The organism is Pseudomonas sp. GW823-FHT03E05 (assembly GCF_058796855.1).
The window spans coordinates 223,547-338,473 of record NZ_JBXAJB010000002.1; the positions used below are offsets into that span (position 1 = coordinate 223,547).

Here is a 114,927-nt window from a genome sequence, read left to right on the forward strand (position 1 = left end):
CAACATTAGCGCCGCATAAGTCAGCACCTCTAAAATCAGCACCTCCCACATCTGCATTTTTCAAATTCGACATTGAAAGATCACTTCTAGAGAAATCAGCATACGCAGCAATTGAGTCTGAAAGGTCAACACCTCTCATTACTGAGCAGCTGAATGTAGCGTTCATCAATGCAGTCTTACCCATTTTAGCTCCACTCAAAGTACAGAAATCAAAAACAGCATTTCTCAAATTCGCACCAGTAAAGTCTGTACCAACGAGGTCTAGACTTTCAAATATTGCACGATGTAAATTCACCCCCCTCAAATCTGAACCAGCAAAGCTATCGAACTCAAACTCTAAACTTTCTCCAGTCTCAAATTTTAAAACAATCATTAACCACCCCAATCTACCGGATCAATTTTCAATTCACCAACCGGCCTTTTTAATTCAACTTTATTTGGAGATAACGCTCCAGGCTTTACGCTAGGCTCTCTACCCAATATCTTTGCCGCTATATATCGATGATTCCCTTCGACAATCACATCTTCATCCATATCAATTGCTGGTGCTATATCGCCCTTCAAAAGCCTATCAACATATCGCTGAATCATGGGAAGTGACACAGCCTTTTGCGTACTAATAGCCGAATCGCCTTGCAATGCTTGTTTAATAATTTCAGGCGTTACATCGGAACCTTTTGAGACTAATGGCTTTGGTAATACCCCAGTTCCTTTTACTGAGCCATCCTCACTATACATCACCCCCGGATTCAGCTTGTGCTCCGGAGTCACATAGGCGCCATCCTTCTGCACCCCATCCAGTTGAGTACCGCCGGTATGTGGCGTTGTAACAACTCCGCCACCCTCAGCGTAGCCTCCACTGGCAGGAATCCTTCCTGACGTATCAACAATCGGACTGACCAGCTTTCGGTTTTCATCATCAAGCAGGTGAATTGGAAACGCAGTGAGGGTTATCAACTCCCACAGGCCGATCGAAATTTTTAGCTGCCTTTGCACCTCTTCCTTTGCAACACCACCTGCTTTTTTAGCGCTTTCCACAACCGAGTTGGCCGTATTACGCATATTTTCTTGAGTCTGGGGCGTCGCTACTGAGTAGACCAACGCAAACGCTAAGGCCCCCATCATTCCTACGCCAGGAGCAGCAGCAAGATTTAGCGATCCATTCGAAGGGTTCTTCAAACTGGCCAACATTTCTGCTAGCTCAAGTGACTTCTCCGGGCTCTCGCGGGCGATATCCTTCATTCGAGCAATAAGAAGTTGCGCATGCTCTCCATTCGCTTCGCCGACTTTTGCCCGGATCAGATAATCCATGCCCTCCGCACGCTTGTTCTCATCCTTACTGACGAGTTTTCGAGCATTTTCTCTTGCCAACCTATAGTCATTGAACTCAGATGCCGAAGACTTAAGATCTGCGCCTGACACAGACAGTACAGCCATAGCGTCAAGCAGCTCACCGAGGTTGATTAATGCGTCTCGACTGTTCTCCCCATACAACTCAACATTCTTCTTCCACTGCTCATACGTCTTCTTCGGGCTCGCCACCGCCCCAAGGGAAGAACTACTCGCATACAAATCCGTACGCGACTCCTCATCCTTGGTGATCTCATACGCCTTGCTCACATCCCGATTCAGCCCGGCCGTTGAATCGGCCCCGGTCTCGGCATCCTTGCGCACCACGATCTCGCCCGCCCCGACGGTGGCGCGCACGATCTGCTCGCGGTCCTTCTGGTAGTCCCAGCCGCTGACGCTCCAGCCGGTTTCACCTTCCTTGCCTTTACCCACCTGGCTGCTGTCTTGTGTGGTGCCACTACCGGAGCTGTAGGTGCCGCCCACGTTCAGGTAATAGCCGTGTTCCTTGTCCTTGCCGGCAATATCGCTGAAGCCCAGGGTGCCGGTGTCCAGCTTGAGGTTGCCGTTGTCGGCAGCGATCAGCGCGCCGTCGATTTGGGTGTGGTTTTCGGTGCGGATATCGACCTTGTTCTTGCCGGTAATACGGGTTTGCTCTTCAACCCAGTCGGTCTTGCCGGTGGTCTGGCCATAGCCGACCGAGCCACTGAGCCCTGGAGCAGGACCAAAGGTGGCGGTGACGCTGATGTCGAATTCCTTGCCCTTCACCTTGCCGGTGTCGGCGACCGAAACGACATTTGGTCGCCTCCTACGCGCCCGATGACTTCGTCGCCACCACTATTGCAATTGGTCTCGCTGCAATTGTTCCCCCCGAACTTACAAATCACCCTTAAATCTTTCTGGCAAGTACTCTTGCCGAACCATGCCTTTGAGCAACTCTTTAAGTTCATCAAGATAGTAAGAAAGCTCTTCCCTAGACTCGCAGACTGTACTTTTCTCAATATCAGAGTCACTAAAATTCTTCATTACCATCGCTATGCTATCTGCAAAAACCATTAATTCACCCTCGGAGACGCGAAGATCATACAGCGTGACACTTGCAATGCACTCTTTGCTTAAAAGTTCCATACGTTACCACCTCACATAATTAGAAAAAATCGACTCAAATTTATCAAGCTCATCTTGCGAGGCCGGCCGCCACTGCCCCCGTAGAATCCTATCTCTTGTATTAGCTTTAGGATTATTCAATGACGTTACAACCTCACCATCAGGCTCAATAATATGAACACGATCTTTTAGCCCCTTGATTACCCATCTACCATCATCCTGAATCAAAATATCTGCAGGCCGCGCAACCTGAACATCATTTACAACAGAGCCAACCGGGCGTCCTTCTTTATTTCTGATTTTAGCATGCACACCCTGGGTAATTTTTTCACCTTGAGAGTTATAAACAACTCCTGAAGACGGAAGCTCCTCCACAGGTCGAACATAGTCGGTCTCACCTACGCCGCCAATAGGACGACCACCTGTAGTAGTTAAACTGTCCGGGCGACTACCGCCAGCATATCCTTCACTAGAAGGATTCCCTCCTGACGTATCAACAATCGGATTGACCAGCTTTCGGTTTTCGTCATCAAGCAGGTGAATTGGAAACGGCATGTGGGTTACCAACTCCCAAAGCCCCATCGAAACCCTCAGCCGACTCTGCACTTGCTCCTTTGTTTCAGAGACGCCCCGGCTGACACTTTCAATCATCGAATTAGCAGAGTTACGCATCCGCTCTTGACTTTCAGGTGTCAAAGTAGGATAGACCAGAGCCGCAGCAAGTGCTGCCATTACTCCAACATAGGCTACCCCTTGTACATAATTCTGCGCCGTTGTAGGAGAGCCTCTCAGAGTGGAAATCATTGCTGTCAGTTCAACTGATTTCTCAGGGCTTTCGCGGACAATTTCCTTCATCCGAGCGAGAAGAATCTTCTCCCCATCGGAATTTAAGTCTCCCAACTGCTCCCTCAGGCGAAACTCAATAGCCTCCGCACGTCTGTTCTCATCCTTGCTGAAGGCTTTTAGGTAGTTTTCAGTTTCAACCAGGACTCTATTGATGTCTTCGGATGTGCCCTGAAGATTGTCTGGCGACGCGATTAGAACGCCCATGCTGGCCAAGAGGAGGGTTAGCTTTACCATCGTCTCCTGGCTTTTTTCCCCATACAACTCAACACTCTTCTTCCACTGCTCATACGCCTTCTTCGGGCTCGCCACCGCCCCAATGGAAGAACTGCTCGCATACAAATCCGTACGCGACTCCTCATCCTTGGTGATCTCATATGCCTTGCTCACATCCCGGTTCAGACCGACCGTTGAATCGGCCCCGGTCTCGGCATCCTTGCGCACCACGATCTCGCCCGCCCCGACGGTGGCGCGCACAATCTGCTCGCGGTCCTTCTGGTAATCCCAGCCGCTGACGCTCCAGCCGGTTTCACCTTCCTTGCCTTTACCCACCTGGCTGCTGTCTTGTGTGGTGCCACTACCGGAGCTGTAGGTGCCGCCCACGTTCAGGTAATAGCCGTGTTCCTTGTCCTTGCCGGCAATATCGCTGAAGCCCAGGGTGCCGGTGTCCAGCTTGAGGTTGCCGTTGTCGGCAGCGATCAGCGCGCCGTCGATTTGGGTGTGGTTTTCGGTGCGGATATCGACCTTGTTCTTGCCGGTAATACGGGTTTGCTCTTCAACCCAGTCGGTCTTGCCGGTGGTCTGGCCATAGCCGACCGAGCCACTGAGCCCTGGAGCAGGACCAAAGGTGGCGGTGACGCTGATGTCGAATTCCTTGCCCTTGACCTTGCCGGTATCGGCGACCGAAGCGACGTTCAGGTCCCCCCCGACACGCCCGATGACCTCATCGCCACGCAGGTTGGCACCAGAAATGTTGGTGTCCTTGCCACTGGTGAAGCCCAGCCGGTCCCCGGCATAGAGATAAGCCTCTTGCTGGCGCTCGCCTTCACGCTCCAGATTGCCTTTGCCCATGCTGACGCTGGCGTAGACGCCCACGCCTTCCGAGCCGAAGGTGAAGCCCATCTCCCCACCACCACTGTTGCGGTTGTTCTCGCTGCTGTGGTCGTTCTGCGCGGCGCGAATGTTCAGGTCGTTGCCGGCATCCAGGTCGATGTTGCGTCCGGCCTGGGCCTGGGTCCCGATCAGGTTCAGGTCGTTGCTGGCCTTGAGGTTGATGTCGCGCCCGGCATCCAGTTGGGTGGCAGTGGAGGAGCCTTGGCTACTCTCGGTGCTGGCGGTGCCGAAGCTGCCGCCGACGCCGATCTTGAAGCCGCCGCTGGTGCCGCCGTGGATGCCGCCCCACATCTCGGTGTTGCGGGTTTCCTCGCTGATGCTGCCTTTGGCCACATCCAGGGTGACGTCGCGCCCTTTGACGTTGATGTCGCGCCCGGCACTCAGTTGACTGCCCTTGACGGTCACGTCGTTGTTGGCCGTGAGGTTCAGGTCGTTGCCGGCCTGCAGAGTTGAAGAGCGGTTGCCCTGCTCGATGATCTCCTGGCTGCTGCTTTGCTTGCTGTTGCCAAGCTTGACGTCGGCGGTCGGCCCGGCGAGGAACTGGCTGACCGAGTCGACGGCCTTGAGGGTGCTGGAGGCTTTGCTGGTGTTGTTTTCACCGTCGCCGGCGCCGTTGACCGCGTCCTTGGTCTTGCCATAGTTGTGGTTAATGGTGACACCCAGGCCATTGCGCTCGCTTTCACGCTGCTGTTCGGTCACCCGCACTTCCCGGGCGGCGTCGATCTTGATATCGCGACCGGCCACCAGGTTGATGTCGTGATCGGCCCGAAGATCGGAACCCATCTGGTTGATGTCGCGCTTGGCGTTGACCGACAGGTCTGCACCGGCACTGATCTGGCTGGCGGCGGCGGTCTGGGTTTCGACGCGATTCTTTTCCTTGTTGCGCTCGGCACCGGCGAAGAGGCTGACACCGTTGTCGTCGCTGCTGACGCCCACGCCGACTTGCTTGCTCTTCTTCCAGTCCTGCTCCGCCGAGCTGTTCTGTGCCGCCAGCACATTCACATCGCGTCCGGCGTCAAGACTGACATTGCGCCCGGCGCTGATGCCGCTGCCCACCACATTGATGTCGCGCTCGGCCTTCAGGCTCGCATCGCGCTCGGCCAGCACCTGGCTGCCCACGCTGGTGCTGCTTTGCGCCTGGCGCCCGGACTCCTTGGCCGAGGCAAAGGAGACGCTGGCCCCGGAGGAGGAAAGCCCGACTTTTTTCTTGTACTGCTCGCTGCGGCTGTAGGCCGTGTCATTGGCCGAAACCAGGTTGATGTCACCGCTGTCCTTGACCAGCCCGGCACGCAGTTCCACATCGTTGCCGGCCACGGCTTCACTGGCCCGCAGGCGGATATCGTTGCCCGCGGCCACCACCACATCGTTGCCAGCGCTCAGCTCGCTGCCGACCTGGGTCGCGGTGGTTTGCAACTGGCTCTTGCCGCTTTTGGACAGGCCGAGGAAACCGGACTTGGTCTTCTTGCTGTAGGAGCCGTGCTCCTCGACACCGGAGAGGATCGCCACATCACCGGTGGCACCGACCATCAGGTCTGCACCGGCCTTGAGCTGGCTGCCGATCAGCGTGACATCGCGGCCACCGTTGATGCTCATGCCGCCATCGGCTTTCTTGCTGGTGTTGAGGGTCAGGTCTTTCCCGGCCTCGACCACAGAGGCGATGTTGGTGCTGTGGTAGCTCTCCTGCTGTTTGCTGCTGCTCTGACCAAAGGAGCCTTTGCCCTTCTTGGACATGAAAGAGGCAGTCTCATCCTTTGCCGACAGCACATTGAGATCGCGAGCGGCATCCAGGGCGACGTTTTGCTCGCCCTTCACCTGGCTGGCTACCAAGGTCAGGTCCTGGCCTGCCTTGATCGACAGATCACCACCCGCCTCTACGCGTGAAGACTGCTGGCGAACCTGATCGTCAGAACTTCTACCGTTACTGGTTTTGAACGAGCTATGACCCGCGTTGGCCGCAGACTCGATGGCCACATCTCGCGCTGCAACCAGCGACAAGCTTTGCTGGGCAGCAACCTTGCTCGCCACTAGTTGAATGTCTTGACCCGCTGTTGCTTTCAGACTGCCGGCTATCTGGACGTCACTGGCATTTTGTGTGGTCTGACTACGCGTCCAGAGGTCTTTCTTGAACTGGCCATTGCTGCTGTTCGCCTCTTCGGTGGACGTAATGGACAGGTCACGCCCAGCGCTGAGCACCGCATCACCGCCTGCGGTCAACGCACTGCCGGTATTTTTCAGGTCCCGGCTTGCAGTCAGGGTCAGATTGTTGGCGGCCTCGATACGCGCTGCACTATCAACAAAATCGCGCTGCTCATTACTGATGGAAGTGGAGCTCTGATGGCGAGTCAAAGTACGCTCGTTAACCACGTCCCCATCAGTTGCCGTCAAGGCCACATCGCGCCCAGCGATAACACCACCGGCCTTGTTCAGCAGATCCTTGCCCGCCGTCAGATTCAGGCCCTTGCCCGCCTCCACCAACCCACTATTGACCAGGTTCTCCCCCGCCACCGCCGACAGGTCATTGGCCGCGCGCAGGGTGCCGACGTTGTTCAGGTCCTTGCCGGCAATCAGGCTCACGTCCTTGCCCGCGATCAGGGCGCCGTTGGGCGCCAGGCGGTTGTTGGCCTGGGCCAGGTACAGCACTGGCACCAGCACCTGTTCGCCGTTCACTTCATGGCTTTCCAGCCAGACGATGTCGTGGGTCAGGGCGGCGACTTGTTCGGAGGTCAGGGTCACGCCCACCGACAGGTCAAGCTGTTGCTTGCTCTGGAGGGCGTTGTCCATCAGGTGCTTGAAGAGTTTTTCGTTGCTGTCCTGGCCGTCGATAAAGCGCTGGCCGGTGCGGGCCACCATGGCTTGCTGGATGAGTTTCTGTTCGTAGAAGCCATCACCCAGGCGCTTGGCGCTTTCGTCCGGGTTGTAGCCGAGGTTGGACAGTAGGTAGTCCGAGCTCATGAACTGCTTGAGGTGGGTCAGCGCCGGGTTGGTTTCGATCAGGTACTTGTGCGGCCGGGACAGGCTCGCGGCGTCCGGCAGGCCGGCGATCTGCGCAGGCGTCGGGGCCTGGGCCAAAGTGCTGCCCTGGCCGCTGAGGCGGAACAGGCCGTTGCCGCCGGTGGGCAGGGTGAAGCCCGGCAGCTCCAGGGGGTTGACCTGTTGCTGGGCCAGTTCCGGGGGCAGTTGCGGGTTGATCCGGATCGGCGTCGAGTAGCCGTTGCCAACGCCGGTGTCGGTCAGGGTCTTGCCGGCGCCGACGTACTCGTAAAAGGAGCGGATCACGCTGTTGTCGAGGGTCTGGTCAGCCTTGAGGTTGACCTTGCCACCGGCCTGGATGGTGGCGGCGAAGGATTGGTCGCCGTCCACCACCTTGCTGCTGGAGGACAGCATCACCCCGGTCCAGGCAATGAAGGCGCTGAGGTCGGAGGCGAAGCTGCTCGAAGGCGTCGGGTTGTTGCGGGCGTTGAACGCGGCGGCTAGGGCTGCGGCGGTGCCGGTTTCGTTGACGAAGCTCCAGTAGCGCCGCAGGGTGGTGATTTCCTGGGGTTGCAGGCCCTGGTTGTGGACGGTCTCGGCCTTGATGTTGATGTCGCCGGCCGCGGTAATCAGGCTGCTGGTGTTGGTCAGGGTCTGGGTGTCGATCTGCAGGTCGGCGCCGCTGTTGAGGCTGGCGGCGGCGCTGCTGTTGGTCACCCGCAGGCGGTCGGTCTCGGCCACTTCCCACAGGCCGTTGATGCGGCCACCGCCGCGGTCGTCGCAGCCGGCGACGGGAATCAGGGTGCAGGACAGGCGGGTGATGCTGGCGGCACTCTTTTCGTGCTCGGTGTACTGCAGCACGTCCATGACGTTGTTGAGGGTGCTGGCGGCGATGGTCAGCTTACCCAGGCTTTCGATATCCCCGGAGCGGTTGTCCAGCAGGTCGGCCCTGGCTTGCTGGTCGTCCTTGGCGATCAGCGCGGTGCCCAGACTGAACACCTGGGCATAGCGGTTGGTGAAACTGTTGGTCAGCAACTGCATATTGCCGCCGCTGGAGATCAGGCCATGGTCGTTGACCAGGATGGCGGCGTTGAGGCTCAGGTCTTCACCGCTGCCCAGGGTGCCGAGGTTGTGGATGCTGGCGGCATTCAGCAGCAGCTTCTGGCTGGCGGTGATACGCCCGGCGCTGTTCAGCGCACCGTCGATCTTCAGGGTGCCATTGGCGCCACCGGCGATGCTGGCGCTGTCCGCCAGGTCCAGTTGGGCGGCATGCAGGTCCAGTTGACCAATGCTGCTCAGGCGCCCCTTGCCGCTGTAGCTGCCGTTCAGGTCGAGGTTGAGCGCGGCGTCACTGCCGATCAGGCCGTCATTGCTCCAGTGGCTGCCGCTGCCGGTCAGGCCGGTGCCCGCCAGGAGCTGGCCATCGGCGGTCTGGGTCAGGTGGTCGACCTTGACCAGCAACCGGTCGGCTTGGATTGCACTGCTGTTGGTCCAGCGCTCGGCTTCCAGGGTCAGTTGGCCGGCGGTCTTCAGGCGGCCGCCGACGTCTTCGAGGTTGGCCATGGAGATGCCGAACACGCCACTGCCGCTGTGCAGCAGGCTGCCGCCGCGGTTGTTGAAGCCGCCGGCGTCGAAGGCCAGGTCGTTGTTGGCGGTTTCCAGGGAGCCGTCGCGGTTGTCGAAGGTGCCAGCGATGCTGAACCGGGTCTTGCTGGCCAGGCCCAGGGCCCGCAGTTGCCCGCGCTGGTTGTCCAGGCTGGCAGCAGCGGTGGCCAGGGTACTGCCGCTTTCGATCAGACCCTGGCGGTTGTCCAGGGCACCAGCGAGCTCCAGCTCGATCTGCCGGGCGCTGATCTGGCCGGCGCTGTTGTCCAGGTCCCTGGCGCTGATATGCAGAGCCTGCTGGGCGAAGAGCGCGCCGTCGCGGTTGTCGAGGCGGCCATCGGCCGCGGTTTCCAGGGTGGCGCCGCCGTTGAGGGCGGACACCTTGCCGGCCCTGTTGTCGAGGTGGCCCGCCTTGAGCGTCAGGTCGCCCTGCTGGGCAATCACTTGTCCGCCTTGGTTACCGGCGTCGGCCGCCACATCGAGGCCCAGGGTGGTCTTGGCCTGCAGCAGGCCTCTGGCGTTATCCAGACGCTCGGCATTGAGTTGCAGGTCGGCTTCGCGGCTGAGGATCTCTCCGCCATCGCTGTTCTGCACTTCGCCACTGGCGCTGATCAACACCGACTCATTGGCCGCGACCCGGCCCTTCTGCCGGTTGTCCAAGTGTTCGGTGAACAGCCGCAGCCACTGCTGGCTGAAAAGTTCGCCGCCCTGGTTCTCAACCTTAGTGCTGCGCTTGAGCAGCAAAGGGCCAGCGGCGGACAGGGTGCCCTGGTTGTTGATCAAGTGTCCCAGCAGGTCGAGGGTAACGCCCTGCTTGCCGGTGAAGGTGCCGTGGCTGTTGTCCAGGTCGCTGCCGATGAACTCCAGGTCGCCGGCGGCGTTGACTGTGCCGCCCTGGTTGCCCAGGGTCATGGCCTGCAGGGTCAGGGTGGCGGCGCTGTCGATGGAGCCGCCCTGGCTGTTGTCCAGCAGGTCGCTGAGTTTGAGGCTTTGCTCGCCAGCGCTGGAGATCACCCCCTGGTGGCTGTTGTCGAGGCTGGCGGCCTTGACGTCCAGGGCCTGCTGGCTGACCAGGCCACCGCCCTGGCTGTTGTTCAAGGCGTCGCTGAGGGCGACCTCGACACCGCCCTTGAGGCTGGAGACGGTGCCCTTGTTGCTGTTGTTCAAGCCCGTGCCGTTGAGGGTCAAGCCCTGCCAGCCCGACAGCAGCCCGCCCTGGTTGTCCAGCTCAGCGCTGCCGGTGATGGTCAGGGTCTGCTGCGCCAGTACCACGCCGGTGAGGTTGTCCATCCCGGCCAGCACCAGGTTGCTGCTGCCCTGGCTGGACAGCTCGCCACCGCTGTTGCCCAGGTGGCCGAGGGTGGCATTGAGGGACTGCTGGCTCTTGATCAGGCCGCCCTGGCCGTTACGCACTTGCTCGGCATCGAGTTGCAGGCGCTCGGCGCTCAGCAGCTTGCCCTGACGGCTATTATCCAGAGCCCCGGCACTGACCTTCACCTGGCGCTGCCCGCTCAGGGTGCCGCCCTGGTTGTTCAGGGTCTGGGTGGTCGTGACCGTCAGATCCCGGCTGGCCACCACGCTCTTGCCGCTGTTGTTCAGGGTATGCGCAGTCAGCGTGACATCGCCGTTCGGGTTGCGGCTGTTGTCGAGGTTGACCCCGGCTTCGATGATGCCCTGATTGTTCAGTTGCCCGCCGCTGCCCAGGTTGATGCTGTTGGCCGCCGCCAGGGTGTTGTGGTTGTTCAGGTCGTCTTGAGTTTGCACCTTGAGCTCGGTGCCGGCGTAGACCGCGCCCTGGGCCTCCAGGCTGCCGGCCTTGATCGCCACCGCGCCCTTCTCGGCAGTGGCGTCCGCCATGCGCAACTGGCCGTTGGCATCCAGTTGGATATCACCGCCACTGGCGATCAGCTTGCCGTCGAGCTTCACCCCCACCCCGGCCTCGGTGCCCACCAGTTTGATGGCCCCGGCGTACATGCCGCCCAGGGCTGATGAGTCGATGGCCAGTTGCGGTGCATCCGCCGGGTTGGCGGTGCGGGCCGTGGCGTTCAAGGTCTTGGCGTCGACGTCGTTGGCCCCGGCGATCACCGCCAGGTGCCGGGCCTGGATCTCGGCGTTGATCTTGGCGCTGCGGGTGATGATTTCGAACTGGTCGATATTGCTCGCGTTGAGGCCCGCACCCTCGATGGCGACGCTGCCCTGATCCACCTGGTAACGCTGGATTTGGCCGTTCTCGATCACCGGTTTGCCGGTGGTCAGGGTGGCTTTTGGGGTGTTGATAAAACCGCAGCCATTGCAGCTCACGCCATAGGGGTTGGCGACGATGACATGGGCCGCTTGCCCGGCCACTTCGGTGTAGCCCTTGAGCTGGCTGGGGCTGCCGCCGTTGACCTCGTTGAGGATCACATTGGCCGCGCGGCCACCCAGGTTGGGGTTGCCGAGGATGATCCCGCCCAGTTGGGTTTCCTGGGTGCGGCCGGTGGCGTTGTTGAGGATCAGCCCCTGCTGGCCGACGTTGTAGTCGCTGAACTTGTTGTGCGACAGGCCGCTGCCATTGGGCGTGGCAATGTTGACGATGGGCACGCCATTGCCGGCCTGCCCCAGTGTTGTACCGCTGCCGTTGACCACGATGCCGTCGGCTATCGCCACCACGGGCTGCCAGAACATCACGTTGGCCAGGATGAACGCCAGACCGCGTTTGGACAGCCCCCAGAACGTATCCCGCGCTTGCAGGGTGGCGGAAGGCTGGCGGGCCAGAAAGGCGAACTGACGAGCGTCCATGTCGTATATCTCGGGCAAAGAGCGGAGTTAAAGGAACAGGTCCAGGCGGAAATAGATCGGGGCTTCCCGTTCACTCAGGGCTTCGGGCCGTTCGAGGGAATGGGCAAAGGTCACGCTGGCGGCAAGGTGCTTGCCCCGGGCGAAGAATTCGATGGAGTCGCTGGAGACCCGGCCATGCTGCTCGGCGTTGTAGCGGTCGTTGCGGATCGCGCCGAAGTCATAGCCCAGCCCCGTGCCGTATTCGGCGAACACCGGGCGCAGCCAGTCCCAGCCCACCGGACGAGTCCAGCGCAGGTCGTTGCGCCAGTAGTAGCCGCTGTCGCCATTGAGGCTCTGGTCCTTGTAGCCGCGGATCGAGGACTGGCTGCCCAGGCTCATGCGTTGCGAACTGAACAGCACGTCCTCGCTGCGCTGGCCGGTGACCAGGCTGCTGAACACCAGGGATTCTTCCCCCAGTTTGAACGGCTGCAGGTAGCTGGCGGTGGCGCTGTACTTGCGATAACGGGCGTTGGCCTGGCGGTTGCCGAAACGGTCGCGCTGGTTTTCACGCTGCGCATCGAAGGCGCCGATGCCGTCCTGCAGCCCCAGGTCGAGGTTGAGAAAACCGCTGCCGATGCGCCGGCCATGGTTGATACCGAACTGGGCTTCGCTGAGGCGGTTGCTGCTGTTGCTCAGTTTGCTGTCTTCGATGTAGTTGTTGGTGCGCAGGTAGCTCAGGCCGCTGTTCAGCGAGGTCTTGCTCAGGGCGTCGCGATGGATCACCCGCTCCAGGCGCAACTGGTGGTTCTGGCTGTCGCCGGTCTGCTTGAAGTTGAAGCCCTGGCCCTGGGCCAGGGAACGGTATTCGCTCTGGCTGTAGCTGTAGCTGAGGTTCCACCAGCCAAACGGCAGGTTGTAATAGAGCATGGCGTTGCGCGAGGTTTTCTGGTGGTCGCTGATGGCGTCGTGGCCGCCGCGCAGCACCAGTTGGTCGGCCAGCCCCAGGGGGCTGTCCCATTCGAAGGAGCTGCCCCACTGCTGCTCGCCGGTGCTCTTCTGGCCCTCGTTGCTGCGTGATAGGCCAACGCGCCAGGGCTTTTGCGCGTTGTTCTTGACCAAGACCTCGCTGCCGCCCACGGCCTGGCCCGGGGCCAGTTCCATCTGCGCCTGGTTCGACGGCAGGCGGTTGAGCTGGTCCACCATCTGTTCGATCTGCCGCAGGTTGAGCAGCTCACCGCTACTGCCGGGGAAGGCCATGTTCAGCTCACGGGCACTGAGCTTGCTGTCTTCGGCGGCCTTGAGCCCTTCGAGCTTGCCTTCCACCACCAGCACTTGCAGTTGGCCGCTGGAGAGGTCTTGCTGCGGCAGGTAGGCACGGCTGGTGACCAGGCCTTTTTCGATATAGCGGTCGGTGATGACCTTGAGCAGTGCATTGAGCTGCGCTACCCCCAGGCACTGGCCGATGTAGGGCTGGAGCAGGCGCTCGCGCTCGGCAGCCGACAGCGAGTCGGCACCCTTGAGCTGGATGTCCTTGATCGGGAAGCAGCGGCTGTCGGCCGGCGCCGTGGGCGCTACAGGCGCGGCGCTCTTGCCGGGCAGGTCCTTGAGTTCTTCGAGGCGCCGCTGCTGTTCTTCCAGCAGGCGGTTCTGGCGGTCGCGGATCAGGTCCTGGTCGCCGGGGTTGAAAGCCGGGCCCGGCAACGGCGCGGCAGTGGCGCTGGGCAGCGCAGTGACCAGCAGCAAGCAGGACAAGGCACAGCACAACCTCATCCCGAGGGTGGAGAGAGACATATTCGGTCCTTCGAAACGGCAGCAAGGGTAGAGAAAGGGCGCGCGATGTTAATGTGCCACCATTCTGACGTCAATTAAGCGCGAGCATCGTCGATGGATGGCTGGTTTTGCGGGGCACGCGCCCTGCTACAAGGCCGGATGCTAGAGCTATCGGCGACGCCGGCAAATCAGATCCATCTGAATTGCCGAGTAAGAATTCCTGATCAGGCACGGCAATCAAAGCCGCGGCCACCGGCTCAATCCAACTGAACTTTCCCTGCCTCCGCTGCCTCAACCGGATGACTGCCCGTTCCGAATCACGAGGCCTACGCCATGAAGAACCTGAGCATTCTTACCCTCGCCAGCAGCCTGCTGTTCGCCCTGCCCACCTGGGCCTGCACCCCGGACGAAGCCACCGCCAAGCGCGAACAGCTGGCCCAGGAAGTCAGCAAGATCACCGAGCAGAACCCGGCCAAGGCCAAGGAGATCAATGCCGAACTGCAGAAGATGGACCTGAGCACCTCCAGCAAGGACCTGCCGGACAATTGCCAGTTGATCGACCAGCGGCTCAAGGAACTGGCCACTGCCGAGAAAAAGGCCGAGAGCTGACACCCGCAAAGCAAAAAGCCCGGACCAGGTCCGGGCTTTTCATCTGCATCAGGCGCCAGGCTTATTCAGCGGCGGGGGCCTGTGGCTTGCGGCGCTTGAGCGGCGCCAGGCCATCCTGGCTGACCAGGCTGTCGCTCTTGGGCCGATTGGCGGTCTTGCGCTTGGTCGGGGCCTTGGCCACGGCCTTTTTCTTGTCGCCCTTGGCGTCGGTCTTTTTCTTCTTCACGCCCACCGCCTTGCCGGAGGCCTTGACCTTCTTCGGCCCGCTGTAGGTGCCTTTGACTTCCTTGATGGTGCGGCGCTCGAAGCTCTGCTTGAGGTAGCGCTCGATGCTCGACATCAGGTTCCAGTCGCCGTGGCAGATCAGCGAGATGGCCAGGCCATCGTTGCCGGCACGGCCGGTGCGGCCGATGCGGTGCACGTATTCGTCGCCGCTGCGCGGCATGTCGAAGTTGATCACCAGGTCCAGGCCGTCAACGTCCAGGCCGCGGGCAGCGACGTCAGTGGCCACGAGGATCTTCACCCCGCCCTGCTTCAGGCGGTCGATGGCCAGCTTGCGGTCCTTCTGGTCCTTTTCACCGTGCAGGACGAAAGCCTTGTAGTCCTGGGCCACCAGGCGGCCGTAGATGCGGTCGGCCATGGCCCGGGTGTTGGTGAAGACGATGGCCTTCTGGTAGGTCTCGTTGGCCAGCAGCCAGTTGACGATCTGTTCTTTGTGCTGGTTGTGGTCGGCGGTGATGATCTGCTGACGGGTGGTTTCGTTCAGCTGGCTGACGCTGTTGAGTTGCAGGTGCTCAGGGTTGTTGAGGACCTTGGCGACCATTTCCCGCAGGCCGGAGCCGCCAGTGGTGGCGGAGAACAGCATGGTCTGCTGGCGGTTCGGGCATTCGTCCACCAGGCGCTGTACGTCTTCGGCAAAGCCCATGTCGAGCATGCGGTCGGCTTCGTCGAGCACCAGCACTTCGACTTCCTTCAAGTCCAGATTGCCGGCGTTGAGTTGCTCCAGCATGCGCCCCGGAGTGCCGATGAGGATGTCCGGCACCTTGCGCAGCATGGCAGCCTGGACCTTGAAGTCTTCACCACCGGTGATCAGGCCCGACTTGATGAAGGTGAACTGGGAGAAACGCTCGACTTCCTTGAGGGTCTGCTGGGCCAGTTCCCGAGTCGGCAGCAGGATCAGGGTCTTGATGCTGACGCGGATCTTCGCCGGGCCGATCAGGCGATTGAGGATCGGCAGGACAAAAGCCGCGGTCTTGCCGCTACCGGTCTGTGCCGTCACCCGCAGGTCACGCCCTTGCAGCGCGAGCGGAATAGCCGCTGCTTGCACCGGCGTCGGCTCGACAAATTTAAGCTCGGCCACGGCTTTGAGCAGGCGTTCGTGCAGGGCGAATTGGGAAAACACGGGTGCTACCTCGAAGATATGCAAAAAAACAGCTGCATAGGGTACCGGTTTCGAGCGCGAAGGCCGAGTTTCTTTGTGCAAACGGTGGCAAAGAGTTGGTTTTTTGTTAACCGATTTGTCCTTAACCGTAACTTTCCCAGGGTTAAATGCTCTAATCCCCCTCCTGTGCCTTATAGAAGAATCGTTTTAGCCCATGGATTTCAAACAGCTCTGGCTCAATACCCAGGATCTCTGGGGAGCACTCGACCAACACCCTCTCCTGCACGCCGGCATCGGCCTGGCCCTGTTACTGGTGGTCGCCCTGCTGGTCGGACGAGTGGCACGCTACCTGGTGCTGCACGCGGTCAAGCTGCTGGGCCGCCAGCCGGCCCTGCACTGGCTCAACGACCTGCGCCACAACAAGGTATTCCACCGCCTGGCACAGATGACTCCATCCCTGGTGATCCAGTTCGGCCTGCACCTGGTACCGGAGCTGAGCAAGACCAGCCTGCTGTTCCTCGGCAACCTGGCCATGGCCTTCACCATCCTGTTCCAGCTCCTGGCCCTGAGCGCCCTGCTCAATGCCCTGCTGGACATCTACGCGCGCACCGAACACGCCCGCACCCGCTCGATCAAGGGCTATGTGCAGTTGGCGAAAATGGTGTTGTACGTGTTTGGCGCGATCATCATCGTCGCCACCCTGATCGACCGCTCGCCGCTGTTGCTGCTGTCGGGCCTGGGCGCCATGTCGGCGGTGATCCTGTTGGTCTACAAGGACACCCTGCTGTCCTTCGTGGCCAGCGTACAGTTGACCAGCAACGACATGCTGCGGGTCGGCGACTGGATCGAAATGCCCCAGGTCGGCGCTGATGGCGACGTGGTGGACATCACCCTGCACACGGTCAAGGTGCAGAACTTCGACAAGACCATTGTCTCCATCCCCACCTGGCGGTTGATGAGCGAATCGTTCAAGAACTGGCGCGGCATGCAGCAGTCCGGCGGCCGGCGGATCAAGCGCAGCCTGTACATCGACGCCAGCGGCGTGCGCTTCCTGCATGACGACGAAGAGGTGCGCCTGAGCAAGGTGCGCCTGCTCACCGACTACATCGGGCGCAAGCAGTCCGAGCTCAAAAGCTGGAACGAAGCCCAGGGCAACGTCGCCGCGCTGTCGGCCAACCGCCGGCGCATGACCAATATCGGCACCTTTCGCGCCTATGCCCTGGCCTACCTGAAGAGCCACCCGGAAATCCAGCCGAACATGACCTGCATGGTGCGCCAGATGCAGACCACGGCCCAGGGCATTCCCCTGGAGATCTACTGCTTCACCCGCACCACCGCGTGGGTGGATTACGAGCGCATCCAGGGGGATATCTTCGATTACCTGCTGGCGGTGATGCCGGAATTCGGCCTGAACCTGTACCAGCAGCCCAGCGGCACCGACCTGCGGGCCGGCCTGCTGCCTGCGGTGCTGGGTGCCAGCCATGTGCCGACAGTAGAGAAGCAGGCTCTGTAACCTGGTAGGAACTGGCTTGCCAGCGAAGGCGTTGGCCGGCCAGACGCAACGCTTGCGGGCCCTTTCGCCGGCAAGCCGGCTCCTACAGGTTAGGGCGTCAGGCGCGGCGCCGCGCCCCGGCGGCTGATCCACACCGCCCCCAGAATCACCAACCCGCCCAGCAACAGCCGCCCCAGGTCTTCGTGCTGGTTCCAGATCAGCAGGTTGATCAACAGCCCCACCGGCACATGCAGGTTGTTCATCACCGCCAGGGTGGCGCCGGTCACCAGGCACGCGCCCTTGTTCCACCAGTACATGCCCAGGGCCGTGGACACCAGGCCGAGGAACAGCAGCACCGCCCATTGCAGCGGCGCGTCGGGCAGGTAGTGGGCCTTGCCGAACAGCAGGAACGCCGGCAACACCACCAGCAGCGCCCCCAGGTAGAAGTAGCCGAAGCGCCGGTAGTGCGGCTCGTCGCTGGGGTAGCGCGCTACCAGATGCTTGTACAGCACTTGCCCGGCGGCATAGGTGAAGTTGGCCAGTTGCAGCAGCAAGAAGCCCATGAAGAAGTCCGGGTTGACGCTGTCGTAGCGGATCACCACCGCGCCTGCCACCGCCACCAGCGCCGCCAGCAGGCCCCAGGGGTTGAAGCGCCGGTTCAGGGCGTCTTCGATCAGGGTCACATGCAACGGCGTGAGGATGGTGAACAGCAGTACTTCCGGCACCGTCAGCACGCGAAAGCTCAGGTACAGGCACACGTAGGTGATGCCGAACTGCAGCGCACCGATCAGCAGCATGCCGCGCATGAAGGCCGGGGCCACCCGGCGCCAGCGGGTCAGTGGAATGAACACCAGCCCCGCCAGCAGCACCCGCACCAGCACCGCGAAGTAACTGTCGACATGCCCGGCCAGGTATTCGCCGATCAGGCTGAAGGAAAACGCCTGGATCAGCGTGACAAAAAGTAGATAGCCCATGTTCGCCTCGTCTTGAATGGCGGCGACGATAGCGGTTTTGCCCCCTCAGATGAAATCCCGGGCAAAAAAAAGCCCGATCTCGCTAGGCGTGCAATCGGGCGTCGGTACTGAAGGAGCAACCAGTACAAAGGGAGGTTCGATGCGCGAACCGGCTTGAAGGGGGATGCGCAGGCGCTACTTGAACACCGGTGGATTATCTGCGGATTAACGGCGCCGCCCTGCCCTTCGCTGAGCGGCGCCTGGGCTCAAGAATCGCGGCTCAGGCCACCTGGGCCAGCTTGGCATTGGCCTGGTTCAGGCCCTTCTCGTGGAAATCGCCCCCCAGGTTCAGGCCTTCGGCGTGGATGAACTCCACATCGTGGATGCCGATAAAGCCCATCACCTGGCGCAGGTAGGGTTCCTGGTGGTCCGCGGTGCTGCCGGCGTAGATACCGCCGCGGGCAGTAAGCACGTAGGCACGCTTGCCGGTGAGCAGGCCCTGGGGCCCGGTGTCGGTGTACTTGAAGGTCACCCCGGCGCGCAGTACGTGGTCGAGCCAGGCCTTGAGGGTGCTGGGAATGGCGAAGTTGTACATCGGCGCGGCCATGACCAGGACGTCGGCGGCCAGCAATTCCTCGGTCAATTCATTGGAGCGTTGCAGGGAGTCCTGCTCGGCGGCGCTGCGCTGCTCGGCGGGTTTCATCCAGCCCCCCAGCAGGTTGGCATCCAGGTGCGGCACCGGGTTGCGGGCCAGGTCGCGTACCGTGATCGAATCACCCGGGTGGGCGGCTTGCCATTGCTGGATAAAGGTCTGGGTCAACTGGCGGGATACGGAATCCTGCTGGCGGGCACTGCTTTCAATGATCAGGACGCGGGACATGGCACAAATCTCCATCGGGGTATGCGTAAGTCGATGGAGCGCAGATTAAACAGAGTGATATCGATGAAAAAGCGCAAATAACTGCTATAACCAATCAACAAATTCGTTTATAAGCGGAGCCAGCCCTGCAGCAACCGGCCGGGCCGGGCCCACTTCGATCATTTGGCCTGGCAGGTCAGGTCCAGGCGCAGCTTGATGATCTTGCGATTGAACTTGGCGGTGACGTTCTTGCTCTGCCCTGCGGCGACTTCCACCTTGCGGGTGCGCGGCGCTTCGGGGCCATTGCGAAACACCACCGAGCACAGCGCATCGCTCTTGCCGTAGTTGTTCAACTGGATGGAGCCGATGTCTTCATCGGTGTCATAGGCCGTGTAATCGATGCTCTGGCCGTTGAGCTGCTTCTCGACTTCGATGGGATAGGCCCAGGCGCTCAAGGGCAACAGAGCCAGCAACACACAACAGAATTTTCTCATTCGGCAGTCTCCAGTAAGGAGCGCCAGCTTAGGACAAGAGGAGCCCCTCATGAAAGCGCCCCGCGTGACCCTGGATCAATGGCGCACCCTGCAGGCGGTGGTCGACCACGGCGGTTTCGCCCAGGCCGCCGAAGCGCTGCACCGGTCCCAGTCCTCGGTCAGCTACACCGTGGCCCGCATGCAGGACCAGCTCGGCGTGCCGCTGCTGCGCATCGACGGCCGCAAGGCAGTGCTCACCGAAGCCGGCAGCGTGTTGCTGCGCCGCTCCCGGCAACTGGTCAAGCAGGCCAGCCAGCTGGAAGACCTGGCCCACCATATGGAACAGGGCTGGGAAGCCGAAGTGCGGCTGGTGGTGGACGCTGCCTACCCCAACGCGCGCCTGGTACGCGCCCTGACCGCCTTCATGCCGCAAAGCCGTGGCTGCCGCGTGCGCCTGCGCGAGGAAGTGCTGTCCGGGGTCGAGGAAGTGCTGCTCGAAGGCGTGGCCGACCTGGCCATCAGCGGCTTCAACATTCCCGGCTACCTGGGTACCGAGATGAGCTCGGTGGAGTTCGTCGCCGTGGCCCACCCGGAACACGCCCTGCACCGCCTGCAGCGGGAACTGCACTTCCAGGACCTGGAAAGCCAGTTGCAAGTGGTGATCCGCGACTCCGGCCGCCAGCAACCGCGAGATGTCGGCTGGCTCGGCGCCGAACAGCGCTGGACCGTGGGCAGCCTGGCCACCGCCGCGACCTTCGTCGGCAGCGGCCTGGGCTTTGCCTGGCTGCCCCGGCACCTGATCGAGCGCGAGCTGCGCGAAGGCCTGCTCAAGGTCCTGCCCCTGGACCAGGGCGGCAGCCGCCACCCGACCTTCTACCTTTACTCCAACAAGGACAAACCCCTGGGCCCGGCGACGCAGATCCTCGTGGAGCTGCTGCGCACCTTCGACACCGCGCCCCTGGATGCGCCCTTTGCCGCCCCCGAGCAAGCCTGACGCCCCACCCACCAGAACAGGAGTTCTGCCATGGCCTATTTCGAGCATGAAGGTTGCACCCTGCACTACGAGGAATACGGCCGGGGCGAACCCCTGCTGCTGGTCCATGGCCTGGGTTCCAGCGCCCTGGACTGGGAAAAACAGATCCCCGCGCTCTCGGCCCGCTATCGGCTGATCGTCCCGGACATCCGCGGCCACGGGCGCTCCGACAAGCCCCGGGAGCGCTACAGCATCAAAGGCTTCACCGCCGACATCGTGGCGCTGATCGAGCACCTGAACCTGGGCCCGGCCCACTACGTCGGGCTGTCCATGGGCGGCATGATCGGCTTCCAGCTGGGGGTGGACCAGCCGCAGTTGCTCAAGAGCCTGTGCATCGTCAACAGCGGCCCCGAGGTCAAGCTGCGCAGCGCCAACGACTACTGGCAGTGGTTCAAGCGCTGGAGCCTGGCCCGGGTGCTGAGCCCGAGCGCCATCGGCAAGGCCCTGGGCCCGCGGCTGTTTCCCAAGCCGGAGCAGGGCGAGCTGCGACAGAAGATGGCCGAGCGCTGGGCAAAAAACGACAAACGTGCTTATCTCGCCAGCTTCGACGCCATCGTCGGTTGGGGGGTTCAGGAACGTCTGTCGCGAATCACCTGTCCAACCCTGGTCGTCAGCGCCGACCGCGACTACACCCCGGTGGCGCTCAAGGAGGCTTATGTCAAACTGCTGCCGGACGCGCGGCTGGTGGTGATCGAGGACTCCCGACACGCCACGCCGCTGGACCAGCCGCAGCGCTTCAACCAAACCCTGCTGGACTTCATGACCACAGTCGACACCACCACCCAGGATCACTGACCCATGCTGAAAAAAATCGCCCTCGTCGCCGGCTCCGTACTCTTCGCGGCCAACCTGATGGCCGCGCAACCGGCCAAGGCGCCCCACGTCCTGCTGGACACCAGCTTCGGCAAGATCGAAGTGGAACTGGACCCGGTCAAGGCACCGATCTCCAGCAAGAACTTCCTCGACTACGTCGACAGCGGCTTCTACACCAACACCATCTTCCACCGGGTGATCCCGGGGTTCATGGTCCAGGGCGGTGGCTTCACCGCGCAGATGGTGCAGAAAGACACCCGCGACCCGATCAAGAACGAAGCCTCCAACGGCCTGCATAACGTGCGTGGCACCCTGTCCATGGCCCGTACCTCGAACCCCAACTCGGCCACCAGCCAGTTCTTCATCAACGTCGCCGACAACGCCTTCCTCGACCCGGGCCGCGATGCCGGCTACGCCGTATTCGCCAAGGTGGTGAGCGGCATGGACGTGGTGGACCAGATCGTCAACTCCCAGACCACCACCAAGCAGGGCATGCAGAACGTGCCGATCGACCCGGTACTGATCAAGTCGGCCAAGCGTATCGACTGATACTTCGCAGCCTGTCCCGACGGCGGCGCCCTACCCGGCGCCCCGTCCGTTTTCTGCACAGGAGAGCCCGTACCCCGGGCTTCAGACCCCATGCTCTTTCGTCGTTTTGAACAACTGATCGACATCTTCCGCGACGCTCCCAGCGCCACCCCGCCCAACCGGGTCCTGCCCTTCTACTTCCACTACATCAAGCAAGTCTGGCCGAGCTTCGTCGCCCTGCTGGTGGTGGGCCTGTTCGTGGCCCTGATCGAGGTGTCGCTGTTCAGCTACCTGAGCACCATCATCGACCTGGCCCAGGGCACCCCCAGCGTCCAGGTGTTCACCGACCACGGCCTGGAACTGGCCTGGATGGCGGTGGTGGCGCTGCTGTTCCGGCCCCTGATGGTGGGCCTGCACGACCTCCTGATGCACCAGACCATCAACCCTGGCATGACCAGCCTGATCCGCTGGCAGAACCACAGCTACGTGCTGCGCCAGAGCCTGAACTTCTTCCAGAACGACTTCGCCGGGCGCATCGCCCAGCGCATCATGCAGACCGGCTATTCGCTGCAGGACTCCTCGGTGCAGGTGATCGATGCCCTGTGGCACGTGACCATCTACGCCATCGGTTCCCTGGTGCTGTTCGCCGACGCCGACTGGCGCCTGATGATCCCGCTGCTGCTGTGGATCGCCGGCTTCATCGGTGCCATGCGCTACTTCGTGCCACGCATCCAGAAGCGCTCGGTGGACGCCTCCGACGCCCGCTCCAAGCTGATGGGGCGAATCGTCGACGGCTACACCAACATCACCACCCTCAAGCTCTTCGCCCACACCCACTTCGAGCAGAGCTACGCCCGCGAGGCGATCGCCGAGCAGACCGAAAAGAGCCAGCTGGCCGGGCGCGTGGTCACCGCCATGGACGTGACCATCACCAGCCTCAACGGCCTGCTGATCGCCGGTACCACCGGCCTGGCCCTGTGGCTGTGGAGCCAGTCGCTGATCAGCGCCGGGGCCATTGCCCTGGCGACCGGGCTGGTGATCCGCATCGTCAACATGTCCGGCTGGATCATGTGGGTGATCAACGGCATTTTCGAAAACATCGGCATGGTCGAGGACGGCCTGAAGACCATCGCCCAGCCCCTGCAACTCACCGACCGCGAGCAGGCACCGAAGCTGGCGGTGGCCCAGGGCGGCGTGCGTTTCGAACATGTGGAATTCCACTACGGCAAGGCCAACCGGGTCATCAGCAACCTCAACCTGGAGATCCGCCCGGGGGAGAAGATCGGCCTGATCGGCCCGTCCGGGGCCGGCAAATCAACCCTGGTCAACCTGCTGCTGCGCCTCTACGACCTGCAGGGCGGCAAGATCCTCATCGACGGCCAGGACATCGCCGGGGTAACCCAGGAAAGCCTGCGCGAACGCATCGGCATGATCACCCAGGACACCTCGCTGCTGCACCGCTCGATCCGCGACAACCTGCTCTACGGCCGCCCCGACGCCACCGACGAGGAACTCTGGGAAGCAGTGCGCAAGGCTCGTGCCGACGAGTTCATCCCGTTGTTGTCCGACGCCCAGGGCCGCACCGGCTTCGACGCCCATGTCGGCGAGCGCGGGGTCAAGTTGTCCGGCGGCCAGCGCCAGCGCATCGCCATTGCCCGGGTGCTGCTCAAGGATGCGCCGATCCTGATCATGGACGAAGCCACCTCGGCCCTGGACTCGGAAGTGGAAGCGGCGATCCAGGAAAGCCTGGAGACCCTGATGCAAGGCAAGACCGTGATCGCCATCGCCCACCGCCTCTCCACCATCGCCCGCATGGACCGCCTGGTGGTCCTGGAACAGGGGCGCATCGCCGAGACCGGTACCCACGCCGAACTGCTGGCCCACGGCGGCCTGTATGCGCGCCTGTGGCAGCACCAGACCGGAGGCTTCGTCGGCATCGACTGAGCCTCTGTAGCCGCTGCCGCAGGCTGCGATCGGCCCCGCAGGGGCCGTAGAACCGGAGTTCGCGGTTCGTCTGGTAAAACGCGGCGGCCGCCTTGCGAGTCCTGCGGCAGCGGCTACAGGGTGCTAATCAGCTACAGAAAGTTGCCGCACAATGCGCCAGAGCCCCCGGTTTCAGGGGGCCCTGGCGTTTTTCATGGGCGAGTGGAATTGCGCCGAAAGCCTGCTGTACTCAGCCTAGGTTCCGGAGCGGAACCTGTAGTTAACCTGCGGGATGCATAACAGTTGTATCGCGTTGATAGGTTGACCTATCAAGGACTCTCTCATGTCTTTGTTCAAACGTTCTGTCACCGAATTGCTCGGTACGTTCTGGCTGGTCCTGGGCGGTTGCGGCAGCGCCGTGCTGGCGGCGGCCTTTCCCAACGTCGGTATCGGCCTGCTCGGGGTCGCCCTGGCCTTCGGCCTGACGGTGCTGACCATGGCCTTCGCCATCGGCCATATCTCCGGTTGCCACTTGAACCCCGCGGTGTCCGTCGGGCTGGTGGTGGGTGGACGCTTTCCGGCCAGGGAACTGCCGGCCTATATCGTCGCGCAGGTGATCGGCGGAGTGATCGCCGCGGCGCTGCTGTATTTCATCGCCAGCGGCAAGCCGGGGTTCGAACTGGCCTCGGGGCTGGCGTCCAACGGCTATGGCGCACACTCCCCCGGGGGCTATTCCATGGCCGCGGGTTTTGTCTGTGAGTTGGTGATGACCCTGATGTTCGTGGTGATCATCCTCGGCGCCACCGACAAACGCGCCCCGGCGGGGCTGGCGCCCATCGCCATCGGCCTGGCCCTGACCCTGATCCACCTGATCTCGATCCCGGTCACCAACACCTCGGTCAACCCGGCCCGCAGCACCGGACCGGCGCTGATCGTCGGCGGCTGGGCGTTGCAGCAGCTGTGGATGTTCTGGCTGGCGCCGATCCTTGGCGCAGTGATCGGCGGTGTGGTCTATCGCTGGCTGGGCAAGGAAGACGGCTGAGCAACGCTGGCGAGGGTCACGCCTGCCGATAGGGCAAGGCGTCCCTCGCCTCTTGCGCATAGGCGCGGATTCCGGCCTGTTCCTGTTGCAGGAAATCCTTCACCGCAGCCTTCAGCCCGGGATGGCGCAGGTAGTGCCAGGAGCGGGTGAGCACCGGTTCGAAGCCGCGAATCAGCTTGTGTTCGCCCTGGGCGCCGGCGTCGAAGCGCTGCAGCCCCTGGGCGATGGCGTACTCCATGCCCTGGTAGAAACAGGTCTCGAAATGCAGGCGGTCGAACTCCGCCAGGCAACCCCAGTAGCGCCCATAGAAACTGTCGCCGCCCACCAGGCTGAAGGCCATGGCCACCGGGCGCCCGCCCTGCTTGGCCAGGACCACGCGAATCGCTTCGGGCATACGCTCGGCCAGCAGGCTGAAAAATGCTCGGGTCAGGTAGGGTGACTGGCGCCGCACCGCGTAGGTGTTGGCGTAGCAGGCATAGACGAAATCCCACTGCGCCTGGTCCAGTTCATGGCCTTCGAGCCACTGGAAATCAATGCCCTGCCCCGCCACCTGCTCGCGCTCCTTGCGCATCTGCTTGCGCTTGCGCGAGCTCAGGGCATCGAGGAAATCCTGAAAGTCCCGGTAGCCACGGTTCTGCCAGTGAAACTGGCAGCCCAGGCGCTGCAGCCAGCCCGGTTGCTGCTCCAGGGCCGCGTCGCTGAAATCGTCGGTGAAGTTGATATGGGCACTGGAAAGCCCTTCGATCTCCAGGTAGCCGGGCAGGCTTTTCAGCAGTTCGAGCGCATCTGCCTGGGTCGCTGCCAGCACCCGGGCGCCGCTCACCGGGCTGAACGGCACCGCCGTCAGCAGCTTGGGGTAGTAGTCGATTCCGGCCCGGTCGCAGGCATCCGCCCAGCCATGATCGAACACGTATTCGCCGTAGGAATGCCATTTGCGATAGCTGGGCAGCGCCGCCAGCAGCCGACCGTCTTCGACATGCAGCAGGTGCTCGGCCTGCCAGCCAGAGCGCGGGCCAAGGCTGCCGCTGTCTTCCAGGGCACTGAGAAAGGCGTGACGCACAAAGGGTTGCCCGTCCTTGAGCAGGCCATCCCATTGCACAGGATCGACGGCGGACAGGCTGTTCAAGGATTGCAGCGGCATCGGGGTCCCCGGAATTCAGATCGAACAACCCGGGGAGTATCCTCCATCCCCGGGTTCACCGAAACCGCCGCAGCGCTAGCGCCCCAGGTGCTCCGCCAGAAAGTCGATGAACACCCGGGACTTGCGCGGCAGGTGCGCACTGTTGGGAAACAGCACATGCACCGGCTGCGTGGCCAGCCGGTACTCGGGCAATACCCGCACCAGCCGCCCGTTGCCCAGGTCATCGAGGACCATCCACTCCGGCAGCACCGCCAGCCCCAGGCCGGCCAGGGCCATGGCGCGAATCGCCGTCGCCGAGTTGGACTCGTGCCCGGGGCTGACCTTGACCTCCACCTCGCCACGGCGCGGATGGCTGAAGGTCCAGCCCGGCGGCCCGCCCAGGTTGCTGTTGCCAATCCAGGGCCAGGCATCGAGCTCTTCAGGCTGCGTCACCTGCCGGTCCTTGAGCAGCGCCGGGCTGGCCACCAGGACAATGGCGTAGTCCGCCAGCTGGCGCCCCTTGAACCCCGAGTCCGCCAGGTGCCCGAGGCGGATCACCAGGTCGAGCTTTTCCGCCACCAGATCATTCAACGACGAGTTGAAGTGATAACTCAGGCGCACCTCGGGATAACGCGCGGTGAACAACGGCAGGATCGGCAACACGAACGTCTCGGCATACTCCGCCGTGGAGCTGATGCGCAACTTGCCACTGACCCGGTCGCGCCCGTGCAGCACATTGTCGAAGGCGGTGTCGATATTGGCGACAATCCCCTTGAACTCGTCGTAGAGGGCCTGGCCGGTCTCGGTCAGTGTCACCTGCCGCGTGGTGCGGATCAGCAAGGTGCTCGCCAGCGCTTGCTCCAGGGCCTTTATGTGCAGGCTGGCCATGGCCTTGCTGATGCCCAGGTACTGCGCAGCGCGGGTGTATGAACCGAAGTCCACCACCGCAAGAAAGGTCTGTACCCGGTGCAGCTGGCCGTGAAAATTTTCGCTCACTGTCAAATCCCATTAAACAATGCGTCAAGTATAGGCACCTCGACACCCTGCCCCCAAGCTCCCTAAGCTGCGCGCCAAAAGGGAGACGGCATGACTTACAGATACAAAGTGGCGGTGGTATTCCTTCTCGGATTCTTCATCGACTGCGTCAACATTTTCATGTCGGCGGTGGCCCTGCCCACTATCGCCGCCCAACTGCAAGTGTCCAGCGCCGCCGTGGCCTGGGTCGCCAATGCCTACATCCTCGGCCTGACCCTGGTGATCGCCATCAGCACCTGGCTCGCGGCGCGTTTCGGCAACCGCCAGGTGCTCTGCGCCTCGATGCTGCTGTTCAGCGTTGCCGGGCTGATGTGCGGGCTGGCCGACAGCTTCATGCCACTGGTGTTCTGGCGGCTGGTCCAGGGCATGGCCGGCGGCCTGCTGATTCCCCTGGGGCAGGCACTGACCTTCAACCTGTTCCAGGGCACGCAACGGGCGCGGATCTCCACCCTGGTGATGGCCGTGGCGCTACTGGCGCCAGCGCTGTCGCCCACGGTGGGTGGGGCCATTGTCGACCACAGTTCCTGGCGCTGGGTGTTCTTCGCCAGCCTGCCGCTGTCGCTGCTGGCGGCGTTGCTGTCCTGGTACTGGATCAACGCCGAGCGCTCGGCGCCACCGCCGCGCCCGGACCTGCGCGGCCTGCTGCTGGTGACTGCGAGCCTGGGCTGCCTGTTGCTCGGCATGTCGCTGTACGGCAGCGGCTACCCGGCCCATCAGGCCGCACCGGGCCTGGTTGCCGGCCTGCTATTGGCCGAGTGCTACCGGCGTCACTGTCGGGCCTGCGCCCGGCCCATCGTCGAACTGCGGCTGCTGAAAAATCCGCGCCTGGGCCTGTCGGTGGCTATCTATCACGCGATCCCCGGGGTCTTCACCGGGGTCAATCTGCTGAGCCTGTTCTTCCTTCAGGAGAGCCTGCACCTGAGCGCCCAGCACAGCGGCATGTTCATGCTGCTGTATGCCGCCGGCGCACTGCTGGCGATGCTCGCCTGCGGACGTTTGTACAATCGCCTGGGCGCCGCACGGCTGTTCGCCATCGCCCTGGTGCTGCACAGCGCCGGCATCGCCAGCCTGTACGGGGTCGATTCGCTGGCCGATCTGCCCCTGATCAGCCTGGCCTACCTGCTGATGGGCCTGGGCGGCGGCGCCGGTGCCAATACCGCGCAGACCACCGCCCTGCTGGACTTCGACGGCGCCGATACGCACAAGGCCAGCGTGATCTGGAACATCAACCGGCAGATGGCCTTCAGCCTCGGCGCGGCCTTAGTGTTGATGCTCTACAACCTGCTGCTGGGTTATCGGGGCGTCACCGGCGCCTACCACCTGAGCCTTTTGCTGGCCGCCGCAGCCGGCCTGCTACCCCTGATGACCCTGAACCGACTCCCACCACCCGAGGCCTCCCATGCCCAACTCGATCGCTAGACAGGCGCAATACAGCGTGCACTGGATTCACCAACTGATTCACAGCGTCTTCACCAACCAGCGCGGGGATGCCGAGGCCTGCATCGATCCCTTGCTGGGGCTGTTCGCCGAAGACTTCCAGATGGTCACCACCGGCGGCGCCATGGTCGGCCGCGAGCAGGTGGAACAGCTGTTTCGCGAAGGCCTGGGCCAACGCCCCGGTCTGGAAATCAGCATCAGCCAGGTGCGCTGTGTGTGGCAGGAAGGCCAGAGCGCGGCGATCCACTACAAGGAAACCCACCGCCTGGGCCAGGTCGAAAGCGCGCGCCTGTCCCTGGCGATCATTCGCGTGCAGGGCGATGCGGCGCAGTGGCTGTACCTGCACGAAACCGCCTGCCCTTGAGAGGCGCCCGTTCAGCGGGCAAAAAAAACCCCGCCGGGGCGGGGTTAAAAACGAGAGGAGCTATAACGGATGAGAAAGAGCTCTACCTGGGTGTTGCAACAGCGTTAGAACACGTACTGCACACGGGCTACGAGGGCATCGCCGCTGTCATCGCCAACGTTGTTGGTGATCTTGTCGGTGTTGACCTTGATGTAGTTGGCGGAAATCTTGATCGCCTCGTTGGCGTACCAGTTGACCCCGATGGTGTTCATGGTGGCCTTGGCATCGCCGACGTCACGGGTGGCGGTGGCGGCTACGACGTTCTTGTCATCGACCTTGATGTTGTCGTAGCGGTAGAACACTTCCCAGGCACCGTACTGCTTGTTCTCGGGCTTGATGGTGTCGAACTTGGCGCCGTCGAGTTTGTACACCCGGGCCTCGCCGGTCAGGGTATAGGCCAGTTGGCCGTAGAAACCGGTGGCCTTGACGTCCTTGTAGGCGTTGCTGTCGGCCTGCAGCTTGCGGGTCAGGTATTCCGCCTGGGCCGAGAACGGGCCGGTGGCGAAGGCGAATTCACCGCCGAACACCCGGTCATTGTCATAGGCGCCAACGGCCGTCTGGCTCGACGCGTTGAGGCCGGCGCCGCCGCCGAAGGTGGCACGGTTGCCGTTGGTGCCGGCATCGTTGCCGCCGTTGGTGGCGATACCACGCACGCCCAGGCGTGGGCGGATCCGCGAGTCGAAAGCGGTGTCGCTCACATCACGGCTGGCAAAGTCCAGACCGAAGTGCAGGACGTTGCCGGTCTCGTGCATCGGGGCGAACACGGCACGGGCGTTGAACTGCTTGACGCTGTCGCCGTCCTTGTCGTTGATGTCCTTGGCCGCCACGCTGCCGGACAGGTAGGCCATGTCGGCGACCACCGAGCTGGCCTGCAGGCCCATGCCGTTCTCGTGGGAGTTGACCCAGTCGGCCAGCTCGTAGGCGGCGTTACGCTCCATGGCGGTGACCCACTTGGAACTGGTGGCCTTCTCCAGGCCGAAGTCTTCGTCGAAGCGGCCGGCGCGCAGGGTCACCGGCTTGAAGCCGACGTAGGAGATGGACGCCTCGTCGAAGTAACCGTCATCGGCGGTGCCCGAGTTGTGGGAGAAGTCGTAGTTGATCTGGTATTTCCAATCCTTGTAGGCGGTACCGCCCAATTCCAGATAGGCGCGGCGGAAGTACGCGCCGTCGCCGCTGTCACCATTCTTGGTGTAGAACCCGTCGAAACGGCCATAGTCGGCTTGCAGACGACCGCCCAGCTTGAAGCTGAACGCGGAGTCGGTGGTAGCAACCTCAAGGCCGCCCTTGGTTTTGACTACGATATCGGCGCCGTCGGTGGTGACGGTGCCAGCGAAAGCCTGGGCGGTTACTGCCAGGGCCAGGGCGCTGGCGGCAAAACCGGCGAAGTGCTTACGGATCATCGAAGAGTTCCCCTAATTGGTGGTCTGTAGCGTTGGAAAACACGCGGGGTTGGCCCGCTGGTGTTGGGTGGGAATCTTGGCGAGGGGTTATTTCAGCCGGGTTGCTGATAGATAAAGATTTGATTACAGGGGAACTTTTTTACTTCGAAATGAAATAAGGCAAAAAGCCTGTACTAGAGCCTTTGCCCTGGGTTTTGCGGGGGAATAGGGGGACACAAGAACACTGTCACCTTTGATCGGATGACAGTTTCATGTGGTGTCTGTAGCCGTCGAGCCCCGGCGAGGCGGCGAACGGCTCTGTAGGAGACGCCGCGGTCCTGAGGGCGCTGGAGGTTCGACGGGAGACCGTCAAGCAAGGCCCTGCGGGCCTTTTCGCAGCCTCGCCGGGGCTCGACAGCGGCTACCGAGCCATGGGGGGGCAGGATCAGCGGTGGTTCTGGCGCTCGGCGGCCAGACGCTCGGCCAGTTCGTCGAGACCTTCCAGGGGCGGCTCCGGAAGCACCCGCAAGGTGGCCTGGAGCAGGCGCATCTGGCGAATGAAACGCCGGCAGTTGGGGCAGAACAACAGATGATGGCGCACCATCAAGCGCTCGCGAAAGCTCAACTGGCCATCGAGATAATCGCTGGATCGTGCCACTTGTTCCTTGCAGGTCAGCATTGGCCGGTTTCCTCAAAATGCTCCACGGTGGCGAAGACCTTCAGACGCGCCCGGTGCAGCAGTACCCGGACATTGGAGAGCGTGAGCCCCAAAAGGTTACAGATCTCTTCCAGCTCCAGGCCCTGGCGTTCGCGCAACAGCAGGACACTGCTCTGCAACTCCGACAGGCTGAGCAGGGTGTGCTCCAGGCAGTCACGCAGTTCGGACTCGGTCAGCAGGGCTTCCGGGGTGTCTTCGTGCCAGGCGAAAGGCGCCACCAGCCAGTGACCATCGCTGGAGGAGAAACGCTCATCACCCACGGTGCCATGGGGCGCCGGCAGATCGTCGAGCAACACTTCCCGGCGGTTCTGCTTGTAGCGGCTCTTGGCCGCGTTGGCGGTGATGGTCAGCAGCCAGGTCTTGAGGCTGGAACGCCCCTGGAAACCCGCCAGGTTGCGCACCACCGACAGCCAGGCGTCCTGTACCACTTCGTCGGCGTGGCGGTTGCCGACAATGGCGTAGGCCACGGCGCGCATGGCGCTCTGGTAGGTGCCGACCAGTTCCTTGTAAGCCTTTTGTTCGCCCGCCAACAGGCGCTCTAGCAGTTGCGTGTCATCAGCAGCGGCCATTCGTGCCTCGTTCAATCATGCAGGTTTGAGGGGGTGTGACGCGCCAATCCCGCCCGACGCCACACCCCAACCCTGGATCAACGCTTGCGCAGCAACACGCTACCGATCGAATAACCGGCGCCAAAGGAGCTGAGCACGGCCAGGGAACCGCTGGCCAGGTCGTCCTGGTACTTGTGGAAGGCAATCACCGAACCCGCCGAACTGGTGTTGGCGTAAGTGTCGAGAATCACCGGCGCTTCTTCCACCGAGGCTTCGCGGCCCAGGAGCTTCTTGACGATCAGGTGGTTCATGCTGAGGTTGGCCTGGTGCAGCCAGAAGCGCTTCACGTCGCTGACGTTGAGCTGGTTTTCTTCCAGGTGCGCAGCGATCAGCTCGGCCACCATCGGGCATACATCGCGAAATACCTTGCGGCCTTCCTGGACGAACAGCTTGTCGCGGGCACCGATACCCTCTTCCGCGGCGCGGTTGAGGAAGCCGAAGTTGTTGCGGATGTTGTTGGAGAACTGGGTCAGCAGCTTGGTGCTGACGATGTCGAACTGGTGCTCGGAGGTGGCCAGGTCGGCTCGCTCGATGACCACCGCGGTGGCGGCGTCGCCGAAGATGAAGTGGCTGTCGCGGTCACGGAAGTTCAGGTGCCCGGTGCAGACTTCAGGGTTGACCATCAGGATCGCCCGGGCCTGGCCCAGTTGCACGCTGTTGCAGGCCGCCTGGATGCCGAAGGTCGCCGAGGAGCAGGCCACGTTCATGTCGAAGCCAAAACCCTGGATGCCCAGTGCGGCCTGGACTTCGATGGCGATGGCCGGGTAGGCGCGCTGCAGGTTGGAGCAGGCGACGATCACCCCGTCGATGTCGGCGGCAGTCTTGCCGGCCCGCTGCAGGGCTTGCTCGGCGGCGGCCACGGCCATCTGGCAGAGTACCGACCATTCGTCGTTGGAGCGTTCCGGCAGGCGTGGAGCCATGCGCTGCGGGTCGAGGATGCCGTCCTTGTCCATGACGAAGCGGCTCTTGATGCCCGAGGCCTTTTCGATGAAGGCGGCGTTGGATTCGGTCAGGGCCTGCACTTCGCCGCGCTCGATGGCGGCAGCGTTGTCACTGTTGAACTGGTGGACGTAGGTATTGAACGATTCCACCAGCTCTTCGTTGGAGATGCTGTTGGCCGGGGTAAACAGGCCGGTGCCGCTGATGACGACGTTGTGCACGGTCGTTCCTCTAATGTGTTGAGGCAGAAGGTATTGGCACTCACGTGCCAAACCGTAAAGGGACGACTCCCGCCAGGGGAGCCGTTTCTGGCATCGCTTTATTCCGATCCGCCCAGGCTGCCTGCGATGCAGAAAGCCGGGGCCGGCATTTATGACGGCGGAGTTTGCCATAACCTCCGCCATTTCGCCGCAACTGCAAGATCGACGGAGTCAACCCTGTGCCGCCCCTGGCGGCGCTTTCGCTGGCACGCCAGCGCCTGCGAAGGGCTTTAGATCAGGCGTCGACCAGGCTCCACTGCTTGCTCAGGCGCTTGTCGGAAATCGGCACCTTGGTCCCCAACTGCTGGGCGAACAGGGACACCCGGTACTCCTCCAGCCACCAGCGGTACAGCTCCAGCTGCGGGTCGCGCTTGCCTTCCTGGGCATGCTTCTGGGCCCGGGTCTGGTACTGGCTCCACAGGCCCGTGAGCTCGCTGCTCCAGACCCGGTCCTTCTGCACCTGGCTGCCGAGTTTCTCGAAGCGCAGTTCCACGGCCTTGAGGTAACGCGGCAGTTCCTTGAGCCACAGGGCCGGGGTTTCCCGGACAAAGCCCGGGTACACCAGGTTCGCCAGCTGGGCCTTGATGTCGTTGAGGGCCACGGCCTGGGCCAGGTCGATCTTGCCCTTGAAGCGCTTTTGCAGGCCGTGCCAGAGCTTGAGGATCTCCAGGGTCAGGCGTGCCAAGCGCTCGGCGTGCTCGGTCCAGGCACCACGCTTGCGCTCGGCCAGGGAGGCCAGGCCCGCGCCATCCCGAGGCAGCACGGCCTCGCCTTCAAGAATGCAACTGTCGAGGCTGGCCAGGAGAATGTCCTCCACCAGCGCATCGACCCGGCCCAGTTCGCGGTACAGCAGGCCCAGCTCGGTAAGGCCCGGCAACTTGCCCCGCAGGAACTTGGCCGGCTCGGCCAGTTGCTGCAACAGCAGGCGCTGCAAGGCCCGGCGATGCTGGAACTCGGCTTCGGCAGCGGTGGAGAAGCGCCCTTCCTTGACCGTACCCGCCTCCTCCACCAGGGCCGGGTACACCGTCATCGACAGCCCGGCGATCTTCTGCTGGGTCTTTTCCGCCACCGCGGCAAATACCTTGGCTTGCACCGGTTGCTGGCTCTTGGCAGTCTGCGGCACCGCCAGGGCAGCCTGGCTGGCTTCGGCGAAACGCGCGGTCAGTTCGGCCAGGTCGCGGCCTTCGCCGAGGAACTTGCCCTGGGCGTCGACGATTTCCAGGTTCATCCGCAGGTGGCTTTCCACCTGTTGTTCGGCTTCGCTCCAGGCCTCGTCGCTGACCCGGGCACCGGTCATGCGCAGCAGCTCGCGGCCCAGGGCCTGTGGCAAGGAACCCTCGGCGAAGACCATGCGCTGCAGGGCGGCCTTGACGAAGTCCGGCACCGGCACGAAGTTCTTGCGCAGGGCCTTGGGCAGGTTGCGCACCAGGGCGATGCACTTGGCCTCGATCAGCCCCGGCACCAGCCATTCCAGGCGTTCGGCGGGCAGTGCCGGCAGCAGCGGCGCCGGCACCCGCAGGGTCACGCCGTCCCGGGGATGGTTGGGTTCGAAGTGGTAACTCAGGGCCAGTTCCAGGTCGCCGATATGCAGGGTGTCCGGGTACTGCTTGGCGGTGACCTCGCTGGCCTCGCGGGCCAGCACGTCTTCCTCGCGCATGATCAACAACTGCGGGTTCTTCTGGCTGAGCACCCGGTACCAGCTGTCGAAGGTCGCGGTCTGGTGGATCTCCGCCGGCAAACGTGCGTCGTAGAAGGCGAACAGGGTTTCCTCGTCGGCCAGGATGTCGCGGCGCCGGGCCTTGGCTTCCAGGGCATCGAGCTGTTCCAGCAGTTGGGTGTTGGCGCTCAGGCACTTGGCCTTGGACTGGATTTCGCCACGCACCAGGGCCTCGCGGATGAACAGCTCGCGGGACACCACCGGGTCCACCGGGCCGTAATGCACTGGCCGGCGGCCGACCACGATCAGGCCGAACAGGGTGATCTGCTCGTAGGCCACTACCTGGCCGCGCTTCTTCTCCCAATGGGGCTCGAAGTGGTTCTTCTTCACCAGATGGCCGGCCAGGGGCTCGATCCAGTCCGGCTCGATCTTGGCCACCATGCGCGCATAGAGCTTGGTGGTTTCCACCAGCTCGGCGGTCATCAGCCATTGCGGGCGCTTCTTGCCCAGGCCCGAGGACGGGTGGATCCAGAAGCGCCGCTGGCGGGCCCCCAGGTAGTCGCCGTCTTCGGTCTTCTGGCCGATCTGGCTGAGCAGGCCTACCAGCACCGCCTTGTGCAGTTTCGGGTAGTCCGCCGGCTCCTTGTTCAGGCTCAGTTGCAGGTCGCGGCAGATCAGGCTCAATTGCCGGTGCGAATCACGCCACTCGCGCAGGCGCAGGTAGTTCAGGAAATTCTTGCGGCACCAGTTGCGCAGCGGGCTGGCGGTGAGGGCCTGGCGCTGTTCTTCGAAGCCGCGCCACAGGTTGACCAGCCCGGCGAAGTCCGAATCCACGTCCTTCCACTGGGCGTGGGCCTGGTCGGCGGCCTGCTGGCGCTCCGGCGGACGCTCGCGGGGGTCCTGGATCGACATGGCGCTGGCGACGATCAGCACTTCCTGGAGGCTGCCGAGCTTGGCCGCTTCCAGCAGCATGCGGCCCATGCGCGGATCCACCGGCAGGCGCGCCAGTTGCCGGCCCAGTGGTGTCAGCTGGCTGTTGCGGTCGACTGCCGAGAGTTCCTGCAGCAGGTTGAAACCGTCGCTGATGGCCTTTCCATCCGGCGGCTCGATAAACGGGAAGGCGGTGATTTCCCCCAGGCGCAGGTGCAGCATCTGCAGGATCACCGCCGCCAGGTTGGTACGCAGGATCTCCGGGTCGGTGAATTCCGGCCGGCCGAGGAAATCTTCCTCGCTGTACAGGCGTACGCAGATCCCCGGTTCGACCCGGCCGCAACGGCCCTTGCGCTGGTTGGCGCTGGCCTGGGAAATCGCCTCGATGGGCAGGCGCTGGACCTTGGCCCGGTAGCTGTAGCGGCTGATGCGCGCAGTGCCGCTGTCGATCACGTAGCGGATGCCCGGCACGGTCAGCGAGGTTTCGGCGACGTTGGTGGCCAGCACCACGCGGCGGCCCGGGTGGGACTGGAAGATGCGCTGCTGTTCCGCCGGCGACAGGCGCGCGTACAGCGGCAGGATCTCGGTGTGCTTGAGCTGGGCCTTGCGCAGCATCTCCGCGGCGTCGCGGATCTCCCGCTCGCCGGGCAGGAACACCAGCACGTCCCCGGGGCTGCGCCTTTCACTGCGTTCATGGGCGGCGATTTCATCCAGGGTGGCGAGGATCGCCTGGTCCACCGTGAGGTCGTCCTCGACCCGGTTGCCCTCCTCGTCCTGTTCCAGGGTCAACGGGCGATACCAGGTTTCCACCGGGAAGGTACGGCCGGAGACCTCGACGATCGGCGCGTTATCGAAGTGCTTGGAGAAGCGCTCAAGGTCGATGGTCGCCGAGGTGATGATGACCTTCAGGTCCGGGCGCCGCGGCAGCAGGGTCTTGAGGTAGCCGAGGAGGAAGTCGATGTTCAGGCTGCGCTCGTGGGCCTCGTCGACGATGATCGTGTCGTAGCGTTCCAGGTAGCGATCGTTCTGGGTTTCCGCCAGCAGGATGCCGTCGGTCATCAGCTTGATCAGGGTGCTGGAATCGCTTTGGTCCTCGAAGCGCACCTGGTAGCCCACCAGCGAGCCCAGGGGCGTGGCCAGCTCTTCGGCGACCCGGCTGGCCACGCTGCGGGCGGCAATCCGCCGGGGCTGGGTATGGCCGATCAGGCCAGGCTGGCCACGACCGATTTCCAGGCAGATCTTCGGCAACTGGGTGGTCTTGCCCGAGCCGGTCTCGCCGGCAATGATCAGCACCTGATGCTTGAGCAGCGCCTCCTTGATCTCGTCGCGCTTGGCGGCAATCGGCAGGCTGTCGTCATAGCGGATCTGCGGCACGCTCTGGCGCCGCGCCGTCACCAGGTTGCAGGAAGCCTGCATGCGCTCCAGCCACTGGGCGAGCTTGGCCTCGTCTGGCTTCTTGCGCAGTTCGAGCAACTGCCGGCGCAACCGGTGACGGTCGCCGAGCATGGCTTGATCGAGGTTTTTCAGCAGTTGGTCGATTGCAGGCGATTCGTCAGTCATCAGGTACGCAAGGGTCGTCTATTTAGGCAGGGCGCGATTGTCGCAGAAAAGTCCATGCAATACGTAGGAGCCGGCTTGTCAGCGAAGGGGCCGGTGAGGGCGCCCTCGCCGGCAAGCCGGCTCCTGCACGTCTATTTATTCGTCTTCCAAGCCTTGGCGCCGGTAAGGGAAGACATCGATCACCTTGCCGGCGCGGATGGCCTCCTGCAGGCCCTTCCAGTAATCGGCGTTGTACAGCTCGCCGTGCAGCTGGTCGAACAGCTTGCGCTGGCCGGCATCGGCGAACAGGAACGGCGGGAACTCCTCGGGGAACACGTCGTGGGGGCCGATGGAGTACCAGGGTTCGGAAGCCATTTCATCTTCCGGGGTACGGGGGGCCGGAATGTGGCGGAAGTTGGCTTCGGTGAGGAAGCAGATTTCGTCGTAGTCATAGAACACCACCCGGCCATGGCGGGTGACGCCGAAGTTCTTCAGCAGCATGTCGCCGGGGAAGATGTTGGCCGCGGCCAACTGCTTGATCGCCAGGCCATAGTCCTCCAGGGCCTCGCGCACCTGGGCTTCATTGGCATGTTCCAGGTAGAGGTTGAGCGGGGTCATGCGCCGCTCGGTCCAGCAGTGGCGGATCAGTACCGTCTGGCCTTCCACCGCCACCGTGGAGGGCGCCACTTCCAGCAGTTCCTCAAGGCACGCCGGGTCGAACTTGCTCAGGGGGAAGCGGAAGTCGGCGAACTCCTGGGTATCGGCCATGCGGCCCACCCGATCCACGCTTTTCACCAGCCGGTATTTCTCGATCACCGTGGCCCGGTCGACGTTCTTCGACGGCGAGAAGCGGTCCTTGATGATCTTGAACACGGTGTTGAAGCCCGGCAGGGTGAACACGCTCATGACCATGCCGCGCACCCCGGGAGCCATGATGAAGCGATCGTCGGTGCTGGCCAGGTGGTTGATCAGGGCCCGGTAGAACTCCGACTTGCCGTGCTTGTAGAAACCGATGGAGGTGTACAGCTCGGCGATGTGCTTGCCCGGCAGGATGCGCTTGAGGAAGCCGATGAATTCCGCCGGCACCGGCACGTCCACCATGAAGTAGGAACGTGTGAAGGAAAAGATGATCGAGACGTCCGCCTCGTCGGTGATCAGCGCGTCGATCTGGATCCCCCGACCTTCGCGGTGCAGCAGCGGGATCACCAGCGGCCACTGTTCTTCATGGGTGAAGATGCGCCCCACCAGGTAGGCGCCCTTGTTGCGGTAGAGCACCGAGGAAAACAGTTCCAGGGTCAGTTCCGGGTCCTTGCACACCCAGTCCGGCAGGTTCTCCCGCAATTGCGCCTCCAGGCGCCGCAGGTCCCCCGGCAGGTCGGCGTAGTCCTCGCTGAAGCGGTAGTCGGCGAACACCTGTTCGAGCATCGTCGCCAGTTCGCCCTGGGGCTTGTAGCTGCGGGTCTGCGCGGCCCGGGCCCGGCGCAGGCTGGGTCGGGTGGTGTGGATGAACATGCAGCCGTCGCTGATCAGGTCGTGGCTGAACAGGCCGCAGAAGATCGAGTTGTACCAGGTCTCGGACAGCTCATCGTCAAAGCGCAGGTCGATCAGGCTGATGTAGGCGCTTTTCACCAGTGGCCACTGGCTGACATCCATCAGCGACTCGGTGCTGAAGGCCTGGTGCAGGCGCGCCACGGTCTCGCCCACCTTCTCTTCATACAGGTTGATCCGCGCTGCCGAGGCCTTTTGCGCTTGCTGCCACTGCGCCTGCTCGAAGCGTTGCCGGGCACCGTCGGTGATCTGGCGAAAATGCTCGCGGTAGTCGTCGAAGCCATCGAGGATCATTCGAGCGATATCGGCGGCGGGCCATGACTGCGACATAAAGAGACCTCTGCGGGAATTTACGATGCCAGAGCTTAGCCAGTGAAACGATGTGAAGAGAAGCGTATTTTTGTGATGGGATGTACGCCGAAAAATGACCCGGCGGTCGTTCTGTCTCCAGGCATCTGCAACGCAGGATTGAACGCAACAATCGGGGTGCGGGTTTTCTTCGCCCCGTGCGCCAATAAGGTTTGCCATGCCCGGCCACGCTGGGCAAGATCCCTCGCCCCGAACCCAAGGAACCTCCTGTGAAACCTGTCGATCTGCTGCGCCTGCTGTCGCTGGCCGCCATCTGGGGCGCGAGCTTCTTGTTCATGCGCATCATCGCCCCGGTGCTGGGCAGCGTGCCCACGGCCTTCTTCCGGGTGTCCATCGCCGCGCTCGGGCTGCTGGTGATGCTGGCGTTGATGCGGGTCGACTGGAACTTTCGCGGCAAGCTCAAGACCGTGCTGCTGCTCGGGGTGATCAACTCCGGGATACCCGCGACGATGTACTCGGTGGCGGCCCAGGTGCTGCCCGCCGGCTACTCGGCGATCTTCAATGCCACCACGCCGTTGATGGGGGTGCTGATCGGCGGCCTGTTTTTCCATGAACGCCTGACCCCGAGCAAATTCGCCGGGGTCTGCCTGGGCCTGCTCGGCGTCGGCATCCTGACTCGCGCCGGCCCCGTGGCCTTCGACCGAGACCTACTGCTGGGCGCCCTGTCCTGCTTGATGGCCACCACCTGCTACGGCTTCGCCGGGTTCCTCGCCCGACGCTGGCTGGACCAGGCCGGCGGCCTGGACAGCCGCCTGTCGGCCCTGGGCAGCATGCTGGGAGCGACCCTGCTGCTGTTGCCGCTGTTCGCCTACAACGCCATCAGCCAGCCGCCTCCCAGCTGGGGTGGCTGGAGCGTATGGCTATCGCTTCTGGGGCTGGGGCTGGGCTGCACCGCGTTTGCCTACGTGCTGTATTTCCGCCTGCTCAGCGCCATCGGCCCGGTGCGTTCGATGACCGTGACCTTCATGATCCCGCCATTCGGCGTACTGTGGGGCGCGTTGCTGCTGGACGAGCCGCTGTCCATGGCCCACCTGTATGGCGGCGCGCTGATTGCCGCCGCGCTGTGGCTGGTGCTCAGGCCGGGACCCCGGGCCATCCCGAGCGAATAGCTGACCGATCGCTGATCTCCCCCAGATACCTGCGGTGGTGGATTAACCAGGAAAGTTAAAAACAACTTTCAAGCACTCCCCCCACCGCCTCATCTAAAACACACTTCCATCCTCGCCACACTCCCCCGCAAAAAATCTGGAAAGATGAAATTCTACTGATCCAGAAATCAAGTATCAGACACTTCCAATCTAAAACAACTTAAACAACCTACAAATAACAAAGACGATTCTGCGCCTTTAATCAGATATTCCTTACTCCCCCGAAATACTCCATCTCCCCTCTGCCCCTGCCTGTAGCACGCCCCTATCCTCTTTGAACCACCGAACCCATTGCAACTTCCCGGACCGTTCCAACACCGCCAGAACTTGCATGAATACAACACTCGAGTCGGACTTTTTACAGCACGGGCCTAGGACAACTCACAACCCAATAGTTCTTATTTCGTCTCGAGAGTTAGCCCCTCCAACGCTGTAACTCCCCCCTTGCACAACGCTATTTGCCAACACGCTCAATGTTGTTTTCAAACCCTCGACTGAACAGGCATCGCCTTGAAGAATAAAATGTTGCAAAAGAACCATTTCAAATACGCCAGTACCACGACCGCTGTTGCTCTAGCACTGAGTTCGTTATCCCCCGCGGTCCTTGCCGAGACGACCTGGACCGGGGATGCCTACCACCTGGCAGTCGACCCGAACGGCAACGCCTATCGGGTCAACGAAGACAACGCCTGGGAAAGAAATGGCAACTGGAGCAAAGGCGCTCCCGCCAGCAATGAAGTCGTCAACGTTGACAGGCCGCTCAGCAGGGGAACCAACGATGTCGCGCAATTGGATAGCGCACAAATGATCGGCAGTCTCAACGTCGGCACCAGCAGCAATGGCCTGGGCCAGTTGAATGTGGGCGGCAACGGCTGGCTGGAAATCGCCGACGCACTTACCCTGGGCAGCGTACAAGGCGCCGTGGGCAAGGCCTCATTCAACAACGGCGCGAGACTGGGCACAGCCGGCGACTTGATCGTCGGCAAAAGCGGGTCCGGCGAGTTGAACCTGGGCAGCGGCTCGCGAGCCCACACCCAGGGCAATGCTCTGATCAGCGCCGAGCAGGGTGCATCTGGCGCGCTCAACGTCGATGGCGGCGCAACCCTGACCAGCGACAAGACATTGACTGTCGGCGGTGCCGGCAACGGTTCGCTGACCGTCGGCAACGGCGCTCAGGTCAACGCTCGGGACAGCATTGTGGCGGCCGACCCGTGCGCCACCAGCGCTATCAACATCAGTGGCGCAGGCAGCCAATTGAACGTCTCCGGCAACATGACCCTGGGCCAGAGCGGCAAGGCGGCCCTGACGCTGGCCGATCAAGGCCAGGCCAGGGTCGGCAGCGGCGCCCTGCAGATTGCCCGGGACGCCAGCGCCAGCGCTGCGCTCTATGTGGGGGCGGCCAGCGCCAATGCCGCTGACGCTCGGGCTGCGGGCCAACTGGATGCCGCACGGGTGATCTTCGGCCTGGGCCAGGGGCTGGTCCAGTTCAACCATAGCGACAGCGACCACTCGTTCGACGCCGGCTTCGAAGGCCATGGACGCATCAGCCACATCGCCGGACAGACCCTGTTCAACGGTGACTCCAGCACCTTCAGCGGCGAACTGCATGTCCAGGGTGGCGAACTGCTGCTGAACAACGCCATGGCCGGACAGGTGCAGGTCGATCGCAACGCCAGCCTGCACATCGGCGCCCACAACGGCAGTGCCGGCGCAGTACTGAGCGATATCGGCAACGATGGCCAGGTGGTGTTCGATCGCAACAACTCGTACCAGTACGACCAGGTGATTTCCGGTAGCGGCTCGGTCGAGCAACGTGGTACCGGTACCACCGTGCTCACCGCAGAAAACACCTACAGCGGCGGCACGCTGATCAGCAACGGCACCCTGCAACTGGGTGCCGGCACAAGCGGCGGTCGCAGCGGCTCGATTCTCGGTGACGTGCAGATCGATGCGCCCGGCAACCTGGTGTTGAACCGCGCCGACAGCTACCGCTTCGGGGGCTCAATGGCGGGTAGCGGTACGCTCAACAAGCGCGGTACCGGCCGCACCGAACTGAGCGGCGACAGTTCCAACTTCCACGGCCAGAGCCAGGTCGAAGCCGGTATCCTCGCCGTCAACGGCACCCTCGGTGGCTCCACCGACGTGCATGCGGGCGCGACCCTGGCCGGCAATGGCCAGGTCGGCAATGTCACCCTGCACGACGGTGCCACAGTGGCCCCGGGCAACGACATCGGCACCCTCACCGTGTCTGGCAACCTGGACCAGCACAGCGGCTCGACCTTCTACACCGAACTGCTGAGCACTGGCGCCAGCGACCGACTGCAGGTGAACGGCGCAGCGCGGCTGGACGCCGGCAGCATCGTCAACGCCGACAAGCTCGACAGCGCCCGCTACGAGCTGGACAGGCGCTACCTGATCCTCGCGACCCAGCAGGGCCTGAGCGGTCGCTACAACCTGACCGGCGATACCCGAGTCTCGACGTTCTACAATCTGGTGGATAACTACGACAGCCACAACGCCTACCTGGATGTACAGCAGACCCGTCTGTTCCAGGACGCCGCCCTCTCGCGCAACCAGCGCGCCACGGCCACTGCGCTGCAAAGCCTGAAGGGTTCTGCCGTACCGGCTCTGACGCCACCGGTGCACAACAAACTATTCGAGGCCATCGCCTACCTGCCCGACGATCACCAGGCCCGCGCGGCCTTCGAGCAACTGTCCGGGGATTTCCACAGTTCGACCCGTTCGGCGCTGATCCAGGACAGCCGCCTGGTCCGCGACGCGGCAAACAGTCGCCTACGTTCGGTGACCGCCACCCAGGACAGTGGCGCCAGCCGTGACAGCGATTCAGGCCTGACCCCCTGGATCACCACGCTGGGCAACTGGGGGGAGCTCAAGGGGGGCAGCAATGTCGCCAGATTGCGCAGCGACACCCAGGGCGTGCTCGCCGGTGTCGACACCCAGGTCGGTGACAGCGGTCATATCGGCGCGTTAACCGGTTACAGCCGAACGGAACTGAAAAGCTCGTCACGGGATGCTTCCAGCGACAACGACAATATCCACCTGGGGGTCTATGGCGGGGCCCAGGTCAGCGACTTCGACCTGCGTGGCGGCCTGGCCTACACCTGGAGCCGGATCGACGCCAAGCGTTCGGTGAACTTTGCCGGCTACAGCGACCATCTGCAGTCCACCCATCAAGCCGGCACCCTGCAGGCGTTCGGTGAAGTGGGCCGGCGCCTGGACTTCGGCCCTTCAGTACAGCTGGAACCCTTTGCCAACCTGACCCACGTGCAGGTCAAGAGCGATGGCTTCAAGGAACATGGGGGCCTCGCGGCCCTGAGCGCCAAACAGGTCTCGGACCAACAAACGTTCGCCACCCTGGGGTTGCGTGCCAGTGCGAGCAAGCCACTGGACAGCGGCAAGTCGCTCAGCCTCTTTGCCAGTGCCGGCTGGAAACATGCCTTGGCCGGCGCTACACCGGCCAACACCTATCGTTTCGACGCAAGTGATGCTTTCCGTGTCGAAGGCGTGGCCTATTCACGCAACAGTGCAGTACTCGAAACGGGCGTGGAAACCCGGCTGACCCCTGAGTTGAGCCTGGGCGCCGCATACAGCGCGCAACTGGGTGATGCGTCCAGCGAGCACGGCCTGCGCCTGAACGCTAGCTACCAGTTCTGACCCGGCCATGACCATGGTGCGGCGGCTACGCCGCGCCATATCGCTGATCGGGCGGCAGCCAGGCCCTCAGCTTGGCGTGCTATGGCCAGAGGCTGCCGACGGCTGCGGCTTCAAGGAACACTCAGGGTGATCAGGTAGGCGCCCGAGGTCACGGCCTTGCCGGCCTGGTCGATAACGGCATAGTGCTGGTCGTAATAGCGCCCCTCGCGCCCGCTGTCGGCCAGGAGCTTGACCTTGACTACGGAGTTTCCCGGGCCGCTGGCGCTGGCCAGCGGGCCGACCCGCCGAACGTCAATGGATCCCCCGCGCGAGCCCTGAGGGCACTGCCGCAAGTTCAGCCCATCGCTGGCAGCATTGGAGGTGCAGTTGGACTCTACGATCTTGCCGTAAAAACGGATGATGCCTTGCCCTGAGGGAGTGGCGGCAAGGCAACTGCCCGATAGCCCAAGGAACAGACTCAAAGCAGTGGAAGCAAGCGCTACGTTCATCCTGACTCTCCTTGTGTGTAAGGACTGTATCGTCAGTCTAGGTACGGGCTTTAGATTTTGAGAAAAGTCTGATGGACTGTTTGGAAGCATTAGAAAAGAAGTCCAATCAACTGGTTATCAAAATCACCTGCAAGCGTTGCTCAGGCGACTCTTCGAGCTGCCTCACGCGGCGCTGAAGCCCTATCCCAATGCAGTTGGCGAGTACCTTTTCGACAATGATGCCATATGGCCACCATTCGACATAAAAGTCGACCCTTCATGCCATAAATAGGGAAAACAACCGACCGGGCATTGCACCCGGCCGGTGTCGTCAGCGACGGCGCGCAGAGCTCACGCCGCCCAGGGCGGTCAAGGCTGCTTGCGGAACACGAACACCAGCCCGACGATGATCAGGCCCATGCCCACCAGGCTCAGCAGCCCCAGGCGGTTGCCGAAGAACAGGTAGTCCATCAGCGCGGTCACCGCGGGCACCAGGTAGAACAGGCTGGTGACATTCACCAGGTTGCCCTGGGCAATCAGCCGATACAGCAACAGCGTGGCCAGCACCGACACCACCAGCCCCATCCACAGCAGTGGAATCACGAAACCTGCACTGTGCTCGAAGTGAAACGGCTGGAACGGCACGAACAGCGCGCACAGCAGCAGCCCTGCCAGGTACTGCACCGGCAGCGTGCCCAGGGGATTGTCGGTGATGCGTTTCTGCATGATCGAACCGGCGGTCATGCTGACCAGGGCCAGCAGCCCGCACAGCATGCCGGTGATGGACATCCCCGCCAGGCCGATGCTCTGGTAGACCACCATCACCAGCCCGGCAAGCCCCAGGCTCAGGCCAAACAGCCGGCTCCAGGAGCGCTGGCGCTCCATCAGCACCACCGTGAGGATCGGCTGCACCCCCATGATGGTGGCCATGACCCCAGGGGTCACCTTCAGGTCCAGGGCCAGGATGTAGAAGATCTGGTAGGCCCCCAGCAGCACCAGGCCGGTGGCCACGGCAAAGCCCATGGCCCGGCGCCCACGGGGCAACCTGAGCTTGAGCAGGGGCGCCAGCAGCATCAGGCCGATCAGGGCAATGACGAAGCGCAGCAGCAGGAAGGCAAAGGGTGAAGCGTGGGCCAGGCCCCATTTGGAGAAGATGGCGCCACTGCTCCACAGCAGGACGAACAGGCTCGTGGAAGCGGCCGCGAGCGCGGACTTTTTTGAAATGAGCAACATGAAAACCACCTGTAATCAGGCAAGAAGCCAATTCAGCCGAGGCTGAAGTTCAGTAGTGTTTTTTTCAGGCGGGCGCAGGGAACAGCAGCGGTTGCTGATCAGCCCGAGAAGCCAACGCCCGGCGGTGATACGACTGCGTACACCGGCGTGCTACTGACAGGTGGGGGGTAATGACCGATCTGCACAGGCTGCTGATTCCCGCACGGCACGACGCCAGCGTTGACCGCTGAAACCACTACCGCGCTGAGAAGGGAAAAGGCCATGTACTGATGGTTCTCGAGAGAGGAAAAACCTGAGTCGCTGGACTCATCGGACGCCGAATATAACCAGCGCCCGATATTCATTGCAAGATTTATCCGAACAGCCACTTCCACAGGACTACCAGCACGACCACTGCCAGCACCGGGCGCAGGATGCGGTACAGCTTGGGATGGCGGCGCTTCCACTGCTTGACCACGCCACTGAAGCTGTCGCTGAAGCGCTTGCTCCAGGCGTAGGCCTGGTTGATCCCGCCGACACGCTCGTCATCCAGGTTCTGCGGCGCGGTGGCGCGGCCCAGTTGGGCGCTGACCCAACGGTTGATGCGGGTCATCAGGCGGCTGCTCAGCGGACGCTCGATGTCACAGAATAGGATCACCCGGGTGATCTCGGTTTCGTTCTTCACCCAATGCACGTAGGTCTCGTCGAACATCACGTCTTCACCGTCGCGCCAGGCGTACTCCTGGCCATCGACGAAGATCCGGCAGGCGTCGGAGTTGGGGGTCGACAGGCCCAGGTGATAACGCAGGGAACCGGCGAAGGGATCGCGGTGCGGGTTGAGGTGGCTGCCGCCGGGCAACAGCGCGAACATCGCGCCCTTGACGTTGGGAATCGCGCTCACCAGCTCGACGGTCTTCGGGCACAGGGCCTCGGCCGAGGGCAGCGGCTTGTCGTACCACTTGAGGTAGAAGCGCTTCCAGCCCTTCTTGAAGAACGAGCCGAAGCCGGCATCGTTGTTCTTCTCGGCGGCGCGGATGTAACCCTCGTCGAACAGGTGCATGGCCTCTTCGCGGATCACTTCCCAGTTGTCCCGCAGGATGTCCAGCTCGGGAAACTTGCTGCGGTCCAGGTACGGCTTGGAAGGCACCCCGGAGAACAGGTACATCAGGGCGTTATAGGGGGCGAACAGCGCCGAATGGTTGACGAACTGGCGCAGTACCGGCAGACGCGCCTTGCCGCGCAGGTGCACGTAGAGAATGCTGCCGACGAACAGCGACAACACCGCGACCTTGGCGGTAAAGGAAAAGCTCATGCAACGACTCCTTGGAAATAGGCACCTGTAGGGGGAGCGTTCACCCGACCTGGCAGCCGGCAATGATAAACACTCCTGGGCCCTGGAAAAACCCGCACAACCCAACATTCAGCGTTAACGGTTATGCAACAAAGGCGTTAAGTAGCATAAGCAGCCAGGCCCTGGCCTGATATGGGTCAGCATTCGCCGGCAAGCCGGCTCCTGCGGGCGAATGCCTGATCCGTGCTTACTGCTGGTTTTCCTGCTCGGTGAACAGGTCGCTGAAGAGCATGCTCGACAGGTAGCGCTCACCGGAGTCCGGCAGGATCACCACGATGGTCTTGCCCTGCATTTCCGGGGTTTCCGCCAGGCGTACCGCCACCGCCATCGCCGCGCCGCAGGAGATGCCGCAGAGGATGCCCTCTTCCTGCATCAGCCGCAGGGCCATGGCCTTGGACTCTTCATCGGTCACCAGCTCCACCCGGTCGACCATCGCCAGGTCCAGGTTCCTGGGCACGAAACCGGCACCGATGCCCTGGATCTTGTGGGGGCTGGGCTTGATCTCTTCACCGGCGAGTTTCTGGGTGATCACCGGAGAAGTCGCCGGCTCCACCGCCACCGAGAGAATCGGCTTGCCCTGGGTCTTCTTGATGTAGCGCGACACACCGCTGATGGTGCCCCCTGTGCCAACCCCGGCCACCAGCACGTCCACCGCGCCGTCGGTATCGTTCCAGATTTCCGGACCGGTGGTCTTTTCGTGGATCGCCGGGTTGGCCGGGTTATCGAACTGCTGCGGCATGAAGTACCTGGCCGGGTCGCTGGCAACGATTTCCGCCGCCTTTTCGATCGCCCCCTTCATGCCCTTGGCCGGCTCGGTGAGCACCAGCTCGGCGCCCAGGGCCTTGAGCACCTTGCGCCGCTCGATGCTCATGGACGCCGGCATGGTCAGCATCAGCTTGTAGCCACGGGCGGCGGCGACGAAGGCCAGGCCGATCCCGGTGTTGCCCGACGTGGGCTCGACGATGGTCATGCCCGGCTTGAGCTTGCCGCTGCTTTCGGCGTCCCAGATCATGTTCGCGCCGATCCGGCACTTCACCGAATAGCCCGGGTTGCGTCCTTCGATCTTGGCCAGGATGGTCACCCCGCGCGGGGCGATGCGGTTGATCTGCACCAAGGGCGTATTGCCGATGGAATGGGCGTTATCAGCAAAAATTCGGCTCATGGCTGGGTCCTTATGCAGCAGTGAAGAAGTCCCCAAGGGTATGCCTGGCGCCCTTGAGCGTCCAGTCGCGCAACACCCGGGCCAGTCGGGCCTATGCAAGACACACATCAGCGACGCCGAGTTCATGGCCCGGCTCCTGCGTTCCCCGAACCTGCGCCCCAGGCCACCCCGGGAACATTGACTCGAACGTCTGCCAACGGACGCAGTCAATGCCTGTATACGGCTGGAGGCTGCTGATCATGAAAGCTCGTTACCGTTGGCCCCTGTGGGTCCTGGCAAGCCTGGTGGTGCTGCTGGTGGCCCTGCATATCGCCCTGCCCTACCTGGTGCGCGACTACTTGAACGACAAGCTGGCGGACATGGGCGACTACCGCGGACGCATCAGCGACATTGACCTGGCCCTGTGGCGCGGCGCCTACCGCATCAATGGCCTGGAGATCGTCAAGGTCAGCGGCAAGGTGCCGGTGCCCTTCGTCAAGGCGCCGCTGATCGACCTCTCGGTGAGCTGGCATTCGCTGTGGTACGACCACGCGGTAGTGGCCAAGGTGCAGTTCATCCAGCCGGAGCTGAACTTCGTCGACGGCGGGGCCGACAAGCAGGCATCGCAGACCGGTGAGGGCACCGACTGGCGAGCCCAACTGGGCAAGCTGCTGCCCATCACCCTCGACGAACTGCGGATCGATGACGGCAAGATCCACTTTCGCAACTTCAGCTCCAAGCCGCCGGTGAACATCGGCGCGACCCAGGTCAACGCCAGCTTCTACAACCTGACCAACGTGGTGGACACCCAGGGCAAGCGCGATGCGCGCTTCGACGGCAAGGCCCTGCTCCAGGGCCAGGCGCCCATGGAAAGCACCGCCACCTTCGACCCCTTGAGCAACTTCGAGAACTTCGAGTTCCGCCTGCGGGCCCGGGATATCGAGCTCAAGCGCTTCAACGACTTCGCCTCGGCCTACGGCAAGTTCGACTTCAATGCCGGGCACGGTGACGTGGTGATCGAAGCCCAGGCCGAGAAGGGCCAGTTGCACGGCTATATCAAGCCGCTGTTGCGGGACGTGGAAGTCTTCAACTGGCAGCAGGACGTGGAGAACCGCAACAAGAGCATTTTCCGCTCGGTGTGGGAGGCCCTGGTGGGCGCCGGGGAAAACCTCCTGAAGAACCAGCGCAAGAACCAGTTCGCCACCCGGGTCGAGCTCAGTGGCAGCGTGCACCAGCAAGATATCAGCGCGTTCCAGGCGTTTTTGCAGATCTTGCGCAACGGTTTCATCCAGGCCTTCAATGCCCGCTACGAGCAGCCCAAGCCGTCGCCTGACTGAGTCACCCCGTGACGCTCCATTCAGAGACTGAATGGGGCGTCCACGTTCACAGTCGACCGGGCAGCGCGTTATAGTCGCGCCATCACTCCCCATTCAATCGACCTGCCCCGGGCAGCTCGCCGTCACCGTTCGAGGAATTGCAGATGAAGTTCGAAGGCACCAGCGCATATGTCGCCACCGATGACCTGAAGCTGGCAGTCAATGCCGCCATCACCCTGGAGCGTCCGCTGCTGGTCAAGGGCGAACCCGGCACCGGCAAGACCATGCTTGCCGAGCAACTGGCCGAATCCTTCGGCGCCAAGCTGATCACCTGGCACATCAAGTCCACCACCAAGGCCCACCAGGGCCTGTACGAGTACGACGCGGTCAGCCGCCTGCGCGATTCGCAACTGGGCGTGGACAAGGTGCACGACATCCGCAACTACCTGAAGAAGGGCAAGCTGTGGGAAGCCTTCGAATCCGAGGAGCGGGTGATCCTGCTGATCGACGAGATCGACAAGGCCGACATCGAGTTCCCCAACGACCTGCTGCAGGAACTCGACAAGATGGAGTTCTACGTCTACGAGATCGACGAGACCATCAAGGCCAAGCAGCGGCCGATCATCATCATTACCTCCAACAACGAGAAAGAGCTGCCGGACGCCTTCCTGCGTCGCTGCTTCTTCCACTACATCGCCTTCCCCGACCGCACCACCCTGCAGAAGATCGTCGATGTGCACTACCCGGACATCAAGAAGGACCTGGTCAGCGAAGCCCTGGACGTGTTCTTCGATGTGCGCAAAGTGCCGGGCCTGAAGAAGAAGCCCTCGACCTCGGAACTGGTGGACTGGCTCAAGCTGCTGATGGCCGACAACATCGGCGAAGCGGTGCTGCGCGAGCGCGATCCGACCAAGGCCATCCCGCCCCTGGCCGGCGCCCTGGTGAAGAACGAGCAGGATGTGCAATTGCTCGAACGCCTGGCGTTCATGAGCCGTCGCGGTAGTCGTTAAGAGGCTGATGCCATGCTGCTCAACCTGTTCAATGAAATGCGCGCGGCCAAGGTGCCGGTGTCGGTGCGCGAGCTGCTGGACCTGATCAACGCGCTCAAGCAGCGCGTGACCTTCGCCGACATGGACGAGTTCTACTACCTCGCCCGGACGATCCTGGTGAAGGACGAACGGCATTTCGACAAGTTCGACCGGGCCTTCGGCGCCTACTTCAACGGCCTGGAAAAACTCGACGACCACCTGCAGGCGCTGATCCCCGAGGATTGGCTGCGCAAGGAGTTCGAGCGCTCGCTGACGGATGAAGAGCGGGCGCAGATCCAGTCCCTGGGCGGCCTGGACAAGCTCATCGAAGAGTTCAAGAAACGCCTGGAAGAACAGAAGGAACGCCATGCCGGCGGCAACAAGTGGATCGGCACCGGCGGCACCAGCCCGTTCGGCTCCGGTGGCTTCAACCCGGAAGGCATCCGCGTCGGCGATGCCGGCAAGCGCCAGGGCAAGGCGGTGAAAGTCTGGGACCAGCGCGAGTACAAGAACCTCGACGACTCGGTGGAACTGGGCACCCGCAACATCAAGGTGGCCCTGCGCCGGCTGCGCAAGTTCGCACGCCAGGGTGCGGCGGAGGAGCTGGACATCGACGGCACCATCGACCACACCGCCCGGGATGCCGGGCTGCTGAACATCCAGATGCGCCCGGAACGGCGCAACAGCATCAAGTTGCTGTTGCTGTTCGACATCGGCGGCTCCATGGATGCCCACGTGAAGATCTGCGAGGAACTGTTCTCGGCCTGCAAGACCGAGTTCAAGCACCTGGAGTACTACTACTTCCACAACTTCATCTATGAGTCGGTGTGGAAGAACAACATGCGCCGCGGCTCCGAGCGCACCTCGACCCAGGACCTGCTGCACAAGTACGGCGCCGACTACAAAGTGATCTTCGTCGGGGATGCCGCCATGGCGCCCTATGAAATCACCCAGGCCGGCGGCAGCGTGGAGCACTGGAACGAAGAAGCCGGCTACGTGTGGATGCAGCGCTTCATGGAGAAGTACAAGAAGCTCATCTGGATCAATCCCTATCCCAAGGACACCTGGGGCTACACCGCTTCGACCAATATCGTTCGCGAGTTGATCGAAGACCAGATGTACCCCCTGACCCTGCGTGGCCTGGAAGAAGGCATGCGCTTCCTGTCCAAATAAACCCGTTCGCCAGCAAGCCGGCTCCTACAGGGCGATGTAGGAGCCGGCTTGCCGGCGAAGCTTTCAGCCCCTCACCCGAACCGGCGCAGGAACGCCACCTGCTGCCGATGCGCCGTTTCCTGTACCACCGGCGCCAGGCGCACTTCGCTGCCCGGCAGGCACTGCGCCAACCGCGCCAGGGACAGCGGGGTCAACGCCCCCAGCCGTGGATAGCCGCCAATGGTCTGCCGGTCATTGAGCAGGATGATCGGCTGGCCGTCCGGCGGCACCTGGATCGCCCCCAGGGGAATGCCCTCGGAAATCATCGGCCGGCCCTGGTACTGCAAGACCGGCCCGAGCAAGCGCGCGCCCATGCGGTCGGCCCGGCTGTCCAGGCTCCAACTGCTATTGAAGGCATCGAACAGGCTCAAACCGCTGAACTGGCCGATCTGCGCACCCAGGATCACCTCCAGCGGTGCAGCGGATTGCCAATCCGGCAGTTGCTCCGCCGACAGGCTCTTGAGCGCACCGCCAGCTCCCGAATAACTCAACACCCCACCCTCGCTCAGGGCGCGGCCATAACCATCGGGGCCACCCAGGGCTTCACGCAACACGCTGGCGCAACTGCCCAACACCTTGGGCGCGTCGAAACCGCCAGGGGCGGCCAGATAGGCCCGGGCCCCAGAAAATGGCTGGGTGAATCGCAGCCGCTGGCCCTTTTGCAGGATGAAACTGCGCCCCGGGGTCAAAGGCCGCTCATCCACATAGGCCCCAAGATCAGCCCCGGCCAAAGCCAGCAGGCAATAGTCCTCGGCCTGCAGGGTGAAACCGCCCAGGGTAATTTCCACCACCGGCGCATCCAGGGCATTGCCCAGCAGCCAGTTGGCCCAGGACATCGACACCCAGTCCAGCGCCCCGCCCTGGGTCACGCCCAGGTGGCGCACGCCAAAGCGCCCGGCATCCTGCAGCAGGCACAGCGGGGTGCTGGCCTCGATCGTCAGTCGGCTCATGCCGGCACCTCCAGTGGCGTGTCATCGCCCCCCAGGCGCAGGAACTCGGCCCGCTCCACTGGGGCAAAGCGCACCCGGTCCCCCGGTTGCATCAGGCTGTAGCCGTCGCGCTCGCGATCGAACAACCGGCTCGGGGTGCGGCCGATCAGGTTCCAGCCCCCGGGTGATACCACCGGGTAAGCCGCGGTCTGCCGTTCGGCGATCCCCACACTGCCCGCCGCCACCCGCTTGCGCGGGGTGTTCAGCCGCGGCGCCGCGAGTGCCTCCTCCACCAGCCCCATGAAGGCAAACCCGGGAGCGAAGCCCAAGGCAAACACTTGATATTCACGCTGGCTGTGACGCTCGATCACCTCGGCCACCGACAGCCCGCTGCGCCGGGACAACAGCACCAGTTCCGGCCCGACACTGAGGTCGTACCACACCGGCAGCACGTGCTCGCGCCCGGCCTGGGTGGTGCCGGGCGCCAGGTCGGCCAAGGCGATCTCGATCCGCTGCCGGGCCTCGGACGGGCTCAGGGCCAGCAAATCGTAATGCACCATCAGCGTGGTATAGGACGGCACCAGGTCGACCAGAGACTCGCCGAAGGCCCGCCGCAGCCCTTCGGCGGCGGCCAGCATCCAGGGCATGTTGTCCTCGGCGATCACCTCGAACAGCCGCACCATCAGGCAGTCGATGGCGACTACTTCAACCTGTGGCTTCATAGGCCGGACTGCTGGTTCAGGGCCTCGCGAATGCGCTGCACCGCCGCCACCGAACTGGCGTTGTCGCCATGCACGCACAGTGTGTTGGCGTGCAGCAGCAAGGCGCTGCCGTCGCTGGCGGCCAGGGGCTCGCCGCGGGCGATGGTCAGGGCCTGCTGGAGGATGGTTTGCGCGTCATGGTGCACCGCCCCCGGCAACTGCCGCGACACCAGATGCCCGGCGTTGTCGTAGGCGCGGTCGGCAAAGGCTTCGAACCACAGGGTCACGCCGTACTCATCGCCCAGGGCCTGGGCCGCGCTGTTGTCGCGGGTGGCCATGAGCATCAGCGGCAGTTGCGGGTCGTAGGCTGCCACGGCCTGGATCACCGCCCGCAGTTGCGCAGGCTTGGCCATCATGTCGTTGTACATCGCGCCATGGGGTTTGACGTACTCGACCCGGCCACCCTGGGCCCGGCAGATGCCGTCCAGTGCTCCGACCTGGTAGTGCAGCAGGTCCTGGATCTCCTCGGGCGAGTAGCTCATGGAGCGGCGGCCGAAGCCGGCCAGGTCCTGGTAGGCCGGGTGCGCACCGATGCGCACGCCATTGGCCAGGGCCAGGGCCACGGTCTTGCGCATGATGCCCGGGTCGCCGGCGTGGAAACCGCAGGCGATGTTGGCGCAGTCGATAAAGGGCATGACTTCGGCATCCAGGCCCAGGGTCCAGTTGCCAAAGCTTTCGCCGATGTCGCAATTCAATAACAGGCGGCTCATGGTCAGTGTTCCTGTGTTTTTTATAAGGGGTCCGCTGCGGGGCAGCGCTGGCAATGCCCCGCAGATTATCAGTTAGCGTGCCTCAAGTTCCTTGCCGCGGGTTTCCGGCAGGCTCAAGGCTGCCAGCACCACCACGCCGTAGGACACCGCGGCAAAGGTGCCGATGGCCGCGCCCAGCGGCACATGCTGGCTGAGCAGGCCGATCAGCAGGGGGAACAGCGCCGCCAGCGCCCGGCCGCTGTTGTAGCAGAAACCCTGGCCGGAACCGCGGATGCGGGTGGGGAACAGTTCGGTGAGGAACGCTCCCATGCCGCTGAAGATGCCCGAGGCGAAAAAGCCCAGGGGAAAGCCCAGCCAGAGCATCACCGCGTTGCTCACCGGCATTTGCGTATAGAGCAGGACGATGGTGAAAGAGCCGGCGGCGAACAGTACGAAGTTCTTCTTGCGCCCGAGAATATCGGTCAGGTAGGCGCTGATCACATAGCCCATGTAGGAGCCGAAGATCACCATGGCCAGGTAGCCGCCGGTGCTCAGCACGCTCAGGCCGCGCTCGGTCTTGAGGAAGGTCGGCAGCCAGAAAGTGATGGCGTAGTAGCCGCCCTGGGCCCCCGCCGCCAACAGCGATGCGCGCAGGGTGGTGCTGAGGATCCCCGGGGCGAAGATCTCGTAGAACCGGGCCGGGTTGCTGGGCTCTTCCCGGGCCCGGGTTTGGCGATAGACCTCAGGGTCCTTGACCAGGCGGCGGACGAAAATCACGAAGATCGCCGGCAGGATGCCCAGCAGGAACAGCCCGCGCCAGGCGTCTTCCGGCGGCAGCAGGGAGAACAGCAGCGCATATAGCAACGCCGTTATGCCCCAGCCCAGGGCCCAGCCGGACTGCACCATGCCCACCGCCTTGCCACGGTTCTTGGCACGGATCACCTCGCCGATCAGCACCGCCCCGGCGGTCCACTCGCCACCGAAGCCGAAGCCCATCAGGGTCCGGGCGATCAGCAACTGCTCGTAGTTCTGCGCCAGGCCACACAAAAAGGTAAAGAATGCGAACCACAGGACCGTGAGTTGCAACGTGCGTACCCGGCCAATGCGGTCGGAGAGGATCCCGGCGATCCAGCCCCCCAGGGCGGAGGCCAGCAAGGTACTGGTATGGATCAGCCCGGCTTCGGCGGAGGTGATGCCCCACAGTGCGATCAGGGTCGGGATCACGAAACTGAGCATCTGCGTGTCCATGCCATCCAGGCCATAACCGAGCTTGCAGCTCCAGAATGTCCGGCGCTCCTGCTGGTTGATGTCCCGGTACCAGTCAAACGGGCCGGCGCGGCGCGGGGCCTTGGCGGCCAGTGTTTCGGGCGCACTCATGGCGATCTCCAGGGTAATTTATTGGTGTTGTTCTGGGCCCCGACGACGCATATCGTGGGTTGGCGCATTCTTCGGCTCGAGCGCCAACTGCGTCCAACTAATAAAAACTGCCCTTATGCATAAGAAAAGTTGATCCCATGAACCTCAAGTTCCTCGAAACCTTCGTCTGGGTCGCGCGGCTGAAGAGCTTCAGCCACACCGCGGAAAAACTCTTTACCACCCAGGCGGCGATCTCCAGCCGCATCGCGGTGCTGGAGGGCGAGCTGGGCGTGAAGCTGTTCCTGCGCGACTCCCGGGGCGTCAGCCTGACCCCGGAAGGCGTCAAGGTGCTGGAGCACGCCGAGCAGATGCTCGACACCCTGCAGGTGCTGAAACAGTCCATCCAAGCGCCGTCGAGCAAGGTCGGACGGATTCGCATCGGGGTCATGGACACGGTAATCCACACCTGGCTCAGCCCCCTGGTGGCAGAGATGATGGACCACTACCCGCAGGTGGAAATCGAGCTGGTGGCCGACACGTCGCTGAACCTGTGCGAACAGTTGCAAAAGGGCTTTCTGGACCTGGTGCTGCAAACCGACCTGCTGCGCCAGGAAAGCATCCGCAGCCTGGAACTGGCCAGCTATCCCATGGGCTGGATCGCCGCCAGCAACTCGATCTACAACCGCGACTACGCCAACGTCGCCGAGCTGGCCCGGGAACGGATCGTCACCTACTCGAAGAACTCCCTGCCTCACCAGCAGGTGCTGAGCCTGATGCAGGCCAACGGCGTGCTGGCGCCGCGGCTCAACTGCGTCAACTCGGTGTCGGCCATCACCCGCCTGCTGCGGGACGGCTTCGGCATCGGCGCCCTGCCGCCGGTGCTGGTGCGCGAGGAACTGGCCCGGGGCGAACTGACCCTGCTGGCCATCGAACAGCGCCCGCCGAACCTGCAAGTGGTGGTGTCGTGGCGGGTGGGAGTGGAATTGGTGGAGGACATAGTCGAGCTGTGCCAGCGCGTGGTGCAGCGCTATGGGCAGAAGGTCGGCGCGGATTACCTGGTGCTCAGCGAACCCCAGTGAACATCGCCATCGCCCCCCTCGTAGGAGCTGGCTTGCCAGCGACCCGCGCGCAGCGGTGTGTCAGGCGCGCCGCTTTCGCCGGCAAGCCGGCTCCTACACAGAAAACAAAATCGATACGGCTCCCGTAGGAGCTGGCTTGCCAGCGAAGGCGATCTTCAGTCAGGCGCAAGCCACGCGGCCCCCTTCGCCGGCAAGCCGGCTCCTACAGGGGGTCAGAGGCCTTTGAGGTCGCGCTCTTCAATCGGGCGGCTCTGGCGCAGGCGCTTGCCGCCCAGCACTACCCAGTCGATCAGCCGGTACAGGCATTCCAGGCCGAAGGACAGCAGCAAGGCGCCACTGATACCCCAGATCATGGCTTCCGGGGTCAGCAGGATCTGGTAGCTGTAGCCGTCCCAGGTTTCCTTGCGGATTTCCGGGTCGGGGGCCAGGGCCACTTGCAGCAGGCGGATGTACCAGGGCCCCTGCATCGCCTGGTATTGCTTGTCCAGGGCCAGCTGGCGGCTGAGCAAGCCGCTCAGGCTCTCGGCATCGCTGCGAAACACCGGATCGTCGCTGGCCCGGTAATGGGCCACCAGGGCGTTCATGTCGCCCTTGAAGAACTGCTGCGCGGTGCCCTGGAAGCCCTGCAGGCTGTGCTGCGACTCGATCAGATGCGCCTCGACGCGCTTGGCGTAATCACTGATGAAACCCGGCACTTGCACACCGATCAACAGGCCGGCGGCGAACAGCACCAGCCGCAGATAACTGAGCAACATAGGGATGTCCTTATTCGGTCTGGCCATGGCTGACGCATTCACCGCGCCGCCACAGGCTCCACTGGCCCGGCTGGTAGCGGGTCCAGGTTTCGTTTTCGGTCAAGGGTTCAGTGGCGATCACCGTGACCACGTCGTTGGGCGTGGTTTCGGCCTGGAAGTCGACGATCACATCCACATCCTTCAGCCGCGCCGGGCCGAATGGGGCGCGCCGGGTGATCTGCGCCAGTTTGGTCGAGCAATAGCAGAACAGCCAGTCACCGTCGCTGAGCAGGCCGTTGAACACGCCCTTGCTGCGGTATTCGCTGCAGGCCTGGATCAGGGTCGGCAGCAGCTCCTCGATTTCCACCGGCTCGGGAAAGGCGGCCCGCACCCGGTTCAGCAGGTCACAGAAAGCCGCTTCGCTGTCGGTATCGCCTACCGGGCGGTAGAAGCTGGCCTGGGGCTGGAAATCCGCCAACTGGCCATTGTGCGCAAAGCACCAGTTGCGGCCCCACAGCTCGCGGACAAAAGGATGAGTATTGGCCAGGCAGACCTTGCCGACGTTGGCCTGGCGGATATGGCCGATCACCACTTCGCTCTTGATCGGGTAACGCTGAACCAGGTTGGCCACTTCCGACTCGCTGCTGGCCGCCGGGTCCTGGAACAGGCGCAGGCCGCGGCCTTCATAGAAAGCGATGCCCCAGCCGTCGCGATGGGGGCCGGTGCGGCCGCCGCGCTGCATCAGCCCGGTAAAGCTGAAGACGATATCGGTCGGTACATTGGCGCTCATGCCCAACAACTCACACATGCTCGGACTCTCGCTTCAATGCCGGGGGCAGCGTTACAAACGCGGTTCGACCCGCGTATTCAGGGGGGTGCCGGCTGCAGGCTGGCGGCCGTAACGGTCATTGCCGGCGCCACCGAAGGGCTGGTCATCCTCCACTTCGGCAGCCTTGGCGGCAGCTTTCGCCGCTTCGTTGCGTTCCCGGCGCTCCCTGGCCGCGCGCTCGATGGGCCAGCGGATCAGCACGAACAGCAGGTAGACGCCAAAGGCGATCATGCCGTACATGAACAGGTCGGATACCGCACGCCAGGCGTTGTTGCCGACCTTGAAGGCTATATCCAGGGCGGTGATGGCCACGGCCGGGGCAAATTTTTCCTTGACCGGGTCGATGATGGTCGGGCTGAACAGCAGCACCGCCACCAGCACTCGCAGCGGCTCGCGCAGCCAGCGCCACATCCAGCGGGTCAGGCGCATCCACACCAGCAGGCAGCCCAAGGCGGCGAAGGCATAGAGCCCCCAGGCGATCAGATAGTCGTTCTCGGTCATGGTGTCCATGGCAAGGCAGGCAAAGAGGCGCTTATGATAACGACTTTTGCCGTGTCAGGCTGCACCGCCGTCTGCCCAGCCCTCATTTGTCATCGCCCGAGAGCCACCCATGCCCTTAACCGCCAACGACAGCAGCGCCCCGATTGCCCACAAGGCCGAAGGCGCTGACCCGTATGCCTGGCTGCAGGAACGCGACACCGACGCGGTGCTCGATTACCTGAAGGCTGAAAACAGCTACCTGGACGCCCAGTTGGCGCATCAGGGGCCCCTGCGTGAAACGCTGTTCCAGGAGATCAAGGGGCGGATCCTCGAAACCGACCTGTCCCTGCCCTCGCCCTGGGGCCCGTACCTGTACTACACCCGCACCACCGCCGGCGACGAATACGCCCGCCACTACCGCTGCCCGCGCCCGGCGGACGACAGCCTGACGGTGGACGAAAGCCGCGAGCAACTGCTGCTGGACCCCAACGCCCTGGCCAATGGCGGCTTCTTCTCCCTCGGGGCCTTCAGCATCAGCCCCGACCACCAGCGCCTGGCCTACAGCCTCGACACCACTGGGGAGGAAATCTACACCCTGTTCGTCAAGGAGCTGGCCAGCGACAAAGTCAGCGAGCTGTCCTTCGACAACTGCGACGGCAGCATGACCTGGGCCAACGACAGCCTGACCCTGTTCTTCGGCGAGCTGGACGATACCCACCGCCCGCACAAGCTGTTGCGCTACCGGCTGGATGGCACCGCCGCCGAGGAAGTGTTCCACGAGCCGGACGGACGCTTCTTCCTGCATTGCTACCGTTCCAGCTCCGAACGCCAACTGCTGCTGTCCCTGGGCAGCAAGACCACCGGCGAGACCTGGGCCCTGGACGCCACGCAGCCACAGCTGCCGTTCACTTGCCTGGCGCCGCGGGTCGAAGGCCATGAATACGATGTCGACCACGGCCTGCTGGACGGCCAATGGACCTGGTTCATCCGCAGCAACCGCGACGGCATCAACTTCGCCCTCTACCAGGCCGCGGACAACGGCGCGATCCCCGAGCAGGACGACTGGCAACTGCTGGTGCCGCACAACCCCGAGGTAATGCTCGACGGCGTGACCCTCAACGCCGCAGCCATGACCCTGAGCCTGCGCGAAGGCGGCCTGCCGATCATCGAAGTGCACCCCCGGGACCTGCCGGTGTACCGCGTGCAACTGCCGGATGCGGCCTACAGCCTGCACGTGCAGAACAGCCTGGAGTTTTCCAGCGAGCGCATCCGCCTGCGCTACGAGGCCCTGAACCGCCCGGCCCAGGTACGCCAGCTGCAACTGGCCGACGGCCAGCAGCAGGTGCTGAAGGAAACCCCGGTACTGGGCCCGTTCGACCCCGAGGCCTACGTCAGCCAGCGCCTCTGGGCCACCGCCGCCGACGGCACCCAAGTGCCCATCAGCCTGGTGGTCAAGCGCGACTGCCTGGGCCAGCCGACGCCGCTGTACCTCTACGGCTACGGTGCCTACGGCGAAAGCCTGGACCCCTGGTTCTCCCACGCCCGCCTGAGCCTGCTCGATCGCGGCGTGGCCTTTGCCATCGCCCACGTGCGCGGCGGCGGCGAGTTGGGTGAGGCCTGGTACCGCGCCGGCAAGCAGGAACACAAGCAGAACACCTTCAGCGACTTCATCGCCTGCGCCGAACACTTGATCGCCCAGGGCCTGACCAGCGCCCAGCAGTTGGCCATCAGTGGCGGCAGCGCCGGCGGCCTGCTGATCGGCGCGGTACTCAACCAGCGCCCCGAGCTATTCAAGGTCGCCATCGCCGAAGTGCCCTTCGTCGATGTGCTCAACACCATGCTCGACCCGGAGCTGCCGCTGACCGTCACCGAATACGACGAATGGGGCAACCCCGAGGAGCCCGAGGTCTACGCACGGATCAAGGCCTACGCGCCCTACGAGAACGTGCGCGCCCAGGCCTACCCTGCGCTCCTGGTGATCGCCGGCTACAACGACAGCCGCGTGCAGTACTGGGAGGCGGCCAAATGGGTGGCCAGGTTGCGGGCCACCAGGACCGACGACAACCCGCTGCTGCTCAAGACCGAGCTGGGGGCCGGCCATGGCGGCATGAGCGGGCGTTACCAGGGATTACGTGACGTAGCCCTCGAATACGCCTTTATCCTGAACATTCTGGGCCTGGCCTGAGGAACTCCCGGCGGCGTTCCTGTCTTAACCCAGAACGCCACCGGCAACCGCCGGACCGGGCCTGCGCCCGTGCAACAGACACAAGAAAAAGACCGTGATCCCATGTCCGAACCCACCTTACTGAACAACGAGATCCGCGACTGGCTGATGGACTGCGGCCTGTTCGACCAGTTGTTGCCCGCCGACTTCAACGCTGCGGCCGGCTACTTCAGCATCAGCAGCATCGCCGAGGGCGAAGCGATCTTTCATGAGGGCGATGCCGGCAGCTTCATGTGCATCATCCACAGCGGCCAGGTGGCGGTGCAAAAGCGCAACCACGACGGCCAGCCGCTGACCATCGCTACCCTGCGCAGCGGCCGGGCCTTTGGCGAAATGGCGGTGCTCGATGGCGAGCGACGTTCGGCTACCTGCGTGGCCGCCAGCCATTGCCAGTTGCTCAACCTGGGCAAGGACTCCCTGGAGAAGATGCTCAACGATGCGCCAAAGATCGCCGCCAAGATCATCCGCGCCCTGGCCGTGTCGCTGTCAAAGCGGCTGCGCATGGCCGACGGCCAGTTGCTCGCGCAGCAGATCTGAGCCCCGGGGTACCCTCGCCCACTACATCCATCAACCCTGAACCTTGGGTTTGCTGTCGTTCTGCTCCAGCCCTGGCAGGGTCTGGTCCTTGGGCGGCTTGGGCATGTCGATCGGCGGCAGCAGGGGCGCGCTGCCACTGCTGCCGGCTTTCGGCGTGCTGGGCGGGGTGACTTGCGGATAAGGCGTAGGGGTCGCGGTACCCGGGGTGCCGAGGGTCGGCGCCGGGGTCACCACCGGGGCGCTTTGCGGCTCGTCGGCCAAAGCCGGGCCGGCACCAAGCGCCAGGGCTGCGGTGAGGGCGAGCGCCGCTTGGGCAATCACCGTTAGAATAGTGCGCTTCATCAATGGCTCCATTGCTATTGTCTGGCGTCAGGCTACTCCCAACCGGGGCGTTTTGCCTTCCTCAATGAGATCTCCATGAAACGTTTCGTACTGCTGGACACTACTGCGATTCCTGAAAACGGCGGTGCCTTGTGCCTGTTCGAATACGGTGAGGATTTCGTCATCAAGATCCAGGGCGGCGACGGCGGCCAGTTGATGAACACACGCATGCACGGTTCCGAGGACGCCCTGGCGCAGATCCCTTGCAGCAAGGTCGCCGGGCGCCCGAACTCGCGGGTGCTGATCGGCGGCCTGGGCATGGGTTTCACCCTCGCCGCGGCTCTCAAGCACCTGGGCAAGAGCGCCGAGGTGGTGGTCGCCGAGCTGGTGCCCGGGGTGGTGGAATGGAACCGTGGCCCGCTCGGCGAAAAGTCCGGCCGGCCGCTGCTGGACCCGCGCACGGTGATCCGCCTGGAAGACGTGGCCAAGGTCCTGCAGGCCGAGCCCCTGGGCTTCGACGCGATCATGCTCGACGTCGACAACGGCCCCGAAGGCCTGACCCAGAAAGCCAACAGCTGGCTCTACTCCAGCGCCGGCCTGGCCGCCTGCGCCCGGGCCCTGCGGCCCAAGGGCATTCTTGCGGTGTGGTCGGCCAGCGCCGACCGGCAGTTCTCCGAGCGCCTGCGCAAGGCCGGCTTCAAGGCCGAGGAAGTGCAGGTCTTCGCCCATGGCAATCGCGGTACCCGGCACACCATCTGGATTGCCGAGAAGCTCAAGGCCTGAGCTAAACTTTGTCCATTACCGTCATTAGTCCTTCTACAAAGGTGAACCCATGAGTTCGTCCACTCCCCCGTCCAACACCGCCAAGCTGGACCGTATCCTTGCCGACGCCCAGCGCGACCGGGAAATGGGCTACCGCGACAAGGCACTGAAAATGTACCCCCATGTCTGCGGCCGCTGCGCCCGGGAGTTCTCCGGCAAGCGCCTGAGCGAGCTGACCGTGCACCACCGCGATCACAACCACGACAACAACCCCCAGGACGGTTCCAACTGGGAACTCTTGTGCCTGTACTGCCACGACAACGAGCACTCGCGCTACACCGACCAGCAGTACTTCGGCGAAGGCTCCCTGAGCACCCCGAAAGTCGCCAAGGCGACCCACAACCCGTTCGCCGCCCTGGCCGGGTTGATGAAGAAAGACCCGGAGTAAGCACCAGCCGCCGGGCATATTGTGGCCAGCGAGCGTGCTCCCGTTCGGCGGCAAGGCAGCCGTAAACCCTGTGTCCCCGGCCGGCCTGCTATACCGCATTGGCCGGCGTCGGGAGCAAGCTCCCTCGCCACAACAAGCCACCGAGCCGTGGGCAATCCCCGTATAATCGCGCTCTTTTCCCCCAAGGCGCTTTGTTCGTGGCAAACAAAAGGTACAGCTGCATCGGTTTGTATAACCCCAAGTCACCGGAGAACGTCGGTTCGGTGATGCGCGCCGCCGGCTGCTATGGCGTCGCCTCGGTGTTCTACACCGGCAAGCGCTATGAGCGGGCCCGCGACTTCGTCACCGACACCAAGAAGGTCCACCAGGACATTCCGCTGATCGGCATCGACGACCTGAAGAAAATCCTCCCCCTGGGCTGCATTCCGGTGGCCGTGGAACTGGTCGAGGGTGCCCGCCCACTGCCCGAATACACCCACCCGGATCGCGCCCTGTACATCTTCGGCCCGGAAGACGGCTCCCTCGACAAGGAGATCCGCGACTGGTGCGAGGACGTGGTCTACATCCCCACCACCGGTTGCATGAACCTGGCAGCGACAGTCAACGTGGTGCTCTACGATCGCCTGGCCAAGGGTAACAACACCCGCTCCGGTCCCAAGTTCTGAGCACACGCCGGTCATTGCCCGGGAACCTGTGACGCCTTCGTGCAGTCAGCCTTGTATCCCTTACCGCCCTTGGAGACAGATCATGAGCGAGCGCAAACAGCTGCAAACCATCGAATCGACCCCGTTCCAGAGCCAGCCCACCCAGAATGTCCAGGGCTGGGAGCGCATCGGCTCGCTGGCCGGCGGCGTGGTGATGATGGGCAAGGGCCTGCGCCGTGGCGGCGTATTCGGCCTGATCCAGGTAGCCATCGGCGGCGTGGCCCTGGCCCGGGGCATCACCGGGCACAGCTCGGCGAAAAGCCTGCTGGAGAAAAGCCGCCAGGACATGAACAACGTGCGCAACAAGATCGAACGCGCTGCAGAAGAGCTGCGCAACCTGAAAGCCGATGCCGAAGCCGCCGGCCGCAACGCCAAGGCCGCCAGCAATGATGAAGTGAAGGTGCCCAAGGCCTGAAGCCGGGGCGTCCTCATGGACGCCTGAGCCCCAGCCGCGCCGGGTCAGCGCAGCAGGCTGGTGTCGAGGACCCTGGAGGACTCGCCCAGCACGCTTTCACTGAGCTGGATGAATTCGGCGGTGCTGACGCTTTCCAGGCGCATCGCCGCTTGCAGGACATCGTCCAGGGAGCGCTTGTTGCGGGTCTTGAGGCGAATCTCCCGATCCAGCTCCTGCAATAGCAACACCGCCTTGGCCACTGTGGCGCTGTCCACCTGTTCGCCGCGCAGGCTGGTGACCTTGTGGCCGTCCCGGGCCAGGCGCTTCTCCAGCACCTGGTAACGTTCATCGCTGATGCCACCGGCACGGCGCAGCAGCTCGATGGCGTAGTACTGCGCCAGCCCTTCACTGATCCAGTCGCTGCGCTGGCTGTCGTTGATCCGTGCCAGAGATTGCACCAGCTCCCGCAGCAAGGGGCTGGCGCCGCTCTCGCTGACCAGCGGCAGGCGGCTGTGCAGGAACAGTGAATCGCGCCCGGCCAGGCTGCCGCGCCACATCGGATCGGCCGCGCCGACGATCAACAGCTTGCTCGGCTGGCGGGGAAACACCGCCTGCACCTGCGGCCAGACAAAGGTCAGCAGGGTCAGCACATCCATGCGCCGCATGCCCTGGCCCAGTGGCGAGACCACGCTGACGTCGGTTTCCCCCAGGCGCGTGCGGCGGCTGCCCAGGGTGCCGGCGAGCATCCAGCCGGCGGGACGGTCGAACAGCCGCGAGGGGTTGTCGATGCGAAAACGGTGCTTGCCGATCCGCGGCCAGGCGGTCTCGATGCTCTTCCACCCGGCGGGCAGTTCGAAATCCAGGCGCGCCACCAGCTCGATGCCGTCCTGCTGGTCCAGGTGCGCCGGCGGCACCAGGGTTTCGCCGCGCAGCAGGGCCCAGTTGGCAGTACTGCGGCTGTCATAGCTGCCCTTCTTGATGCTGTGGTTCAGGCGTACCCGGTAGCTCAGGCTGGCCTTGCCGCTGGCCGGGCGCCAGACCCCACGCTGACCGCCGGCACCGGCGGGGGCGGCCTGCCATTGGCCGTCGGCCTTGAAGTCGCTGTAGTCGCCGGTCGAGCCCAGATCGAAATCCAGGCTGCGCAGCGCCGCGCCGTCGGCCAGGGTCAGGCGCACTTCGGCCTGATCGCTCTGGGGCAGGAAGCGCACGTGATAATCCAGATCGACCTTCTTCGCCGCAAACGCCGATGCACTCAATGCCAGCATCGCAGCGGCCAGCGCCAGCTTCGCCCCCACCCTCATACCCTCTCCTTGCTATTGAAACCTTGAAGCCGGCGCGGCGAACCCTCAGCCTGCGCGGAAAATCAGATGATCCTCCCAATCCTCTTCCGCCACGCTGCCTTCGGCGAGCATGCGGCCGGACTGGGAAATACGTTCGTGGTGCACCGCATCGCGGTCGCCGCACACCAGGTGGTGCCACAGGGGCAGGTCCTTGCCCTCGCTCACCAGGCGGTAGCCGCAGGTGGGGGGCAGCCACTTGAATTCGTCGGCCTTGCCCGGGGTCAGCTGGATGCAGTCGGGCACCGAGTCGCGGCGGTTGGGGTAATCGCTGCACTGGCAGGTCTTGAGGTCCAAAAGCTTGCAGGCGATGCGCGTGTAATAGACGCTGTTGTCGTCCTCGTCTTCAAGCTTTTGCAGGCAGCACAGACCGCAGCCATCGCACAACGACTCCCATTCGTCCTGGTCGAGTTGTTCGAGGGTTTTGCGTATCCAGAAAGGTTCGACTTTGGCGGCCATGGCTCAAGCATCAATATCCGAGGGTGAAAAGGCCGCCAGTCTAGTGCCGAAGAACCGGCGGGCCAAGCGCTGGCGACTGTCGGTAGGCCAGGACTTGTCAGCGGGCCATGGGCACAGTAGCTTTGCCCCTCGGACCGACCCGCGTCCGTGTGCCATTAACGCTTGACCGCGTTGCACCCGGCAAACCGCACGGGGTCAGGAATACCCCTTCGCTCAGCTCATCTGCGCTTGCCGGTTTATTCCACTCATCTCACATGCTGCCAGGAGTTTTTCCATGAGCGCCAACACTCGCGTTGCCGACTACGCCATCCACCCGCAGTTCACCCAGCGCTGGTCGCCCCGGGCCTTCACCGGCGAAAGCATCCCCGAAGAAACCCTGCTGAGCTTCTTCGAAGCCGCACGCTGGGCGCCTTCGGCCTACAACTCGCAGCCCTGGCGCTTCCTCTATGCCCGCCGCGACACGCCGAACTGGGAACGCTTCCTCGGCCTGCTCAACGAATTCAACCGTGGCTGGGCGCAACACGCTTCGGCCCTGGTGATCGTGATTTCCAAGACCACCTTCACCGTGCCCGGCGCCAGCGAGGAAACCCCGGCCCTGTGGCACACCTTCGACACCGGTTCGGCCTGGGGGCACCTGGCCCTGCAAGCCAGCCTCAGTGGCTGGCACACCCACGGCATGGCCGGTTTCGACCAGGAACTGACCCGCAAGGAACTGAAGATCCCCGAAGGCTATGCCGTGCACGCCGCCGTGGCCGTGGGCAAGCTGGGAGACAAGTCGACCCTGGCCGACTACCTCCAGGCCCGGGAAGAGCCAAGCCCGCGTCGCCCCCTGAGCGAAACCGTGGCCGAAGGCGATTTCAGCCTCTAAAGCCGCGATCGCCTCTGTAGGAGCGAGCTTGCTCGCGAAGCCCTGAAGGGCGCCGCGCTTGCCTGGCAAGCACGGCTTTCGCGAGCAAGCTCGCTCCTGCGATCAGGTCCGTTTCAATAGCCCCGGGCGAAATCCACTTCGCCGCGCAGGGCCTGCCCAGCCTGATAAGCCCGCAGGTTATCGACGAACAACTGCACCATCAATTCCGGCGAGGTCGGCGCCGAACTGTGGCCCGTCAGCAGCAAGCCCCAGGCGGTCCAGAACGGATGCCGTTGCGGCAAGGGCTCCTGGCGGCAGACATCGATCACCGCCCCCGCCAGATGCCCATCCTTGAGGGCCTGCACCAGGTCCGCATCGACCACCGCCACGCCCCGGCCAACATTGATGAACAACCCCGTGGGCTTGAACTGCTTGAACAGCGCCGCGTCGTACAGGTCGTGAGTGCTCGGGGTGTTGGGCAGCAGGTTGACCACGTAGTCCACCTCCCCCACCAGGCGCCCCAGGTCTTGCAGGCCGGCCACTTCGATAAAGGGCGCCTGCTCCCGGGGCTGACTGGCGATGCCGTACAGCTTCACGCCAAACGGCAGGAGGAACTGCGCCACGCTCTGGCCGATGTCGCCGGTGCCGACGATCAGCACCTTGCGCCCCACCAGGCTCTGGCCCAGGCGGTTGTCCCACTTGCGCTCGACCTGGCTCACCAGGCGCGCCAGCACCTCGCGCTCATGGCCCAGGATGTAGGTCAGCACGTACTCGGCCATCACCTGGCCGAAGATACCCACGGCCCGGGTCAGGCGGTAGTGCCGCGGCAGGCCGTCGGCCAGCAGCGGGGTAATGCCGGCCCAGGTGGATTGCAGCCACTGGGGCTGGTGCCCCTGGCGCAGCAGGGTGGCCAGCAGGTCCGGCTGCCCCAGCCAGACCGGACAATCCGCCGCCAACCGTGCCAGCTCGGCGGAGTCGCCACTGGTCAGCACTTCCAGCTCCGGGGCCGCCTGACGCAACAGGCGGGCATAAACAGCGTGATCGTGTTCGGCAATCAGAACGCGCATGGCTCAAACCTTAAAAAACGGTGCAGGCAGCCGCCGACGGAGAATCGCTCCATCGATCAAGGCGGCTGCCAGGTCAGTCAGTTGCACTTACAAGGACGCCCGGGACCGGGCGCCTACAGGTCAGACCGGATCATTGCGACGCAGCAGCTCTTCGGGCAAGTGCTCGATGTACTCGTCTTCTGCCGGTGGCATCTGCAGGTGGTAGCCCTGCTTGTCGAGGTTTTCCAGCACCTGGTGGATGTCCTCGCGGGACAGCTTGCGCTCCGGGCTCAGCACCAGGTCGAAGGCATGTTGCGGCTTGCCGAAAGCCAGCAGCAGGTTTTCCGGCACGCGTTCCAGAGCCTCGCTTTTGAGCACGTAGAGGTACATCTCGTTCTTGCGCGGGCTTTTGTAGATGGAGCAGATACGTTTCAAGGCTGTTCTCCGGCGGTGGCCAGGCTGTCCAGCAGCGCCTGGCCCATCAATTCGCGGCGCCAGCCACGCAGCGAATCAGGCAATTGGTAAGGCCCGTTGGGGAAGCCGCTCTTGAGCAGGCTCTCCAGGGTTTTCTTGCGCAGCATCACTTCCGGGGCGATCCCCAGGCGCTCGGCCTGGGCCTGGCCCACGGCCTTGAGGCGCTTGAGCAGGGCCGCGGCTTCGATCGGCAGGGGTTCGGGCACGGCCGGCGGCCATTGATCCGGGCCGACGCTGGCGGTGCGCTTGATCAGGTCGAGGAGGAACTCGCCGTCCTGGCGCACGGTACGCGGGTGCATGTCTTCGATCTTGGCCAGCGCCGACAGGTTGTCCGGCTGGGTCTTGGCCAGGGGCCACAGGGCATGCTCGCGCACGATACGGTTGCGCGGCAGGTTGCGGGCACGGGCCTCGCGCTCGCGCCAGGCACACAGTTCACGCAAGACCGCCAGCTGGGCGCGGGACAGTTTCCAGGCCAGCTTGGCTTCGCGGTAGACCTCGTAGGGGTCCACTTCGCGGCGCAGGTTGGCCACCAGCTCGGCGCCGTCTTCCAGCACCCAGCGGTACTTGTCCTCGGACAACCTGGGCCGCAGTTCGGTGAACACCTGGGCCAGGTGCACGGCGTCTTCGGCGGCGTAGCTGACCTGGGTTTCCGACAGCGGGCGCTGCAGCCAGTCGGAACGGGTCTCGCCCTTGGGCAGGTCGATGCCCAGGACTTCCTGCACCAGGCGCGAATAGCCCATGGAGAAACCCAGGTTCAGGTAGGCGGCCGCCAGTTGCGTGTCGAACAACGGCGCCGGCAGGCTGCCAGTCAGGCGCAGCAGGACTTCAAGGTCCTCGCTGCAGGCGTGCACCACCTTGACCACTGCCGGATTCTCCAGCAGGGCCGCCAGTGGCTGCCAGTTGTCGATGGTCAAAGGGTCAATCAGGTAGGCGCGCTGCCCATCGCCAATCTGCAACAGGGCGGCAATGGGATAGAAAGTGTCGACCCGCATGAATTCGGTGTCGAGGGCGACGAATGGCAACTGCTGCCACTGGGCGCAAAGCTGACCGAGGCTATCGTTGTCGCGAATCCAATGTATATCGATGGCCACACGGCTCTCCCTTGAAGAATGGCGCGCAGTATATATCGCCTCCGGCGATTTCCGAGCATTCACCCGACAAGAGCAAGTGAGAAACCATCTGCCGGAGGGCAAGAATAGTCCGAGACTCTGGGCTAACCCTGTTTTCTCAGCACATAGACCCGCGAAGGCGCCCAACCGGGCAGCAGGTCCCGATGGTCGAGCACTTCAAAACCGGCTTCGCGGAACTCCGCTTCCAACTGCACCTTGCTGGCCAGCGGCAGCATGCCGGAGCTGGCAGAAGCGGGTCGGGCGATCTGCAACAGCGGTTCGATCCGCGTGGCCAGGATCACCGTGTCCCGGCTGACCCGGAAGAACTCGCGCAGCAGGGCCAGGCGATCCTCACCCCGGGTCACGTGGGCAAAGAGTTGCATGCAGATGATGCAGTCCACCGCATTGGCCGACAGGCCGATATTGAACGCCGAGCTGTGAAAGGTCTTGACCCGTTTCAGCAGGCTGGCCGGGTGGTGGGTCTGGGCATGGTTCAACATGTCCTGGGAAGGGTCCGCCGCCAGAATCACCCGGTTGCCGTGCTCGCCCAGCACCGGCCAGTAGCGCCCGGCGCCGCAGGCCACATCCAGGATCAGCCCCGGCTCGCCGGCTTCCTTCAGGGCGTGACGTACCAGGCGCGCCGTGCGCCAGACGGCCAGGCGTGCGCCGATCCCGGCTGGCCGGGGCTCGCGGCAGACGCGCGCGTGCTCCTGGTCGTAGCGCCGAGCGAACTCAAGTTCGATGGACGGTGGGGGATGGGACGACATGAACGGCGAACTCTTTTTGGAATCCAGGGGCCACAGGTTAACGTGCCATTCGTGAAAAAAAGGTCGAAAGCCCGCATCGCCTTCCAGCACCGGTACTTGCCTTGCCTGGCCGGCGGCTGGCGCCAATAATGCTCCGCCCCCCTGCCCCTCAAGGAACGATTCCATGCTCCCGCGCCTGCTGTTGTGTACCCTGCTGGGCCTCAGCGCCCCAGCCCTGAGCTTCGCCCAGGAGCCCACCTCGCACCTGGACCAGGTGATCGAGCGCGGCCATCTGACGGTCTGCACCACCGGCGACTACAAGCCCTACAGCTACCTGCGCGACGACGGCCACTACGAAGGCATCGACATCAGCCTGGCCGAATCCCTGGCTGAGAGCCTCGGGGTGCGGGTGAAGTGGGTCAACACCACCTGGAAGGGCCTGATGGCGGACTTCCAGAGCCAACAGTGCGACATCGCCGTCGGCGGTATTTCGGTGTCACTGGAGCGGCAGAAAAAAGCCTTCTTCAGCCAGCCCCTGGGCATCGACGGCAAGATCCCCCTGGTGCGCTGCCAGGATCTCAAGCGCTACCAGACCCTGGAACAGATCAACCAGCCCGAGGTGCGCCTGATCGAGCCACCGGGCGGCACCAACGAAATCTTCGCCCGGGCCCACCTGCCCAAGGCCAGCCTGACCCTGTTCGCCGACAACGTGACGATCTTCGATCAGTTGCTGACCCACCGCGCCGACGTGATGATCACCGACGCCTCGGAGGCGCGCTTCCAGCAACGGCACAAGCCGGGGCTGTGCGCAGTCAACCCCGAGCGCTATCTGCAATACAGCGAGAAGGCCTTTCTCCTGCCTCGGGACGATGTGGCCTGGAAAAGCTACGTCGACCAATGGCTGCACCTGAGCAAGGCCACCGGCGCCTACGACCGGGTGGTCAATCAGTGGCTGGCCGCGCCCTCGTCCTGATCCAGCAGCAACTGCCGGAAAGCCTGGCAGGCGGCGCTGCGATAGGCGCCCTTGCGCCCCAGCAGCACCACGCTGCGCGGCGCCGGTGGTGACTGCAAGGCCAGGGTGCGCAGCCCCGGCTGCTCCCGGGCAATGGAGCTGGGCAGGATGGTCGCCAGTTGCCCGCGCCGGACCATCTCGACAATCGCACTGACCGAATTGGCCTCGGCGGCGATCGGCGGGGCAATGCCCTGCTGCCGGCAATACAGGTCGATGTGCCGGCGGGTGGCGAAGTCGGCGCTGAGCAGCACCAGGGGCTGGCGGCCCAGGGCCTCGGCACTCAAGGGCAGGCGCTCGGGCTGCGGATACTGCGGGCCGACCATCAGGCTCAGGGTCTCGATGAACAGCGCCTGACTCTCGATCTCCGCCAGGTGCTCGCCGGCGAAGGCGATACCCAGGTCCAGGCGGTCTTCGGCCAGGGCCGCCTCCAGGCGGTCCTGGGTCATTTCCTCGATGCTCAGGCCGATTCCCGGGTGCTGCCGGTAAAAGCGGCTGAGCAAGGGCCCGGCCAGGTAGGCGGTAAAGGTCGGGGTCAGTGCCAGGCGCAGCGAGCCGCGGCTCAGGTCCTGCACATCGTGGATCGCCCGCCTGGCCGCCTCCAGGTCCTGCAGGGCGCGGCGGGCATAGGCGACATAGGCCTGGCCGGCATCGGTGAGGCGCACGCTGCGCCCGGAACGGTCGAACAGCGGCGCCCCCAGGCCCTCCTCCAACTGCTTGATCTGTTGCGACAGGGTCGGCTGGGACACATGCAGCGCCTCGGCAGCCCGGGTGAAGTTGCAATGCTCGGCCACGGCCAGCAGGTAACGGATGTGACGCAACAGCATGGGGAATTCCAACTATAGGCTGTACTTATGGAAAGCATAATAAGCCGGTCTTGGACGCTATAGCTGAAAACTTCCATCCTTGCCCCATCAGCGACGCAAGGAGAACCCCATGCAGAACATCATCGACGGCTTCCTCAAGTTCCAGCGCGAAGCCTTTCCCCAACGCAGTGAACTGTTCAAGCAACTGGCCAGCACCCAGAACCCCGGCACCCTGTTCGTCACCTGCTCCGACAGCCGGGTGGTGCCCGAACTGCTGACCCAGCAAGAGCCCGGCGACCTGTTCGTGATCCGCAACGCCGGCAACATCGTGCCCAGCTATGGCCCCGAGCCGGGCGGCGTATCGGCCACCGTGGAATACGCGGTGGCAGTGCTGGGGGTGAGCGACATCGTCATCTGCGGCCACTCCGACTGCGGCGCGATGACCGCCATTTCCACCTGCAAGTGCCTCGACCACCTGCCCGCCGTGGCCAACTGGCTGCGCCATGCCGAGTCGGCCAAGGTGATCAATGCCGCCCGCCAGCACGCCTCGCCCGCCGAGCACCTGGACGCCCTGGTGCGCGACAACGTGATCGCCCAACTGGCCAACCTCAAGACCCATCCTTCGGTGGCCCTGGCCCTGGAACAGGGCCGGCTCAACCTGCATGGCTGGGTCTATGACATCGAGAGCGGCGCCATCGTCGCCCTCGACGGCAACACCCAGCGTTTCGTCTCCCTGGCCGAGTACCCGCACACCTGTGCCCTGGCCAGCCAAGCTTCCAGCGCTGCCTGAGCAGCCCCCGTTTCGTCACTCAAGAGGAGTCACCCCATGCTGCAATCCCAATTCGCCCAAGCTCCACGCCTGGCCCTGGCCGACACCATCATCGACGCCAAGGCGCGCAAGAACCTGTCGTGGCAGGACCTCACCGACGGCACCGGGCTGAGCCTGGCTTTCGTCACCGCCGCCCTGCTGGGCCAGCACGCCCTGCCGGCCACCGCCGCCGACCTGGTGTGCGACAAGCTGGGCCTGGACCAGGACGCCAGCCGCCTGCTGCAGAGCATTCCCCTGCGCGGCAGCATCGCCGGCGGCATCCCCACCGACCCGACCGTGTATCGCTTCTATGAAATGCTCCAGGTCTACGGTTCGACCCTCAAGGCCCTGGTCCACGAGCAGTTCGGCGACGGCATCATCAGCGCCATCAACTTCAAGCTGGACATCAAGAAGGTCGAAGATCCGGAAGGCGGTTCCCGCGCAGTGATCACCCTGGACGGCAAGTACCTGCCGACCAAGCCGTTCTGATCCCGGGTTGCAGGTTGCTCCAGCGGTAGGTGCCTGCCGGGCGTGCGTATCGTCCGGTTTGCGGCCCTGCGGCCCGGATCGCAGCCTGCGGCAGCGGCTACAGGTCCGCGGTGTTATTTAGTTTTTAAATAACACCGCGGACTTTCTGATTTGCCCCCACTCCAGACCGAGCCGCCTAATCGGGTCCTTGTTTGTTGAAGGTCCGACCATGGAAAACGTTCGTGCAACTTCCCGCCCCGCACTCTGGCTGATGGTCAGTGTGATTCTGGTGGCGCTCAATCTGCGTCCGTCGATGGCCGCCGTCGGCCCGCTGCTGTCGGGCATTCGTGGCGATATCCCCTTGAGCTTCAGCCTGGCTTCCCTGCTGACCATGCTGCCGGTCATGGCCATGGGCCTGGCGATGTTCTTCGGCATGGGCATCAGCCAGCGCCTGGGCGAGCACCGCACCGTGGTCCTGTCGCTGCTGGTCATCGGCCTGGCCACGGTCTCGCGGCTGTTCATGGATTCGGCGGCCGAGCTGATTCTCAGCGCGGTGCTGGCCGGCATCGGCATCGCCCTGATCCAGGCACTGCTGCCGGCGCTGATCAAGTCGCGCTTTGCCGACAATGTCTCGTTGTTCATGGGCCTGTACGTCACCTCGATCATGGGCGGTGCAGCGCTGGCCGCGTCGTTCTCGCCCCTGGTGATGAACCACAGTGGCAGTTGGCGCCTGGCCCTGGCGATCTGGGCCGCCCTGGCGCTGCTGGCCCTGGTGTTCTGGTACGCCCAGCGCGCGGCCCTGCCCAGGCTGCCAGGCAAAGGTGGAGCACGGGAGTCCTTTGCCGGTAATCGCCGGGCCTGGCTGCTGGCGGTGTTCTTCGGCCTCGGCACCGCTTCCTACACCTGCGTGCTGGCATGGCTGGCGCCCTACTACGTGGAGAACGGCTGGAGCGATCAGAACGCGGGCCTGTTACTGGGCTTTCTCACCGCCATGGAGGTGATTTCCGGGCTGGTCACCCCGGCCATCGCCAACCGCAGCCAGGACCGGCGCCTGGTGCTGGTGGCCCTGCTGGTACTGATCATCGCCGGCTTCTGCGGCCTGATCCTCAGCCCCAAACACCTCAGCCTGCTGTGGCCGTGCCTGCTGGGCCTGGGAATCGGCGGGCTGTTTCCCATGAGCCTGATCGTCTCCCTGGACCACCTCAGCGACCCGCGCCGCGCCGGTGGCCTGACCGCTTTCGTGCAGGGCATCGGCTACCTGATTGCCGGGCTGTCGCCGTTGCTGGCGGGCATGATCCGCGACCAGCTGGGCAGCTTCGAATGGGCCTGGTGGTCACTGGCCGCGGTGATGCTGGTGATGATCCTCATGGCGCTGCGCTTCGATCCGAAGCATTACCGCCAGCACATCCGCTGAGCCGAGGGAAGCCATCATGAACCCGGCGAACTTCACCCAGGCCAACCTTGGCATGCTGCTGTGGGCGGTGCTGATTGCCGCTTCGTTCTTTGCCGCCGCCGAGGTCAGCCAGGCCATCGACCCGGTACTGCTGACCGCCCTGCGCCTGTTGTTCTCGGCGCTGATGTTCGTGCCTCTGTTGTGGCTCAAGGGTTCGGCGCCCATGACCCTGGCCGGCTTGCGCGCCCATGGGCTGCTGGGCCTGCTGCTGGCGCTGTATTTCGGTTCGCTGTTCGAAGCCCTGCGCTATACCTCGGCGGTCAACACCGGGACCCTGTTCACCCTGGTGCCGCTCCTGACCCTGGTGTTCGAAGCCTGGCTGCTGCCTGGCAGCGGCCAGCGGCGCCGCCTGCTGCCGATGCTGGTGGCGGGGGCCGGGGCGCTGCTGCTGATCCTCAAGAGCGGCGCGCCAGGGCAATTGCCGTCGCTGTACGCCATGGGTATCTACGCCCTGGGCTGCCTGGCCATGGCCGCCTACTCGCCGCTGAGCCAGCGCTTCAAGGCCGGCAGCCTGCAAGGGCGCAGCCCGGCGGCCATGACCTTCTGGAACATGCTGTTCGGATCGCTGTTCCTGTTTGTCGCCAGCCTGGCCAGTGGCGGCTGGCGCAGTGCCGCGCTACTGCGCGGCAACGACCTGCTGTGGCTGCTGTACCTGGCGCTGTTCGCCACCCTGGCAACCTTCTGGCTGCTGCATCGGGCCATCGGCGTCATCGCCCCGTCCACGGTGATTTCCTACATCTACCTGAGCACCCTGTTCCTCACGCTGTTCCACTGGTTGTGGCTGGGCCAGGGGCCACAGTTGACAGAAATGCTCGGCGCCCTGCTGGTGGCCCTGGGCATGCTCGGCCTGGTGCGCGGCAGCCGCCCGACAGCCGCGGCGGCCTGAAATCTACCCGGGACAAGCACCATTGCAGTGCGCGAAACTGCGCAGGTCGTGTTATCGGACATTTATGTCCCGATGCTGTCCGCGAATCCCCGCCCCGGGCATTTAATTAGGACGATCGTTCCGCTAGCATCGATCCGGTTTGCGCGCCACCGGCGCCAGGTGCTCAGCGGGATGGAACGGATGCTCATCAGCAATGTGCTCAGAAAACTCGACATGCAGGACCTCATGGTCTTTATCGCGGTGTACGAGCAAAGCAGTGTCACCGGGGTTTCGGAAACCCTCTGCGTCAGCCAGTCGACCGTCAGCTACTGCCTGAAGAAACTGCGCAACGGCTTCGAGGACGAACTGTTCATCAACACCCGCACCGGCATGCGCCCGACCTACAAGGCCACCAGCATGTACAACCACGTGCTGAGGATCCTGGAGAGCATCAACCTGTGCCACAGCGGTGTGCCGGCCTTCGACCCGACCCGCCAGGCCGTGACCTTCAACCTCTGTGCCCCGGAATACTTCGAGCTGCTGATCCTGCCGCGCCTGCTCAAGGGCTTCGACTACGCCGACCTGCCGGTGACAGTCAACGTGCAGAAGCTGGAAAGTGATATTCCCGCCGAGGACCTGCGCGATGGCAGCGTCGACCTGGTGATCTGTTTCGGGCCCGACTTCCATCGCGGCCACGCCGACTTCAAGTCGCAGATGCTGCTGGAGGACGACCTGGTGTGTGTCTTCGACAAGCGTGCGACCCCGCCCAGGGAACCGCGCTTCAGCCTGCAGTCGTTCGTCGAGCGGCGGCACGTGTTTCCCACGCCCTGGACGTCGGACAGCAACATGGTGGACGGCTGGCTGGCGCGCCAGGCCCACAAGCGGCAGATCGTCGCCCGCTCCAACAGCTACAGCGCAGCGCTGAAGATGATCACCGGCACCGACTTCCTCCTCACCCTGCCCCGGCGCATCCAGGCACTGCTGGCCAACGAGGCAGTGTTCAACCATTGCGAGGCCCCCAGCGGCCTGCCGGGATTCAGCCTGGACATGCAGTGGAGCCAGCACACCGATCAGGACAGCGCGCAGACCTGGTTCCGTGAACAGATAGTCAAGGTCTGCGCCGAGCAGGGGCTGGCCTGATCCTCAGCGGCCGACGGCGGCCTTGCTGTAGGACGCGCGGTCGATATCGACGATCTCCACGCACAGTTGCACCTGGACATCCGCCGGCCATGGCGCCAGATCCTGCAACACCGCCAGCAGGCTCTCGGACAACTGCTTCTTGACCTCTGGCGAACGGCCGCTGAGCAAGGCCAGCTTGACGTGGACAAAGCCGCGCTCGCCAATCCCGGTGCCGACCCGGAACGCTTCGACCTTGACTGCGCGGCTCTTGATGTCGAACTCGTCGGAGAACTGCCCGGACGCCACCAGCCCATGATTGAGTCGCAGCAGCGCCTTGTCGACGTCCAGTTGCGGCAGGTTGGCGGTGTATTCCATATGCAGGTGCGGCATGGCAAAGCTCCCGGTCAGTCAGGGGTAAAAAGGCGCTCCATACTACACAACCCGCCCCACGCCGCCGCAGTAGCCGTTAGCCTCATTGCCTGGACGCCGCCCTTTCCCGCAGGGCCAGGGTTTCCCAGGCCGCCACCAGCAGCATCACCAGGGTGGTCAGGCTGCCCAGCGCCAGGGCGGAAAACCACTGGTTCCAGGCCGCGGGCAACAACAGCAGCAAGGCCGCGAGCCCGGCCAGGTGCGACAGCGGCGGCAACGGCCGCTCGTTCATCACCCACTTGAACAGCGCGCAACCGAGCAGGAACAGCCAGGGCCCGCCGACGATCACCAGCACCGCGGCCTGGCTGGCATGCTGCGGGTGCACCAGCACCAGTTCGTCGGCCACCGCACTGACGATGATCCCGGCGACGATCAGCACATGCAGGTAGGTGTAGGCAATACGCGCCTGGCGCCCCGGGTCGCTGGAGTGGGCGATGCGGTGGTGGGCACGCTCGGCGCCGCTGTCGAAATACACCCACCACATGGCAATGCTGCCCAGCACCGCCACCACGAAAGCCAGTACCCCTTCGGCACTGGTGGCCAGCTCGGCGAAGGTGGCGCCGGTGACCAGCAGGGATTCACCCAGGGCGATGATCACGAACAGAGCGCAGCGCTCGGCCATGTGGTTGCCTTCGACATTCCAGTCTTCCAGGGTCGAGCGGCCGAGCCCCGGCACCCAGAAATACAGCGACGGCGACAGCACCTCGATGGCCAGGGCCAGCCCCCAGCACGCCAGGCGCTGCGGGCCTTCGAGCAGGCCACCGGTGATCCAGAAAACGCCCGAGAACATCAGCCACAAGAGGATCCGCTGGAAGTTGCGGGTCATGTTCAGCGGCTCGCCGCGCACCGCCCACAGCGAATAGGCGGTGCGCCCCACCTGCATGAACACATAGGCGCCGGCGAACAGCAGCCCACGCTCGCCGAAGGCCTGGGGAATCGACGAGGACAGCAGCAACCCGGCCACCATCAGCACGAACAGGCCGAGGCGGATCGGCAGGGCTTCCGGGTCCAGCCAGTTGGTGATCCACGAGGTGAAGATCCACACCCACCACACCGCCACCATCAGCAACGCCACCTGCAGCGCTCCGCCCAGGGACAGATGAGCCAGCAGGGAGTGGGACAGTTGGGTCACGGCAAACACGAACACCAGGTCGAAGAACAGCTCGACCATGCCAACCTTGCCGCTGTCGTGGCTGCCACGCCCACGCAACAGGGAACGGGAACGACTCATGGGCACACTCCACCGATCAATGTTTCAACAGACGATTCACACAGCAAAGCAGCCGCCTGTGCCTATGCCAAGCTGGCGGCCTCCGTTCACTGCGCCGCTGCCGCAGGCTGCGACCCGGTCCGCAGGACTGGCAAGGCCGCCCACCCGATCCGCCAGGCATACCGCATGGGCAGGTTTGGGGCCCGCTGCGCGGTCCATCGCAGCCTGCGGCAGCGGCTGCAAGGCACGATTAGCTCGCGAGGGGCGCCCGCTCGCTCATGAAGGCTTCCAGCCGCGAGCGCAGCCAGCGTTCGGCGGGGTCGGTGTCCACATGGCTGAGCCAGACCATGGACAGGTCCAGGGTCGGGGTCTTGAACGGAAACGGCTCGCAGTACAGCTGCCCCGAGGCGGCCATGGCTGCGGCGGCATAGTCGGGCAGGCTGGCGATCAGCTTGGTACCGGCGAGCAGGGCCGGCAGCGAGCTGTACTGGGGCACCGACAACACGACCTGGCGGGTGCGGCCGATCTCCGCCAGCCACTCATCGGCGAAGCCGGCGACATTGGCGGTGTGGGACACCAGCACATGGGGCCGCGCGCAGTACTCGTCGAGGGTCAGCGGTGTGTCGCTGGCATCGGCCCGCAGCACGCTGGGCTGGATATGCCGCAGCAGCTTGCGCTTGGCGTTGGCCGGCAGGCCGCGGGTCTGGCTGATGCCCACGGTGATATCGCCGGACGCCAGTAGGTCGGGAATCCGCCAGTAGTCCACGTGCTGCACCACGACCACCACTTGCGGCGCTTCCTGGCGCAGGGCCCGCAGCAGGGGGGGCAGCAGGCCGAACTCGACGTCGTCGGACAGGCCGATGCGAAAGGTCATGGTGCTGCTGGCGGGATCGAAATCGTGGGTCAGGCTCAGGGCCGAGGACAGTGCGTCCAGGGCCGGCGACAGGTGCTGGATGATCTGCTCGGCACGGGCCGTGGGCTCCATGCGATGGCCGACGCGAATGAACAGCGGGTCGTTGAACATCGCCCGCAGGCGGTTGAGCGCGGAACTGATGGTGGGCTGGCCGAGGAACAGCTTCTCCGCCACCCGGGTGACATTGCGCTCGAGCATCAGCGCCTCGAACACCACCATCAGGTTGATATCGGCCTTGCGCAGTTCATTGCGATTCATTGATGTTGCCCCCGGTCCCCAGACGGGAAGCAGTGTAGAAAGGCCGGAGGGCTGGCGTCCAGGCAAGATCTGCCAAGCGACGCCAACCCCGGGCAGACCTCAGGCGGAGTTTCTCGCCAGCCCACTCGCCCTTTGCTCACAGCGGTCCTCCTGGCCCTGGCGCAAACGCAGGGCCGCCAATGCCGCCACCAGCAGCACCAGGGCAATCACCTTGAGGCCATTCATGGCATTGCCGGTGCTCATCTCGATCGCGCCCATCACCGAAGGGCCGACAAAACCGCCCAGCAGCCCGCAGGAATTGACGAAGCCCAGGCCACCCGCCAACGCCGCGCCTTTGAGCCGTGAAGCCGGGTACAGGAAGATGATCGACTGCACCACGAAGAACATCAGCGCCGCCACGCAGAACCCCAGCAGGCTGAATACCGGCCCGGAAAACGCCGCGATCGACAGCCCCGCCGCCATCACCAGCAAGCCACAGACCAGCAGGCGCCGCGAGCGTTGCGGGCTGTTGGCCAGCCGGGGCAAGGCGATAGCCCCGACGGCTGCGGCGATCCAGGGCAGCGAGGTCAAAAGGCCAACGCTCATGATGCTCAGGTTGCCGTACTTGCCGATGATGCTGGGGAGGAAAAAGATCACGGTGTAGATGGTGATCTGATGGCAGAAGTAGACAAAGATCGCCAGCAGGATCTGTGGCGTGAAGCATTGCCGGAACGAGTGCCCGCCCTGCCCCGCGCCCTCGTCGGCTTCCCGGGCCAGGCGCTGTTCGATGGCCGCCGCTTCCTCCGCGCTCAGCCAGGGAGCACGGCTCGGGCGGTCCGGCAGGCGCCGCCATACCACCCAGGCGAAGAACACCGCCGGCAGGCCTTCGAGCAGGAACATCCACTGCCAGCCGTGCCAGCCCAAAAGGCCGTCCATCTTCATCAGCGCCGCGCCCAGCGGGCCGCCAATGATATTGGCCAGGCACACCCCCAGCAGGAAATAGCCGGTGGCCCGGGCCCGCTGCTGGCGGTCGAACCAGTAGGTCAGGTACAGCATGACCCCGGGAAACAGCCCGGCCTCGGCGATCCCCAGCAGCAGGCGCAGCACATAGAAGGAGGTCTCGCCCTGGACGAAAGCCATGGCGGCGGAGATCAGCCCCCAGGTCACCATGATCCGGGCGATCCAGAAGCGCGCGCCGACCTTGTGCATGATCAGGTTGCTCGGCACTTCGGACAGCGCATAGGTGAGGAAGAACAGTCCGGCCCCCAGCCCGTAGGCCGCGGCGGAAATCCCCAGGTCCACATCCAGCTGATGCTTGGCCAGGGCGATATTGGTGCGGTCGAGAAAACTCAGGACATAGGCCGCGATCAGCAGCGGCATCAGCTTGAGGAACATCAGCCGGGTCAGTTGTTGCGGGTCCCGGGGCGGCGCGGCGGTTGCAGTGTTCATGGGCATATCCCTTTGTAATTGTTATGCGGGATCGCCAGCGCCCGGAAGGCGCCGGCAGCGGGCCTGCGGGGCTTAGAACGCGACCTGGTCGCGTCCCTTGAGCCCGAGCAGGGTGCGGGCTTCGTCCGCCGTCGCCACCCGGCCGCCCAGGGCCTCGATGACGCTGCGGATGCGTCGTACCTGGTCGGCGTTGCTCGCCGCCAGCTTGCCGGGGCCGTCCCACAGCGAGTCCTCCAGGCCGACCCGGGCATGGCTGCCCATGGCCAGGCCCATGGTCGCCAGGGGAATCTGGTTGCGCCCGGCGCCGAGGATCGACCAGTGATAGGCATCGCCGAACAGCCGGTCAGCGGTGCGGCGCATGTGTGCCAGGTCCTCGGGGTGGCCGCCGATGCCGCCCCGCAGGCCGAACACCGACTGGATGAACAGCGGCGCCTTGAGCAGGCCGCGCTCCAGGAAATGCGCAGCGGTGTAGAGGTGGCCGATGTCGTAGCACTCGATCTCGAAGCGCGTGCGGTTCTCGGCACAGGCGCTGAGGATATGGGCGATATCGCGGAAGGTATTGCGGAAAATCCGGTCGTCGCTTTCCTCCAGGTACGGCCGCTCCCAGTCGTGCTTGAACTCGGTGAAGCGGTTGAGCATTTCGTACAGGCCGAAGTTCATCGAGCCCATGTTCAGCGAGGCCAGTTCCGGCTTGAACTCCAGCACCGGTTGCAGGCGCTCCTCGACACCCATGGTCGGCGCGCCGCCGGTGGTGAGGTTGATCACCACGTCGCAGGCGGCCTTGATCTGCGGCAGGAAGCGCCGGAACAGCTCGGGGTCCTGGCTCGGCCGGCCGTCCTCCGGGTCCCGGGCGTGCAGGTGGACGATGGCCGCCCCGGCCTCCGCGGCGGCGATGGCCTCGGCGGCGATCTCCCCGGCCGTGACCGGCAGGTGGGGCGACATGGACGGGGTATGAATGGCACCGGTAACGGCGCAAGTGATGATGACGGGTGTTTTTCCAGGCATGACGGTACTCCGACTTTTATTCTTGATGAAAAAAATCCCAGGGTGTCGCTACAGGTTTCAGCGCCGGCGGTCCTCGCCGGCGCGGCCAGCCGGCGGGAGCTAGAGGTATTCGACGTTGCCGTCGACGCTGATCGCCTGGCCGGTGACGTTGCATGCCGCCGGCGAACAGAGGAACAGCGCCATGGCCGCCACGTCTTCGGCACTGACCATGCGCTTGAGGGAGATCTTCTCCAGGTACTGCTCGCGCATCTGCGCCACCGGTACCCCGGTCTGTTCGGCCCGGGCCTGGATCACCGCCTCCATCCGCGGCCCCTCGACTATCCCCGGCAACAGCGCGTTGACCCGGATATCGCTGGCACCCAGCTCCGCCGCCAAAGACTTCATCAACCCGACAATCGCCCATTTGGTAGCGGCATAAGGCGTGCGCCAGGCGTAGCCCAGGCGCCCGGCCACGGAGGCGATGTGCAGCAGGTGGGCCTTGTCCGAGGCCTTGAGCAGGGGCACCGCGTGGTGGGCGAAGCGGTATTGCGCGGTCAGGTTGATATCGATGGTGCGCTGCCAGTCGGCATCGCTGACGGCATCGATGCCCGCGGTCGGCCCGGCAATGCCGGCGTTGTTGACCAGCACATCGAGGCCACCGAAGTGCTGCACCTGAAGCTTGAACAAGGCTTCGATCTGCGCCGGGTCGGCGACATCGGTACGGGTTGCCAGGGCCTCGGGGTAGCGATCGCGAAAGGTCGCCAGGGCCGCTTCGCTGACATCGCACACATGCACCTGGGCGCCGGCTTCAAGGTAGGCAGCGGCCAGCACTTCACCGATGCCCGCCGCGCCACCGGAAATCATCACCCGCAAGCCCGGATAAGGCTGCAAACGCTGAAGGATGCTCATGCCCGGCCTCCTTTGCGCTGTGCTGCGCCGTCGCTCTTGGCCAGCAGGCGGCCCAGGGAATCCGCCGCCTGCATGATGTCGTCGGTGACCGCTGCTCGCGCCGCCGGGCCATCGCCGGCGACCAGGGCCTCGACGATTCGGTTGTGGGCTTCCATGGAACGTTGCAGGTGGGCCTTGTCCGGCGCCACCAGGGCGAAGCAGGGGCCCATGTGCAGCCAGAAGTTCTCCACGGCGGCCATGGTCAGTTCGGCCCGGGCCACCGCATAGATGCGCCGGTGGAAAGCGAAGTTGGTCCACAGGTAGCGGGAGACATCCACCTCGTCGGCGGCCTTCTGCATCTGCCGGCAGAGATCGGCGATCTCCTGCATATCGGCCTTGTGCAGATGCTGCACGGCCTTTTCCGCCAGCAGCCCCTCCAGGGCCACCCGTGCATCACGGATTTCCCGCAGGCGCTCCACCGTCATCATGCGTACCCGCAGGCGGGAGGTTTCCGTGACCTCGAAGGCATTTTCCGCACTCAAGCGCTGCAGGGCTTCGCGCACCGGCATCGGGCTGGAACCCAGGGCTTCGGCCAGGCCACGAATGGTCAGTTTCTGGCCGGGCTGGAATCGGCCACTCATCAAGGCTTCGCGAATCTGTCGATACACCTGTTCCTGCAAGGTATCGCGAGAAACCTGACGCAAGGTAGGCAGGGGGATAGGACCTTCGGACATGGGGGTGACACCTGTGTTGTGATTCTTGTGGGCAGCAATATGTGATCACAAATCAAATATGTCAAATATTCATCCTCACGCCCTTGAAGCAATCAAGGGCTTAAATCAAGTAAAAAGAATCTTTTTATTCCGCACTGCGAAACATTATTCCGTATTGACCCAATAATTTATTGATGACAGGATTATTTTCACCAGCCGATTCAAACAGCGGAATCCAATCCTGATTTCCGTTCAGCGCCCGGAGCCCCTGGGCAACCATCGGCCTCACGCTGCCCTTTCCTCGGGAGACTGCTGCAATGAGTCGCGACACCGCCCAGCCCTCTGTGGCATCCGCCCTGCACGGCAACATCCTGGTCCTGACCCTCGAAAACCCGCCGGTGAACGCCCTTGGCGTGGAGGTCAGGCGCGGGCTGCTGGCCGCCATGGACAGCGCCGCCGACGATCCGACGGTGGCCGCCATCCTGCTGGTCGGCGCCGGGCGCCACTTCTGTGGCGGCGCCGATATTCGCGAATTCGGCCAGACGCCCCAGGCCCCGGCATTGCCAGCGGTGGTCAAGCGCATCGAGGACAGCGCCAAACCGGTGGTGGCGGCCATCCAGGGCGTGGCACTGGGAGGCGGCCTGGAAGTGGCCCTGGCGGCCCACTACCGCCTGGCCCTGGGCAGCGCCCGCCTCGGTCTGCCGGAAGTGCTGCTCGGCCTGCTGCCCGGGGCCGGTGGCACTCAGCGCCTGCCACGCCTGATCGGTGCCCGGGCGGCCCTGGACCTGATGCTCAGCGGCCGTCACCTGAATGCCCGGGAGGCCCTCGACCTGGGGGTGGTGGACCGCCTGGCGGAGGGTGAGGATGCCCTGGCTGCCGGCCTGGCCTATGCCCGCGAGCTGGTGGACAGCCATGCCGGCGTGCGGCGCACCCGGGACGCCCGGGCCCTGGGCGATCAGCATCTGCAACGCGAACAGATCAACGCCGCCCGCGAACAGCTCACGCACAAGGCCAAGGGCCTGCTGTCGCCGCAGAACATCATTCGTGCGGTCGAGGCGGCCCTTGACCGGCCCTTCGATCAAGGCCTGGAGGAAGAACGCCGGCTGTTCCAGGAATGCCTCGACAGCCCGCAGCGTGCCGGGCTGGTACACGCCTTTTTCGCCGAGCGCGAAGTGCTCAAGGCCCCGGAAACCCGCATCGCCCAGCCTCGCCCCATCGAACAGGTGGCCGTGGTCGGCGGCGGCACCATGGGCGCCGGCATCGCTGTCTCGGCCCTCGACGCCGGCCTGCAGGTCACCATGATCGAGCGCGACCAGCAGGCCCTGGACCGCGGCCGGGGCAACGTCGAGAAGGTCTATGACGGGCTGATCGAAAAAGGCCGCCTGGATGCCGCCGGCAAGGCCGCGACCCTGGCCCGCTTCCGCGCCAGCCTGGACTACCAGGACCTGGCCCGGGCCGACCTGGTGATCGAAGCGGTGTTCGAGGACATGGCCGCCAAGCAGGCGGTGTTCAAGGAACTGGACCGGGTGTGCAAACCTGGCGCGGTACTGGCCAGCAACACCTCCTACCTGGACCTCAACGCCATCGCCGACAGCGTCTCGCGGCCTGCCGATGTCATCGGGCTGCACTTCTTCTCCCCCGCCAACATCATGAAGCTGCTGGAGATCGTGGTCCCGGCCAAGGTCGCACCGGACGTGGTGGCCACGGCCTTCGAACTGGCGAAGAAACTGCGCAAGGTGCCGGTGCGCGCCGGGGTCTGCGATGGTTTCATCGGCAACCGGATCCTCGCGGTCTACCGCCAGGCGGCGGACTACATGATGGAAGACGGCGCTTCGCCCTATCAGATCGACCAGGCCCTGCGCGACTTCGGCTTCCCCATGGGGCCCTTCCAGGTGGCCGACCTGGCCGGCGGCGACATCGGCTGGGCGACGCGCAAACGCAAGGCCGCCACCCGCAATCCCGACGCTCGCTACGTGCAGATTGCCGACCGCCTGTGCGAGCGCGGCTGGTTCGGACACAAGACCGGCCGTGGCTACTACCTCTATGCCCAGGGCCCGCGCAGCGCCACCCAGGACCCGGAAGTCCTGGCCATCATCGACGCCGAACGGGCCCGGGCCGGCATCACGCCCCGCCCCTTCGGCAACCCGGAGATCCTGCGGCGCTACATGGCGGCGATGATCAACGAAGGCGCCAACGTGGTGCACGAAGGCATCGCCCTGCGCCCCCTGGATGTGGACATCACCTTTATCCATGGCTACGGCTTCCCGCGCTATCGCGGTGGCCCGCTCAAGTACGCCGACCAGTACGGCCTGCCCCAGGTGCTGGCGGACATCCGCGAATTCGCCGAACAAGACCCGCTGTTCTGGAAAGCCTCGCCACTGCTGGAGCAGTTGGTGGAGCGCGGCGAGAACTTCGACAGCCTCAACCACAGCCATTGACTCAAGGAGCACGCGCCATGCGCGAAGCCGTCATCGTATCCACCGCACGCACGCCCCTGACCAAGGCCCACCGCGGCGAATTCAACATCACTCCCGGCCCGACCCTCGCCGCTTTCGCGGTACGCGCCGCCGTGGAACGGGCCGGCATCGACCCGGGGCTGATCGAGGACGCCATCCTCGGTTGTGGCTACGGCGAAGGCACCACCGGGCGCAACGTCGCGCGCCTGGCGGTGGTCCGCGCCGGCCTGCCCATCGGCATCGCCGGCACCACGGTGAACCGCTTCTGCGCCTCCGGCTTGCAGGCCATCGCCATGGCCGCCGGACGTATCGTGGTCGATGGCGCCCCCGCCATCATTGCCGGTGGCGTGGAAAGCATCTCGCAGATCCGCGGCCGCGGCAGCGACGACCCGGATCTCGATCCCTGGCTCGTGCAGCACAAGCCGGAGCTGTTCCTGCCGATGATCGAGACCGCGGACATCGTCGCCGCGCGCTACGGCATCAGCCGCGAGGCCCAGGACCGTTTCTCGCTGCGCAGCCAGCACAAGACCGAAGCGGCGCAACGGGCCGGGCACTACCGCGAGGAAATCATTCCCTGCACCACCACCATGGCCGTGACCGACAAGCAGAGCGGCGAGGTCAGCCAACACCAGGTCACGGTGGACGCCGACACCTGCAACCGCCCGGGGAGCACTTACGAGGCCCTGGCCAAACTGGAACCGGTGCTGGGCCCGCAGCGCTTCATCAGCGCCGGCAACGCCTCGCAACTGTCCGACGGCGCCTCGGCCTGCGTACTGATGGAGGCCCGTGAAGCGGCCCGCGCCAACCTGCAACCGCTGGGCGTGTTCCGTGGCATGGCGGTGGCCGGTTGCGAACCCGACGAAATGGGCATCGGCCCGGTGTTCGCCGTACCCCGGCTGCTGGCCCGGCACGGCCTCAAGGTGGACGACATCGGCCTCTGGGAACTCAACGAAGCCTTCGCCTCCCAGGCGCTCTATTGCCAGCAGCGGCTGGGCATCGCCGATGAATGCCTGAACGTCAACGGCGGGGCCATCGCCCTCGGCCACCCGTTCGGCATGACCGGCGCGCGCCTGGCCGGCCATGTGCTGCTCGAAGGTCGGCGCCGCGGGGTCAAGTACGCCGTGGTCAGCATGTGCATTGCCGGCGGCATGGGCGCCGCCGCGCTGTTCGAAATCTATTGAGGACGCCGACATGGACCTGAGTTTCACCCCCCAAGAAGAAGCCTTCCGCAATCAGGTGCAGGCCTTCCTCGCCGAACACTTGCCCAGTGAACTGAGTGACAAGGTGGCCAATGGCGAACGCCTGTCCAAGGCCGATATGGAGCACTGGCATTCGACCCTCAACACCCGCGGCTGGCTGGCCAACCACTGGCCCGAGGCCTTTGGCGGGCCGGGCTGGAGCGCCGTGGAGAAATTCATCTTCGAACTCGAATGCGGCCTGGCCAACGCGCCGCGCATCGTGCCGTTCGGGGTCAACATGCTGGGCCCGGTGCTGATCAAGTACGGCACCCCACAGCAGCAGGACTACTGGCTGCCGCGCATCCTCGACGGCCGCCACTGGTGGTGCCAGGGCTATTCGGAACCCGGTGCCGGCTCGGACCTGGCGGCGGTCAAGACCACGGCCGTGCGCGACGGCGATCACTATGTGGTCAACGGCCAGAAGACCTGGACCACCCTGGGCCAACACGCCAACATGATTTTCTGCCTGGTGCGCACCGACCGCGAGGCCAAGCCCCAGGAAGGCATCAGCTTCCTGCTGATCGACATGGCCAGCCCCGGGGTCGAGGTGCGTCCGATCATCACCCTGGAAGGCGACCACGAGATCAACGAGGTGTTTTTCACCGACGTGCGGGTGCCGGTGGCCAACCTGGTGGGCGAGGAAAACAAGGGCTGGACCTGTGCCAAGTACCTGTTGACCTACGAGCGCACCAACATTGCCGGGGTCGGCTTGTCCATGGCCGCGCTGCAACGCCTCAAGCGCGTGGCAGCACAGCGCACCCGCAATGGCCGGCCACTGCTGGAAGACCCGCAGTTCGCTGCACGCCTGGCCCGGGTCGAGATCGACCTTGAGAACATGAAGACCACCAACCTGCGGGTGATCGCAGCGGTGGCCGGCGGCGGCGCACCCGGCGCGGAAAGCTCGATGCTGAAGATCTGCGGCACGGAAATCCGCCAGGAGCTCACCGCTCTGCTGCGCCGGGCCATGGGCCCCGCCGCCCGGGTCATGCAGGACGAAGGCGACACCGGGGCGATGGACCTGGGCCCGGCCTTTGCCAGCAGCGCGGCGGCGCAGTACTTCAACAATCGCAAGCTGTCGATCTTCGGCGGCTCCAATGAAATCCAGAAAAACATCATTTCGAAAATGATTCTCGGGCTCTGAGGGGGCGCACATGAACTTCGAACACAGCGCAGAACGGCGCATGCTCGGCGACAGCTTGAACCGCTTTATCGCCCAGCACTACAACCTGGAAAAACGCCAGCAGAGCCTGCAGTCAGGCCAGGGTTTCAACTCCGGGATCTGGCAGCAGCTGGCAGAGATGGGGGTGATCGGCGCCCTGTTCAGCGAAGCCGACGGTGGCTACGGCGGCGGTGGCTTCGACCTGGCCCTGGTCTTCGAGGCCGTGGGCCGCGGGCTGCTGGTGGAACCGCTGCTGGGCAGCGCGGTGCTGGCCGGGGACGCCATCGCCAGCGCCGGTAGCGAAACGCAGAAGATCGAGCTGGCGCAGATCATCGACGGCAGCCTGATCGCCGCCCTGGCCCATGACGAACCCGACAGCCACTACGAACTCAACCGGGTCGCCTGCCGCGCCGAACCCCAGGCCGACGGCTGGTGCCTGGATGGCACCAAGAGCCTGGTGCTGCACGGCGAGCAGGCCGGGTTGCTGGTGGTGTCGGCCCGCACCGCCGGGGCCATTGACGACAGCCAGGGCATTTCGCTGTTCCTGGTGCCCAGAGATACCCCGGGCCTGGAGATCCGCGGCAGCGCCACCCTCGATGGCGGCCCCGTGGCGCAGGTGCGCCTGAACCAGCTGCTTGTGCCGGGCTCTGCCCTGCTGGGCACCCTGCACCAGGGCCATGCCACCCTGGAGCGGGCCATTGGCCGCGGCGTGCTGGCGTTGTGCGCCGAAGCCCTGGGCGCCATGGAGGTGGCCAAAGTGGCGACCCTGGATTACCTGCGCACCCGCCAGCAGTTCGGCCGCCCGATCGGCAGTTTCCAGGCACTGCAACATCGCATGGCGGTGCTGCTGCTGGAGATCGAACAAGCGCGATCGGCGGTGATCAATGCCGCCTCGGCCCTGGAGGCCGATCGCCTGGACCGCGAGCGCGCGCTGTCAGCGGCCAAGGTCAGCATCGGCCGCATCGGCACCCTGGTGGCGCAAGAATGCATCCAGTTGCACGGCGGCATCGGCATGACCTGGGAGCTGCCCCTGGCCCATTACGCCAAGCGGCTGGTGATGATCGACCATCAGTTGGGGGACGAGGATCACCACCTGCAACGCTACATCGCCCTCGGCAAGCAATAGGCCCCATGAATCGCGGCCCGGGCGGCCACCTGGGCCTGTCGCAAGGGCAGCAGGTGTCGCCGCCTTCCTTGCCCGACGCTGCGCTCAATCCCCCTGCTGAACCCAAGCCAAGCCTGGCGCCGCATCAGCGCGGCGCCAGGCAAGGGCGTGGCCGAGGTCGACAACCACTACCTGGAGATCATGGAGAGCCTGGCCTACCGCGGCCACGCCCTGAGCCTCATCCACAAGATCTGGTAGATCGCGAAAACGACGCTGCCGGCCATTGCCGGCAGCCTCCCCTTCCCACTTGCGCGTTACAGCAACCGGGTGCGCAGCTCCTGGCAGGCCTGCTGATACTCCCTGCCCAGGCGCGCCACCAAGTCTCCGGCGCTCGGTACGCCGTCAACCACGCCAATCCCCTGGCCGCAGCCCCAGATCTCCTTCCAGGCCTTGGGCTTGTGCCTGTCTGCGCCGAAGTTCATTTGCGAGGGATCGCTGCTGGGCAGGTCATCGGGGTCCAGCCCCGCGGCCACCAGCGAGGCCTTCAGGTAATTGCCGTGCACCCCGGTGATCAGGTTGGTGTAGACGATATCCTCGGCCGTCGACTGGCTGATCATCTGCTTGTAGCCCGCCACCGCGTTGGCCTCCTGGGTGGCGATAAAGGCCGAGCCGATGTAGGCCAGGTCCGCCCCCAGGGCCTGGGCCGCGAGGATCGAACGCCCCGAGGCAATGGCCCCGGAAAGCAGCAGCGGGCCATCGAACCATTGGCGGATTTCCTGCACCAGGGCAAACGGCGACTGGGTGCCCGCATGCCCTCCGGCGCCGGCCGCCACGGCAATCAGGCCATCGGCGCCCTTGTCGATGGCCTTGCGCGCAAAACGGTTGTTGATCACGTCGTGCAGCACGATGCCGCCGTAGCTGTGCACCGCCTGGTTGATCTCGGGGCGCGCGCCCAGGGAGGTGATGATGATCGGCACCTTGTGCTGCACGCAGACCGCCATGTCCTGCTCCAGCCGGTCATTGGAGCGGTGGACGATCTGGTTCACCGCAAACGGCGCGGCGGGCCGCTGCGGGTGCAGCCGGTCGTGCTCGGCCAGGGCCTGGGTGATCTGCTCGATCCACTCCCCCAGGCGCTCGGCCGGCCGTGCGTTCAACGCCGGAAAGGAACCGACGATCCCGGCCTTGCACTGGGCGATCACCAGCTCGGGAGTGGAAATGATGAACAGCGGCGCGGCCACCACTGGCAGGCGCAAATGCTGGGTGAGAATCTTCGGCAAGCTCATGTTCGGGCTCCTGGGCAATCCAATGGGTAGTTCATGATTCGGCGACGACCGCAGCGACCTTGGGCACCCGGGCGATGCGCGCGGTCACCAGTACCAGCCCGCCCGCCAGCAGGTACATGACAATCGCCAGGTACATGCTCGACACGTGGCCGCCGGTATGGCTGTTGATCACCCCGTTGAGCCAGGGTGTGACCGCCGGGCCGAGGTTGCCCAGGCTGCTGATGAAGGCAATGCCTCCGGCGGTGGCCGCCACCGACAGGTACTCGCTGACCAGGGCGAAGAAGATCGGCGTGCCGGCCTTGATCCCCACGTAGGCAAAACCCAGGGCCGTAACCGACAGCAGCAGGTGGCCGTTGAGCAAGGTGGTGACCGCCAGGCCGAACACCGCAATGGCCATGCAGCCGACGAAGTGCCAGCGCCGCTCCCGGTGCTTGTCGGAATGCTGCCCGATCAGCACCATGCCGACGATCCCGACGATATTGGGGATCGCGGTGATCAGCCCGACCTGCAACAGGTCCTTGCTGCCCCAGCCCTGGATCAGGCTCGGCATCCAGAACACCAGCATGTAGGTGGCGCCCAGGAACATGAAATAGGCCGTGGACAGCAGGTAGATCCTGGGGTCGCGAAACATCTGCGCCAGGCTGTCCTGGGATTTGTCCCGGGCGTTCGCCAGATCCTGGGCCATGTCGGCGTCCAGCAGGCGCTTTTCCCCGGCGCTGAGCCAGCGGGCCCGGGCCGGGCTGTCCTGCAGATAGAAAAAAGCCACTACCCCCAGGACACTGGCCGGCAGCCCCTGGATCATGAACATCCATTGCCAGCCGTGCAGGCCGACCGCGCCGTCCAGGTACTTGAGGATGCTGCCCGAGACCGGCCCGGCAATCAGCCCGGCGACCGCGGCGGCGGTCATGAAGATGGCGATCACCTGCCCCCGGCGCGGCGCCGGGAACCAGTAGGTGAAATACAGGATCACCCCGGGGAAGAACCCGGCCTCGAAGGCCCCCAAAAGAAAACGCAGAACGTAGAACTGCATCGGGGTGCTGACGAACATCATCGCCGCGGCCACCAGGCCCCAGCAGAACATGATCCGCAACAGGGTCTTGCGCACGCCGCTGCGCTTGAGCATCAGGTTGCTGGGCACCTCGAAGATGAAGTAGCCGATGAAGAAGATCCCCGCCCCCAGGCCATACACCGCATCGCCGAACGGCAGGGTCTGCTTCATCTGCAACTGGGCGTAGCCGATGTTCACCCGGTCCAGAAAGGCCACCATGTAGCACAGCATCAACAGCGGCAGCAGGCGCCAGCGGATCCTGGCGTACAGCGTGTCGAGCTGCCGGGCATGCTCGGGTGAGGCGTGGGGATCATGGACCGTTATTGTTGTTGTAGTCATTGTCGTCTCCGACGCAGTCGCGGGTTGGCCCGCCTGGGAAATCACTCTTCAGCTATGGGTCGCCTCGCGATCCTGGAGCACGCGCCACATCACCTTGCCGGAGCCGGACTTGGGCAGGCTGTCGACGAACTCCAGCACCCGCGGCACCTTGTAGGCGGCCATGTGCTCGCGCGCCCAGGCGATGATCTCTTCGCTGGCGGTGCGGCCCCGGGCCTCGCTGCGCAGCACCACCAGGGCCTTGACGCTTTCCCCGCGGTAGGCGTCCCGGGTGGCGATGACACAGGCTTCGTGCACCGCCGGGTGCTTGAACAGCAGCGCCTCCACTTCCGCCGGCCAGACCTTGAAGCCGCTGCTGTTGATCATTCGCTTGAGGCGGTCGGTGAGAAAGAAATAGCCCTCCTCATCCATGTGCCCCAGATCGCCGGTGCGCAGGAAACGCTTGCCCTCGAACTCGACGAACGCCGCCTCGGTAGCTTCAGGGTTGCGCCAGTAGCCTTTGAACAGCATCGGGCCAAAGGTGATGATTTCCCCCACCTCGCCGGGTGCAAGTTCCTCCAGGGTGCGCGGGTCCACGACCCGTGAATCGACGCCAAAGAACGGCATGCCCAGGCATTGCAGCTTGGCCCGCTCAGGGGGGTTGCCATGGCTGGCGGCGGCGGTTTCGGTGAGGCCGTAGCCTTCGAGAAAAGTCAGGCCGAACTCCTGGCGCAGGCGCTGCGCCACCGCCTCGGGCATCGCCGCCCCGCCACCGTTGATATGCACCAGGCTCGACAGTTCGAAGTCCTGGTAATGGGGGCTGGCGAACAGGTCGATGACCATGGTCGGGATGCAGGTCCAGTGGGTCACCCGGTACCGCGAGATCAGCCGCCCGGCCAGTTCCCGATCCCAGCGCGGCATGATCACCGTACTGGTGGCGTCGAACACCGCCCGCAGGACAAAGCACACCAGGCCGGTGATGTGGAAAAACGGCACGACCCCAAGGCCCACCGACTCCACGGTGGATTGGGTCCAGCTACCGCTGACCGCGTTGCTCATCAGGCTGCGATGGGTGTGCATGCAGCCCTTGGGATGGCCGGTGGTGCCCGAGGTGTATTGCAGCAGCGCCAGGTCATCGGCCTGGGCAGTGTGCGGGCCGGGGCAACGTGCCTGGGCCAGGGCCTGGTTCCAGCGCTGGTAGCCTTCGGGCAGCGCTGGCTCGCTGCGCAGCCAGGCATCGATCTCGGCGCTGGCGACCTCCGCCGGGTGCATGTCCGCCGATGCCGGCATGGCATCGCTGTAGCGGGTCACCAAGACCCGGTGCAGTCGCTGCTCGGGTTCGAGGCTGGCATTCGCCGCCTGGGCGATGGGCGCCAGGTCCGCGGCGCAGATCAGTACCCGCGCCTGGGCATCGCCGAGCTGGTAGCTCAGCTCTTGCACCTTGTTCATCGGGTTGATCGGCACCAGCACCGCATTGGCCCGCAGGATGGCGTAGCAGGCGACGATGAATTGCGGGCAGTTCTGCAGGTACAGCGCCACCCGGTCACCGGGCTCGACCCCTTCGCCCTGCAACCAGCCGGCCAGCGCCAGGGCCTCGGCCTGCAACTGGGCAAAGCTCAGCGTGTGGCCGAAAAACCGGTAGGCGACCTTGTCCGGGTAACGCCGGGCCGCCACCTCCAGGTTGAACCAGAGCGAGGTGGCCGGCACCGACAAGGCCAGGGGCAGGCGCTTGGGCCAGACACGGTGATGGGGGCGCTGGGTACGAGCGGTGGACATGGAAGACTCCTTCAAGCCCGGGAATGATCGAGGGAACAGCCATGGACAGCGTCATCCGGTGCCGGCTGGCCAGCCAGGCCGCACGTTGATGGGCCACCGCCCCGGGTCGATCCTGCCCCATGCAGGGCGTGATTTTCAACCACTTATATTCCGCTGTGCGAAATAACATTCCATATTGACCAGTAGAATATTCGCTGACATCCTGCATTTCAACGAGCCATTTGCCCTGCGAAACACAATCAGAACAATCACTGCTGCCTGGCCACGGGGAACACCTGCCCTCCAGGACACCCGACCGGGACTGACCCAAGAGCCATCGCCCATGAGTGCCGTACCCGAAGTTTCGATGCTGCAAGGCGTGTTCAGCGGATTCGCGGCCCATCTCGGGTTGAACCTGCGGGAATACCAGCAGGCGCAAACCGTCATCGCGGTCACCGTCCAACCTCATCACCTCAACCAGGCCGGCAATCTGCACGGCGGTGTCATCGCCTCCCTGGCCGACACCGCCATGGGCATGAGCGGCACCTGGCATGCCGACCCCGCCCAGTGGCGGCTGGCCCTGACCCTGTCCCTGAACATCAACTACATGGCCGCGATCCCACCGGCCACCGAGGTCCGGGCCGTGGCCCGCCTGCGCGGCGGCGGGGCCAAGATCTTCATGGCCAGCTGCGACCTGCTGGATGCCCAGGACCGCCTGCTGGCCAGCGCCGAAGGGGTGTTCAAGCGCGGCCGCCTGCGCGCGGCAGCCACTGAGGTTGTGGCGTGCCCTTGATTGGCCGGTGATGGCTTCAGGAACGGAATCGGGTTTCGTCAGGGAATCGCAGATTTCAATTGCGGCGGTTCCGGGATAACATTTTTCCTTTGTTTCCACGAATCCGCTGCGTGGTCAACCGGCATTGCGCCCGGCACCAGCCCCTACCGGAAGACCCCATGCAAGACCCGAACGACTCCCCGGAACAAGCGCCCAAAGACCGTAAGTTCGTCGAAGCCCTGGCCCGAGGCCTGGAAGTCCTGCGGGCCTTTACCCACGGTCACGCGGTACGCGGCAACCAGGACATCGCGCGCATCACCGGCCTGCCCAAGCCCACGGTGTCGCGCCTGACCTACACCCTAACGCAGCTGGGCTACCTCAAGTACAACCAGGACCTGGAGAAGTACCAGCTGGATTCAGCGGTACTGGCCCTGGGCTACGCCTACTCCGCCAGCCTGCGGGTGCGCCAGCTGGGCAAGCCGTTCATGGACGAGTTCTCGCGCCGCACCAACACCACCGTCAGCCTGACTTGCCGCGATCGCCTGTCGATGATCCACGTCGACAGCAGCCGCCCGCCGGAAGTCGCCAGCCTGCGCATGGAGCCCGGGCTGCGCCTGCCCCTGGCCACCAGCGCCGCCGGGCGCGCCTACCTGGCCGCCACGCCGAAAATCGAGCGTGACCATCTGTTGGGGGAAGTGGCGAAAAAGCTCGGTGATGAATGGCCTGCCCTGGAAAAATCCCTGGAAGACTCCTTCCGTGAATACGAAGAGTTCGGCTTCTGCCTGTCACTGGGCGAGTGGGACCGCAACGTCAACGGTGCCGGCGTGCCACTGCGCCTGGCCGACGGCAGCATCATGGCCCTGACCTGCGGCGCCCCGAGTTTCCAGCTGTCCAGCGAAAAACTCGAAAGCTCCCTGGCCCACCAACTGGTGATGCTGGCACGGGACCTGGAAAGCCTGGGCGTCTGAGGCAGGCCATAAAAAACCCCTGATCCGCGATGGATGCAGGGGTTGGTTTCAAGGTTGCCCAAACGCCAGCCAATCGAAAGTGCCCAAGGGCAGGACACTCCATCGATGCTGAAGCAGACAGCCGATTCCGGACACGCCCTGGGTTGCCAGGGCATATCCGAAGTGGGCAAGCGCCTCTATCGACGGCCGGGGGCGATTCAGTTGCCCATCACCCCCTGGTTGAAGTCGGCCGCCTGACTGAACGGGCGGTCGTAACCCAGGCTTGCGTAGTTGGGCGCAATCACCTGGATATTGCCGAAGGATGCGGACTGGCGAATGTCACCCAGGTCCACTCCCGCCAAGCCGCCCAGTTGAGCATCCCGGCTACCGGTGACGGTACCGCTGGCAAGCGCGTTGACGATCCGCGCGTTGTTCTGCCCCACCAGGCCACCGACCACGCTGTAACTGCCCCCGGAGACATTGCCCTTGGCCGAAGCGGTGTCGATAAGGCTGTCACCCTTGAGAACGCCATGCGTACCCACCAGGCCGCCCACCGCGCTCTTGGCACCAGCACTGGCATCACCACGGGCTTCCACCGACTTCAGGTCCCCGGCGTTGTAGCCGATGAGCCCGCCGACATGGCTTTGGTCCTTGCCCACGACGTTGCCCCAGGCCGTTGAGTTGGCAACCAGCCCGCCCACGTTGTAGCCGACCAGCCCGCCCACGTTGCTGTTGCTCGCGCCCTGGACCAGGCCGAAGGCCTCGGCAAGGCTGATGTGGCCGTCGATGTTCTGCCCCACCAGACCACCGATGTGCAGGCTGCTGCCGCCATTGACCGAACCACTGGCCGTGACGTTGTGCAACGTGCTGTCCTGGTTCAGGCCCACCAGGCCACCGGCCGTGGCAAAGTTCTTGCCCAGCAGCCCGCCGCTGGCGACAGAGTCACTGATGCGGCCCGACTCGTTGCGCCCCACCAGGCCGCCGACATGGCTCGCGCCATTGCCCGAGACCGCCGTCGAAGACTGGGAACCCTCGATGCGGCCGCCCTGGTTGTAACCCACCAGGCCACCCAGGTTGGTGCCCTTGTAGCTGTAGCTGTCACCACTGGAAACCGTTCCAGAACTGGAGGAACCGGCAATCAGCCCTTGATGATTGACGCCCACCAACCCGCCCACACCGCCCTCGGCGTTGCTGGCGATGCTGGCGGTGAGCCGGACATCGGCGCTGCTGTTGGTCACGGTGCCGCCACTGCCCGCCACCTGACGGTTCTCGCCCACCAGGCCACCGGCCGCCGAGGTAAAGCTATTGCCCAATACCACACCGGCCACCGACGACGCGTCGATGGAGCCACCGGCGTTGCTGCCCACCAGGCCGCCGACCAGGTTGTCCTGCCGGCCCTTGGCATTCACCCGCAGTTTGCTGGCACTGACGTTGGCGATTTTCCCCCTGTTGCGCCCCACCAGGCCACCGACGGCACTGCTACCGGTGGTGGACGTGGCGCCGTTGATGGTCATCGAGGCCAGCTTGAGGTTGCCGATGCTGCCGGACGAACTGGCGAACAGCCCGCCGTCGGTGCCGTTGCTGTTGACCGTCAAACCGCTGAGGGTGTTGCCCAGGCCCTCGAAGACGCCGCTGAAGGTTTGCTGCCCACCGATGGAGTTCAGGCGGGCGCTGCTGTCGATGGAGTTGCCCAGCACGTAGCGGCCCGCCAGATCCTGGTCGATCGCCTGCAACTGCGTGGCGTTTTGAATGACGCTGTAGGCTTCGCCGTTGGCATCGAAGCGGGCGCCGTTGCCGGACAGGGTGACGCCGCCATTCTGGCCCAGCGCAAAGTTGCCGCCATGGTTCAGCCCGAGGCTGCTGTTGCTGCCGCTCAGCGTCAGCTGACGATTGAGCTTGATGTCCCCCTGGGCGTTGAGTTCCACCCGGGCATTGGCGCCACCGGCAAACAGGCTGTCATCCAGGCGGATGTCCTTGGCCGAAGAGAGGGTCAACTGGTTGCCACTGAACCAGAAGAGCCCGTTTTCCACCGCCACGTCGCCCTTGCCACTGGCCAGTTCGATATGAGTGGTTGCCAGGTTGCGCGACAGAGTTTCGGCATGGGTGGTGTTGCTCTTGGCGGTGAGGAAGGAGCCCACCTTGACTTCGTTGCTGGCGATCTTCCAGGTGCCCGTCTGGCCATCCCTGGCCTGGGTGTCGACCTTGGTCGTCAGTTGCACCCGAGTGTTGGCGCCCCGGGTCTCGATCACCCCGCCATCGCCCTTGCCGTCCAGCGCACTGGCGCGCAGCGAGCCATCGACGCTGACCACGCCCACGTCGCCGCCATCCAGGGTAATGCGCCCGGCCTTCTGCGACAGGGTATTGGCTTCGACGGTGCCCTGGTTGTTGACCACCGTCTGCAGCACGGAGCCCGCGCTCTTGGCGGTCATCAGCACCTGCCCGCCATCGGCCTTGAGCAGGCCGGTGCCGGTGTTGTGCACCAGCGCGTCGAGCGCTGCGCTGTCGACATGCAGGTCCAGCAGTTGGTTGTCATCGAAGCTGACGGTGAAGCCATCGCCTGCGGCCAACGCCACACGGCCGTTCTGCGCCTTGATGGTGCCCTGGTTGGTCACCCTGGCCCCGAGCAGCGCCACGCCACCGCCGTCAGCGGCAGTGATGGAGCCCTGGTTGACCACCTCGGCTGCCGAGGTGCCGGCGAACTTGTAGTTGCCGGCCTTGAAATCGGCATCGCTGATATCCCGGGTCGAAGCCACCAGGCCACCGACATTCACCTGAGCGCCCTGGCCGAACACCACGCCGTTGGGGTTGATCAGGAACACCCGACCATTGGCGTTGATCTGCCCGTGAATCTGGCTGCCATTGACACCCACGACCCGGTTCAGGGCGATCGAAGTGCTGGTGGGCTGGTTGAAGGTCACCGACTGACCGTTCTGCACGTTGAAATCCTTCCACTGAGTGACCAGCTTGTCCGTCTGCTGATTGATGGACATGTGCTGGCCCTGGGTATGGAAATCGGCACTGCCGGACACCACCTCCCCTCCCGTGGGCAAGGCAAACGCCGAAGGCAACCCGGTCAATGCCAACAGACTGGCAACTGCCACCACCAGGCCCTTGCCGGAGCCGGCACGCCGACGCCGGGCGCCTTCGTGAGTGACGTTCCAGCAGCCCTGGGCCTGGTTCCATACCAATGCATAGATCTTGTTCATGAAAACTCCATATCGATTTATCTACGTACTGCAAACCTTTGCAGCACGGCACTGCCGCTGAAGTGCGCGCTAGGCCTTCAAACTGGACGACGGTGTTGGGTAGAACTTGCCCACGGACGGCCCGGCTCAATGAGCGGTCGCGATCATGGGAAGGTAAAAGTGAACTCTGCAGCCCCGTTGGCAGCCCCTCCGGCGTGAACCTCCTGGTCATTGCCGATGCGGATGTAGCTGGCTCGCAGGGGAATGCTTGCGCCATCGCCGATGCGCTGCATCTCGTAGCTCTGGCCGCTGTACTCGATGCGCTCCGAGGTCAGCCCATTGGTCATGACAATGCCGAACCCGCGGGTGGTGGAATCGATCAGGCCCAGCACGCCCTTGACCGCAGAGCCCCCTGACTTGTCGATAAAGCTGATGCGAGGCCGGGCCTGCATCGAACAGCGGCTCAACCCGATGCTGAAGGGAACCTCGGGCGAGGTGGCATTGACCTGGGGAAAGTCCGCCAGGGAGAAGCGCCCCAGGCGCACGCCGATCTCCTTGTAGGCTTCCACCACACAGGTCTTGGGCAGCTCGATGTCCATGTTGAAGTCCAGGCCGCCCATGACCAGGCTCTTGCGGCAGCTGTAGGTCAGCGGCGGGCTGAGCTTGCCCAATTGGGATCCCAGGGTTGATTCGTTTTTTTCCAGGTCGTACGCATACAACTGCAGGTAGGACGAGCCTGTTACCTGGGTCACTTTGAGAGTGCCCGCGGGCAACTGATCCGGCGGTACGGTCAGGATCAGCGATTGAATAATCTGGGTGACCATGGTCTGAGCGGGTAAACCGCTCTCGTAGATCAGGTCATCATTTTTTTCCAGGACAATGGGAGAAGTGACCTGGGTCACTCGTATTCTCTCCCGCCCTTGCGGAGCTACGTCCAGTCGCAGGCCAATGCCGGCGACATCGGTAGGCGCGGCGTCATCGGTCTGCGGCGTACCGGGGCTCCAATGTCCGGCGGTCACCAGCTCCCGCGGTTTCCCGGAGATCGCCAGGTTGAAACTGGTATGCAAGGTCACCGTACGCTCCCACAACACGGTTCCCACCGGGGTATTGGTGTTCAACGGGTTGACCAGCCTCCAGGGAGAACCGGCCTTGCTGCTGAGGTTGCAGTCCCTGGCATAACCGTTCAACGAGGCCGCTTGCGCCTCTGCGCCGCCCCAGCCGCAAAACACCCCTGCGAGCATGACGCTATGAACCCACAGGGGCAGCGGTCTGCAATCGGCTACAAGCCTCAGCCATTGGCGAATCATCTGTCTTTCTCCCTGTCTGCGCCTTGGTGATACCGCCCCTGACAAGGGCAGCGTTCTGCACAAACGAGATGGATTGCCCAACAGTGGCCGGCTGCTTGCGGCCACCCTTAAAAAAGATCATCAAGGAACGAGACAAGCAGGTACCCGCCAGCAGCCGGAACCCGGTGCGCCAGGCGCACCGGGGGCAACTGCCATTCCTCGGATCAGTGGTTGTGGATCATCAGTTGCGAATGTCGCCCTGGTTCAGGCCGACCGCGGGTACCTGAGTCGCCAGGCCCAGCGCCGTGTTGTAGCGCATGTCGCCGTAGTTGACCCCGACCAGGCCGCCGTAGGTCTGGGCGTAGTTCGACACGAACTTGACGTTGCCGTAGGCCACGGAGTTGCGCAGATCGCCCATGTTCAAGCCGACCAGGCCACCCAGGCGGGCATAGGTGCCGCCGCTCACCTGACCATTGGCCAGGGAGTTGGTGATGAACGAATTGTTCTGGCCGACCAGGCCACCCACCGAACTCTGGCTACCGCCCACCACATTGCCTTTGGCCGAGGCACTGTTGATCCGGTGATCGACAAAGTCGCCGTTGGTCCCCACCAGCCCGCCGACAAAGCTGTTGGCGCCGCCGCTGACGTCACCGCTGGCCTCGGCCGAACTCAGGTCACCGTCGTTGTAGCCCACCAGGCCGCCGACGTAGCTGAGGTTGCCGCCGCTGACCTTGCCACGGGCCACGACATATTCGGTGTTGCCACCAAAGTTGTGCCCGATCAGGCCACCGATGTTGCCGCTGGCTCCGCCGACCACATCACCTGTCACTTCAGCCGTGTGGATCCGACTGTTGTCGTTCTTGCCCACCAGCCCGCCGACGTTGGCACCGGTCGAATCGCTGACCTTGCCTGTGGCCTTGACGTTATTGAGCTCGCTGTTCTGGTTCCAGCCCACCAGGCCACCGGCAGCCACGGAGCCCGCACCGACCACCGCGCCACTGGCGCTGGAGTCGACGATAGCGCCGTTGTTGTTGAAGCCCACCAGGCCGCCGATACGGCTGGCGGTGTACCCCCAGACGCCGACCGAGGAGCTGGCGCGTTCGATCCTGCCACCCTGGTTGTAACCCACCAGGCCACCCAGGTTCGGGTCCTGGACGTAACGGTTGAACCCGGTACCGACGGTGCCAGCACTCGAAGAGTCGCTAATCAGGCCGCCCTTGTTGACGCCTACCAGGCCGCCCATGCCGCCATTGGTGGTGACCTGCATGGTGCCCAGCACCCGCACGTCGGTGGTGCTGTTGGTAATGGTGCCGAGGCCAGTCGAAGCGACGTTGTTTTCCCCCGCCAGCCCACCGACGGCGGAGGTGTTGGCATTACCGGTCACTGTACCGGCCATCGAGCCACGATCGATGGTGCCGCCGGCGTTGACACCGACCAGGCCGCCGACAATGTTGTTCTGGTTGCTGTTGGCGAAGACGTTGAGGTTGGTGCCACTGACGTTTTCGATGCGGCCGGTGTTTACGCCGACCAGACCACCGATTTTGCCGAAGCCTGCGTTGGAGGTGGCGCCGTAGATGTTCATCGACGCCAGCTTGAGGTTGCTGATGGTGCCGGACGAGCGACCGAACAGACCGCCGTAAGGGCCGTCGGTATTGACCGTGAAACCACTGATGGTATTGCCCAGGCCGTCGAAGACCCCGTTGAACTCTCGACTGCCACCAATGGACTTGATGCTGCCGGTACCCTTGATGTCGTTGCCCAGCACATACAGGCCGTCGAGGCTGGTACCGATCGCCTGCAATTGCGCGGCGTTCTGGATCACCTTGTACAGGTCGCCATTGGCGTCGAACCAGGCGCCACTGCCGGACAGGGTGACCTGGCCCTTCGGCCCCAGGGCGTAGCTGTTGCCGTAGTCCAGGCCCAGGCTGCTGTTGACCCCGGTCAGCGCTACTGCACCATTGATCTTGATGTCCCGATTGGCATTGAGTTCGATACGGGCGCCCGCACCGCTGCTCTTGAGGTTCTTGTTGAGGCTGATGTCCTGGGCCGAGGCCACGCTCAATTGATTGCCGCTGGCCCAGGCGATATCACCATCGATCGACACGTTGCCGGCCTTGCTGTTCAACTCGATGTTGGTGGTAGCCAGGTTGTGCGACAGGGTATCGGCATACACCGTGGTTTCACCGGGCGTGGAGGTCGGATTGACCGTGACGTCCGAAGAGCTGATCTTCCAGGTCCCGGCCCGGCCATTGTTGGCCAGGGTGTTGACCCGGGCGGCCAGTTGCACCTTGGTGGTGGCGCCCTTGGTTTCCACCACGCCGCCATCGCCGATGGCAGTCAGTGCGTTGGCGCTCAGCGAGCCGCCGACGTTGACCACGCCGACGTCACCGCCGTCCAGGGTGATCTTGCCGGCCTTGCGCGACAGGGTGTTGGCTTCGATGGCGCCCTGGTTGTTGACCACGGTCTGCAGCATCGAGCCTGCGCTCTTGGCGGTCATCAATACCTGCCCGCCGTCGGCCTTGAGCAGCCCGCCGTTGCTGACCAGCGCATCGATCGCCGCGGCATCGACTTTCAGGTCCAGCAGGTTGTTGCTGTCGAAGCTGACGGTGAACTCGTTGCCGCCACCCAGGGCTACGCTGCCCTTCTGCGCCTTGATGTCACCTTCGTTGCGCACGGTCTTGCCGATCAGCGCCACGCTGCCGCCATCGGTGGCGGTAATCATGCCGTTGTTGACGACTTCAGCCTGCGAGGTCCCGGCGAACTTGTAGTTGCCGGCGGTGAAGTTGGCATCGGTGATGTTCTGGGTCGAGGCCACCAGGCCACCGACGTTGACCTGGGCGTTGTTGCCGAATACCACCCCGTTGGGGTTGATCAGGAACACCTGGCCGTTGGCATTGATCTGCCCCTGGATGTTACTGCCATTGACGCCAATCACCCGGTTCAGGGCCACCGAGGTCTTGGTCGGCTGGCTGAAGGTCACCGTCTGGCCACGGTTCACGCTGAAGTCGTTCCAGTTGGTGATCAGCTTGTCAGTGTGCTGGTTGATCGACATCTGCTTGCCATTGTCGAACGTCAGGATGTCCGCCGTGCCGGAGACCACCGTGCCTCCCGTCGGCAACGCGAAGGCCACAGGCAGAACACCAATGCCCAGCAGCCCGGCCACCATCACCACCAGGCCCTTGCGTGTTCCGGAGCGGCGACGACGGCGTGCGCCCTCGTCGGTCACACTCCAGCAGCCCTGGGCCTGATTCCACACCAATGCATAAACCTTATTCACGTTGACTCCTTATCTACTTATTAACGCCCTGCAACCTATGCAGGACGGCACCACCTCCGAAGCACACGCCGGCCTTCAGAAATACTGTGTCGCGCTGGCCCAGATCCGCGGCGTGCGCTCGGGCCCGCTGCCTTCCTGGTTGTTGTCCAGGGCCCAGGCACTGGTCACGCTGATCTGTTGCGAAGGACCGCTCCAACTGGCCCCCACACCGGCGCCCGACAACTGGCGGCGGTTCTCGTCGTGGATCCAGGGGCTCTTGTTGACCTGCACCGCGCCGTGATCGACAAACGCCTTGAGCTGCCAGCGCGGGGCCAGGAGAAAGCGCAGTTCCAGGCTGGCCTGCCAGCCCTGGTCGCCACTGCTGGTCCCCTGGGGATAGGCGCGCACATCGAAGGGGCCGCCGATGCCGAATTTTTCCGAGCTGTCCAGGTTGGTCGAGGACCATTGGCCGTTGAACTGGCCATAGAGCTGAAAGCGCGGGCTCAGGTACTGCAGGCGCGCGGCATTGAGGTTGAGCTTCTGAAAGCCACCGTTGGTGCCGGCCGTGAAATGGTCGCGCCACTGGTCCATCGGGTCGTCGATGCTCAACCGGCCACTGCCGTAGGTGAGGTAGAAGAAGTTCTGCCCGCCGCCGAGCAGGCTGTCCTGGGAGTTGCCGTTGAGGCTCAGGCTCCACAGTTCCACATGCTTCTGGCTGCTGACTTCGAACAGGTCGATGTCGTCGCGCAGGCGCTTGTCCTCGTACTGCAACTGGGCGCTGAGATCGAAGGTGCGGCTGCGGATCAGCGGCTGAGTGATGAAGACACTGCCGATGCTCGCCTGGCCGTGGGCCTCCAGCACCTCGAAGTCCCGGCTCAACTCGTAGTTCATCCGCGAATAGGCCACGCCCACACTGGTGGACCAGGGGCCCAGGGGAAGCTTGTAGGCGGCGCGGTAGTAACGCTGGTCCTCGTCGCTGCCGAGCAGGCGCAGGTTGAACTGATCGCCCAGGCGCAAGGGGTTGTTGAGGTTGAGGCTGCCCCCGAGGCGGTATTCGCCGGTGTAGTAGCCGCCGAAGTTGTCGGCCTCCAGGGTGCCGCTGGCCCAAGGCCCGGGCTGCGCATTGACCAGCAGGTCGGTGGTGCCGCGCTGCTCGCCGGCACTGAGAGTGCCCTTGACCCGGACCCCGGGAAGGTCGCTCAACAGCAGCAGGCTGCGTTCAAGATCTTCACTGCGGACCGCGGTATCGCTGTGCAGTGACGACAGCGGGCCTGTGATCACCGAATTCAGGGCCCGGGACTGGTTGTTCACTTGAATACGACCGTAGCGACCTTCCATGACCTCGATACGCACCACGCCGTCCTCGATGTCCTGGGCCGGCAGGAAGGCCCGGGCCAGCATGTAGCCCTGGTCCTGGTAATAGGTCGTCAGGCGCTCGGCGGCCGCGCGCAGCTGGTTCAGGTCCAGCTCCTGGCCCTTGAGGTCCGCCAGCAGGGCTTGCAGCGTCTCGTTGCTGAACACCTGGTTGCCGACGATCACGAAGTCGTTGACCTGCAAGCGGATGCCGGAGGTGTCCGGAGCCTGGGCAGGGGCGCTCGGCGGCTTCGCCGGCAGGTCCAGCTCCGGTGCCGGCTGCTCCGGCAAGGCCGGTTGCGTGGCCTGGATGTCGCGCATCGCCTGCCCGGCGTTGGGCACATACACCGCGGCAGCCGCCACTGCGGGCAACATCAGCAGCAAGCCCAGGCAACCCCCGGACAATCGCTGCCAGCGCCGTTCAAGGCCCCCCGCAAGCAGGCTGTTCGACGACTTGCCCAAGGCAACTTCAGTCTTGTATCCGCGCACTTCCACTCAGCGTCTCCCCGCTGTCAGTTGCCACTTGGTAATGAACCACCGCCTGATCCGGGGTAATTCCCTGCATATCGGGCAGGGCGATCCGCGCCGAGCCGAAGGGCTCCACGGTGATCCCCTGCAATGTGATTGATCGATTGCCGCTGCCCAGCGCCACCTCAGCGAAGGACACGTAGTACGGGGTCGGGTTGCCGGCCAGCAGCGCAGCGCCAGCCTGCCCCGGCGCCACAAGGCTCCAGCGCAACTGGCGGACCGCTTCGTCAGCCTTGCCGGACAAGCCCTGGGGGCGGTACAGCAGCTTCATGCGCATGCGCGATGCCAGCCGCAGCAAGTCGTCCTTCGCGGCCGCCAGGGGCGGTACTTCGAGAAAGTTGATCCAGAACACCGACTCCCGATCGCCGGGCAATGGCTCGCCGCTGTAGCGCAGAACCAGGGCTGCGTTCTGCCTTGGCTCAAGCCGGGAGATGGGTGGCGACAGCACGAACGGCACCACCAGGGCGCTGGGGTCGACCTCGGCGTCGCCCTTGTCCAGCCAGGCCTGCAACAGGATCGGCGCACGGCCGCTATTGCCGACCCGGATGCTGATGGCCGGCTTGTCGGCGGAATAGATGAACCGTGTGCCGACAATCGACAGGTCGGCCTGGGCCCAGCCGCTGGACAAGGCCAGCAGCCCCAGCAGCCACCGGCAACCACGCAGGGAGCAAAGACGGCGATATCCGCCTTGATGGCCCATCAAGGCCGCTCCTCTACGGAACCTGCCGGCATCGCCCGGCAGGGGCGCTGAAGCACCACATAGCCCGTGGCGGAGGCCGTATCGCGGGGCGGCAACTGGTAGTCGATCAGGCACTGCTGATCCGGCTCCTGGCCCCATTCCACGCGAATCGTGCCCTGGTCCTGCTCGGTACGCAGCACCAGGCGGCTGCCCTGGCCCACCGCCCCCAGCTCGGCACCGTCCTGGGCATCGACGGCCACGGCAGCAAACGGCAACTGCCGGCCATCGGGCTGCTGGCTGTCGATCAGCACCGCACGCGCCCTGCGGGTCGGGTACGAAAGCATCACCACCGCCCCCGCCACCGGCGCCACATGGCGCGAGCTGAGCAGCAGCTCGACGTCGTCGGCAACGCCAGTGGGGTCGATGTCCACGGTGTTCAATTGATAGGGGCTCAGGCTGGAGACCACGGCATAGCCGCTTCCATCCACCCGCGTATCGGCATAGCCGACCCGGGCGCCCTTGGCATCGGGAGCATGCACCAGGCCCGTGGTTTCACTCAGGGTCTGGGCGAAGGTCAAGCCACCCGAATGCAGCACCATGCCCCCGGAAGCCCCCAGAGACTGCTGGCGATAGTCGCGGCCCTGGGAAAAGCTCGAACTCAGGGAAACCTCGGGCAGGAAATAGTTGAGGCTGGCGTTGGTCGAGGTTTCGCCCTGGCGCTGGTCATGGGCGGCGGACAACGCATAGGTGGCGTCGCCATCCTTGTCCAGTACGCCGGAAATGCCGCTGGTGTAGTGCGCGCCAGAACGCTTGTCGTGGCTGGCGTAGCTGTTGATCGTGGTACCCCGGCGCCCTTCCCGCCCCAGGGGAATCGACAGGCTGAAGCTGAAAAACGTGTTGTCCGCCCCCGCGCCTGCCCGCGAACCACTGCTGGAAGCACGCATGCGCTGAGCCATGAAGGAGTAGCTGTTACCGCGCCACTGGTTGCTGTAGCCCATGGCGAAGTTCAGGGTCTGGCCCTGGCGATTCCAGTACTGGAGGCTGGAGCCCGTGGCATAGAGCTGCCCTGCGCCGTCGCCCAGTTGCTGGTTGATGTTGATATCCAGGCGGTCACGGACCCGGGCGAACGAGTCGACGCTCTCGCCCTGGTTGACGTGGTCCTGCAGGCTGATGGCGTCATGCAGGCCCAGGTAACCGCTGGTGGAATAGCGGTAGGCCAGCAATGAGAAGTTGGTCCCGCTGTTGGGCAGGTTCTTGCTGTAGGACAGGCGCACGCTTTGGCCCTGCATGCTGCCGCCCCGGGGCAGCTCGGTTCGGGCCTGGGTCAGGTCCAGGCCAAAAGCCCCGAGGGAAGTATTCAGTGCGCTGCCGATCAGCGCCGACATGTAGCTGCCGGTGAGTGCCGTGCCGGCATAGCCGGTCAATTGGTTATCCAGGCCGTAGTGCAGGGTGCCCTGGGCCACATATTGCTCGCTGCCACCGAGCCCGGGGTTCGCCACCTTGCCCGCCGTCAGGCTGTAGCGTGAGGTGCCGGGGCGCAGGGTTTGCACGGTGGTGGCAAAAGGTACGGTAAAGCGGCTGGTCTGGCCGTTGGCCTCGGTGACCGTCACGTCCAGATCCCCACCAAAGCTTGCCGCTTGCAGATCGGAAATCTCGAACGGCCCCGGTGCAACGGAGGTTTCATAGATCATGTAGCCGCGCTGATAGACCGAGACCTTGGCATTGGTGCTGGCCGTGCCGCGGATCTGCGGTGCGTAGTAGCGCTGGCTCTCGGGCAGCATGCGCGGATCGCTGGCCAGCCGGACACCGCGAAACGATACCGAGTCGAACAGATCGGCTTCGGTCACGCTCTCTCCCACCAGCAACTGCGAGTGCCAGGCCGGCAGGTCGGTCTGGGCATAGATGTAACCGCGCTGATAATGGCCGCCCACCTCCGGCGACCAGGTGGCGGTGCCGCTGTGACGCAGACGCCAGTCACCCAGGTTGAGCCCCAGGTTGAGCCCGGCATAGCCATCGGTCTGGCTTCGCCCATTGCTCTGGGAACTGAACAGGCTGGTGTTGTAGTTGAGCGTGGCCGCGGACACCCCGTAATCCCAGCTCGCCGGATCGACATAGGTTTTCGACAGGTTCTGCTGCAGGAAAAGCTGCGGCACCGACAACTCGATCTTCTGTTCCGCAATTTTGACGCGGGTGGTCGCGCCAGGGATGTAGCTGCCCAGGTCGCCGCAAAACAGCCCATCGCCCATGAGAGGGTGAGAGGAATGGGTGCCCAGGCTCGCATCGGTCTTTTTCAAGTCGATTCCCAACTGCTGCAACAACGAACGGTCGTAGCACGGCTGGCTGCCCTGGGGGTCATCGCTGGCGCGGAACTGGATTTCCTGCAACGCCCGCCACTGACTGCTCACCAGCACATCAAGCAAGTATGTGCCGGGCGCGACATAGCCCAATTGTTGAAAGCGCGAGGTATCGATGGGAGTGCCCTTACCTTGAAATAGCATCTGGCTGTCGAACAACACATCCTGGCTGGAGCCCGTATCCGCAGCCTCTGCCGTCGCCGGCGCGATGCCGTCCTGGTCGGCCACCAGCACCATGGAATTGCTCATCAGCACCGCCGCCAGACACAGTGACTGCGTCGCCGGAACCCGTCTGCGGCCGGATGAAGGCCCAGAACAGCTCGCACGCAAATGCCGATGGCACGGAATACGCGACATAACGAGATCCCTGCCCCTCAAGAAAACCAAGCCACTGAAAAGTCCGCAGAAGTGATGAGGAACCCCGTCAAAGAAGCGACTTTTTCAGCAGGCCTCGGCCGCCGAAATCATCGATCACCTCATATTCGATTGATGCCTTGGTCGGCTGTGACGGAGCGCTCGCTGGCCAGGGGAAAGACTCATATCCGAAGGGTGCGACCATGCCTGGCTTCAAATCGATTCGACGGCCTGACACAGCAACTTCCATGCGTCCGAAGGACACGTAATAAGGTGTTGGGTTGAACACTTTTATAACCGGAACTTGCGAAGCGCTTGCTCGACTTAATTCCCACTTGAGCTTTTCGCCAGCCATGCCCGCATTGCCAATCAAGTTGTCAGGACGGAAGAAAATCTTGATCCGAGTCCTGAATGCAAACTGCAACACGTTCTCGTCCTGTTTTCGCCGTGGTGGCGTTTCCAGTACATTCAGCCAGAACAACGATTCGCGATCTTTTGCCAAGGGTTCTTTTGAATAAGACACACGCAATATTGCCGAGCCTCCCGCTTCCACCCGACTGACTGCTGGGGCCAGAAGAAAGGGAACCTTGATTTCCTCAGGAGACTTGTTGGCATCGCCTTCGTCGATCCAACTTTGCGCCAATAAGGCCACAGAGCCGGTGTTACTCAACTTCAATGTAACTTCACGAGCCTCTGCTGGATAAACCAGGCGCGTACCTTCCAGTACTATCCCGGCATGCGCGACCCCCGACAGTATCCCCAGGAACATGACACCGATAACGAGAGAATGAACAAAACGCGCAGTCGGCGTCATGACCTGCCCCTTAATAACTAACTGCTGTTATTGGTACGCAAGGGTGTAGCGGATGTAGGACACGCCCGAACCTGCACCGACGGAGGCTTCAGTAGATACGTAAGCGGCCTGGTACTTCAGGGTTGCAGTCTTTTCAGTGGAGATCGTAGCGACCTGGGGTGCGGCTTCCGCCTGACCCAGGACGATCTTCGCCGGAGTACTGCCGTGGTCGTTGTAGATCTGGATCTGCACGCCCCTTGCAGGCTTGCTACCGATCAGCTTGAGGTTGCCGGAGGCAGGGTCGACGTTGCCGAGTTGATCGAACTCGATGGAAACGCTCTTACCAGCAGTACAGCTGGCACCCGAAAGCTGTAGTACGAACGGTTTCAGCGTAGAGGTCTTGCCGATCTCGCTAAATACAGACGGGTTGATAGTACCGAGTTCAACGTTAGTCTCGTTACCTTCGCCCGGGGCCTTGCCGTTGATATCGCAGGTGGTGTCAGAGATGCTGCCACTGAACTTCACCACGCCATCGGTAGCCTGGGCAAAGGATGGAATCAATGCTGCCAGCATCAACCCGGAAGTTGCCATGGACAAGAGAGTCTTGCGTTTCATCTGATTTCCTTTTCCAAATGATTATAAGGAAGCAACAACAAAACACTTCTCTCCGAAAGCAACCGACAATAATACTGCCGCCAGCTTGGAAGAACGGATTTGCCTGACCTTATAAAAGTTAATTAATGCTGCTTGTTCCCGGCATCCCGGCCGGCTTGAACTACAAGTTCGGATCGGGTCTGCCAGCAGCGACCAAGCATATAGAAGAGTCGATTTATTTGGATCAAGATCACTACAGCATGATTTCCGGGAATGCTCCCGCAGAGAAACAGGAAATTTCTCGGAATGGGAAACCAACTTAAACAACAGACAAACTAAAGTTATTCGCTAATAACAACTTCCTGGAATATCAATCCAATAGCCGATAACAGCATCAAGTATTGTGGACTATTGATATTTGGCCAAGCACCGCCGAATCGACCGGGCGCAGGACGCACTGATTCCGCCGGCGCTAACAGTTCGGCAGAAGGCGTTGCTGGAAAACGAGGGGGCGCACGGCCCGGGGCGGCCGATTGCGAGCAACAAAAAAGCCCCGGAAATCGATGATTTCCGGGGCTTTCATTTGTATGGCGGAGAGATAGGGATTCGAACCCTAGGTACCGGTGAAGGTACAACGGATTTCGAATCCGTCCCATTCGGCCACTCTGGCATCTCTCCAACGGCGCGCATCATAACAGCACCTTTGCTCGAAGCGAAGCCCCCCGAGCAAATTTTTTCCGTGCTATCAGATGCTTGCGTCGATTACAGCGGTACGCCGAGGCGCTGGGCCACTTCTTCGTAGGCTTCGATCACATCGCCCAGGCCCTGGCGGAAGCGGTCCTTGTCCATCTTCTTCTTGGTGTCCTTGTCCCACAGACGGCAACCGTCCGGGCTGAACTCGTCGCCCAGGACGATGGAGCCGTCGCTGAACACGCCGAACTCCAGCTTGAAGTCCACCAGCAGCAGGCCGGCGTCATCGAACAGCTTGCTCAGCACTTCGTTGACCTTGAGCGACAGCTCTTTCATGCGCGCCAGTTGCTCGGCAGTACCCCAGCCGAATGCCACCACGTGGGATTCGTTGATGAACGGGTCGCCCTTGGCGTCGTCCTTCAGGAACAGCTCGAAGGTGTAGGGGTTGAGCTTCATGCCCTCTTCCACGCCCAGGCGCTTGACCAGGCTGCCGGCGGCGTAGTTGCGCACCACGCACTCCACCGGAATCATGTCGAGCTTCTTCACCAGGCATTCGTTGTCGCCCAGCAGCTTGTCGAACTGGGTCGGCACGCCGGCGGCTTCGAGTTTCTGCATGATGAAGGCGTTGAACTTGTTGTTCACCATCCCCTTGCGGTCCAGCTGCTCGATGCGCTTGCCGTCGAACGCCGAGGTGTCGTTGCGAAACAGCAGGATCAAGCGGTCGGCGTCGTCGGTCTTGTAAACCGATTTGGCTTTGCCGCGGTAGAGTTCTTCACGTTTTTCCATGATGGGCTCCGCTTGCTAAGTAGGTGGGCTAGGCGATGTGGCGCCAGTCGAGCCCTGAATCTTGATCGGCCAGTTGCAGCCAGTCCGGGTCGCACCCGAGGGTGTCGACAAAACATTGCCGGGCCAGCTGCGGCAGGTTGTTCTTGCTGCTCAGATGAGCCAGGACCAGGTGCTGCAGGTCCTGCCATCCCAATTCGGCCACCAGGCTTGCGGCCTGATGGTTGTTCAAATGTCCCAGGTCGCCGCCAACCCGCTGCTTGAGAAAGTACGGGTAATAACCCCGTGCCAGCCGATCCCGGCAATGGTTGGCCTCGATCATCAAGGCATCCAGGCCACGGTAGCCGTCCAGCACCCCGGCGCAGTAGGAGCCGAGATCGGTCAGCAGGCCGAAGCGCCGCTGGCCATCACTGAAGACAAATTGCGTAGGTTCCTGGGCGTCGTGGGCCACGGCAATCACGTCGATGCGCAAGGCGCCGATCTGCAGCGACTCGCCACCGCGGACAAAACCCGCGACCTCCACCGGTTTGCGCATCCCGCGCAAGGTGCCCTGGCTGAGGTAGACCGGTAGATTGTAGCGCCGAGACAGCAAACCCACGCCATGCACGTGGTCGGCATGTTCGTGGGTTACCAGGATGGCGCTCAACTGCGCGGGATCGACTCCCAGACGCAGCAGGCGCCGCTCGGTTTCCCGCAGGGAGAAACCACAATCCACCAGAACGCAGGTGTCGGCACTGACGATCAGCGTGCCATTCCCTTGGCTACCACTGCCGAGAACGGCAAAACGCATCGGATCAGCCCAGGTTGTCCTGAATCACGCCCAACACTTTGCGTGCCACATCGGCCGGCGCCACGGTGTTGATGTTCTTCTCGACGGTGACCTGGACGTTCTCGCCTACCTTGCTCAGGCGAACCTGATAGCGCTCGGCACGGGCTTCGATCTCTTCCTTGGCCGGCTTGCTGCCGAACAACTTGCCGAAGAAGCCCGGCTCGTCGTCTTTCTTCTCGGCTTTTTCCGCCAGGTTGATGTAGTACAGGCCCAGGCTGCGGTTGATGTCCTCAACCCGCCATTCGCCCTGTTCCAGGGCACGGCCAACGCTGGACCAGGCGCGATCGAGGTCGGCGCCCAGGTTCAGCACCGGGTTGCCGCTGCCATCCTCGCTGAGGCTGACTCGGCTCGGGGTATCGAAATCGCGGGCCGCCAGCAGAGACACCGAACCGCCCTTCTCGGAGGTGCGGCTCATGCTTGCCAGCATGTCGTCCACCAGCGCTGCGTCCAGGCCGGTGTTGACCGAACGGTTGGTGAACTCCACGTCGGCAGTGCTGCCGGCGGGACGCTCGGCACTGACCACGTAGACTTCACTGGTGTTGCGCTGCACGCCTGGCTCGATGCGTACCCGCACACGGGTTTCGCTGTCGGCGGCGACGCCGGCACTGCTCAGGCGCTTGGCCACGGCAGCGGAAAGCTCGTCGGAACGCTGCCAGCCGGTGGTGAACTCACCGGTTTGCGGGCGCTGCTGATCCAGGCGGAAACCGTTGTCCTGGAAGAACTGCACCGCCACTGGCCAGACTTCGGCCGGTGGATGCTGGGCCATGACCCAACGCGAATCACCGCTCTTTTGCAGGGTGTAGTCGCTGGCATCGGCAATGGCCGACAGCGGCTGTGGACGAGGCACTTCGTACTCGCCCTTGACGTTGTCGTCGGCCACGTTGCGCGGAATCGGCAGCAGAGGGTCCAGACGCTTGGCGGTCTGTACATCCGGCGGCAATTGCATCGGTGCTGTTTGTTGCGCTTGCAGGTAATCGCTACCCCGGTCACGGAAGTAGCCTTCCGGGCCCCAGATCCAACCGCAGCCACTGGTGCTGGAGATAATCAAGGCAAGTGCGGAAAGTCCGGCCATTCGCTTCATGCGTTGTACTTCCTCAATTAAACCAAGACGCCGGACTGGCGCATGGCCTGCCGCAGCGGTTCGTGACAGGCGGCACTGAGCCAGGTGAGCGGCAGACGGATACCGTCCGGCATCAAGCCCATTTCGTGCAGGGCCCATTTCACGGGAATAGGGTTGGATTCGATGAACAGAGTCTTGTTCAGCGGCATCAGGGTCTCGTGGATCTCCCGGGCCTTGGCAGCATCGCCGGCCATGGCCGCGGCGCACATCTGGCTCATGGCCCGTGGCGCGACGTTGGCGGTCACCGAGATATTGCCCTTGCCGCCCAGCAGGATCAGCTCGACTGCGGTGGCGTCATCGCCGGAGTACACCAGGAAATCGCCGGGCACGCCGGCCAGGATGGCCTTGGCGCGCTGCAGGTCGCCGGTGGCTTCCTTGATGCCGATGATGTTCTTCACGGAGGACAGGCGGATCACGGTCTCGGCCTGCATGTCGCATGCGGTGCGGCCCGGAACGTTGTAGAGGATCTGCGGGATGTCCACGGCCTCGGCAATGGCGCGGAAATGCTGGTACAGGCCTTCCTGGGTCGGCTTGTTGTAGTACGGGGTCACCAGCAGGCACGCATCGGCGCCGGCGATCTTCGCATTGGTGGTCAGCTCGATCGCTTCGCGCGTCGAGTTGGCGCCGGTACCGGCGATCACCGGAATGCGCCCTGCAACCTGGGTGACCACCCGACGAATCACTTCGATGTGCTCGTTCACATCCAGGGTGGCCGACTCACCTGTGGTGCCGACCGCCACGATGGCGTTGGTGCCCTCTTGCAGGTGGAAGTCCACCAGTTTGCTCAGGCTGTCCCAGTCGAGATTTCCCTGTGCATCCATGGGTGTGACCAGTGCCACCATACTGCCCGCAATCATGCAACCGCTCCTGCCGGAAAAAGAGAGCGGTAATGGTACTGGCGCCAAGTTCCTTGCACAAGCGAAGTCCCGCGCCATGAGCATTCCCCTGAGCGATGGTTTTCGCTACCCTTCAGGCTTTGATCGCTACTGATAAGCGTGTAGACCGGGTTATCGCCTGCCTGTTGGATCTGCAAAGCCCCATTCCCGCGTTGCCAGCCTGTGTTCCGAGCGTTTCGGGGCCAGTCGCCGGCTTGTGGTCCGAGGCCTTGAAGTTCCGCCGGCGACGCTTGCCCGGTACTGGCTTGTCAAAAAGTACCGACCGCTCATCGCTTTAGGAATGCTGCATGTCCACCCCCACAGTTCGCGAACAATTCCTTGTCATCAGTGCCCTCGGCGCCAACCCCATGGAGCTGACCAACGTCCTGTGCCGCGCCAGCCATGAAAACCGCTGCGCCGTGGTGACGTCGCGCCTGACCCGGCATGGCGAGTGCAGCGCGCTGGTTCTGGAGATTTCCGGCAGCTGGGACGCCCTGGCGCGCCTGGAAAGCAGCCTGCCGTTCCTGGCCAAGAAGCATGCCTTCACGGTCAACGTGGTGCGCAGCGCCGCCCTGGAAAGCCGCCCCCAGGCCCTGCCTTACGTGGCCTACGTCAGCGCCGCGTACCGCTCGGACATCGTCAATGAGCTGTGCCAGTTCTTCATCGACCATCAGGTCGAGCTGGAAAACCTCACCTGCGATACCTACCAGGCTCCACAGACCGGCGGCACCATGCTCAATGCCACCTTTACCGTGACCCTGCCCGCCGGCACTCAGATCAGTTGGCTGCGCGACCAGTTCCTGGACTTTGCCGATGCCATGAACCTCGACGCGCTGATCGAACCCTGGCGCCCACAGAACCCTATGTAAGGAAGCCCCATGGCCGTTGCTATCGATCAACCTATTGCCGATTTCCAGGCCCCCGCCACCAGCGGGCAGACCGTCAGCCTGTCCGACCTCAAGGGCAAGCAAGTGGTGATCTACTTCTATCCCAAGGACAGCACCCCGGGCTGCACCACCGAAGGCCAGGGCTTTCGCGATCAATACGCCGCCTTCCAGGCTGCCAACACCGAAGTCTTCGGCGTTTCCCGCGACAGCCTGAAGTCCCACGAGAACTTCAAGTGCAAGCAGGAATTCCCCTTCGAGCTGATCAGCGACAAGGACGAAGCCGTCTGCCAGCTGTTTGACGTGATCAAGCTGAAGAAGCTCTACGGCAAGGAATACCTGGGCGTGGACCGCAGCACCTTCCTGATCGACAAGGACGGTGTGTTGCGCCAGGAATGGCGCGGGGTGAAGGTACCCGGGCACGTCGACGCCGTACTGGCCGCGGCCCAGGCCCTGAACAAGGCCTGAAATGACCGGGGCGGCTGTATCAGCCGCCCCGTTTATCTAGAGTAGAGGTGCCACCACCGGGTCCTTCCTGGGCCAGGCATCCAGCACTGCCT

General features: G+C 63.7%; 94 protein-coding genes, 1 tRNA gene and 1 pseudogene (2 of these 96 only partly in view). 36 read left to right on the forward strand and 60 right to left on the reverse strand.

The genetic code is table 11. The features are described 5' to 3' along the window. The 5 genes and pseudogenes from AC1RCO_RS08755 to AC1RCO_RS08775 form a co-directional block, all read right to left on the reverse strand. Positions 1-373, reverse strand: partial view of a pentapeptide repeat-containing protein gene (locus AC1RCO_RS08755; RefSeq protein WP_265577992.1) — the 5' portion only. 113 nt of this gene lie to the left of the window's left edge; only the first 373 of its 486 coding nucleotides appear in the window; it begins with the start codon at positions 371-373; its stop codon lies beyond the left edge, outside the window. After that, a pseudogene (locus AC1RCO_RS08760) lies at positions 373-2,180 on the reverse strand (hypothetical protein); the annotation flags it as partial. The gene AC1RCO_RS08755 and the pseudogene AC1RCO_RS08760, both read right to left, overlap by 1 nt. 43 nt (positions 2,181-2,223) lie before the next feature. Further along, positions 2,224-2,475 carry a hypothetical protein gene (locus AC1RCO_RS08765; RefSeq protein WP_077933565.1) on the reverse strand — a complete coding sequence of 84 codons (252 nt, stop codon included), beginning with the start codon at positions 2,473-2,475 and terminating at the stop codon, positions 2,224-2,226. Between the two features lie 3 nt (positions 2,476-2,478). Further along, positions 2,479-11,763, reverse strand: coding sequence for a hemagglutinin repeat-containing protein (locus AC1RCO_RS08770; RefSeq protein WP_492617636.1), 9,285 nt, complete (start codon positions 11,761-11,763; stop codon positions 2,479-2,481). 27 nt (positions 11,764-11,790) lie between these two features. Continuing rightward, the gene (locus tag AC1RCO_RS08775) at positions 11,791-13,533 is read right to left on the reverse strand and encodes a ShlB/FhaC/HecB family hemolysin secretion/activation protein (RefSeq protein ID WP_492617637.1); all 1,743 of its coding nucleotides are present in this window, start codon (positions 13,531-13,533) and stop codon (positions 11,791-11,793) included. Between the two features lie 312 nt (positions 13,534-13,845). Here AC1RCO_RS08775 and AC1RCO_RS08780 point away from each other — a divergent pair, with 312 nt between their 5' ends. Next, the gene (locus AC1RCO_RS08780; protein WP_011059888.1) at positions 13,846-14,121 is read left to right on the forward strand and encodes a hypothetical protein; all 276 of its coding nucleotides are present in this window, start codon (positions 13,846-13,848) and stop codon (positions 14,119-14,121) included. Between the two features lie 61 nt (positions 14,122-14,182). Here AC1RCO_RS08780 and AC1RCO_RS08785 read toward each other — a convergent pair whose 3' ends face one another. Beyond that, on the reverse strand, positions 14,183-15,523 hold the full coding sequence (locus AC1RCO_RS08785) for a DEAD/DEAH box helicase (RefSeq protein ID WP_011059887.1): 1,341 nt from the start codon (positions 15,521-15,523) through the stop codon (positions 14,183-14,185). Between the two features lie 193 nt (positions 15,524-15,716). Between AC1RCO_RS08785 and AC1RCO_RS08790 the strand changes: the two genes are divergently transcribed. Beyond that, positions 15,717-17,015: a mechanosensitive ion channel family protein gene (locus AC1RCO_RS08790; protein WP_011059886.1), complete on the forward strand. Its 1,299-nt coding sequence runs from the start codon at positions 15,717-15,719 to the stop codon at positions 17,013-17,015. Between the two features lie 89 nt (positions 17,016-17,104). Here the strand turns inward: AC1RCO_RS08790 and AC1RCO_RS08795 are convergent, their stop codons facing one another. The 3 genes from AC1RCO_RS08795 to AC1RCO_RS08805 all read right to left on the reverse strand — a co-directional run bounded on the left by AC1RCO_RS08795 (position 17,105) and on the right by AC1RCO_RS08805 (position 19,300). Next, a complete protein-coding gene (locus AC1RCO_RS08795; RefSeq protein ID WP_011059885.1) occupies positions 17,105-17,968 on the reverse strand; it encodes a carboxylate/amino acid/amine transporter in 864 nt (287 codons plus the stop codon). Between the two features lie 259 nt (positions 17,969-18,227). Beyond that, positions 18,228-18,827 (reverse strand): FMN-dependent NADH-azoreductase, encoded by a 600-nt coding sequence (locus tag AC1RCO_RS08800; RefSeq protein ID WP_011059884.1) that lies wholly within the window; start codon positions 18,825-18,827, stop codon positions 18,228-18,230. 158 nt (positions 18,828-18,985) lie between these two features. Beyond that, positions 18,986-19,300: a hypothetical protein gene (locus tag AC1RCO_RS08805; protein ID WP_011059883.1), complete on the reverse strand. Its 315-nt coding sequence runs from the start codon at positions 19,298-19,300 to the stop codon at positions 18,986-18,988. Positions 19,301-19,349: 49 nt separating this feature from the next. Between AC1RCO_RS08805 and AC1RCO_RS08810 the strand changes: the two genes are divergently transcribed. From AC1RCO_RS08810 to aqpZ, 5 genes are all read left to right on the forward strand, one after another. Next, the gene (locus tag AC1RCO_RS08810; RefSeq protein WP_492617638.1) at positions 19,350-20,273 is read left to right on the forward strand and encodes a PA3225 family LysR-type transcriptional regulator; all 924 of its coding nucleotides are present in this window, start codon (positions 19,350-19,352) and stop codon (positions 20,271-20,273) included. A gap of 30 nt (positions 20,274-20,303) precedes the next feature. After that, positions 20,304-21,107: an alpha/beta fold hydrolase gene (locus tag AC1RCO_RS08815; RefSeq protein WP_011059881.1), complete on the forward strand. Its 804-nt coding sequence runs from the start codon at positions 20,304-20,306 to the stop codon at positions 21,105-21,107. Positions 21,108-21,110: 3 nt separating this feature from the next. After that, complete coding sequence (locus AC1RCO_RS08820) at positions 21,111-21,674, forward strand: peptidylprolyl isomerase A (RefSeq protein WP_011059880.1); 564 nt, start codon at positions 21,111-21,113, stop codon at positions 21,672-21,674. 90 nt (positions 21,675-21,764) lie between these two features. Further along, positions 21,765-23,597 carry an ABC transporter ATP-binding protein gene (locus AC1RCO_RS08825; RefSeq protein WP_053149644.1) on the forward strand — a complete coding sequence of 611 codons (1,833 nt, stop codon included), beginning with the start codon at positions 21,765-21,767 and terminating at the stop codon, positions 23,595-23,597. Between the two features lie 322 nt (positions 23,598-23,919). Beyond that, the gene (aqpZ, locus tag AC1RCO_RS08830; protein WP_011059878.1) at positions 23,920-24,618 is read left to right on the forward strand and encodes an aquaporin Z; all 699 of its coding nucleotides are present in this window, start codon (positions 23,920-23,922) and stop codon (positions 24,616-24,618) included. Positions 24,619-24,634: 16 nt separating this feature from the next. On the opposite strand, the gene AC1RCO_RS08835 is transcribed toward aqpZ, so the two are convergent. Together AC1RCO_RS08835 and AC1RCO_RS08840 are read right to left on the reverse strand one after the other, a co-directional pair. Next, positions 24,635-25,759: a GNAT family N-acetyltransferase gene (locus tag AC1RCO_RS08835; protein WP_015634573.1), complete on the reverse strand. Its 1,125-nt coding sequence runs from the start codon at positions 25,757-25,759 to the stop codon at positions 24,635-24,637. A gap of 75 nt (positions 25,760-25,834) precedes the next feature. Continuing rightward, positions 25,835-26,740, reverse strand: a complete 906-nt coding sequence (locus AC1RCO_RS08840; RefSeq protein WP_053149641.1) for a LysR family transcriptional regulator — start codon at positions 26,738-26,740, stop codon at positions 25,835-25,837. Positions 26,741-26,824: 84 nt separating this feature from the next. Between AC1RCO_RS08840 and AC1RCO_RS08845 the strand changes: the two genes are divergently transcribed. After that, positions 26,825-28,192, forward strand: a complete 1,368-nt coding sequence (locus tag AC1RCO_RS08845; protein ID WP_401401378.1) for an MFS transporter — start codon at positions 26,825-26,827, stop codon at positions 28,190-28,192. Continuing rightward, positions 28,173-28,574, forward strand: a complete 402-nt coding sequence (locus AC1RCO_RS08850; protein ID WP_026019998.1) for a nuclear transport factor 2 family protein — start codon at positions 28,173-28,175, stop codon at positions 28,572-28,574. The genes AC1RCO_RS08845 and AC1RCO_RS08850 overlap by 20 nt, the downstream gene beginning before the upstream one ends. A gap of 104 nt (positions 28,575-28,678) precedes the next feature. Here the strand turns inward: AC1RCO_RS08850 and AC1RCO_RS08855 are convergent, their stop codons facing one another. The 6 genes from AC1RCO_RS08855 to aceK all read right to left on the reverse strand — a co-directional run bounded on the left by AC1RCO_RS08855 (position 28,679) and on the right by aceK (position 38,521). Then, positions 28,679-30,013, reverse strand: coding sequence for an OprO/OprP family phosphate-selective porin (locus AC1RCO_RS08855; RefSeq protein WP_011059873.1), 1,335 nt, complete (start codon positions 30,011-30,013; stop codon positions 28,679-28,681). A 424-nt stretch (positions 30,014-30,437) separates the two neighbouring features. Continuing rightward, on the reverse strand, positions 30,438-30,671 hold the full coding sequence (locus AC1RCO_RS08860) for an anti-sigma factor family protein (protein ID WP_011059872.1): 234 nt from the start codon (positions 30,669-30,671) through the stop codon (positions 30,438-30,440). Next, positions 30,665-31,279, reverse strand: coding sequence for an RNA polymerase sigma factor (locus tag AC1RCO_RS08865; protein WP_011059871.1), 615 nt, complete (start codon positions 31,277-31,279; stop codon positions 30,665-30,667). Before AC1RCO_RS08865 ends, AC1RCO_RS08860 begins: the two co-directional genes overlap by 7 nt. Before the next feature lie 77 nt (positions 31,280-31,356). Beyond that, positions 31,357-32,478: a beta-ketoacyl-ACP synthase III gene (locus tag AC1RCO_RS08870; protein ID WP_019093329.1), complete on the reverse strand. Its 1,122-nt coding sequence runs from the start codon at positions 32,476-32,478 to the stop codon at positions 31,357-31,359. Between the two features lie 274 nt (positions 32,479-32,752). Further along, positions 32,753-36,664: an ATP-dependent RNA helicase HrpA gene (gene hrpA, locus AC1RCO_RS08875; RefSeq protein WP_492617639.1), complete on the reverse strand. Its 3,912-nt coding sequence runs from the start codon at positions 36,662-36,664 to the stop codon at positions 32,753-32,755. A gap of 135 nt (positions 36,665-36,799) precedes the next feature. Then, a complete protein-coding gene (gene aceK, locus AC1RCO_RS08880; RefSeq protein WP_011059868.1) occupies positions 36,800-38,521 on the reverse strand; it encodes a bifunctional isocitrate dehydrogenase kinase/phosphatase in 1,722 nt (573 codons plus the stop codon). 248 nt (positions 38,522-38,769) lie between these two features. On the opposite strand from aceK, the gene AC1RCO_RS08885 reads away from it, so the two are divergent. Together AC1RCO_RS08885 and AC1RCO_RS08890 are read left to right on the forward strand one after the other, a co-directional pair. Further along, positions 38,770-39,669 (forward strand): DMT family transporter, encoded by a 900-nt coding sequence (locus AC1RCO_RS08885; protein ID WP_077933554.1) that lies wholly within the window; start codon positions 38,770-38,772, stop codon positions 39,667-39,669. A gap of 561 nt (positions 39,670-40,230) precedes the next feature. Then, a complete protein-coding gene (locus AC1RCO_RS08890) occupies positions 40,231-43,383 on the forward strand; it encodes an autotransporter outer membrane beta-barrel domain-containing protein (protein ID WP_258571633.1) in 3,153 nt (1,050 codons plus the stop codon). A 110-nt stretch (positions 43,384-43,493) separates the two neighbouring features. On the opposite strand, the gene AC1RCO_RS08895 is transcribed toward AC1RCO_RS08890, so the two are convergent. The 4 genes from AC1RCO_RS08895 to cysK form a co-directional block, all read right to left on the reverse strand. Then, entirely contained in the window at positions 43,494-43,871 is a 378-nt protein-coding gene (locus tag AC1RCO_RS08895) for a hypothetical protein (RefSeq protein ID WP_053156843.1), read from the reverse strand. A 348-nt stretch (positions 43,872-44,219) separates the two neighbouring features. Next, positions 44,220-45,083 (reverse strand): DMT family transporter, encoded by an 864-nt coding sequence (locus AC1RCO_RS08900; protein ID WP_019093320.1) that lies wholly within the window; start codon positions 45,081-45,083, stop codon positions 44,220-44,222. Between the two features lie 352 nt (positions 45,084-45,435). Continuing rightward, a complete protein-coding gene (locus AC1RCO_RS08905) occupies positions 45,436-46,374 on the reverse strand; it encodes an aspartyl/asparaginyl beta-hydroxylase domain-containing protein (protein ID WP_011059858.1) in 939 nt (312 codons plus the stop codon). Positions 46,375-46,600: 226 nt separating this feature from the next. Further along, complete coding sequence (cysK, locus tag AC1RCO_RS08910; RefSeq protein ID WP_011059857.1) at positions 46,601-47,575, reverse strand: cysteine synthase A; 975 nt, start codon at positions 47,573-47,575, stop codon at positions 46,601-46,603. A 239-nt stretch (positions 47,576-47,814) separates the two neighbouring features. On the opposite strand from cysK, the gene AC1RCO_RS08915 reads away from it, so the two are divergent. The 3 genes from AC1RCO_RS08915 to AC1RCO_RS08925 all read left to right on the forward strand — a co-directional run bounded on the left by AC1RCO_RS08915 (position 47,815) and on the right by AC1RCO_RS08925 (position 51,071). Beyond that, on the forward strand, positions 47,815-48,891 hold the full coding sequence (locus tag AC1RCO_RS08915; protein ID WP_065364374.1) for a DUF748 domain-containing protein: 1,077 nt from the start codon (positions 47,815-47,817) through the stop codon (positions 48,889-48,891). Positions 48,892-49,034: 143 nt separating this feature from the next. After that, positions 49,035-49,880: an AAA family ATPase gene (locus tag AC1RCO_RS08920; RefSeq protein ID WP_011059855.1), complete on the forward strand. Its 846-nt coding sequence runs from the start codon at positions 49,035-49,037 to the stop codon at positions 49,878-49,880. A gap of 12 nt (positions 49,881-49,892) precedes the next feature. Further along, a complete protein-coding gene (locus AC1RCO_RS08925) occupies positions 49,893-51,071 on the forward strand; it encodes a vWA domain-containing protein (protein ID WP_445495409.1) in 1,179 nt (392 codons plus the stop codon). A gap of 71 nt (positions 51,072-51,142) precedes the next feature. Here the strand turns inward: AC1RCO_RS08925 and AC1RCO_RS08930 are convergent, their stop codons facing one another. From AC1RCO_RS08930 to AC1RCO_RS08945, 4 genes are all read right to left on the reverse strand, one after another. Further along, complete coding sequence (locus AC1RCO_RS08930; RefSeq protein ID WP_019093317.1) at positions 51,143-52,060, reverse strand: 5-oxoprolinase subunit C family protein; 918 nt, start codon at positions 52,058-52,060, stop codon at positions 51,143-51,145. Next, positions 52,057-52,761 (reverse strand): 5-oxoprolinase subunit PxpB, encoded by a 705-nt coding sequence (pxpB, locus tag AC1RCO_RS08935; RefSeq protein ID WP_053156828.1) that lies wholly within the window; start codon positions 52,759-52,761, stop codon positions 52,057-52,059. The genes AC1RCO_RS08930 and pxpB overlap by 4 nt, the downstream gene beginning before the upstream one ends. Next, positions 52,758-53,510, reverse strand: coding sequence for a 5-oxoprolinase subunit PxpA (locus AC1RCO_RS08940; protein WP_011059851.1), 753 nt, complete (start codon positions 53,508-53,510; stop codon positions 52,758-52,760). Before AC1RCO_RS08940 ends, pxpB begins: the two co-directional genes overlap by 4 nt. 72 nt (positions 53,511-53,582) lie before the next feature. Continuing rightward, the gene (locus AC1RCO_RS08945; RefSeq protein ID WP_011059850.1) at positions 53,583-54,866 is read right to left on the reverse strand and encodes an MFS transporter; all 1,284 of its coding nucleotides are present in this window, start codon (positions 54,864-54,866) and stop codon (positions 53,583-53,585) included. A gap of 137 nt (positions 54,867-55,003) precedes the next feature. Between AC1RCO_RS08945 and AC1RCO_RS08950 the strand changes: the two genes are divergently transcribed. Continuing rightward, on the forward strand, positions 55,004-55,924 hold the full coding sequence (locus tag AC1RCO_RS08950; protein WP_220223862.1) for a LysR family transcriptional regulator: 921 nt from the start codon (positions 55,004-55,006) through the stop codon (positions 55,922-55,924). A gap of 212 nt (positions 55,925-56,136) precedes the next feature. Here AC1RCO_RS08950 and AC1RCO_RS08955 read toward each other — a convergent pair whose 3' ends face one another. Genes AC1RCO_RS08955 through AC1RCO_RS08965 form a run of 3 tightly spaced genes read right to left on the reverse strand, consistent with a single transcriptional unit; the run spans position 56,137 to position 57,997 of the window. Next, positions 56,137-56,679 (reverse strand): DUF2937 family protein, encoded by a 543-nt coding sequence (locus AC1RCO_RS08955; RefSeq protein WP_011059848.1) that lies wholly within the window; start codon positions 56,677-56,679, stop codon positions 56,137-56,139. A 10-nt stretch (positions 56,680-56,689) separates the two neighbouring features. Continuing rightward, positions 56,690-57,466 (reverse strand): class II glutamine amidotransferase, encoded by a 777-nt coding sequence (locus tag AC1RCO_RS08960; RefSeq protein ID WP_011059847.1) that lies wholly within the window; start codon positions 57,464-57,466, stop codon positions 56,690-56,692. A gap of 33 nt (positions 57,467-57,499) precedes the next feature. Then, complete coding sequence (locus AC1RCO_RS08965; RefSeq protein ID WP_011059846.1) at positions 57,500-57,997, reverse strand: hypothetical protein; 498 nt, start codon at positions 57,995-57,997, stop codon at positions 57,500-57,502. A gap of 100 nt (positions 57,998-58,097) precedes the next feature. Between AC1RCO_RS08965 and AC1RCO_RS08970 the strand changes: the two genes are divergently transcribed. Beyond that, positions 58,098-60,152, forward strand: coding sequence for a S9 family peptidase (locus tag AC1RCO_RS08970; protein ID WP_103290528.1), 2,055 nt, complete (start codon positions 58,098-58,100; stop codon positions 60,150-60,152). Between the two features lie 102 nt (positions 60,153-60,254). Further along, a complete protein-coding gene (locus tag AC1RCO_RS08975; RefSeq protein WP_011059844.1) occupies positions 60,255-60,728 on the forward strand; it encodes a cyclic nucleotide-binding domain-containing protein in 474 nt (157 codons plus the stop codon). 30 nt (positions 60,729-60,758) lie between these two features. On the opposite strand, the gene AC1RCO_RS08980 is transcribed toward AC1RCO_RS08975, so the two are convergent. After that, positions 60,759-61,070, reverse strand: coding sequence for a hypothetical protein (locus tag AC1RCO_RS08980; RefSeq protein WP_011059843.1), 312 nt, complete (start codon positions 61,068-61,070; stop codon positions 60,759-60,761). Between the two features lie 75 nt (positions 61,071-61,145). Between AC1RCO_RS08980 and AC1RCO_RS08985 the strand changes: the two genes are divergently transcribed. The 4 genes from AC1RCO_RS08985 (at position 61,146) to AC1RCO_RS09000 (ending at position 63,378) form a co-directional block, all read left to right on the forward strand. Then, entirely contained in the window at positions 61,146-61,832 is a 687-nt protein-coding gene (locus tag AC1RCO_RS08985) for a spermidine synthase (protein ID WP_125062229.1), read from the forward strand. A 49-nt stretch (positions 61,833-61,881) separates the two neighbouring features. After that, positions 61,882-62,259 carry a YajD family HNH nuclease gene (locus tag AC1RCO_RS08990; protein ID WP_011059841.1) on the forward strand — a complete coding sequence of 126 codons (378 nt, stop codon included), beginning with the start codon at positions 61,882-61,884 and terminating at the stop codon, positions 62,257-62,259. A 197-nt stretch (positions 62,260-62,456) separates the two neighbouring features. Then, on the forward strand, positions 62,457-62,924 hold the full coding sequence (locus AC1RCO_RS08995) for an RNA methyltransferase (RefSeq protein WP_011059840.1): 468 nt from the start codon (positions 62,457-62,459) through the stop codon (positions 62,922-62,924). Between the two features lie 82 nt (positions 62,925-63,006). Continuing rightward, complete coding sequence (locus AC1RCO_RS09000; RefSeq protein WP_011059839.1) at positions 63,007-63,378, forward strand: YgaP family membrane protein; 372 nt, start codon at positions 63,007-63,009, stop codon at positions 63,376-63,378. Positions 63,379-63,422: 44 nt separating this feature from the next. On the opposite strand, the gene AC1RCO_RS09005 is transcribed toward AC1RCO_RS09000, so the two are convergent. Further along, on the reverse strand, positions 63,423-64,658 hold the full coding sequence (locus tag AC1RCO_RS09005) for a hypothetical protein (protein ID WP_019093313.1): 1,236 nt from the start codon (positions 64,656-64,658) through the stop codon (positions 63,423-63,425). Between the two features lie 45 nt (positions 64,659-64,703). Beyond that, entirely contained in the window at positions 64,704-65,153 is a 450-nt protein-coding gene (locus tag AC1RCO_RS09010) for a YcgN family cysteine cluster protein (protein ID WP_015634549.1), read from the reverse strand. 274 nt (positions 65,154-65,427) lie between these two features. On the opposite strand from AC1RCO_RS09010, the gene AC1RCO_RS09015 reads away from it, so the two are divergent. Continuing rightward, positions 65,428-66,021: a nitroreductase family protein gene (locus AC1RCO_RS09015; protein WP_011059836.1), complete on the forward strand. Its 594-nt coding sequence runs from the start codon at positions 65,428-65,430 to the stop codon at positions 66,019-66,021. A 113-nt stretch (positions 66,022-66,134) separates the two neighbouring features. Here the strand turns inward: AC1RCO_RS09015 and AC1RCO_RS09020 are convergent, their stop codons facing one another. From AC1RCO_RS09020 to AC1RCO_RS09035, 4 genes are all read right to left on the reverse strand, one after another. Next, positions 66,135-67,067, reverse strand: coding sequence for a D-2-hydroxyacid dehydrogenase (locus AC1RCO_RS09020; RefSeq protein WP_011059835.1), 933 nt, complete (start codon positions 67,065-67,067; stop codon positions 66,135-66,137). 120 nt (positions 67,068-67,187) lie between these two features. After that, a complete protein-coding gene (locus AC1RCO_RS09025) occupies positions 67,188-67,481 on the reverse strand; it encodes a YcgL domain-containing protein (RefSeq protein WP_011059834.1) in 294 nt (97 codons plus the stop codon). Then, complete coding sequence (gene rnd, locus AC1RCO_RS09030; protein ID WP_011059833.1) at positions 67,478-68,611, reverse strand: ribonuclease D; 1,134 nt, start codon at positions 68,609-68,611, stop codon at positions 67,478-67,480. Before rnd ends, AC1RCO_RS09025 begins: the two co-directional genes overlap by 4 nt. A 122-nt stretch (positions 68,612-68,733) precedes the next feature. Next, entirely contained in the window at positions 68,734-69,396 is a 663-nt protein-coding gene (locus tag AC1RCO_RS09035) for a class I SAM-dependent methyltransferase (protein WP_026019997.1), read from the reverse strand. Positions 69,397-69,559: 163 nt separating this feature from the next. Here AC1RCO_RS09035 and AC1RCO_RS09040 point away from each other — a divergent pair, with 163 nt between their 5' ends. Then, positions 69,560-70,348, forward strand: coding sequence for a transporter substrate-binding domain-containing protein (locus AC1RCO_RS09040; protein ID WP_019093311.1), 789 nt, complete (start codon positions 69,560-69,562; stop codon positions 70,346-70,348). Here AC1RCO_RS09040 and cynR read toward each other — a convergent pair. Continuing rightward, a complete protein-coding gene (gene cynR / locus AC1RCO_RS09045) occupies positions 70,321-71,211 on the reverse strand; it encodes a transcriptional regulator CynR (protein WP_011059830.1) in 891 nt (296 codons plus the stop codon). The genes AC1RCO_RS09040 and cynR overlap by 28 nt on opposite strands. A 109-nt stretch (positions 71,212-71,320) precedes the next feature. Here cynR and AC1RCO_RS09050 point away from each other — a divergent pair, with 109 nt between their 5' ends. The 5 genes from AC1RCO_RS09050 (at position 71,321) to AC1RCO_RS09070 (ending at position 75,924) form a co-directional block, all read left to right on the forward strand. After that, on the forward strand, positions 71,321-71,980 hold the full coding sequence (locus AC1RCO_RS09050) for a carbonic anhydrase (protein ID WP_011059829.1): 660 nt from the start codon (positions 71,321-71,323) through the stop codon (positions 71,978-71,980). Positions 71,981-72,016: 36 nt separating this feature from the next. After that, entirely contained in the window at positions 72,017-72,487 is a 471-nt protein-coding gene (gene cynS, locus AC1RCO_RS09055) for a cyanase (protein ID WP_011059828.1), read from the forward strand. A 208-nt stretch (positions 72,488-72,695) separates the two neighbouring features. Further along, a complete protein-coding gene (locus tag AC1RCO_RS09060; RefSeq protein WP_401333382.1) occupies positions 72,696-73,880 on the forward strand; it encodes a cyanate transporter in 1,185 nt (394 codons plus the stop codon). Positions 73,881-73,896: 16 nt separating this feature from the next. Further along, positions 73,897-74,805: a DMT family transporter gene (locus AC1RCO_RS09065; RefSeq protein WP_492617640.1), complete on the forward strand. Its 909-nt coding sequence runs from the start codon at positions 73,897-73,899 to the stop codon at positions 74,803-74,805. Positions 74,806-74,985: 180 nt separating this feature from the next. Next, positions 74,986-75,924, forward strand: a complete 939-nt coding sequence (locus AC1RCO_RS09070; protein ID WP_072451020.1) for a LysR family transcriptional regulator — start codon at positions 74,986-74,988, stop codon at positions 75,922-75,924. 3 nt (positions 75,925-75,927) lie between these two features. Here the strand turns inward: AC1RCO_RS09070 and AC1RCO_RS09075 are convergent, their stop codons facing one another. From AC1RCO_RS09075 to AC1RCO_RS09105, 7 genes are all read right to left on the reverse strand, one after another. Then, positions 75,928-76,293, reverse strand: coding sequence for a 5-carboxymethyl-2-hydroxymuconate Delta-isomerase (locus AC1RCO_RS09075; RefSeq protein ID WP_011059824.1), 366 nt, complete (start codon positions 76,291-76,293; stop codon positions 75,928-75,930). Positions 76,294-76,375: 82 nt separating this feature from the next. Then, on the reverse strand, positions 76,376-77,563 hold the full coding sequence (locus tag AC1RCO_RS09080; RefSeq protein WP_015634542.1) for a low temperature requirement protein A: 1,188 nt from the start codon (positions 77,561-77,563) through the stop codon (positions 76,376-76,378). Positions 77,564-77,792: 229 nt separating this feature from the next. Further along, positions 77,793-78,713, reverse strand: coding sequence for a LysR substrate-binding domain-containing protein (locus AC1RCO_RS09085; protein ID WP_011059822.1), 921 nt, complete (start codon positions 78,711-78,713; stop codon positions 77,793-77,795). Positions 78,714-78,812: 99 nt separating this feature from the next. After that, positions 78,813-80,141: an MFS transporter gene (locus tag AC1RCO_RS09090; protein ID WP_015634541.1), complete on the reverse strand. Its 1,329-nt coding sequence runs from the start codon at positions 80,139-80,141 to the stop codon at positions 78,813-78,815. 72 nt (positions 80,142-80,213) lie between these two features. Continuing rightward, positions 80,214-81,146 carry a 3,5-dioxohexanoate:acetyl-CoA acetone transferase gene (gene kce / locus AC1RCO_RS09095; protein WP_011059820.1) on the reverse strand — a complete coding sequence of 311 codons (933 nt, stop codon included), beginning with the start codon at positions 81,144-81,146 and terminating at the stop codon, positions 80,214-80,216. A gap of 99 nt (positions 81,147-81,245) precedes the next feature. Beyond that, complete coding sequence (locus AC1RCO_RS09100) at positions 81,246-82,034, reverse strand: SDR family oxidoreductase (protein WP_342402863.1); 789 nt, start codon at positions 82,032-82,034, stop codon at positions 81,246-81,248. Further along, positions 82,031-82,747 (reverse strand): GntR family transcriptional regulator, encoded by a 717-nt coding sequence (locus AC1RCO_RS09105; RefSeq protein WP_011059818.1) that lies wholly within the window; start codon positions 82,745-82,747, stop codon positions 82,031-82,033. Before AC1RCO_RS09105 ends, AC1RCO_RS09100 begins: the two co-directional genes overlap by 4 nt. 296 nt (positions 82,748-83,043) lie before the next feature. Here AC1RCO_RS09105 and AC1RCO_RS09110 point away from each other — a divergent pair, with 296 nt between their 5' ends. The 4 genes from AC1RCO_RS09110 to AC1RCO_RS09125 are packed head-to-tail and all read left to right on the forward strand — an operon-like array spanning position 83,044 to position 88,705. Further along, positions 83,044-85,164, forward strand: coding sequence for a 3-hydroxyacyl-CoA dehydrogenase NAD-binding domain-containing protein (locus AC1RCO_RS09110; RefSeq protein ID WP_492617641.1), 2,121 nt, complete (start codon positions 83,044-83,046; stop codon positions 85,162-85,164). A gap of 17 nt (positions 85,165-85,181) precedes the next feature. Beyond that, a complete protein-coding gene (locus tag AC1RCO_RS09115; RefSeq protein WP_015634539.1) occupies positions 85,182-86,363 on the forward strand; it encodes an acetyl-CoA C-acyltransferase in 1,182 nt (393 codons plus the stop codon). Positions 86,364-86,373: 10 nt separating this feature from the next. Beyond that, a complete protein-coding gene (locus AC1RCO_RS09120) occupies positions 86,374-87,561 on the forward strand; it encodes an acyl-CoA dehydrogenase family protein (RefSeq protein ID WP_041116513.1) in 1,188 nt (395 codons plus the stop codon). A 10-nt stretch (positions 87,562-87,571) separates the two neighbouring features. Continuing rightward, positions 87,572-88,705, forward strand: a complete 1,134-nt coding sequence (locus AC1RCO_RS09125) for an acyl-CoA dehydrogenase family protein (protein ID WP_492617642.1) — start codon at positions 87,572-87,574, stop codon at positions 88,703-88,705. Positions 88,706-88,998: 293 nt separating this feature from the next. On the opposite strand, the gene AC1RCO_RS09130 is transcribed toward AC1RCO_RS09125, so the two are convergent. The 3 genes from AC1RCO_RS09130 to AC1RCO_RS09140 are packed head-to-tail and all read right to left on the reverse strand — an operon-like array spanning position 88,999 to position 93,106. Then, positions 88,999-89,967, reverse strand: coding sequence for an NAD(P)H-dependent flavin oxidoreductase (locus AC1RCO_RS09130; RefSeq protein WP_342402860.1), 969 nt, complete (start codon positions 89,965-89,967; stop codon positions 88,999-89,001). A gap of 31 nt (positions 89,968-89,998) precedes the next feature. Further along, the gene (locus AC1RCO_RS09135; RefSeq protein ID WP_492617643.1) at positions 89,999-91,354 is read right to left on the reverse strand and encodes an MFS transporter; all 1,356 of its coding nucleotides are present in this window, start codon (positions 91,352-91,354) and stop codon (positions 89,999-90,001) included. Positions 91,355-91,402: 48 nt separating this feature from the next. Further along, the gene (locus tag AC1RCO_RS09140; protein WP_492617644.1) at positions 91,403-93,106 is read right to left on the reverse strand and encodes a long-chain fatty acid--CoA ligase; all 1,704 of its coding nucleotides are present in this window, start codon (positions 93,104-93,106) and stop codon (positions 91,403-91,405) included. Positions 93,107-93,428: 322 nt separating this feature from the next. On the opposite strand from AC1RCO_RS09140, the gene AC1RCO_RS09145 reads away from it, so the two are divergent. Together AC1RCO_RS09145 and AC1RCO_RS09150 are read left to right on the forward strand one after the other, a co-directional pair. Continuing rightward, complete coding sequence (locus tag AC1RCO_RS09145; RefSeq protein WP_492617645.1) at positions 93,429-93,878, forward strand: PaaI family thioesterase; 450 nt, start codon at positions 93,429-93,431, stop codon at positions 93,876-93,878. A 158-nt stretch (positions 93,879-94,036) separates the two neighbouring features. Continuing rightward, complete coding sequence (locus AC1RCO_RS09150) at positions 94,037-94,825, forward strand: IclR family transcriptional regulator (protein ID WP_015634531.1); 789 nt, start codon at positions 94,037-94,039, stop codon at positions 94,823-94,825. 197 nt (positions 94,826-95,022) lie between these two features. On the opposite strand, the gene AC1RCO_RS09155 is transcribed toward AC1RCO_RS09150, so the two are convergent. From AC1RCO_RS09155 to dapA, 13 genes are all read right to left on the reverse strand, one after another. Then, entirely contained in the window at positions 95,023-98,010 is a 2,988-nt protein-coding gene (locus tag AC1RCO_RS09155; protein WP_492617646.1) for a two-partner secretion domain-containing protein, read from the reverse strand. Between the two features lie 143 nt (positions 98,011-98,153). Next, positions 98,154-99,230 (reverse strand): fimbrial protein, encoded by a 1,077-nt coding sequence (locus AC1RCO_RS09160; RefSeq protein WP_410040440.1) that lies wholly within the window; start codon positions 99,228-99,230, stop codon positions 98,154-98,156. A gap of 286 nt (positions 99,231-99,516) precedes the next feature. Then, complete coding sequence (locus tag AC1RCO_RS09165) at positions 99,517-102,552, reverse strand: two-partner secretion domain-containing protein (RefSeq protein WP_342402856.1); 3,036 nt, start codon at positions 102,550-102,552, stop codon at positions 99,517-99,519. A 75-nt stretch (positions 102,553-102,627) separates the two neighbouring features. Further along, entirely contained in the window at positions 102,628-104,379 is a 1,752-nt protein-coding gene (locus tag AC1RCO_RS09170; protein WP_220223848.1) for a ShlB/FhaC/HecB family hemolysin secretion/activation protein, read from the reverse strand. Beyond that, on the reverse strand, positions 104,354-105,112 hold the full coding sequence (locus AC1RCO_RS09175) for a fimbria/pilus periplasmic chaperone (protein WP_492617647.1): 759 nt from the start codon (positions 105,110-105,112) through the stop codon (positions 104,354-104,356). Before AC1RCO_RS09175 ends, AC1RCO_RS09170 begins: the two co-directional genes overlap by 26 nt. Continuing rightward, positions 105,112-107,694 (reverse strand): fimbria/pilus outer membrane usher protein, encoded by a 2,583-nt coding sequence (locus tag AC1RCO_RS09180; RefSeq protein WP_492617648.1) that lies wholly within the window; start codon positions 107,692-107,694, stop codon positions 105,112-105,114. The genes AC1RCO_RS09175 and AC1RCO_RS09180 overlap by 1 nt, the downstream gene beginning before the upstream one ends. A gap of 175 nt (positions 107,695-107,869) precedes the next feature. Next, on the reverse strand, positions 107,870-108,613 hold the full coding sequence (locus tag AC1RCO_RS09185; RefSeq protein WP_492617649.1) for a fimbrial biogenesis chaperone: 744 nt from the start codon (positions 108,611-108,613) through the stop codon (positions 107,870-107,872). A gap of 27 nt (positions 108,614-108,640) precedes the next feature. Further along, positions 108,641-109,207 (reverse strand): fimbrial protein, encoded by a 567-nt coding sequence (locus AC1RCO_RS09190; protein WP_011059800.1) that lies wholly within the window; start codon positions 109,205-109,207, stop codon positions 108,641-108,643. Positions 109,208-109,774: 567 nt separating this feature from the next. Next, a tRNA-Ser gene (locus AC1RCO_RS09195) sits at positions 109,775-109,864 on the reverse strand. A gap of 84 nt (positions 109,865-109,948) precedes the next feature. Continuing rightward, positions 109,949-110,662: a phosphoribosylaminoimidazolesuccinocarboxamide synthase gene (gene purC, locus AC1RCO_RS09200; RefSeq protein WP_011059799.1), complete on the reverse strand. Its 714-nt coding sequence runs from the start codon at positions 110,660-110,662 to the stop codon at positions 109,949-109,951. A gap of 28 nt (positions 110,663-110,690) precedes the next feature. Continuing rightward, positions 110,691-111,449, reverse strand: coding sequence for an MBL fold metallo-hydrolase (locus AC1RCO_RS09205; protein WP_011059798.1), 759 nt, complete (start codon positions 111,447-111,449; stop codon positions 110,691-110,693). A gap of 4 nt (positions 111,450-111,453) precedes the next feature. Then, a complete protein-coding gene (gene bamC, locus AC1RCO_RS09210) occupies positions 111,454-112,569 on the reverse strand; it encodes an NlpB/DapX family lipoprotein (protein WP_011059797.1) in 1,116 nt (371 codons plus the stop codon). Positions 112,570-112,586: 17 nt separating this feature from the next. Then, positions 112,587-113,465: a 4-hydroxy-tetrahydrodipicolinate synthase gene (dapA, locus tag AC1RCO_RS09215; protein WP_011059796.1), complete on the reverse strand. Its 879-nt coding sequence runs from the start codon at positions 113,463-113,465 to the stop codon at positions 112,587-112,589. Positions 113,466-113,791: 326 nt separating this feature from the next. Here dapA and AC1RCO_RS09220 point away from each other — a divergent pair, with 326 nt between their 5' ends. Continuing rightward, entirely contained in the window at positions 113,792-114,352 is a 561-nt protein-coding gene (locus AC1RCO_RS09220; RefSeq protein ID WP_011059795.1) for a glycine cleavage system transcriptional repressor, read from the forward strand. Positions 114,353-114,361: 9 nt separating this feature from the next. Beyond that, a complete protein-coding gene (locus tag AC1RCO_RS09225; RefSeq protein WP_011059794.1) occupies positions 114,362-114,835 on the forward strand; it encodes a peroxiredoxin in 474 nt (157 codons plus the stop codon). Positions 114,836-114,871: 36 nt separating this feature from the next. Here the strand turns inward: AC1RCO_RS09225 and AC1RCO_RS09230 are convergent, their stop codons facing one another. Next, positions 114,872-114,927, reverse strand: the final stretch of a protein-coding gene (locus AC1RCO_RS09230) for an AI-2E family transporter (protein ID WP_011059793.1). 1,015 nt of this gene lie beyond the right edge of the window; only the last 56 of its 1,071 coding nucleotides appear in the window; the start codon falls outside the window, past its right edge; the stop codon is at positions 114,872-114,874.

What these genes read in the sequence shown, in the direction of transcription:
- AC1RCO_RS08835 (WP_015634573.1), bottom strand. Translation starts at nt 25,759, where the DNA reads ATGCCGCTGCAATCCTTGAACAGCCTGTCCGCCGTCGATCCTGTGCAA.
- AC1RCO_RS08955 (WP_011059848.1), bottom strand. Translation starts at nt 56,679, where the DNA reads ATGTTGCTCAGTTATCTGCGGCTGGTGCTGTTCGCCGCCGGCCTGTTG.
- AC1RCO_RS09070 (WP_072451020.1), top strand. Translation starts at nt 74,986, where the DNA reads ATGCTCATCAGCAATGTGCTCAGAAAACTCGACATGCAGGACCTCATG.
- cynS (WP_011059828.1), top strand. Translation starts at nt 72,017, where the DNA reads ATGCTGCAATCCCAATTCGCCCAAGCTCCACGCCTGGCCCTGGCCGAC.
- AC1RCO_RS09050 (WP_011059829.1), top strand. Translation starts at nt 71,321, where the DNA reads ATGCAGAACATCATCGACGGCTTCCTCAAGTTCCAGCGCGAAGCCTTT.
- AC1RCO_RS09220 (WP_011059795.1), top strand. Translation starts at nt 113,792, where the DNA reads ATGTCCACCCCCACAGTTCGCGAACAATTCCTTGTCATCAGTGCCCTC.
- AC1RCO_RS08775 (WP_492617637.1), bottom strand. Translation starts at nt 13,533, where the DNA reads ATGTCTCTCTCCACCCTCGGGATGAGGTTGTGCTGTGCCTTGTCCTGC.
- AC1RCO_RS08815 (WP_011059881.1), top strand. Translation starts at nt 20,304, where the DNA reads ATGGCCTATTTCGAGCATGAAGGTTGCACCCTGCACTACGAGGAATAC.
- AC1RCO_RS09125 (WP_492617642.1), top strand. Translation starts at nt 87,572, where the DNA reads ATGAACTTCGAACACAGCGCAGAACGGCGCATGCTCGGCGACAGCTTG.
- AC1RCO_RS08950 (WP_220223862.1), top strand. Translation starts at nt 55,004, where the DNA reads ATGAACCTCAAGTTCCTCGAAACCTTCGTCTGGGTCGCGCGGCTGAAG.
- AC1RCO_RS09020 (WP_011059835.1), bottom strand. Translation starts at nt 67,067, where the DNA reads ATGCGCGTTCTGATTGCCGAACACGATCACGCTGTTTATGCCCGCCTG.
- cysK (WP_011059857.1), bottom strand. Translation starts at nt 47,575, where the DNA reads ATGAGCCGAATTTTTGCTGATAACGCCCATTCCATCGGCAATACGCCC.
- AC1RCO_RS08795 (WP_011059885.1), bottom strand. Translation starts at nt 17,968, where the DNA reads ATGGGCTATCTACTTTTTGTCACGCTGATCCAGGCGTTTTCCTTCAGC.
- AC1RCO_RS08965 (WP_011059846.1), bottom strand. Translation starts at nt 57,997, where the DNA reads ATGGACACCATGACCGAGAACGACTATCTGATCGCCTGGGGGCTCTAT.
- dapA (WP_011059796.1), bottom strand. Translation starts at nt 113,465, where the DNA reads ATGATTGCGGGCAGTATGGTGGCACTGGTCACACCCATGGATGCACAG.
- AC1RCO_RS08900 (WP_019093320.1), bottom strand. Translation starts at nt 45,083, where the DNA reads ATGTTGCTCATTTCAAAAAAGTCCGCGCTCGCGGCCGCTTCCACGAGC.
- AC1RCO_RS09110 (WP_492617641.1), top strand. Translation starts at nt 83,044, where the DNA reads ATGAGTCGCGACACCGCCCAGCCCTCTGTGGCATCCGCCCTGCACGGC.
- AC1RCO_RS08975 (WP_011059844.1), top strand. Translation starts at nt 60,255, where the DNA reads ATGTCCGAACCCACCTTACTGAACAACGAGATCCGCGACTGGCTGATG.
- AC1RCO_RS09090 (WP_015634541.1), bottom strand. Translation starts at nt 80,141, where the DNA reads ATGAACACTGCAACCGCCGCGCCGCCCCGGGACCCGCAACAACTGACC.
- AC1RCO_RS09120 (WP_041116513.1), top strand. Translation starts at nt 86,374, where the DNA reads ATGGACCTGAGTTTCACCCCCCAAGAAGAAGCCTTCCGCAATCAGGTG.
- AC1RCO_RS09175 (WP_492617647.1), bottom strand. Translation starts at nt 105,112, where the DNA reads ATGGGCCATCAAGGCGGATATCGCCGTCTTTGCTCCCTGCGTGGTTGC.
- AC1RCO_RS08770 (WP_492617636.1), bottom strand. Translation starts at nt 11,763, where the DNA reads ATGGACGCTCGTCAGTTCGCCTTTCTGGCCCGCCAGCCTTCCGCCACC.
- AC1RCO_RS09085 (WP_011059822.1), bottom strand. Translation starts at nt 78,713, where the DNA reads ATGAATCGCAATGAACTGCGCAAGGCCGATATCAACCTGATGGTGGTG.
- AC1RCO_RS09225 (WP_011059794.1), top strand. Translation starts at nt 114,362, where the DNA reads ATGGCCGTTGCTATCGATCAACCTATTGCCGATTTCCAGGCCCCCGCC.
- AC1RCO_RS08945 (WP_011059850.1), bottom strand. Translation starts at nt 54,866, where the DNA reads ATGAGTGCGCCCGAAACACTGGCCGCCAAGGCCCCGCGCCGCGCCGGC.
- AC1RCO_RS08915 (WP_065364374.1), top strand. Translation starts at nt 47,815, where the DNA reads ATGAAAGCTCGTTACCGTTGGCCCCTGTGGGTCCTGGCAAGCCTGGTG.
- AC1RCO_RS09135 (WP_492617643.1), bottom strand. Translation starts at nt 91,354, where the DNA reads ATGACTACAACAACAATAACGGTCCATGATCCCCACGCCTCACCCGAG.
- AC1RCO_RS09060 (WP_401333382.1), top strand. Translation starts at nt 72,696, where the DNA reads ATGGAAAACGTTCGTGCAACTTCCCGCCCCGCACTCTGGCTGATGGTC.
- AC1RCO_RS08780 (WP_011059888.1), top strand. Translation starts at nt 13,846, where the DNA reads ATGAAGAACCTGAGCATTCTTACCCTCGCCAGCAGCCTGCTGTTCGCC.
- AC1RCO_RS08850 (WP_026019998.1), top strand. Translation starts at nt 28,173, where the DNA reads ATGCCCAACTCGATCGCTAGACAGGCGCAATACAGCGTGCACTGGATT.
- AC1RCO_RS08860 (WP_011059872.1), bottom strand. Translation starts at nt 30,671, where the DNA reads ATGCTGACCTGCAAGGAACAAGTGGCACGATCCAGCGATTATCTCGAT.
- AC1RCO_RS08905 (WP_011059858.1), bottom strand. Translation starts at nt 46,374, where the DNA reads ATGAGCTTTTCCTTTACCGCCAAGGTCGCGGTGTTGTCGCTGTTCGTC.
- AC1RCO_RS08940 (WP_011059851.1), bottom strand. Translation starts at nt 53,510, where the DNA reads ATGAGCCGCCTGTTATTGAATTGCGACATCGGCGAAAGCTTTGGCAAC.
- AC1RCO_RS08855 (WP_011059873.1), bottom strand. Translation starts at nt 30,013, where the DNA reads ATGATCCGTAAGCACTTCGCCGGTTTTGCCGCCAGCGCCCTGGCCCTG.
- cynR (WP_011059830.1), bottom strand. Translation starts at nt 71,211, where the DNA reads ATGCTGTTGCGTCACATCCGTTACCTGCTGGCCGTGGCCGAGCATTGC.
- AC1RCO_RS09155 (WP_492617646.1), bottom strand. Translation starts at nt 98,010, where the DNA reads ATGAACAAGATCTATGCATTGGTATGGAACCAGGCCCAGGGCTGCTGG.
- aqpZ (WP_011059878.1), top strand. Translation starts at nt 23,920, where the DNA reads ATGTCTTTGTTCAAACGTTCTGTCACCGAATTGCTCGGTACGTTCTGG.
- AC1RCO_RS09100 (WP_342402863.1), bottom strand. Translation starts at nt 82,034, where the DNA reads ATGAGCATCCTTCAGCGTTTGCAGCCTTATCCGGGCTTGCGGGTGATG.
- AC1RCO_RS08790 (WP_011059886.1), top strand. Translation starts at nt 15,717, where the DNA reads ATGGATTTCAAACAGCTCTGGCTCAATACCCAGGATCTCTGGGGAGCA.
- AC1RCO_RS09010 (WP_015634549.1), bottom strand. Translation starts at nt 65,153, where the DNA reads ATGGCCGCCAAAGTCGAACCTTTCTGGATACGCAAAACCCTCGAACAA.
- AC1RCO_RS09115 (WP_015634539.1), top strand. Translation starts at nt 85,182, where the DNA reads ATGCGCGAAGCCGTCATCGTATCCACCGCACGCACGCCCCTGACCAAG.
- pxpB (WP_053156828.1), bottom strand. Translation starts at nt 52,761, where the DNA reads ATGAAGCCACAGGTTGAAGTAGTCGCCATCGACTGCCTGATGGTGCGG.
- AC1RCO_RS09040 (WP_019093311.1), top strand. Translation starts at nt 69,560, where the DNA reads ATGCTCCCGCGCCTGCTGTTGTGTACCCTGCTGGGCCTCAGCGCCCCA.
- AC1RCO_RS09075 (WP_011059824.1), bottom strand. Translation starts at nt 76,293, where the DNA reads ATGCCGCACCTGCATATGGAATACACCGCCAACCTGCCGCAACTGGAC.
- hrpA (WP_492617639.1), bottom strand. Translation starts at nt 36,664, where the DNA reads ATGACTGACGAATCGCCTGCAATCGACCAACTGCTGAAAAACCTCGAT.
- AC1RCO_RS09000 (WP_011059839.1), top strand. Translation starts at nt 63,007, where the DNA reads ATGAGCGAGCGCAAACAGCTGCAAACCATCGAATCGACCCCGTTCCAG.
- AC1RCO_RS08985 (WP_125062229.1), top strand. Translation starts at nt 61,146, where the DNA reads ATGAAACGTTTCGTACTGCTGGACACTACTGCGATTCCTGAAAACGGC.
- AC1RCO_RS09015 (WP_011059836.1), top strand. Translation starts at nt 65,428, where the DNA reads ATGAGCGCCAACACTCGCGTTGCCGACTACGCCATCCACCCGCAGTTC.
- AC1RCO_RS09180 (WP_492617648.1), bottom strand. Translation starts at nt 107,694, where the DNA reads ATGAGCAATTCCATGGTGCTGGTGGCCGACCAGGACGGCATCGCGCCG.
- AC1RCO_RS08820 (WP_011059880.1), top strand. Translation starts at nt 21,111, where the DNA reads ATGCTGAAAAAAATCGCCCTCGTCGCCGGCTCCGTACTCTTCGCGGCC.
- AC1RCO_RS08825 (WP_053149644.1), top strand. Translation starts at nt 21,765, where the DNA reads ATGCTCTTTCGTCGTTTTGAACAACTGATCGACATCTTCCGCGACGCT.
- AC1RCO_RS09140 (WP_492617644.1), bottom strand. Translation starts at nt 93,106, where the DNA reads ATGTCCACCGCTCGTACCCAGCGCCCCCATCACCGTGTCTGGCCCAAG.
- AC1RCO_RS08800 (WP_011059884.1), bottom strand. Translation starts at nt 18,827, where the DNA reads ATGTCCCGCGTCCTGATCATTGAAAGCAGTGCCCGCCAGCAGGATTCC.
- AC1RCO_RS09105 (WP_011059818.1), bottom strand. Translation starts at nt 82,747, where the DNA reads ATGTCCGAAGGTCCTATCCCCCTGCCTACCTTGCGTCAGGTTTCTCGC.
- AC1RCO_RS08805 (WP_011059883.1), bottom strand. Translation starts at nt 19,300, where the DNA reads ATGAGAAAATTCTGTTGTGTGTTGCTGGCTCTGTTGCCCTTGAGCGCC.
- AC1RCO_RS09160 (WP_410040440.1), bottom strand. Translation starts at nt 99,230, where the DNA reads ATGCTCGCAGGGGTGTTTTGCGGCTGGGGCGGCGCAGAGGCGCAAGCG.
- AC1RCO_RS08895 (WP_053156843.1), bottom strand. Translation starts at nt 43,871, where the DNA reads ATGAACGTAGCGCTTGCTTCCACTGCTTTGAGTCTGTTCCTTGGGCTA.
- AC1RCO_RS08990 (WP_011059841.1), top strand. Translation starts at nt 61,882, where the DNA reads ATGAGTTCGTCCACTCCCCCGTCCAACACCGCCAAGCTGGACCGTATC.
- AC1RCO_RS08765 (WP_077933565.1), bottom strand. Translation starts at nt 2,475, where the DNA reads ATGGAACTTTTAAGCAAAGAGTGCATTGCAAGTGTCACGCTGTATGAT.
- aceK (WP_011059868.1), bottom strand. Translation starts at nt 38,521, where the DNA reads ATGTCGCAGTCATGGCCCGCCGCCGATATCGCTCGAATGATCCTCGAT.
- bamC (WP_011059797.1), bottom strand. Translation starts at nt 112,569, where the DNA reads ATGAAGCGAATGGCCGGACTTTCCGCACTTGCCTTGATTATCTCCAGC.
- AC1RCO_RS08845 (WP_401401378.1), top strand. Translation starts at nt 26,825, where the DNA reads ATGACTTACAGATACAAAGTGGCGGTGGTATTCCTTCTCGGATTCTTC.
- AC1RCO_RS09145 (WP_492617645.1), top strand. Translation starts at nt 93,429, where the DNA reads ATGAGTGCCGTACCCGAAGTTTCGATGCTGCAAGGCGTGTTCAGCGGA.
- AC1RCO_RS08960 (WP_011059847.1), bottom strand. Translation starts at nt 57,466, where the DNA reads ATGTGTGAGTTGTTGGGCATGAGCGCCAATGTACCGACCGATATCGTC.
- AC1RCO_RS08980 (WP_011059843.1), bottom strand. Translation starts at nt 61,070, where the DNA reads ATGAAGCGCACTATTCTAACGGTGATTGCCCAAGCGGCGCTCGCCCTC.
- AC1RCO_RS09185 (WP_492617649.1), bottom strand. Translation starts at nt 108,613, where the DNA reads ATGACGCCGACTGCGCGTTTTGTTCATTCTCTCGTTATCGGTGTCATG.
- AC1RCO_RS08890 (WP_258571633.1), top strand. Translation starts at nt 40,231, where the DNA reads ATGTTGCAAAAGAACCATTTCAAATACGCCAGTACCACGACCGCTGTT.
- AC1RCO_RS08920 (WP_011059855.1), top strand. Translation starts at nt 49,035, where the DNA reads ATGAAGTTCGAAGGCACCAGCGCATATGTCGCCACCGATGACCTGAAG.
- AC1RCO_RS08925 (WP_445495409.1), top strand. Translation starts at nt 49,893, where the DNA reads ATGCTGCTCAACCTGTTCAATGAAATGCGCGCGGCCAAGGTGCCGGTG.
- AC1RCO_RS08930 (WP_019093317.1), bottom strand. Translation starts at nt 52,060, where the DNA reads ATGAGCCGACTGACGATCGAGGCCAGCACCCCGCTGTGCCTGCTGCAG.
- AC1RCO_RS09205 (WP_011059798.1), bottom strand. Translation starts at nt 111,449, where the DNA reads ATGCGTTTTGCCGTTCTCGGCAGTGGTAGCCAAGGGAATGGCACGCTG.
- kce (WP_011059820.1), bottom strand. Translation starts at nt 81,146, where the DNA reads ATGCCTGGAAAAACACCCGTCATCATCACTTGCGCCGTTACCGGTGCC.
- AC1RCO_RS09035 (WP_026019997.1), bottom strand. Translation starts at nt 69,396, where the DNA reads ATGTCGTCCCATCCCCCACCGTCCATCGAACTTGAGTTCGCTCGGCGC.
- AC1RCO_RS09005 (WP_019093313.1), bottom strand. Translation starts at nt 64,658, where the DNA reads ATGAGGGTGGGGGCGAAGCTGGCGCTGGCCGCTGCGATGCTGGCATTG.
- AC1RCO_RS09150 (WP_015634531.1), top strand. Translation starts at nt 94,037, where the DNA reads ATGCAAGACCCGAACGACTCCCCGGAACAAGCGCCCAAAGACCGTAAG.
- AC1RCO_RS08810 (WP_492617638.1), top strand. Translation starts at nt 19,350, where the DNA reads ATGAAAGCGCCCCGCGTGACCCTGGATCAATGGCGCACCCTGCAGGCG.
- AC1RCO_RS09190 (WP_011059800.1), bottom strand. Translation starts at nt 109,207, where the DNA reads ATGAAACGCAAGACTCTCTTGTCCATGGCAACTTCCGGGTTGATGCTG.
- AC1RCO_RS09080 (WP_015634542.1), bottom strand. Translation starts at nt 77,563, where the DNA reads ATGAGTCGTTCCCGTTCCCTGTTGCGTGGGCGTGGCAGCCACGACAGC.
- purC (WP_011059799.1), bottom strand. Translation starts at nt 110,662, where the DNA reads ATGGAAAAACGTGAAGAACTCTACCGCGGCAAAGCCAAATCGGTTTAC.
- AC1RCO_RS09065 (WP_492617640.1), top strand. Translation starts at nt 73,897, where the DNA reads ATGAACCCGGCGAACTTCACCCAGGCCAACCTTGGCATGCTGCTGTGG.
- AC1RCO_RS09130 (WP_342402860.1), bottom strand. Translation starts at nt 89,967, where the DNA reads ATGAGCTTGCCGAAGATTCTCACCCAGCATTTGCGCCTGCCAGTGGTG.
- AC1RCO_RS08865 (WP_011059871.1), bottom strand. Translation starts at nt 31,279, where the DNA reads ATGGCCGCTGCTGATGACACGCAACTGCTAGAGCGCCTGTTGGCGGGC.
- AC1RCO_RS08970 (WP_103290528.1), top strand. Translation starts at nt 58,098, where the DNA reads ATGCCCTTAACCGCCAACGACAGCAGCGCCCCGATTGCCCACAAGGCC.